Annotated in this window: 102 protein-coding genes (2 of these 102 only partly in view); 47 read left to right on the plus strand and 55 right to left on the minus strand. The window is 71.0% G+C overall.

All coding sequences use genetic code 11. The features are described from left to right. The 3 genes from GKS42_RS12145 to GKS42_RS12155 all read right to left on the minus strand — a co-directional run. A protein-coding gene (locus GKS42_RS12145) for a sensor histidine kinase (RefSeq protein WP_154794058.1) crosses the window boundary here: on the minus strand, window positions 1–175 show its start. Its footprint begins 1,304 nt before the window's first position; only the first 175 of its 1,479 coding nucleotides appear in the window; its start codon is at window positions 173–175; its stop codon lies beyond the left edge, outside the window. A gap of 96 nt (window positions 176–271) precedes the next feature. After that, the gene (locus tag GKS42_RS12150) at window positions 272–982 is read right to left on the minus strand and encodes a hypothetical protein (RefSeq protein WP_154794059.1); all 711 of its coding nucleotides are present in this window, start codon (window positions 980–982) and stop codon (window positions 272–274) included. Then, window positions 979–3,387 (minus strand): COG1361 family protein, encoded by a 2,409-nt coding sequence (locus GKS42_RS12155; protein WP_154794060.1) that lies wholly within the window; start codon window positions 3,385–3,387, stop codon window positions 979–981. Before GKS42_RS12155 ends, GKS42_RS12150 begins: the two co-directional genes overlap by 4 nt. Window positions 3,388–3,535: 148 nt before the next feature. Here GKS42_RS12155 and GKS42_RS12160 point away from each other — a divergent pair, with 148 nt between their 5' ends. Then, window positions 3,536–4,249 carry a bleomycin resistance protein gene (locus GKS42_RS12160; RefSeq protein WP_154794061.1) on the plus strand — a complete coding sequence of 238 codons (714 nt, stop codon included), beginning with the start codon at window positions 3,536–3,538 and terminating at the stop codon, window positions 4,247–4,249. A gap of 7 nt (window positions 4,250–4,256) precedes the next feature. Here GKS42_RS12160 and GKS42_RS12165 read toward each other — a convergent pair whose 3' ends face one another. The 3 genes from GKS42_RS12165 to GKS42_RS12175 form a co-directional block, all read right to left on the minus strand. Next, entirely contained in the window at window positions 4,257–5,738 is a 1,482-nt protein-coding gene (locus tag GKS42_RS12165; protein WP_154794062.1) for a serine hydrolase domain-containing protein, read from the minus strand. A gap of 108 nt (window positions 5,739–5,846) precedes the next feature. After that, on the minus strand, window positions 5,847–6,629 hold the full coding sequence (locus GKS42_RS12170; RefSeq protein WP_154794063.1) for a MerR family transcriptional regulator: 783 nt from the start codon (window positions 6,627–6,629) through the stop codon (window positions 5,847–5,849). A 12-nt stretch (window positions 6,630–6,641) separates the two neighbouring features. After that, on the minus strand, window positions 6,642–7,454 hold the full coding sequence (locus GKS42_RS12175) for an alpha/beta fold hydrolase (protein WP_154794064.1): 813 nt from the start codon (window positions 7,452–7,454) through the stop codon (window positions 6,642–6,644). Window positions 7,455–7,580: 126 nt separating this feature from the next. Between GKS42_RS12175 and GKS42_RS12180 the strand changes: the two genes are divergently transcribed. Both GKS42_RS12180 and GKS42_RS12185 read left to right on the plus strand, forming a co-directional pair. After that, a complete protein-coding gene (locus GKS42_RS12180; RefSeq protein WP_154794065.1) occupies window positions 7,581–8,891 on the plus strand; it encodes an alpha-amylase family glycosyl hydrolase in 1,311 nt (436 codons plus the stop codon). Window positions 8,892–9,005: 114 nt separating this feature from the next. Continuing rightward, complete coding sequence (locus GKS42_RS12185; RefSeq protein WP_154794066.1) at window positions 9,006–9,215, plus strand: dodecin; 210 nt, start codon at window positions 9,006–9,008, stop codon at window positions 9,213–9,215. A 1-nt stretch (window position 9,216) separates the two neighbouring features. Here GKS42_RS12185 and GKS42_RS12190 read toward each other — a convergent pair whose 3' ends face one another. Then, a complete protein-coding gene (locus tag GKS42_RS12190; RefSeq protein WP_154794067.1) occupies window positions 9,217–9,675 on the minus strand; it encodes an SRPBCC family protein in 459 nt (152 codons plus the stop codon). Between the two features lie 80 nt (window positions 9,676–9,755). Between GKS42_RS12190 and GKS42_RS12195 the strand changes: the two genes are divergently transcribed. Then, window positions 9,756–12,101 carry an HNH endonuclease signature motif containing protein gene (locus tag GKS42_RS12195; RefSeq protein WP_168217822.1) on the plus strand — a complete coding sequence of 782 codons (2,346 nt, stop codon included), beginning with the start codon at window positions 9,756–9,758 and terminating at the stop codon, window positions 12,099–12,101. Window positions 12,102–12,158: 57 nt separating this feature from the next. Here the strand turns inward: GKS42_RS12195 and GKS42_RS12200 are convergent, their stop codons facing one another. Next, window positions 12,159–12,779: a TIGR03086 family metal-binding protein gene (locus GKS42_RS12200; protein WP_154794069.1), complete on the minus strand. Its 621-nt coding sequence runs from the start codon at window positions 12,777–12,779 to the stop codon at window positions 12,159–12,161. A 92-nt stretch (window positions 12,780–12,871) separates the two neighbouring features. On the opposite strand from GKS42_RS12200, the gene GKS42_RS12205 reads away from it, so the two are divergent. Next, on the plus strand, window positions 12,872–13,729 hold the full coding sequence (locus GKS42_RS12205; protein WP_154794070.1) for a helix-turn-helix domain-containing protein: 858 nt from the start codon (window positions 12,872–12,874) through the stop codon (window positions 13,727–13,729). 61 nt (window positions 13,730–13,790) lie between these two features. Here the strand turns inward: GKS42_RS12205 and GKS42_RS12210 are convergent, their stop codons facing one another. From GKS42_RS12210 to iolC, 7 genes are all read right to left on the minus strand, one after another. Continuing rightward, window positions 13,791–14,801, minus strand: coding sequence for a Gfo/Idh/MocA family oxidoreductase (locus tag GKS42_RS12210; protein ID WP_154794071.1), 1,011 nt, complete (start codon window positions 14,799–14,801; stop codon window positions 13,791–13,793). Between the two features lie 49 nt (window positions 14,802–14,850). Beyond that, the gene (locus tag GKS42_RS12215; RefSeq protein ID WP_154794072.1) at window positions 14,851–15,786 is read right to left on the minus strand and encodes a TIM barrel protein; all 936 of its coding nucleotides are present in this window, start codon (window positions 15,784–15,786) and stop codon (window positions 14,851–14,853) included. A gap of 82 nt (window positions 15,787–15,868) precedes the next feature. Next, window positions 15,869–17,365, minus strand: a complete 1,497-nt coding sequence (locus tag GKS42_RS12220; protein WP_154794073.1) for a CoA-acylating methylmalonate-semialdehyde dehydrogenase — start codon at window positions 17,363–17,365, stop codon at window positions 15,869–15,871. A 29-nt stretch (window positions 17,366–17,394) separates the two neighbouring features. After that, on the minus strand, window positions 17,395–19,350 hold the full coding sequence (iolD, locus tag GKS42_RS12225) for a 3D-(3,5/4)-trihydroxycyclohexane-1,2-dione acylhydrolase (decyclizing) (protein ID WP_154794074.1): 1,956 nt from the start codon (window positions 19,348–19,350) through the stop codon (window positions 17,395–17,397). Continuing rightward, the gene (gene iolB / locus GKS42_RS12230) at window positions 19,347–20,297 is read right to left on the minus strand and encodes a 5-deoxy-glucuronate isomerase (protein WP_154794075.1); all 951 of its coding nucleotides are present in this window, start codon (window positions 20,295–20,297) and stop codon (window positions 19,347–19,349) included. The genes iolD and iolB overlap by 4 nt, the downstream gene beginning before the upstream one ends. After that, entirely contained in the window at window positions 20,294–21,166 is an 873-nt protein-coding gene (locus GKS42_RS12235) for a Cgl0159 family (beta/alpha)8-fold protein (protein ID WP_154796689.1), read from the minus strand. The genes iolB and GKS42_RS12235 overlap by 4 nt, the downstream gene beginning before the upstream one ends. A 38-nt stretch (window positions 21,167–21,204) precedes the next feature. Further along, window positions 21,205–22,188 (minus strand): 5-dehydro-2-deoxygluconokinase, encoded by a 984-nt coding sequence (gene iolC, locus GKS42_RS12240; RefSeq protein WP_154794076.1) that lies wholly within the window; start codon window positions 22,186–22,188, stop codon window positions 21,205–21,207. A gap of 244 nt (window positions 22,189–22,432) precedes the next feature. Here iolC and GKS42_RS12245 point away from each other — a divergent pair, with 244 nt between their 5' ends. From GKS42_RS12245 to GKS42_RS12270, 6 genes are all read left to right on the plus strand, one after another. Beyond that, window positions 22,433–23,224, plus strand: a complete 792-nt coding sequence (locus GKS42_RS12245; protein ID WP_290368058.1) for a GntR family transcriptional regulator — start codon at window positions 22,433–22,435, stop codon at window positions 23,222–23,224. Between the two features lie 158 nt (window positions 23,225–23,382). Next, window positions 23,383–24,657, plus strand: a complete 1,275-nt coding sequence (locus GKS42_RS12250) for an ABC transporter substrate-binding protein (RefSeq protein WP_232848031.1) — start codon at window positions 23,383–23,385, stop codon at window positions 24,655–24,657. 86 nt (window positions 24,658–24,743) lie between these two features. Beyond that, window positions 24,744–25,679, plus strand: a complete 936-nt coding sequence (locus tag GKS42_RS12255) for a carbohydrate ABC transporter permease (RefSeq protein WP_232848032.1) — start codon at window positions 24,744–24,746, stop codon at window positions 25,677–25,679. Continuing rightward, window positions 25,676–26,500: a carbohydrate ABC transporter permease gene (locus GKS42_RS12260; protein WP_154794077.1), complete on the plus strand. Its 825-nt coding sequence runs from the start codon at window positions 25,676–25,678 to the stop codon at window positions 26,498–26,500. The genes GKS42_RS12255 and GKS42_RS12260 overlap by 4 nt, the downstream gene beginning before the upstream one ends. A 1-nt stretch (window position 26,501) precedes the next feature. After that, on the plus strand, window positions 26,502–28,229 hold the full coding sequence (locus GKS42_RS12265) for a hypothetical protein (protein ID WP_154794078.1): 1,728 nt from the start codon (window positions 26,502–26,504) through the stop codon (window positions 28,227–28,229). Window positions 28,230–28,242: 13 nt separating this feature from the next. Further along, entirely contained in the window at window positions 28,243–28,992 is a 750-nt protein-coding gene (locus tag GKS42_RS12270) for a class I SAM-dependent methyltransferase (protein WP_154794079.1), read from the plus strand. On the opposite strand, the gene GKS42_RS12275 is transcribed toward GKS42_RS12270, so the two are convergent. After that, entirely contained in the window at window positions 28,993–29,457 is a 465-nt protein-coding gene (locus tag GKS42_RS12275; RefSeq protein ID WP_210769364.1) for a DUF6194 family protein, read from the minus strand. A 38-nt stretch (window positions 29,458–29,495) separates the two neighbouring features. Here GKS42_RS12275 and GKS42_RS12280 point away from each other — a divergent pair, with 38 nt between their 5' ends. Next, a complete protein-coding gene (locus GKS42_RS12280) occupies window positions 29,496–30,269 on the plus strand; it encodes a MerR family transcriptional regulator (protein WP_154794080.1) in 774 nt (257 codons plus the stop codon). A 23-nt stretch (window positions 30,270–30,292) separates the two neighbouring features. Here the strand turns inward: GKS42_RS12280 and GKS42_RS12285 are convergent, their stop codons facing one another. The 4 genes from GKS42_RS12285 to GKS42_RS12300 form a co-directional block, all read right to left on the minus strand. Further along, window positions 30,293–31,102: a family 1 encapsulin nanocompartment shell protein gene (locus GKS42_RS12285; protein ID WP_154794081.1), complete on the minus strand. Its 810-nt coding sequence runs from the start codon at window positions 31,100–31,102 to the stop codon at window positions 30,293–30,295. Continuing rightward, on the minus strand, window positions 31,099–31,494 hold the full coding sequence (locus GKS42_RS12290; protein ID WP_154794082.1) for a ferritin family protein: 396 nt from the start codon (window positions 31,492–31,494) through the stop codon (window positions 31,099–31,101). Before GKS42_RS12290 ends, GKS42_RS12285 begins: the two co-directional genes overlap by 4 nt. A gap of 126 nt (window positions 31,495–31,620) precedes the next feature. Further along, complete coding sequence (locus GKS42_RS12295) at window positions 31,621–32,331, minus strand: alpha/beta fold hydrolase (protein WP_154794083.1); 711 nt, start codon at window positions 32,329–32,331, stop codon at window positions 31,621–31,623. Window positions 32,332–32,375: 44 nt separating this feature from the next. Next, window positions 32,376–33,329, minus strand: a complete 954-nt coding sequence (locus GKS42_RS12300) for an alpha/beta hydrolase (protein ID WP_154794084.1) — start codon at window positions 33,327–33,329, stop codon at window positions 32,376–32,378. A 202-nt stretch (window positions 33,330–33,531) separates the two neighbouring features. Between GKS42_RS12300 and GKS42_RS12305 the strand changes: the two genes are divergently transcribed. The 5 genes from GKS42_RS12305 (at window position 33,532) to GKS42_RS12325 (ending at window position 38,187) form a co-directional block, all read left to right on the plus strand. Next, window positions 33,532–35,133 carry a helix-turn-helix domain-containing protein gene (locus GKS42_RS12305; protein WP_154794085.1) on the plus strand — a complete coding sequence of 534 codons (1,602 nt, stop codon included), beginning with the start codon at window positions 33,532–33,534 and terminating at the stop codon, window positions 35,131–35,133. A 76-nt stretch (window positions 35,134–35,209) separates the two neighbouring features. After that, window positions 35,210–36,061 carry a helix-turn-helix domain-containing protein gene (locus tag GKS42_RS12310; protein ID WP_154794086.1) on the plus strand — a complete coding sequence of 284 codons (852 nt, stop codon included), beginning with the start codon at window positions 35,210–35,212 and terminating at the stop codon, window positions 36,059–36,061. Window positions 36,062–36,130: 69 nt separating this feature from the next. After that, on the plus strand, window positions 36,131–36,472 hold the full coding sequence (locus GKS42_RS12315) for a YciI family protein (protein WP_168217823.1): 342 nt from the start codon (window positions 36,131–36,133) through the stop codon (window positions 36,470–36,472). Window positions 36,473–36,517: 45 nt separating this feature from the next. Next, window positions 36,518–36,898 (plus strand): VOC family protein, encoded by a 381-nt coding sequence (locus GKS42_RS12320; protein WP_154794088.1) that lies wholly within the window; start codon window positions 36,518–36,520, stop codon window positions 36,896–36,898. Window positions 36,899–37,080: 182 nt separating this feature from the next. Then, on the plus strand, window positions 37,081–38,187 hold the full coding sequence (locus GKS42_RS12325) for a LacI family DNA-binding transcriptional regulator (RefSeq protein ID WP_154794089.1): 1,107 nt from the start codon (window positions 37,081–37,083) through the stop codon (window positions 38,185–38,187). 47 nt (window positions 38,188–38,234) lie between these two features. Here the strand turns inward: GKS42_RS12325 and GKS42_RS12330 are convergent, their stop codons facing one another. After that, window positions 38,235–42,344: a S8 family serine peptidase gene (locus GKS42_RS12330; RefSeq protein ID WP_168217824.1), complete on the minus strand. Its 4,110-nt coding sequence runs from the start codon at window positions 42,342–42,344 to the stop codon at window positions 38,235–38,237. 134 nt (window positions 42,345–42,478) lie between these two features. Here GKS42_RS12330 and GKS42_RS12335 point away from each other — a divergent pair, with 134 nt between their 5' ends. Further along, window positions 42,479–43,450, plus strand: coding sequence for a helix-turn-helix domain-containing protein (locus tag GKS42_RS12335; protein WP_232848033.1), 972 nt, complete (start codon window positions 42,479–42,481; stop codon window positions 43,448–43,450). A 21-nt stretch (window positions 43,451–43,471) separates the two neighbouring features. Here the strand turns inward: GKS42_RS12335 and GKS42_RS12340 are convergent, their stop codons facing one another. The 7 genes from GKS42_RS12340 to GKS42_RS12370 form a co-directional block, all read right to left on the minus strand. Further along, window positions 43,472–44,644, minus strand: coding sequence for a glycoside hydrolase family 76 protein (locus GKS42_RS12340; RefSeq protein WP_168217825.1), 1,173 nt, complete (start codon window positions 44,642–44,644; stop codon window positions 43,472–43,474). A gap of 10 nt (window positions 44,645–44,654) precedes the next feature. Further along, window positions 44,655–45,719 (minus strand): glycoside hydrolase family 76 protein, encoded by a 1,065-nt coding sequence (locus GKS42_RS12345; protein WP_154794092.1) that lies wholly within the window; start codon window positions 45,717–45,719, stop codon window positions 44,655–44,657. A gap of 3 nt (window positions 45,720–45,722) precedes the next feature. Then, window positions 45,723–46,997: an ABC transporter substrate-binding protein gene (locus GKS42_RS12350; protein ID WP_232848034.1), complete on the minus strand. Its 1,275-nt coding sequence runs from the start codon at window positions 46,995–46,997 to the stop codon at window positions 45,723–45,725. Window positions 46,998–47,030: 33 nt separating this feature from the next. Then, window positions 47,031–47,939 (minus strand): carbohydrate ABC transporter permease, encoded by a 909-nt coding sequence (locus tag GKS42_RS12355; protein ID WP_154794093.1) that lies wholly within the window; start codon window positions 47,937–47,939, stop codon window positions 47,031–47,033. Beyond that, complete coding sequence (locus GKS42_RS12360) at window positions 47,936–48,907, minus strand: carbohydrate ABC transporter permease (RefSeq protein WP_154794094.1); 972 nt, start codon at window positions 48,905–48,907, stop codon at window positions 47,936–47,938. Before GKS42_RS12360 ends, GKS42_RS12355 begins: the two co-directional genes overlap by 4 nt. Beyond that, complete coding sequence (locus GKS42_RS12365) at window positions 48,904–50,208, minus strand: glycoside hydrolase family 125 protein (protein WP_154794095.1); 1,305 nt, start codon at window positions 50,206–50,208, stop codon at window positions 48,904–48,906. The genes GKS42_RS12360 and GKS42_RS12365 overlap by 4 nt, the downstream gene beginning before the upstream one ends. A gap of 131 nt (window positions 50,209–50,339) precedes the next feature. Further along, a complete protein-coding gene (locus GKS42_RS12370; protein WP_154794096.1) occupies window positions 50,340–51,317 on the minus strand; it encodes a LacI family DNA-binding transcriptional regulator in 978 nt (325 codons plus the stop codon). Between the two features lie 134 nt (window positions 51,318–51,451). On the opposite strand from GKS42_RS12370, the gene GKS42_RS12375 reads away from it, so the two are divergent. The 7 genes from GKS42_RS12375 to GKS42_RS12405 all read left to right on the plus strand — a co-directional run bounded on the left by GKS42_RS12375 (window position 51,452) and on the right by GKS42_RS12405 (window position 57,568). Beyond that, complete coding sequence (locus tag GKS42_RS12375; RefSeq protein WP_154794097.1) at window positions 51,452–52,270, plus strand: ABC transporter permease; 819 nt, start codon at window positions 51,452–51,454, stop codon at window positions 52,268–52,270. Then, window positions 52,267–53,064, plus strand: coding sequence for an ABC transporter permease (locus tag GKS42_RS12380; RefSeq protein ID WP_154794098.1), 798 nt, complete (start codon window positions 52,267–52,269; stop codon window positions 53,062–53,064). Before GKS42_RS12375 ends, GKS42_RS12380 begins: the two co-directional genes overlap by 4 nt. Beyond that, on the plus strand, window positions 53,061–54,071 hold the full coding sequence (locus tag GKS42_RS12385; protein WP_154794099.1) for an ABC transporter ATP-binding protein: 1,011 nt from the start codon (window positions 53,061–53,063) through the stop codon (window positions 54,069–54,071). Before GKS42_RS12380 ends, GKS42_RS12385 begins: the two co-directional genes overlap by 4 nt. 38 nt (window positions 54,072–54,109) lie before the next feature. Next, window positions 54,110–55,204 (plus strand): extracellular solute-binding protein, encoded by a 1,095-nt coding sequence (locus tag GKS42_RS12390; RefSeq protein WP_154794100.1) that lies wholly within the window; start codon window positions 54,110–54,112, stop codon window positions 55,202–55,204. Continuing rightward, window positions 55,197–56,300, plus strand: a complete 1,104-nt coding sequence (locus tag GKS42_RS12395; RefSeq protein WP_232848035.1) for an adenosine deaminase family protein — start codon at window positions 55,197–55,199, stop codon at window positions 56,298–56,300. The genes GKS42_RS12390 and GKS42_RS12395 overlap by 8 nt, the downstream gene beginning before the upstream one ends. Window positions 56,301–56,360: 60 nt before the next feature. Beyond that, window positions 56,361–56,924: a P-loop nucleotide/nucleoside kinase family protein gene (locus GKS42_RS12400; protein WP_154794101.1), complete on the plus strand. Its 564-nt coding sequence runs from the start codon at window positions 56,361–56,363 to the stop codon at window positions 56,922–56,924. Window positions 56,925–56,995: 71 nt separating this feature from the next. Further along, a complete protein-coding gene (locus GKS42_RS12405) occupies window positions 56,996–57,568 on the plus strand; it encodes a COG4315 family predicted lipoprotein (protein WP_154794102.1) in 573 nt (190 codons plus the stop codon). A gap of 41 nt (window positions 57,569–57,609) precedes the next feature. Here the strand turns inward: GKS42_RS12405 and GKS42_RS12410 are convergent, their stop codons facing one another. The 8 genes from GKS42_RS12410 to GKS42_RS12445 form a co-directional block, all read right to left on the minus strand. Beyond that, window positions 57,610–59,007: a Gfo/Idh/MocA family protein gene (locus tag GKS42_RS12410; RefSeq protein WP_154794103.1), complete on the minus strand. Its 1,398-nt coding sequence runs from the start codon at window positions 59,005–59,007 to the stop codon at window positions 57,610–57,612. Continuing rightward, a complete protein-coding gene (locus tag GKS42_RS12415) occupies window positions 59,004–59,864 on the minus strand; it encodes a carbohydrate ABC transporter permease (RefSeq protein WP_232848036.1) in 861 nt (286 codons plus the stop codon). Before GKS42_RS12415 ends, GKS42_RS12410 begins: the two co-directional genes overlap by 4 nt. Then, window positions 59,861–60,817 carry a carbohydrate ABC transporter permease gene (locus GKS42_RS12420; RefSeq protein WP_232848037.1) on the minus strand — a complete coding sequence of 319 codons (957 nt, stop codon included), beginning with the start codon at window positions 60,815–60,817 and terminating at the stop codon, window positions 59,861–59,863. The genes GKS42_RS12415 and GKS42_RS12420 overlap by 4 nt, the downstream gene beginning before the upstream one ends. Before the next feature lie 4 nt (window positions 60,818–60,821). Continuing rightward, entirely contained in the window at window positions 60,822–62,231 is a 1,410-nt protein-coding gene (locus GKS42_RS12425) for an ABC transporter substrate-binding protein (protein ID WP_154794104.1), read from the minus strand. A gap of 3 nt (window positions 62,232–62,234) precedes the next feature. Next, window positions 62,235–64,538, minus strand: coding sequence for an alpha-N-acetylglucosaminidase (locus tag GKS42_RS12430; protein ID WP_154794105.1), 2,304 nt, complete (start codon window positions 64,536–64,538; stop codon window positions 62,235–62,237). Beyond that, the gene (locus GKS42_RS12435) at window positions 64,535–64,945 is read right to left on the minus strand and encodes a RidA family protein (protein ID WP_154794106.1); all 411 of its coding nucleotides are present in this window, start codon (window positions 64,943–64,945) and stop codon (window positions 64,535–64,537) included. Before GKS42_RS12435 ends, GKS42_RS12430 begins: the two co-directional genes overlap by 4 nt. Window positions 64,946–65,195: 250 nt before the next feature. Next, on the minus strand, window positions 65,196–66,188 hold the full coding sequence (locus GKS42_RS12440; protein ID WP_154794107.1) for an Lrp/AsnC family transcriptional regulator: 993 nt from the start codon (window positions 66,186–66,188) through the stop codon (window positions 65,196–65,198). A 90-nt stretch (window positions 66,189–66,278) separates the two neighbouring features. Then, window positions 66,279–67,052, minus strand: coding sequence for a hypothetical protein (locus GKS42_RS12445; RefSeq protein ID WP_154794108.1), 774 nt, complete (start codon window positions 67,050–67,052; stop codon window positions 66,279–66,281). Between the two features lie 59 nt (window positions 67,053–67,111). Here GKS42_RS12445 and GKS42_RS26010 point away from each other — a divergent pair, with 59 nt between their 5' ends. Continuing rightward, on the plus strand, window positions 67,112–67,381 hold the full coding sequence (locus tag GKS42_RS26010) for a ribbon-helix-helix domain-containing protein (RefSeq protein WP_168217826.1): 270 nt from the start codon (window positions 67,112–67,114) through the stop codon (window positions 67,379–67,381). After that, window positions 67,374–67,787 (plus strand): type II toxin-antitoxin system VapC family toxin, encoded by a 414-nt coding sequence (locus GKS42_RS26015; protein ID WP_168217827.1) that lies wholly within the window; start codon window positions 67,374–67,376, stop codon window positions 67,785–67,787. Before GKS42_RS26010 ends, GKS42_RS26015 begins: the two co-directional genes overlap by 8 nt. Before the next feature lie 73 nt (window positions 67,788–67,860). Here the strand turns inward: GKS42_RS26015 and GKS42_RS12455 are convergent, their stop codons facing one another. Next, entirely contained in the window at window positions 67,861–68,652 is a 792-nt protein-coding gene (locus tag GKS42_RS12455; RefSeq protein ID WP_154794110.1) for a PIG-L deacetylase family protein, read from the minus strand. Between the two features lie 126 nt (window positions 68,653–68,778). Then, the gene (locus GKS42_RS12460; protein WP_154794111.1) at window positions 68,779–69,612 is read right to left on the minus strand and encodes a helix-turn-helix domain-containing protein; all 834 of its coding nucleotides are present in this window, start codon (window positions 69,610–69,612) and stop codon (window positions 68,779–68,781) included. Between the two features lie 84 nt (window positions 69,613–69,696). On the opposite strand from GKS42_RS12460, the gene melA reads away from it, so the two are divergent. Further along, the gene (gene melA, locus GKS42_RS12465) at window positions 69,697–71,085 is read left to right on the plus strand and encodes an alpha-galactosidase (RefSeq protein WP_154794112.1); all 1,389 of its coding nucleotides are present in this window, start codon (window positions 69,697–69,699) and stop codon (window positions 71,083–71,085) included. A gap of 43 nt (window positions 71,086–71,128) precedes the next feature. After that, window positions 71,129–71,617, plus strand: a complete 489-nt coding sequence (locus GKS42_RS12470; RefSeq protein ID WP_232848038.1) for a GNAT family N-acetyltransferase — start codon at window positions 71,129–71,131, stop codon at window positions 71,615–71,617. A gap of 57 nt (window positions 71,618–71,674) precedes the next feature. Here the strand turns inward: GKS42_RS12470 and GKS42_RS12475 are convergent, their stop codons facing one another. Continuing rightward, window positions 71,675–72,184, minus strand: a complete 510-nt coding sequence (locus GKS42_RS12475; protein ID WP_232848039.1) for a GNAT family N-acetyltransferase — start codon at window positions 72,182–72,184, stop codon at window positions 71,675–71,677. Window positions 72,185–72,208: 24 nt separating this feature from the next. Then, complete coding sequence (locus tag GKS42_RS12480; protein ID WP_154794114.1) at window positions 72,209–73,102, minus strand: HNH endonuclease family protein; 894 nt, start codon at window positions 73,100–73,102, stop codon at window positions 72,209–72,211. A gap of 194 nt (window positions 73,103–73,296) precedes the next feature. Here GKS42_RS12480 and GKS42_RS12485 point away from each other — a divergent pair, with 194 nt between their 5' ends. Genes GKS42_RS12485 through GKS42_RS12500 form a run of 4 tightly spaced genes read left to right on the plus strand, consistent with a single transcriptional unit; the run spans window position 73,297 to window position 82,594 of the window. After that, a complete protein-coding gene (locus tag GKS42_RS12485) occupies window positions 73,297–73,617 on the plus strand; it encodes a hypothetical protein (protein ID WP_154794115.1) in 321 nt (106 codons plus the stop codon). Further along, the gene (locus tag GKS42_RS12490) at window positions 73,611–76,370 is read left to right on the plus strand and encodes a hypothetical protein (protein ID WP_154794116.1); all 2,760 of its coding nucleotides are present in this window, start codon (window positions 73,611–73,613) and stop codon (window positions 76,368–76,370) included. The genes GKS42_RS12485 and GKS42_RS12490 overlap by 7 nt, the downstream gene beginning before the upstream one ends. A gap of 45 nt (window positions 76,371–76,415) precedes the next feature. Beyond that, a complete protein-coding gene (locus GKS42_RS12495) occupies window positions 76,416–79,709 on the plus strand; it encodes a tubulin-like doman-containing protein (protein WP_154794117.1) in 3,294 nt (1,097 codons plus the stop codon). Further along, window positions 79,709–82,594, plus strand: coding sequence for a hypothetical protein (locus tag GKS42_RS12500; RefSeq protein ID WP_154794118.1), 2,886 nt, complete (start codon window positions 79,709–79,711; stop codon window positions 82,592–82,594). Before GKS42_RS12495 ends, GKS42_RS12500 begins: the two co-directional genes overlap by 1 nt. 13 nt (window positions 82,595–82,607) lie before the next feature. Here GKS42_RS12500 and GKS42_RS12505 read toward each other — a convergent pair whose 3' ends face one another. The 3 genes from GKS42_RS12505 to GKS42_RS12515 are packed head-to-tail and all read right to left on the minus strand — an operon-like array spanning window position 82,608 to window position 84,478. Next, window positions 82,608–83,555 (minus strand): aminoglycoside phosphotransferase family protein, encoded by a 948-nt coding sequence (locus GKS42_RS12505; RefSeq protein WP_154794119.1) that lies wholly within the window; start codon window positions 83,553–83,555, stop codon window positions 82,608–82,610. Window positions 83,556–83,564: 9 nt separating this feature from the next. Next, window positions 83,565–84,101, minus strand: a complete 537-nt coding sequence (locus GKS42_RS26515; RefSeq protein WP_154794120.1) for a hypothetical protein — start codon at window positions 84,099–84,101, stop codon at window positions 83,565–83,567. Beyond that, on the minus strand, window positions 84,098–84,478 hold the full coding sequence (locus tag GKS42_RS12515; RefSeq protein ID WP_154794121.1) for a hypothetical protein: 381 nt from the start codon (window positions 84,476–84,478) through the stop codon (window positions 84,098–84,100). Before GKS42_RS12515 ends, GKS42_RS26515 begins: the two co-directional genes overlap by 4 nt. 200 nt (window positions 84,479–84,678) lie before the next feature. On the opposite strand from GKS42_RS12515, the gene GKS42_RS12520 reads away from it, so the two are divergent. Beyond that, window positions 84,679–85,743 (plus strand): DUF4062 domain-containing protein, encoded by a 1,065-nt coding sequence (locus tag GKS42_RS12520; protein ID WP_154794122.1) that lies wholly within the window; start codon window positions 84,679–84,681, stop codon window positions 85,741–85,743. A 76-nt stretch (window positions 85,744–85,819) separates the two neighbouring features. On the opposite strand, the gene GKS42_RS12525 is transcribed toward GKS42_RS12520, so the two are convergent. Beyond that, window positions 85,820–86,986, minus strand: a complete 1,167-nt coding sequence (locus GKS42_RS12525; RefSeq protein ID WP_154794123.1) for a MalY/PatB family protein — start codon at window positions 86,984–86,986, stop codon at window positions 85,820–85,822. Window position 86,987: 1 nt separating this feature from the next. Beyond that, window positions 86,988–87,854 carry a helix-turn-helix transcriptional regulator gene (locus tag GKS42_RS12530; protein ID WP_154794124.1) on the minus strand — a complete coding sequence of 289 codons (867 nt, stop codon included), beginning with the start codon at window positions 87,852–87,854 and terminating at the stop codon, window positions 86,988–86,990. A 220-nt stretch (window positions 87,855–88,074) separates the two neighbouring features. Between GKS42_RS12530 and GKS42_RS12535 the strand changes: the two genes are divergently transcribed. From GKS42_RS12535 to GKS42_RS12565, 7 genes are read left to right on the plus strand one after another with little or no spacing between them, the layout of a single operon-like run. After that, on the plus strand, window positions 88,075–89,754 hold the full coding sequence (locus GKS42_RS12535) for an ABC transporter substrate-binding protein (protein WP_154794125.1): 1,680 nt from the start codon (window positions 88,075–88,077) through the stop codon (window positions 89,752–89,754). A gap of 34 nt (window positions 89,755–89,788) precedes the next feature. Then, window positions 89,789–90,724 carry an ABC transporter permease gene (locus GKS42_RS12540; RefSeq protein ID WP_154794126.1) on the plus strand — a complete coding sequence of 312 codons (936 nt, stop codon included), beginning with the start codon at window positions 89,789–89,791 and terminating at the stop codon, window positions 90,722–90,724. Between the two features lie 12 nt (window positions 90,725–90,736). Beyond that, window positions 90,737–92,047 (plus strand): metal-dependent hydrolase family protein, encoded by a 1,311-nt coding sequence (locus GKS42_RS12545; RefSeq protein ID WP_154794127.1) that lies wholly within the window; start codon window positions 90,737–90,739, stop codon window positions 92,045–92,047. Then, complete coding sequence (locus GKS42_RS12550) at window positions 92,047–92,919, plus strand: ABC transporter permease (protein ID WP_154794128.1); 873 nt, start codon at window positions 92,047–92,049, stop codon at window positions 92,917–92,919. The genes GKS42_RS12545 and GKS42_RS12550 overlap by 1 nt, the downstream gene beginning before the upstream one ends. A gap of 7 nt (window positions 92,920–92,926) precedes the next feature. Continuing rightward, entirely contained in the window at window positions 92,927–93,958 is a 1,032-nt protein-coding gene (locus tag GKS42_RS26240; RefSeq protein WP_154794129.1) for an ABC transporter ATP-binding protein, read from the plus strand. After that, a complete protein-coding gene (locus GKS42_RS12560) occupies window positions 93,955–94,989 on the plus strand; it encodes an ABC transporter ATP-binding protein (protein ID WP_210769365.1) in 1,035 nt (344 codons plus the stop codon). The genes GKS42_RS26240 and GKS42_RS12560 overlap by 4 nt, the downstream gene beginning before the upstream one ends. Next, window positions 94,989–96,446, plus strand: coding sequence for an MFS transporter (locus GKS42_RS12565; RefSeq protein ID WP_154794131.1), 1,458 nt, complete (start codon window positions 94,989–94,991; stop codon window positions 96,444–96,446). Before GKS42_RS12560 ends, GKS42_RS12565 begins: the two co-directional genes overlap by 1 nt. Window positions 96,447–96,480: 34 nt before the next feature. Here the strand turns inward: GKS42_RS12565 and GKS42_RS12570 are convergent, their stop codons facing one another. From GKS42_RS12570 to GKS42_RS12610, 9 genes are all read right to left on the minus strand, one after another. Then, a complete protein-coding gene (locus GKS42_RS12570) occupies window positions 96,481–98,901 on the minus strand; it encodes a DUF4127 family protein (RefSeq protein ID WP_154794132.1) in 2,421 nt (806 codons plus the stop codon). Between the two features lie 49 nt (window positions 98,902–98,950). Beyond that, the gene (locus GKS42_RS12575; RefSeq protein ID WP_210769366.1) at window positions 98,951–99,895 is read right to left on the minus strand and encodes a carbohydrate ABC transporter permease; all 945 of its coding nucleotides are present in this window, start codon (window positions 99,893–99,895) and stop codon (window positions 98,951–98,953) included. Then, window positions 99,885–100,811 carry a carbohydrate ABC transporter permease gene (locus tag GKS42_RS12580; protein ID WP_154794133.1) on the minus strand — a complete coding sequence of 309 codons (927 nt, stop codon included), beginning with the start codon at window positions 100,809–100,811 and terminating at the stop codon, window positions 99,885–99,887. Before GKS42_RS12580 ends, GKS42_RS12575 begins: the two co-directional genes overlap by 11 nt. A gap of 25 nt (window positions 100,812–100,836) precedes the next feature. Beyond that, on the minus strand, window positions 100,837–102,135 hold the full coding sequence (locus tag GKS42_RS12585; RefSeq protein WP_154794134.1) for an ABC transporter substrate-binding protein: 1,299 nt from the start codon (window positions 102,133–102,135) through the stop codon (window positions 100,837–100,839). Window positions 102,136–102,196: 61 nt separating this feature from the next. Further along, the gene (locus tag GKS42_RS12590; protein ID WP_154794135.1) at window positions 102,197–103,825 is read right to left on the minus strand and encodes an FAD-dependent oxidoreductase; all 1,629 of its coding nucleotides are present in this window, start codon (window positions 103,823–103,825) and stop codon (window positions 102,197–102,199) included. Further along, window positions 103,822–104,925, minus strand: coding sequence for a LacI family DNA-binding transcriptional regulator (locus GKS42_RS12595; RefSeq protein WP_154794136.1), 1,104 nt, complete (start codon window positions 104,923–104,925; stop codon window positions 103,822–103,824). Before GKS42_RS12595 ends, GKS42_RS12590 begins: the two co-directional genes overlap by 4 nt. A gap of 346 nt (window positions 104,926–105,271) precedes the next feature. Then, on the minus strand, window positions 105,272–105,943 hold the full coding sequence (locus tag GKS42_RS12600) for a hypothetical protein (RefSeq protein WP_154794137.1): 672 nt from the start codon (window positions 105,941–105,943) through the stop codon (window positions 105,272–105,274). 42 nt (window positions 105,944–105,985) lie between these two features. After that, the gene (locus GKS42_RS12605; RefSeq protein ID WP_154794138.1) at window positions 105,986–106,900 is read right to left on the minus strand and encodes a serine hydrolase domain-containing protein; all 915 of its coding nucleotides are present in this window, start codon (window positions 106,898–106,900) and stop codon (window positions 105,986–105,988) included. A 19-nt stretch (window positions 106,901–106,919) separates the two neighbouring features. Further along, window positions 106,920–107,267: an SHOCT domain-containing protein gene (locus tag GKS42_RS12610; protein WP_154794139.1), complete on the minus strand. Its 348-nt coding sequence runs from the start codon at window positions 107,265–107,267 to the stop codon at window positions 106,920–106,922. Between the two features lie 105 nt (window positions 107,268–107,372). Here GKS42_RS12610 and GKS42_RS12615 point away from each other — a divergent pair, with 105 nt between their 5' ends. The 6 genes from GKS42_RS12615 (at window position 107,373) to GKS42_RS12640 (ending at window position 113,779) form a co-directional block, all read left to right on the plus strand. Beyond that, window positions 107,373–108,467: a DUF6585 family protein gene (locus GKS42_RS12615; RefSeq protein WP_154794140.1), complete on the plus strand. Its 1,095-nt coding sequence runs from the start codon at window positions 107,373–107,375 to the stop codon at window positions 108,465–108,467. Between the two features lie 108 nt (window positions 108,468–108,575). Continuing rightward, the gene (locus GKS42_RS12620) at window positions 108,576–109,583 is read left to right on the plus strand and encodes a siderophore-interacting protein (protein ID WP_154794141.1); all 1,008 of its coding nucleotides are present in this window, start codon (window positions 108,576–108,578) and stop codon (window positions 109,581–109,583) included. 77 nt (window positions 109,584–109,660) lie between these two features. Further along, entirely contained in the window at window positions 109,661–110,677 is a 1,017-nt protein-coding gene (locus GKS42_RS12625; protein WP_154794142.1) for a FecCD family ABC transporter permease, read from the plus strand. After that, window positions 110,674–111,735: a FecCD family ABC transporter permease gene (locus tag GKS42_RS12630; protein ID WP_210769368.1), complete on the plus strand. Its 1,062-nt coding sequence runs from the start codon at window positions 110,674–110,676 to the stop codon at window positions 111,733–111,735. Before GKS42_RS12625 ends, GKS42_RS12630 begins: the two co-directional genes overlap by 4 nt. Before the next feature lie 101 nt (window positions 111,736–111,836). Next, a complete protein-coding gene (locus tag GKS42_RS12635; protein WP_210769407.1) occupies window positions 111,837–112,658 on the plus strand; it encodes an ABC transporter ATP-binding protein in 822 nt (273 codons plus the stop codon). A gap of 95 nt (window positions 112,659–112,753) precedes the next feature. Further along, entirely contained in the window at window positions 112,754–113,779 is a 1,026-nt protein-coding gene (locus tag GKS42_RS12640; protein WP_154794143.1) for an ABC transporter substrate-binding protein, read from the plus strand. An 83-nt stretch (window positions 113,780–113,862) separates the two neighbouring features. Here GKS42_RS12640 and GKS42_RS12645 read toward each other — a convergent pair whose 3' ends face one another. Next, on the minus strand, window positions 113,863–113,962 hold the 3' end of the coding sequence (locus GKS42_RS12645; protein ID WP_154794144.1) for a chloramphenicol phosphotransferase CPT family protein. Its footprint extends 635 nt past the window's final position; the window shows 100 of its 735 coding nt (coding positions 636–735); its start codon lies beyond the right edge, outside the window; the stop codon is at window positions 113,863–113,865.

Genomic DNA, 113,962 nt, shown 5'->3' on the forward strand with positions numbered 1-113,962 from the left:
GGCGCTGCTGGGCACTGCTGGGCCCGGGCCGCTCCCAGAGCGGGTCCTGGGCGTCGTTCAGCCAGGCGAACAGGCGGCTCGTCCACGACGCGCTCGGTGGCGCCGGGGACCGGTCCGCCGGCTCGGCGCCGGCCGCCGCGGAAGCCTCGGACGGCGAGCTGGACAGGGTGGGCATGACCCACGAGGGTATCCGCCATCGGGAGCACCCGCGTCCGTCCCACGAGGGAGAACCCCGGCGGCGCGCGCGTCGGGCTCCTCCGGCCGGCGGAGGTCAGGCGGCAGGGTGGGGCGAGCCGGCCAGGATCGCGACGGCCCGGGCGTCGCCGCTCACGGCCCGTGTGATGTCGGCGTGCCGCGGGTCCGTCGCCGGCAGCACCGCGCTCGCCGCGGTCGCCACGGAGATCGAGGCGCCGGCCGCCGTCGCCAGGTCCGCCGCACCCGTTCCGGCGTCGGTGGCCAGGGCCGCGAGGATGGCGTTCGTCCCGCCGTCGGCGGCCAGTGCGGCCAGGCCACCGGCCGCCTGTCCCAGGACGGACGCGGACGCCAGGGACTGGATCACGTCCCGGTCGCGCAGGGCAGCCGCGGCCGCGCCCGTGGCAGCGGTGCGGACCACCTGGACCGGTTCGGCCTCGAGCGTGGTCGGGCCCGCGGCGTAGGAGGCCGTCAGGGTATAGGAGCCGGCACCCGGGAACAACGGCTGGGACGCCGCGGTGCAGACCAGCAGGACGCCCGCCTCGAGGGCCTGGCCCGGGCCGAGCTCCGCCTCGCGAGGCAGGCTGTCCGCCGGCCACGGCCAGCCGGCCCGGAGCGTGCCGGCCGGCCCGGCCACGTCGATGACCAGGTCACCGTCGGGCAGGTTCAGCCGGGCGTTGACGGTCACCGGCTCGGTCCCGGCGTTCGTCAGGGTGACCACGCCGAGCAGGGCCTGGTCCGACCCTGACCGGGCGGGCACGGTCAGGGTCAGCGTCAGGGTCACACTCATGCGGGTGATGCTGCCACGAAGTCGGCCACGATGGCCTCGGCGGCCGCCAGGTCCGCCTTGCCCTTGCGGGCCCGCCTGGCCCGGCCGAGTGCGTCCGCGACCACGGGGGCCTCGGACTCCACCGGACTCGCCACGGTCGCGGCGAGCCGCACGATCTCCTCGGCCGACCGGCCCTGCATGGCGAGGTCCAGGTAGCGCTTCACCTCGTCCGGTGCCGCCGCTCGGGTGGCGGCGCGCCCGCCGTCGTCAGCCGCGCGGGAGTCCGATCGGTGATCGGCGTGGCCACGCGCGAAGGAGTTCGCCAGGACCAGGGCGGCCGCGGCGCCGGTGTCGGCGTCGTTGTGTGCCTGCGCCACCGTGGCCAGGCGGTCGCGGGCGGTCGTGTCGGTGCCGAAGTCACCAAGGGCGAACGCACGCCCGACGGCGGTGTCCAGGGTCTGGGCGGCGATGTCCACCTCTGTCTCGGTGGCGGCCGTGCGCACGTACACGGTCGACCGCTGGCTGCGCGCCGTCGTGAACGTGTCCACGTCGAACTCGGCGCGGACCACGTGGGTGCCGGGCTGTTCGAACGTGACGCCCTCGCTCGTGAAGAAGACCTGCATGCGGGCGGTGACGGACTCGCCCGGGGCGAGCACCGCCGTCGGGCGGGTGCCACAGGCGACCACGACGTCGCGGACCTGCTCCACGCTGCCGTCCGGCAGCACGTGGTGCAGCCGCAGGTACCCCTCGGCGAGGTTCAGCCGTGCGGTGACCTCGCGCGGTTCGTCGCCCGTGTTCGTGAGCGTGACCTCGGCGGTGACGTACTCGCCGACGTACACCTCCGCGGGCAGCACCAGGTCGAGGGTGAGGCCGTCGGTGTCGTCCCCGGTGGTGTAGCCGGTGGCGTCCACGGGAACGGGCAGGCCGGAGGAGAGCGAGCCGTGCCCCCAGCCGAAGTTCTTCCATCCGGGGCGCACCTGTGGGTCGGGGGAGTGGATCAGGGAGTCCAGATCGTGTTGGGCGAAGGCGAAGGTGGCGTTGCCCGGGTACTGGTTCGTGGTGCTGGCGAAGCTCATCACGTCCCCGGTCTGGTTCATGATCTCGGTGCCGATCGGCGGCACGTGCACGTCGTGCTTGGGGTGGAACAGGTTCAACGCGTGCCCGGCCTCGTGGATCATCGTGCGCAGGAAGGCCGCGGGGACATTGTTCAGCGGCTGGTTCCGGGCGGCGGGTTCGATGAAGTTCTGCCCGCCGAGGGTGGCGTCGGCGAATCCGACCGAACCCTCGCGGGGAACCGAGTCGTCGTCGAACATGACGCCGAGCAGGCCGCCCTGCGCGGATCCTACAAGCAGCCACAGACGCCACGGGTCCGCGGCGCCGGGGTCACGATGGGTCGTCAGCAGTGTCTGCAGTTCCGCCATCGTCAGGGACGCGTCGCTGGGGATGTTCAGGTCGTCGACCCGCACCCGGGTGTCCCACCCGGCCGACGCGTACACGTTCTGGAACGTGCGCACGGCGCCGTGGTTGAACGCCGACGCCGGCCAGTTCCGGCCGGTCATCACGTCCACCTCGATGGCGCAGCCGCGGTACAGGTTGGCCGTCTTGGTGGCCTTCACGTCGTACGTCGTGCCACCGATGGTGGCGGTGCCGGTCATGGTGGCGACCCGGTTGCCGCGGATCAGGATCGAACGGCGGCAGGTCAGACGCATCGAGCCGGAGTCGGTGGTCACGAACTGCTGGCTGGTGCGGTTCCAGAGGTGGCGGCGCAGGTCGAAGGAGAGGGTGCCGCTCGAGTAGGTGACCCCGGTGGAGCGGAAGTACCAGGAGTACTCGTTCTTCGGCAGTTGCGGGTAGTGCGGGAACGGTGGCGCCCCGTTGATGCCCGAGAGGATGCCCAGGCTCGAGGCCGGGAGCTCGGTGACGGCCGTGCCGAGCAGGTTCGGGTCGATGTCGGCCTCGGCGGCATCGCCAGACTCGGCGGCCGCAGCCATGGCGTCCGCCTCGGTGTCGCCGCCGAAGAACCCGGGCAGGTTCTCGATCGGGCCGAGGATCGGCGACCGCTTCACGTAGACGTCGCCGCTGATGCGCAGCGAGGTGTCCCGGACCTCGATCCGCATCGGCCCCCGGATCTGCTGGCGCAGGAAGACCGGGACCGGCAGCCGCGATGTGAACTCGATGAGCCACGACCCGTTGACGACGGGCAGCGAACAGGGCCGGTCGAGGATGAACGGTGGGATCTGCGGCTCGATCGGGATGCGCGGGTCGATCGGGATGCGCGGGTCGATGCGTACCGGCCCCGGCCCGACCGGGATCGGCGGTCCGAGGACCGGCCCCGGTCCTCTGACCTCCATCAGGTCGCCCTGCTCGTCGTAGTACAGGGTGCCGTCGTCTCCGCAGCAGCCCGAACTCTCGTCGTACTCGGTCATGGTTCGCTCCAGGTGCCGGTCCGGCGTCGTTGCCGGACATTTCATGGTCGATCGCGAGGAGGCGGGTGGCCAGAGGTCTGATCGGGTGGTCCACGGGTGATTGACGAGCCGCTATCGGGTGATTCGCGGGAGGCCTAGAGTCGTGGGCATGAGTTCCGAGTACGTGATCCCCGGGCTGCCCTGCCGAGACCTGGACGACGTCCTTCCTTTCTACGAGGCCCTCGGGTTCGACATCACCTATCGCCAGCTCCGGCCGAACCCGTACGCAGCCGTGCGCCGCGGCGGCATCGAGCTGCACTTCTTCGGCGTGCCGACCTTCGACCCTGAGGACTCGATGGGCAGTGTCGTGGTCATCGTGCCGGACACCGGCGCCCTCTACGAGGCGTTCGCGGCCGGGCTGCGCGCCGAGTACGGCAAGGTCCCGATCAGCGGGATCCCGCGGATGACCCGGCCCCGCAAGAAGCAGGGCACGAGCGCCGGCTTCTCGGTGGTGGATCCCGGGGGCAACTGGCTGAGGATCACCTCGGTGCCGGACCAGGCCGCGCAGGACCCGGTCGAGGGTGGCCGCCTGGGTCGGGTGGTGGCGGCCGCCGCGCGGCAGGCGGACTCCCACGGCGACGTCGACGCGGGTGTGCGCGTGCTGCGCACCGGGCTGGCCCGGCACACCGACGCTCCCATGGTCGAGCAGATCCCGGCCCTGGTGTACCTCGCGGAACTACTGGTCCGCACCGGTGACGCCACCGGCGCCCGCGAGAGTCTCGCGCTGGTGCTGGCCGCCGACCTGACCGAGGCGGAGCGTGACGTGCTCGCCGCGGAGCTGGCCGAGGCCGCCGAACTCCTGGCGACCGAACTGCCGACCTAGGACGCGCTCAGGGCAGGTGTGCCTCGAACCGCACGCCGGCCAGCGGCACCGCGTTCCAGGCGGCGGTGGCCACGCCGTCCGCGCCGCGCAACCTGAACCGGTGCGGCAGCTCGGCGAGCATGACGTCCGCCTCGAAGGTGCCGTCGGCCTGCCAGCCGCCGCGGGCGAGCACCGCGGTCGACTCCCGGGAGCGGCCGCGGCGCGAACTGCGCACGAGCCCGACGGCGGTGGTCACCTCGGTCTCGACCCATGCCGTTGGTGCGCCGTCGATCCGGACCGTGCCGCCGGAGAACGCGAACGTCGCCTGCCAGCCGTCGGCGGCCGGGACGACCTCCACCCGGGTGCCGGCCGGGAGCGGACCCGGCTCTCCGCCGTCGGCCACCACGAAGGCGACCGGCTCGCCGGGCGCGGCGCCCGGGTCCGCCTCGACCACGGGGAGGGCGAGCCCCGCGAGCCGTCCGGACAGGCGCGCCGTGGCTGCCGGGTCGGCATCCGGGGCGCCGACGGCCGGCAGCAGATGGGTCCACGCGGCGGTCAGGATGCCCTGCATGTCGTCGGTGGCCGAGGTGGTCGCCAGGACCAGGTCCGAATCGGGGACCACCACGCAGAACTGGCCGTAGGCGCCGTCGCCGCGGAAGCCGTGCCGAGCCATCCAGAACTGGTACCCGTAGCCCTGGGCCCAGTCGATGCTGGTCGCCGGATCGGAGTCGGTCCGCACGTGCGAGCGGGTCGCGAGCTCCACCCACCCCTCGGGCAGCACCTGGGTGCCCTGCCAGCGGCCGCCGGCGAGCAGCAGCTGCCCGAACGCGGCGATCGACTCCGTGGTCAGGTGCAGCCCAGAGAAGCCGAGCGCGTTGCCCTGGCCGTCGGTGTCCCAGTGCCCCGGGGTGATGCCGAGCGGTTCGAACAGACGCGGGCGCAGGTAGTCGATCAGGTGGGTGCCGCTGAGCTCGGCCACCAGGGTCGCGACCACATAGGTGCAGCTGTTGTTGTAGACGTGCCGAGAGCCCACCGGGGCCTGCGGCGGCTGGCGCAGGAAGCCCCTGACCACGTCGTCGGGCTCGAGCTCGTACGCCCGCTCGAGAGTGTCGGCCGTGTGCCCCGTGGACATCGAGAGGACGTGGTGGACGGTCAGCGACGCGACCGCGGCGTCGACGTTGTCCGGGACGTGCGCCGGCAGCAGGTCCACGATCTTGTCGTCGAGGGAGAACAGGCCCTCCGCGATCGCGAAACCTGCCGCCGTGGACGTGAACGACTTGCTCAGGGAGTAGAGCAGGTGCGGTCGGTCCGGAGCGTACGGCGCCCACCAGCCCTCCGCGGCAACCCGGCCCGCATGGACCACCATCAGGCTGTGCAGCTCGATCCCGCGGGCCTCGACCGCGTCGAGGAAGGCGGCGATCCCGGCGGCCGAGATGCCCGCCTCGGCGGGCGTGGCGCGGGGGAGGAGCTGTCGGGCGGTCTCGGTCTGCGTGGGTGACGTCGTCGACATGTCCGTGAGCCTAGTGAGTCCGGCCGTGAACGCTTGCGGGTGGCCCGGCAATGCCTCGCAGCGGACGCTGAGGCCGGACCGTGGTGATCGGGGCCAGGGCGTGGACCGTCAGGACTCCCGGTGATCCGCCCGGCGCTCGAGTTTCGTCCAGCCCCTCCAGCCACGTTTCGTCAGGAGTTCGATCAGGCGGCCAGCCGGCGGCACGGTGTCGACCACGAGTCTGTCCATCAGCGCCACCAACGGTGCCTCGAGCTCGGTGTCGTCGACGTAGTCGTCGCCCTGTTCATCGGCCAGCCGCGTGAGGTAGGCGGCGAGCTCGTCTGCCAACTCGACCAGCCGCAGGTCGTCGGTGGTTCCGTCGAGGGCTTGGCTCAGCGTGCGACAGAACGCGACGAACATCGGGTCTGCGTTCTGCTCGCGCTTACGTGCCATCCACTCCGTGACGCGTCCGGGTGAGCGCGCCGCCAGCAGGATCCAGCCGTCGCGCTCGACCTGGACGATCCGCTCGTGGATCCCGAGCGCCCGTAACTGGTCAAGATGCTCGACCACTTGCGGTGGCAGCGCGAGGTGGTCCCCGGCGGCGAGCTTGGCGATCTGTTGCCGATGCCGCTGACGCTGCCGGATCTCGGCCTCGAGCCGACGGTCGATGTCCGCCACCGCGGCGGTGAACTCCGCCCGGTCGGCCCGCAGCAACTCCCGCACGTGTGACAGTGGGACCCCGGCCTGGGCGAGGGTCCGGATCTTGATCACCTCGATCACCGCGGCGGCGTCGTACCGGCGGTAGCCGGAGTGGTCCCGCTCCGGTTCCCGCAGCAGACCCTTGGCGTGATAGTGACGCACCGCGCGGACGGTGACCCCGGAGTACGACGCCATTTCACCGATGGTCAGCATCGCACCAGTCTCCTACCTGCCGTCCGAGAGACCTGCGCGCCCGGCTGCCCCAGGTGTGTTCCGGATGAGCTGAGCGATCTCCCGCGCGTGGGTGAACGGCAGTGCGTGGTCGGCGTCGATCCATGACGTGACGATGTGTGGTTGGTCTCGGAGCAGCCGCTCGACGCCGGCGCACCAGATCCGGTTGAGCCGCTCTGCAGGTCCTTCGTTGCCGGCGCCCGCCATCGAGGTCGACATGATCATGGTCGTGGGCAGTGCGATCCTGCGGTACCGGTCGAGGATCCCGGACCGGATCACATCGATCTCGATGTTCAGGTCGAGGATCTCCTGAGCGGTGAGCAGCACCTGACGCGAGGCGTCCTTCTCGGAGATCTGCTGCGCCGCCATGTCTTCCCACATGAGGCGGAACTCCGGTAGCAGAGCTTCGGTGATCAACGGTTCGGGTACCGGGTTCGCCCCGTCGATGAGTACCAGGGAAGCCACGGTGTCCCGGTGTTCGGAGGCGAAGTGGACGGCCAGGTCCGCGCCCAGCGAGTACCCGACGAGAACCGGGGCGGCAGGCGGGTCGCGGCGCCCGAGTTCCAACATGACGGCGGTCAGATCACCGAGGAGCGCGTCGAAGGAATAGTCCTCGGCCGGCGAGGCGAGGCCGTGGCCACGCAGGTCGAACGTCACCACGTCGTAGTCCCGCCGTAGCAATTCGGCCAGTTCGTGCAGATCGGCCTGCGTCGAGTTCAGCCCGGGGCACAAGACCAACGGCTGTCCGGAGCCGCCGCGGGACACCGGGATCCTGACGTCGCGGTGGTGGATCGTGAAGTTCTGCATTGTGCTCTCGTCTCTCTGGGCCCTGTCCTGGTTCGGTTGCCTCCCATCCTCAGAGCCTGACCCTGCGTCAGGGTCAAGCGCGGGTCCCGTCCGTTCGCGATCCGCCCGGACTGCGAGACTGGTGCCATGACGTCCTGGCAGGAGCACGCGATCTGGTGGCAGGTCTACCCACTCGGCTTCGTCGACGCGCCCAAGGCGCTCGCGGACGCGCCGCACGAACCGACCCGAACCCTGCGTGCCCTGATCGGCTGGCTCGACTACGCCGTCGGGCTCGGCGTTTCCGGCCTTGCGCTCGGCCCGATCTTCACGGCGAGCACCCACGGCTACGACACCCTCGACCACTTCGCCATCGACCCGCGGCTCGGGGACCGGGCCGACTTCGACGCGCTCGTGGCGGCGGCGCACGAACGTGGCCTCCGGGTCATGCTCGACGGCGTCTTCAACCACGTCGGGCACGAGCACCCGGCGTTCCGGGCCGCCGTCGAGAACGGCCCGGACAGTGCCGAGGCCCGCCTGTTCGACCTCACCTGGAGCGAGCCGGGCGCCGAGCCGAGCCACCGCAACTTCGAGGGCCACGACGCCCTGGTCGCGCTCAATCACGACGACGACGCCGTGGCCGAACTCGTCGGCGAGGTGATGCGGTACTGGCTCCGCGCGGGTGCGGACGCGTGGCGCCTGGATGCGGCGTACGCGGTGCCGTCCTCGTTCTGGCAGCGGGTGCTGCCGACGGTCCGCGCCGAGTTCGGTGAGGCGTACGTGGTGGGCGAGGTCATCCACGGCGACTACGCGCAGATCGTGACCGAGTCCGGGATGGACGCCGTCACCCAGTACGAGCTGTGGAAGGCGATCTGGAACTCGATCCGGGAGCGGAACTTCTACGAGCTCGACCATGCGCTCGGTCGGCACAACGACATGCTCGAGGCGTTCGTGCCGCTGACCTTCGTCGGCAACCACGACGTGACCCGGATCGCGACCCAGATCCCCGACCCGCGGGTGCGTGCCCACGCGCTGGTGCTGCTGATGACGCTGGGCGGGACACCGTCGGTCTACTACGGCGACGAGCAGGGCTACGAGGCGGTCAAGGAGGAGCGCTTCGGTGGTGACGACGCGATCCGGCCCGCGTTCCCTGACGCGCCGGCGGACCTGTCCGAGGCCGGGTGGGACGTCTACCACCTGCACCAGGAGCTGATCTCGTTGCGGCGCCGGCACCCCTGGCTGCACCGCGCCCGCACCCGTGCGCTCGACCTCTCGAACGAGACGTACGCCTACGAGGCCATGGGCGACGGCGGCCGGCTGGTCGTGGTGCTGAATCTCGCCGACACCCCGGCCCGGGTGGACGGCGTCGGCGTCACCGGCGTGGTGGCCGGGCAGGCCGAACTGGGCGACGGCGGAGGCTGGGTCCGCGTGGACGCGTGCGGCTGGGCGGTGCTCGAGTAGGAGGGCCGCGGGCTGCTCCTGCCGGCGGCGCCCGCGCGCCGGCGACGTGGCAGGGCTAGCGTGCTGTGACCGGGTCGTACCCCCGTGCCCGGGAGGTTCGAGGAGGAACCCATCATGGCCAATCACACGTACGGCGTCTCGGAGATCGTCGGCACGTCGACCGACGGTATCGACGCGGCGATCTCGAACGGCGTCGCCAAGGCCGCAGGGAGCGTCCGCAACCTCGACTGGTTCACGGTCAGCGAGATCCGTGGGCACATCGCGGACAATGCGGTCGCCGACTGGCAGGTCACGATCAAGCTGGGGTTCCGGATCGAGGAGTGACTCAGTCCGGGACCCGGCCGAGGTTCCCTGCGATCCACTCGTTCCGAACGGTGAGCAGGCGGGTCAGGTAGGACGTCAGGACCAACCGGTCGACGACGCGGCCCAGTGGTCCCAGTGGTGAGGCGAACTCGACCACGTCGGTCATCAGGGTTCCGCTATCGCCGGCCTCGAACAGGTGCTCGTGCCACCAGCGCCCGAACGGACCGGAGACCTGCTCGTCGACGAACCGGTGCGGGGGCTCGTGCTCGACGATCCGCGACGTCATCGTGAACGGGATGCCGAAGTGCCGGGCCCGCCAGGTCACGGACTCGCCCGGTCCGAGGACGCCCGAGGTCACCGGACCGATCGCTCGTTCGTCGGAGCGCGCCATCGATGCGGTGTGCGCGTCGACCGAGTGACTCAGCTCGAAGCAGGCCTCGACCGGTGCGGCTATCAGGGTCTGGAGTCGGATCGTCGGCACGGGACGAGCCTATGCGGGGGTTGTCCACAGATGGGTGGGTGGTCTTCCGTTTGTCGGTGGGCGGGCGTAGTGTAGTACACATGTTCGAGGTCGACGGCGGGGGTGGTGTTCCGCAGGCGGGTGCGCCGTCGTCGGGGTGCTGCGCGCATTGCGCTGAGGCGAGTGGTGGGCGGGTGCGGGTGGTCGATTATGGCGTGTTGGATGAGGCCGCGTTGGCGGTGTTGTCGCCGCGGGAGTTGGCTGAGGTGGCCGCGTTCGAGCGGGAGTTGGCGTATCAGGACTGGTTCGAGGAGTTCGTGGGTGCGCCCGAGGATCTGATCAGTGAAGGCGACCTCGGCGGTACGCAGGGCCCCGAAGCGTCCACGTCTGAGGCTGGAGCGGTCCACGGACCCAGCGTTGAGCAGGGCGCCGTGCCGAGCCCTGGCTCGGGCGTCTTGCCGAGCCCTGGCTCGGGTGTCTTGCCCGGCGCTGGCTCGGCTCCGACGGCGCAGGCGGGTGCCCGCCAGGTGTTCCGGGCCGAGGTCCCGGTGGATCTGGGTGGTGGTGGTCTGCCGCGGGTCGACGCCCAGGCGTTGTCGACTCGGGCGGTCGATGGGTTCTTGGTCGATGAGCTCACGCGTGCGGATCTGGCCGGGATGGATGAGTACGAACTCGTTGATGCCCTGGGGTGCTTCCGGCGTCTGGAGGCGGTGGGGTCGGCGGGGGTGCGGGAGGTCGCGGCGGAGTTGGCGTCGCGGGCGTCGATGGTGATGGCGCGGCCGCGGGCGGTCGGTCGGCGGGTGGTGTTCCGGGAGTCGTTGGCCGCGGATGAGATCGCGGCGAAGGTGGGGTGTTCGAAGCAGGAGGCGAACCGGTTGGTCCGGGTCGGGCAGTTCCTGGGCGGGATCGCGGCCCCGACGGGTGAGGCGTTGGCCAGGGGTGAGATCGATGCGGGTAAGGCCGACGTGATCGCGGTCGCGGTGTCGGTGTTGGAGGCCGAGGCGGCGTTCAAGGTCCAGGAGGAGTTGTTGCCGAAGGCGGTGTTGTGGACTCGGCACCGGGTGGTGCGGGAGGTCGCGAAAATGGTCGCGGCGGCTGATCCGGGGCAGTTCACGCAGCGGGCCGCGCGGGCCAGTACCCGCCGGTATGTGGACCGGGCCAGGGTCGATGTCGATGGGATGGCCTCGCAGACGTTGTACTGGCCGGCCGCGGACGCCCTCGGCCTGGATCTGTTGCTCGATAGTGCGGCGTCCTCGGCGAAGGCCGCCGGGGACCTGCGCACGTTGGAGCAGTTGCGGGCCGATGTCATGGCCGACATCGTCGCCCACGGCCTGAACACCGGCCAGGTCGGCGACCTGACCGGATTCACCTTCCAACTCCACACCGGCCCCTGCACCCACACCCACCACCACGACCACGAGGCCGAGCAGGACGCTCAGGGCTCAGAAACTGAAACTTCCACGGCCAGCCCGACAACTGAGCCGGAGACGTCCAATGCGCCCAGCGCCGCTCCGACGGGCGTGCCGGAGGGGACGGGTGCGCCTACCACCGGCCCGACGGGCGGGTTCGAGGGGACGGGTGCGTCCAGTACCGCTCCGACTGACAGGTCCGAGGGGACAAGCGCGCCCAGCACCGGCCCGACAGGCGGGGCGGAGGGGACAGTTCTGCCCGCGACCGGGCCATCCGGCGGGTCCGAGGAGACCAACGCGCCCAGTACCGGGCCATCCGGCGGGTTCGAGGGGACAGGTGCGCCAACCACCGGCCCGGCCACTGGCGCAACCACCCAGGGTGGATTCTTGGGGTCCTGGCATGGTGCTGATACCGGGGCCGATCCACGGGTGTTCACCCCCGCCCGGGGACAAGGACTGCCACGGGTCTGGCCCCTCGGAGTCCTCGGCGGACACCGCGCCCAGATCCTCATCCGCGTCACCCTCTCGACCCTGATGGGCGGCGAGGACCCCGGCGACATCGAAGGACTCGGCCCGATCCCCGCCGACGTCGCCCGCGCCTTCGCCGCCGGCGGCACCTGGCGACGCCTGGTCACCGACCCCATCACCGACCGCGTCCTGGACTACGGCACCACCCGCTACGAACCGCCACAGAACATGAGCGACCGGATCAAAGAGAACGAACCCCACTGCACCGCAGCCGGCTGCTCGGCCACCGCCCGAATGACCGAACTCGACCACCGGACCCCGTTCCCCCTCGGACACACCAGCGACGACAACCTCGACCCCAAATGCCGCCGCTGCCACGTCCTGAAGACCCACGGCAACTTCGAAGACGAAGTCGACGACCACGGCAACCGGTTCTGGCGCACCCCCACCGGCCACGTCTACATGCGCAACCCCAACGGCACCATCACCGAACTCCCCAGAACCCGCCCCGACAGCAACGGCCCCACCTACCGCACCGCACCCGACCCCGACGAACCACCACCCTTCTGAGCGATGACCTCAGCGAGAGAAGCCCTGGACGCCCCGTTCCCAGGTTGCGCGACCGACTCAGACGGCGCGACCGAGGCGGGCGAGCAGACGGGTCTGGCGATCGGCGCCGTCGGGAGCGTCGACGGCCGGCCCACAGATGCCGTCCATGTACAGGGTCGGGCCGAAGCTGTCCGCGCCCGTCTCGATCATGTCGAGTTCGTACCCGGTGAGCGCCTCGTCGGTCCCGGTGGCGCGTGCGATGTCCCAACGGTGCACCACCATGTCCCAGACGTAGAACCGCTCGAAGGTCGCACCGATGGTGGTCGGTCCGAAGAATCCGTCAAACCCCCGTGCGGAGACCGCGGGATCGGCAAGCAGTGCCGAGACTCGCGCGGTGTGCACGCGCCAGGCAGCCGCGGGATCCGCGTCGACGTCCGGCGCCGGGCCGAGGTCCAGGTCCTGTCCGGTGAGGAAGTCGCGCTGCGTCTCGATCAGGTGGCGGACCACGTCCCGGGCCGACCAGCCTTCGCACGGCGAAGTGGCGGACCAGCCGTCGTTCGGGACGGAGCCGAGGAGCGCGGACAACGGTTCATCGACCCGGCGATGGGCCGCCGCCGCCAGGCCGGGCGCGGTGACGGCGCCGGTCGCGGCCGTCGCGCTGGTCGTGTCGGTCGTACTCGTGGTGTCGGTCGTGTTCATCGGGAGGCTCCGAACGGGTTGGCGCCCTGCACAGCGGCGCTGGCGAACTCTGTTGCCGACGACGCTAGGCCGATGCGGCAGGCTGGGTCTTGATGAAATCCGACAGCAGTGGCCCACGACGGATCGACGCGATCGAGCGCGCGCATCTGAAGGAGCCGGGGGATGCCTCCCACACCATGTACCGGTACGAGCCGGACCCGGTTCTGGCCGGCTTCGTGGAGCGGTTCTGGATCCCGGTCTGGTCGGTGCCGCCCGGGCAGGAGGCACCTCAGCGGGTGCTCCAGTACCCCCATTGCCTGTTCGTCATCACGAACACCTACGCCCGCTTCTATGGCGTCGTGTCGGGGCTGTCCACCACCACTCTTACCGGCGACGGCTGGGCCGTCGGCGTCATGTGCGCACCGTCGGCCGGCCACCTCCTCACGGGCCGGTCGATCTCGGAGTACACCGACACCCACGTCCCGATCGCCGACGTCCTGGGTGCCACGGGGGAGCCGCTCGTGTGCCGGGTGCGGGCCGCGATGGCGTCCGACCCAACTGCGCCGACCGCCCACAGCGAGGCCATGGCGGCCTACACCGACGTGCTGCGTGGCTACTTGCCGGTGGATGAGGACGGCCTGCTCATCAACGCCGTCGTCGCGTTCGTGGAGCAGAACCCGGACGTGCTCCGGGTGGCCCAGGTCTGCGCGGAGTTCGACCTGACCGAACGCTCGCTCCAGCGTCTGGTGCGGCGCCGGGTCGGCCTGAGCCCGAAGTGGCTGATCCAGCGACGGCGGCTGCAGGAGGCGGCGCAGCGGCTGCGCGAGCAGCCGAGCAGTCTCGCCGAGGTCGCCGCCGTGCTCGGCTACGCGGACCAGGCCCACTTCAGCCGCGACTTCACCCGGGTCACGGCCGTGACTCCGGGGGAGTTCGCGAAGACGTGGGCAGGCGAGACCGACCCGGCCTCGTAGGCATGAGCCGACGGCGGCCGGATCCGCCGGCACGTGGGTCGCCCGACGGCGGCCGCGTACCTCAGGCGTAGAAGGCCGGCTTCTCGATCAGTTCGACGGCGAACTCCTGTGACCCGTCCGCCCGTAGCGACCGTACGCCCGCGTCGCACACGACGGCCGCGGCGTACCCGTCCCAGCTCGAGGGCCCGACGATCTCGCCGGCCTGCACGGAGTTGATCCACTCCTGCAGTTCGGTGTTGAACGCCGCTTCGAACCGCTCGTTGTAGTCCGCGGCGATCCGGTTGCTGCGCCCGGCCGGACCCGTGCGGACGGTTGCGTTCTGGTCGCCGAGCGCGACCGCACCGCGCTCGGCCACGACCTCGCACTGGATGTCGTAGCCGTAGGTGTTGTTGACGAAGATCTCGACGTCGATGAGCACGTCGGAGGTGGTCCGCAGCACCAGCACCAACGGGTCGGACAGGTGCGCGAACCGATTCGTGGTCCGCTTCGGCTTGTCGACGCGCGCGGACACGATCTCCTCGCCGAGCAGGAACCGCATCACGTCGATCTCGTGGATCGCGGTGTCCGTGATGGACATCCCCTCGAGATAGTTCTCGGGCGAGCTCGGGTTCCGGTGCCGGTTGTGCACCATGAGCGCCTCGCCGACGTCGCCGCTGTCCAGGACGGCCTTGATCTCCCGGTATCCGGCGTCGTAGCGGCGCATGAAGCCGACCTGCACGAGGCGCCGGCCGCCATGCCGCTCAGCCTCCATGATGCGTAGGCACTCCGCCGCGGTGGGCGCCAGCGGCTTCTCGCAGAACACCGGCTTGCCGGCCTCGATCGCGCGGACCACGGAGCCCTCGTGCGCGGGACCGAAGCTGGTGACGATGACCGCGTCCACATCATCTGCGTCGATCAGCGCCGCGTCGTCGGCGTACACGCTCGCACCGATCGGTTCCGCCACGCGCTGCGCGTGGGCGGGATCGATGTCGGTGACCGCGACCACCCGGCCGCGGGCCAGCTTGTCGGTGATCCGGGCGATGTGGGAGCGGCCGATGCCGCCGGGGCCGATGATGCCGATACGAACGCTCATGTGATGGTCCTCGTGGTCGCGTGCTGTGGTGCGTGACGTTCAGATGGGATCAGAGCAGGCCGAGTCCGCACTCGGCCAGGTACTCGCGGGTCTTGATGGCGTTCGGCAGCGGCATGGCCGGGTCTGCGGGGTACAGGTCCTGTTCGAGGATCACGTACAGGTCCTTGTCCAGGTCCGCCAGCGCCTCGATCAGTTGTGGCATGTCCGGCTCGCCGGCCGGCGGCCGCACCGACGCACCTCGCGCCACGGCCTCGCCGAACGGCCAGTCCAGCTCGTGGGCCTGCCGCACGAGCTCCGGGTCGAACGCCTTGATGTGCACGTAGGCGATCCGCTCCGGGTAGGTCCGGATCATCTCGATCGGATCACCCTCGCCGTAGACGATGTGGCCGGTGTCCAGGCAGAAGTTCACGTACTCCGGGTCCGTCGCCGCGAACACCCGCTCGATGTCCTTGGGCGTCTCGATGTGGGAGTCTCCGTGCGGGTGCAGCACCATCTTCAGCCCGTAGTCGGACTTGAGGAGCTTGCCGAGCCGGTTCGCGTTCCGCACGTACAGGTCCCACGCCGCCGGGGTGAGCTCACGATCGTCGATGAACTCCCACGTCTTGTCGTCCCGGAACAACGGCGGCAGGTGCACGATGTACTCCGCGCCGACCTCCGCGTGGGTCTGCGCGATCGCCCGGAACGTCCGTTCCGTCTCCGCCCAGGCCTCCTCCTTGTGCAGGATGCCCCAGCCGGTGCCGGCGACCACCCGGAACCCGCGGGCGTCCATCTCCTCCTGCAGCCGCTTGGGGTCGGTGGGGAAGTAGCCGAACGGGCCTGTCTCCATCACCGAGAACTGCGCCTGCGCCATCTCGTCCAGGGCCGTGGCCCACGGGATCTGCTGCTCGTCCTCCGGAAACCACACGCCCCACTGGTCGGGGCACACGCCGACGGTGAGCTTGTTGTACCGCGGGTCGGGGTTGTTGGCCTTGCTTGGCTGGTTCATGGGGTCGGGCCTTCTGTGATGGACGACGGCGGAGGTCGGGTCGGGTGCGGGCGGCTGCGGGCCGCAGCCGGGCCGGTCGGGGTCAGTCGGTGGTGCTCGGGAAACTCATGCTGGCCTCGACCTGGCTGTCCCGGTGCGGCCAGCGCGTCGTGATGACCTTGTTGCGGGTGTAGAACCGCACGGCCTCGGGGCCGTGGGCGTGGTGGTCGCCGAACAGGGAGTCCTTCCACCCACCGAACGAGTAGTAGGCGACCGGGGTCGGGATCGGCACGTTCACGCCGACCATGCCGGCCTCCACGCCGTGGCTGTAGCGACGCGCGGCTTCACCGGAGTTCGTGAAGATCGCCGAGCCGTTGCCGAAGGGGGAGGCGTTCACCAGGTCGAGCGCCTCGTCGAGGTCGGCCACCCGGAGCACGGTCAGCAGCGGGCCGAAGATCTCCTCGCGGTAGGCGGACATCTCGGGGGTGACGTTGTCCAGCAGGGTCGGCCCCACGAAGTAGCCGTTCTCGTGGCCGGGCACGGTGACGCCCCGGCCGTCCACCACCACGCCGGCACCTGCCTCGATCGCGTCGGTGGCGCTGCGGATCACGCGTTCGCGCGCCTGTGCGGTGATGACCGGACCCATGTCCGTGGCCGGGTCGGAGCCGGGTCCGACGGTGATCTTCTCGGCCTCGGCCTTCAGCGCCGCGACGAGCGGTTCCGCGGCCCCGCCGACGGCCACCGCCACCGGCACGGCCATGCACCGCTGGCCGGCCGACCCGAAGGCACCCGCGGAGATCTGCGCCGCCGCGAACTCGAAGTCCGCGTCCGGCATCACCACCGCGTGGTTGTTCGCGCCGCCGAGGGCCTGCACCCGCTTGCCGTTGGCGACACCGACCTGCTGCACGTACCGGGCGATCGGGGTGGATCCCACGAACGAGACGGCCGCGATACCGGGGTGCGCCAGCAGCGCGTCAACCGTGTCCTTGCCGCCGTGCACCACCTGGAACACGCCGTCGGGCAGGCCCGCCTCGGCGTACAGGCGAGCGACGAAGTTCGCGGCGGAGGGGTCCCGCTCGGAGGGCTTGAGGATGAACGCGTTACCGGTTGCGATCGCGACCGGGTGCATCCACATCGGCACCATCACGGGGAAGTTGAACGGGGTGATGCCTGCCACCACACCGACCGGCTGCCGCAGGCTGTGCACGTCGACGCCGGTGGAGGCGTCGGCGCTGAACTCACCCTTGTTCGCCTGGTTGATCCCGCACGCGAAGTCCAGCGTCTCGCGGCCGCGGCCGATCTCACCGATGGCGTCGTCCACCGTCTTGCCGTGTTCGGCCGAGATGACCCGGGCGAGCTCGTCGGTGTTGGCGACCACCAGCTCGCGCATCCGGAACAGGATCTCGGTGCGCCGGGCCAGCGAGGTCGCGGCCCATGCCCGCTGGGCGGTGCGCGCCGCGGCGACGGCGGCGTCGACCACGCCCTGATCGGCGGTGGCCAGTTCGGCGACGACCGCACCGGTGGCCGGGTCATGAACGGGCGTGACCGGGCCCGCTCCGTCGACCTCGGTGCCGTCGATCCAGTGCTTGATGGTCCTCATCTGCTCCACTCCTCCTCGGTACGGTTCGCTCACAGGTAGTGGCGCTGGTTCTGCTTCGCCTCGAGGTAGGCCTCGTGGGCGGTACGAGTGCTGGCCAGCCGCGACTCGGCGGCAACGGGGACGTCCCACCAGGCCGACGACGGCGGGTTCGGGCCCTGCAGGTCGGTCTCGATGTGGATCACGGTGGCCCGCGGCGCGGCGGCGGCGGTGGCGTAGGCGGCCCGGAACTCCTCGATCGTGGCGGCCTCGATCACGTCCAGGCCGAAGCTGCGGGCGTTCGCGACCAGGTCCAGCGGCACCGGCGGGCCGTCCAGCAGGTCGGTGTCGTCCGTGCGCATCCGGTACCGGGTGCCGAACCGCTGCGAACCGACCGACTCCGACAGGGCCCCGATCGAGGCGTACCCGTGGTTCTGCAGCAGCACCACGACCACCTTGAGGTTCTCGGCGACGATCGTCGCGAGCTCGGCCGGCATCATCTGGTAGGTCCCGTCGCCGACGATCGCGACGACCTCGCGCTCGGGGGCGGCCAGTTTGGCGCCCATCGCGGCGGGGATCTCATAGCCCATGCAGGAGTAGCCGTACTCCAGGTGGTACTGGTAGGGGCTGCGGGCCCGCCAGAGCGCCTGCAGGTCACCGGGCATCGACCCGGCCGCGTTGATCAGGATGTCCTCGTCGCCCATGAGTTCGTTCAGGGCGCCGAACACCTCGGTCTGGGCGGGCAGCGGTCCGTGGCCGCGGTGGTAGCACTCGTCCGTGACGGCGGCCCACTCGGCGGCGAGCCGGGTGGCCCGGGCCCCGTAGGCCGGATCCACGCGGTGCCCGGCGAGTGCCTCGGTGAGCGCGCGCAAGCCCTCCCGGGCATCGGCCACGACCATGTCCGCGGCGTGCTTCGCCGCGTCGAACGCGAGCACGTTGACGTTCACGAAGGCGACGTCGCGGTTCGCGAACACGGTGTGACTGGCGGTGGTGAAGTCCGTGTACCGGGTGCCCACCCCGATCACCAGGTCCGCCTCGGCGGCGAGGGCGTTCGCAGCCGCGGTGCCGGTGGCCCCGACCCCGCCGACGGCACTCGGGTGGTCGAACGCGATCGCGCCCTTGCCGGCCTGCGTGTCCGCGACCGGGATCCCGGTCGCGTCGGCGAAGGCGGCCAGCTCGGCGCTCGCCTCGGAGTAGACGACGCCGCCGCCGGCCACGAGCAGTGGGCGCTTCGCCGCACGGATGGCAGCGATGGCGCGGGCCAGCGCCGCGGGCTCGGGGACGGGCCGGGCCACGTGCCAGACCCGCCGGCGGAAGAACTCGACCGGCCAGTCATGGCCCTCGGCCTGCACGTCCTGCGGCAGGCACAGCGTCACAGCGCCAGTCTCCGCCGGGTCGGTGAGCACGCGCATCGCGGCCAGCGCGCTCGGGATCAGCTGCTCCGGCCGGTTGATCCGGTCCCAGAACCGCGACACGGGCTTGAACGCATCGTTCACCGAGACGTCGAGGGTGCGCGGGTCCTCCAGCTGCTGCAGCACCGGGTCCGGGAACCGGGTCGCGAAGATGTCCGAGGGCAGCAGGAGCACCGGGATCCGGTCGATCGTGGCCAGGGCAGCACCCGTCACCATGTTCGTCGAGCCCGGCCCGATCGAGGCCGTGCACGCCATCGTCTGCAGGCGGTTCCTCGTCCGCGCGAAGGCGACGGCGGCATGCACCATGGCCTGTTCGTTGCGGGCGTGGAAGTACTTCAGCCGGTCCTCGCCGGGCGCGGGGTCGACTTCGTTCTGAACGAGCGCCTGGCCGATCCCGGCCACGTTCCCGTGCCCGAAGATCCCGAACACGCCCGCGAACAGGGCCTGCTCGACGCCGTCACGCTCGGTGTACTGGGCCGCGAGGAACCGGACCAGCGCCTGGCCGACGGTCAGGCGCTCGGTCGAGGAGCCGGGTGGCTGGCCTCCCGGCTGCCCGCCGGTCCGGTCGCTCGGTCGTCCGTCCGGTGCAGCACTCATGAGTGGCCCTCCCGGCCCTCGGCCGGCGTGCCGTTCATCGGCAGCCGGGGATCGATGTCCTGGTCCTCCCAGGTGGCGCGGATCCAATGGTGGGCCGGGTCGTCGGTCATCAGCCACTGCTGGTCCGGTGCCGGTCCGGCCATCACGTTCAGGTAGTACAGGTCGTAGCCGGGGGCCGCCATCGACGGCCCGTGATAGCCGTGCGGGGTGAGCACCACGTCCCCGGTGCGCACCTCCTCGGTCAGCTCGAGCGGCCGGTCGGCGGTGCCGTAGGTGCGATGGAACGCGACGCCCGGTCCGGCCGGTCCGGGCGCGACCTCGAAGTAGTAGATCTCCTCGAGCTCACGCTCGACGTCGGTGTGCTCGTCGTGCTTGTGCGGGGGATAGGAGGACCAGTTGCCGCCCGGGGTCAGGACCTCGCAGACGAGCAGATGGTCGGTTTCCAGGTCGTTCCCGAGCGCGTAGTTGTTCACCTGACGCGAGCAGGTTCCGGCCCCACGCAGTTCGACGCGGACATCGTCGGCGCTCCGGTGGCTGACCGGGTGCCGACGGCTCGCACGCGCGCTCGGCAGCGCGAACCGGCCCCCGGCCGCGGACGTGATCGTCAGCGTGGCGGTGATCGGGACGTAGAGGTGGTCGGTGAGGTCGGAGAACACGTCCGGTCGGCCCTGGAGGTCGAACGTCTGCTCTGCCTCGGTGTCCGTGGTCACGGTGACCGTGCAGGCTCCCGCCAGTGGCAGCACCAGCAGTTCGTCGGGTCCCGTCTCCAGTTCCTGGCTGCCGCCGGCCGGCAGGTCAAGGATCCGCAGCCCGCTGAACGCCCAGCCGGCGTCGTCCGGACCCAGGTCGACGCTGAAGGATCCGGCGGCGCTGGTGCCGGCGCGCACGAGAAGTGTCGCTGGTGCGTCGGCTGGGCTCGCCGGGCTCGTCTCGTCGGATCCCCTCACAGCACCGACACCGCCCGGTCCACGGCGGCCTCGACATCGTCGTCCGGCGGGTAGAGCAGCGACCGGCCGATGATCAGGCCCTTGACACCCGGGACCCGAACGGCCCGGGCCCAGGCCGCGGCGGCGGCATTCGGGTCTGGGTCGACCTCGCCTCCGAGGATCAGGGCGGGCAGGGACGTCGCGGCCATCACCCGTTCCATCTCGGGTACGTACGGCAGTTTGAGCCAGGTGCGGGCGGACGTCCGCCCGAGGCCGGCGGCGATGGTCACCGAACGGATGACCGCCTCCACCGAGAGGTCGTTGCGGACCCTGCCGTCGGCCCGCGTGGAGATGAACGGCTCCACCATCGCCATCACCCCCGCGTCGGCGAGCGCGTCGACCGCCCGGGCCGCCGACTCCATCGTGGCCACGGAGGCCGGGTCGCGATAGTCGATACGCAGGAGCATCTTGCCGCCATCGAGCCCGGAGGAGACGATGCCGTCGGCGTCATAGCCGGTGAACCGGTCATCCAGCTCGAAGTCCGCGCCGGCGAGACCACCTCGGTTCATCGACCCGTACACGAGCTTGCCGTCGAGGGCGCCGAGCAGAGCCAGCTCCTCGACGATCTCCGCGGTGCCGAGGAATCCGTGCACCCCCGGACGGGTCAGGGCAGCCGAGCACCGCAGGAGCAGGTCTCGACGGTCGGCCATGGCCAGCGGCACGGGGCCGGCGGCGAGGGAGCCGCGGGCCGGGTGGTCCGCGGCGATGATCATCAGCCGGGCGTTCGGGTCGGTCGGGAAGGCGCCGCGCGGCCGGGCCGCGAGGACCTCGGCGATGCGCTCCGGGTGATGGGTGCGCAGCTCCCGGATCTCCTCCAGGGCGGCCGCCATCCCGGTCGCGTGGGCCGTCGGCCGGATCGTCGGAGCGCTCACGCGACCCGCTCGAGGTCGTTGGGGGAGCGGCCCTCGTCGATCACGGCGAGCACCTCGGCCTCGCTGGGCATCGCCGTCGAGCACTCCAGACGGCCGGCCACGATGGCGCCGGCCGCGCTGGCGGCCGTGATGATCCGGTCCAGCGACCAGCCGGCCAGGAGCCCGTGGCACAGCGCGCCGCCGAAGGCGTCTCCCGCGCCGAGCCCGTTCACGACGTCCACCGGAACCGGTGGGACCTCCACCCGTTCCTCGCGGGTCTTCGCGAGGGTGCCCTCGGGCCCGCGCTTGACGATCGCCAGTTCCACCCCGGCCTCCAGCAGGGCATCCGCAGCCCGGTCCGGGTCCGTCTCGCCGACGGCCACCTCGCACTCCTGGCGGTTGCCGACGGCGATCGTGACGCCGGTCAGGAACTCGCGGACCTGGGTGGTCGCCTCGGCCGGGTCCGCCCAGAACATGGGCCGGTAGTCGAGGTCGAGGATGGTGTGCTCGCGCCGCCCGCGCAGCGCCAGGGCGGCATGGTGGGCGGACCGGCTCGGCTCCTCGGAGAGCCCGGTCACGGAGAACCACATGATCCGGGCATCCCGCACCGCATCGGCCGGGAGGTCGCCCGGCGTCAGCTGCAGGTCCGGTGCACTCGGCTGCCGGTAGAAGTAGATCGGGAAGTGGTCCGGCGGGAACATCTCGCAGAACGTCACCGGGGTGTTCAGGACCTCGCTCGTGATCACGAACTCGTCGCTGACGCCGAGGCGTCGCATCTCCCGGCGCACGTACAGCCCGAACGGGTCGTTGCCCACGCCGGTGAGCACGGCCGCGCTGTGTCCGTGCCGGGCCGAGGCCACCGCCACGTTCATGGGGCTGCCGCCGAGGAACTTGCCGAAGGTGGTCACGTCCTCCAGGCCCACACCGATCTGGAGCGGGTAGATGTCCACCCCGGACCGGCCCATCGTGAGGACCTCCGCGGGCGTCGTTGGCGCCGTCATCGTCTCTGTCAACCCCTCTGCCCACCATTGGGGCGGCTTCACCCACTGCTCGCGGGCGACCTCGGTACTCCGCCACCGGGGCGGGTCTCAACCGTGCCCCATCGCGGCGCGGCACGTCAAGTCTTTGTCCGGACATATGGACTTTAGGCTTTGCGACACGTTAGCGTGACCGCAGGTTCGCTGCGTGAGGGAGCGTATGAGTGCGGCCGCCCCGTCGACGATCGAGGTCGACGAGGGTCGGCCGATGGCTGCAAGGAGGGGGATCGACATGGAGATGGACACCGCAAGCACGGGGGAGACCGTGCACCTGCCGCGGGTCGCGCTTGACCGCTCGAGCCCGGTGCCGCTGTATCACCAGATCGCCGAGGCCATGAAGGCCATGATCACCTCCGGTGACCTGCCGGCCGGGACCCGGGTGGAGAACGAGCTCGCGATGGCGGCCCGGCTCGGGGTGTCCCGCCCGACCGCGCGGCGCGCCTTCCAGGACCTCGTCGAGCAGGGTCTGCTGATCCGCAGGCGCGGCATCGGGACGCAGGTCGCGTCCGAGCTGATCCGTCGCCCCGTCGAGCTGACCAGCCTGTACGACGACCTGGCGGCGGCGGGCCGAACCCCCCGCACCGAGGTGCTCAGCCTGGAGTCCCATCCGGCCGACCACGTCATCGCCGAGCGCCTCGGTGTCGCACCGGGTGCCGAGGTCGTCACCATCGAGCGGCTGCGGTTCGCCGATGACGAACCGCTGGCGCTGATGACGAACCACGTCCGCGCGGAGATCGCCCCGAGCGCCGCAGAACTCGCCGAGGTCGGCCTGTACGCTGCCCTGCGCGCCACCGGGGTGCAGATGCGACTGGCCCGTCAGACGATCGGTGCCCGGCTCGCGACCGCGGCCGAGGCGCGGGTCCTGGACGAACGCCCAAGGGCTGCCCTGCTCACCATGGAGCGGATCGCCTTCGACGACGTCAACGCCGTAGTGGAGTTCGGTTCGCATCTGTACCGGGGGTCGCGGTACACGTTCGACACCACCGTCGTGGCTCGATAGCGCGAGCCCAGCCTGGTAAGAATGTGCATATGTCCGTACAAATGTTGACAGGCGATGTGAGCGCTAACTAGATTGCCCTGGACGCGCCCTCGGGCGAGCCACGGACACAGGAGTCGTGCGGCAACCACGGGGTTGACCGCGGTAGAGAGGAATCACTGATGAATCCAGTTCTGGGACGCCGCCAGCTCATGCTCGGCGGGATCGCGGGGACGGCTGCCGTCGGGCTCGGCCTCTCGGCCTGCTCCGATGGTGCGGGCGGCGGCGCCGATGGCGGTGAGGTGACCCACATGCAGTTCTTCCTCTCCGGGGACGCGAACCAGGGCGGCGGCTTCGCCCACATGGCCGCCAAGTACCAGGAGGAGACCGGCGTCGAGGTGGAGATCGTCGACGTCGCGAACGAGGACCTCACCACGAAGCTCAAGAACGCGGCGCTGGCGAACGACCTGCCCGCGCTGGCCCGGGTCGGCAGCATCGACGCGACCTGGAAGGACGTCACGATGGACCTCCGGGACATCCTGGACACCAACGACGTCAAGTCCGAGCTCGCCGCCATCGACCCCGACGGCAAGGTGCTGTCCCTGCCCAGCGACATCACCGCCGTCGGGATGTTCCTGAACAAGACCCTCTTCGACGCGGCCGGTGCGACCTACCCGGCCGTGGGTGAGGAGCCGTGGACCTGGGACGGGTTCACCGAGACGATCCGGTCCGTCCAGGCCGCGACCGGCGCCTCCTACGGCATGGTGATGGACCGCTCGGCGCACCGCCTGAAGGCGTTCCTGTACGAGTTCGGCTCCAACACCTTCGAACTGGTCGACGGCGCGTTCGAGACGAACGAGAACACCAAGCCCGCGCTGGAGTACTTCTACGCCCTGAACGACGACTCGTTCATGCCGCGTTCGGTGTGGCTCTCCGACGGCGACCCGAACGGCCTGTTCAAGAGCGGCGACGTGGTCGCGTACTGCTCGGGTTCCTGGCAGATCGCCGACTTCGCGGTGAACATCGCAGACTTCGAGTGGGTCAGCGTGTACATGCCGAAGCAGCCGGTCCGGGTGACGAACTACGGCAACGCCGCATCCATCGTCGTCTTCGAGGGCACCGGCCAGGAGCAGGCCGCGCTGGACTTCGTGAACTGGCTCTTCACGCCGGAGAACTACACCGAGCTGTCCGAGACCTCCGGCTTCCTGCCTGCCGTGAACGGCATCACCGTGACCTACGCGGACAACGCCGAGGCCTTCGAGCTGTACAACGAGGAGATCGAGGCCTCCGACGAGGTCGCGGCACGGCTGAAGACACAGGACCTCGAGGGCGAGATCGAGGGCAGGACCCTCGAGGGCGACCCGCTGCGCGACGAGACGGTCAAGTACCTCAACGACGAGCAGGACGTGGACACCACGATCGCGAACATCATCGAACTGCTGAACGCCTCGCTCTGACCAGCAGCGAACACCGGCGGTGCGCCACCTGCGAACGGGGCGCACCGCCGTCGGGCATCACCCACACTTCCTTCAGGAGGCTCGCCTTGGCGGCCACGACCCAAACCCCCGAGGTGGCCACGGCCACTCCGCCCCGACGCAGGCTCGCCTCGATCAGGCGCGGCCAGACGATCGCGCCGCTGATCTTCATCGCGGCCGCCGTGGTGCTGTTCGCGCTGTTCTTCGTCTGGCCGGGCGCGCTCGGACTGTGGTACTCGTTCACCGACTACCGCGGCGTCGGGGATCCCGAGTTCATCGGCATCGAGAACTACGCCGCACTGCTCCAGGACGCGACGTTCTACTCGGTGCTCGGCCGGACGGCGTTCTACACGCTGCTCTCGGTGCCGCTGCACTTCGTGATCTCTCTGGGGATCGCGGTGCTGGTCACCACCCGGAACGCGAAGGGGAAGGTGCCGGCGCGGGTCGTGTTCTTCATGCCCTGGCTGATCTCACCGATCGTCAACGGCGTGATCTGGCGCTGGCTGTTCGGGGAGAACTTCGGCTTCGTCAACTACCTGCTCAGCCTCGTCGGCGTCGATGCGGTGCCGTGGCAGACCGACGCCAACCTCTCCCTGGCCGTGGTGCTGTTCGCGTCCTCGTGGGGCGGCACCGCGTTCAACATGCTGCTGTTCATGGCGGCACTGAAGAACATCCCGCGCTCCTACCTGGAGGCCGCCGAGATCGACGGTGCGACAGGGTGGCAGCGCTTCCGGCACATCACGCTGCCGCTGCTGGCGCCGACGTCGTTCCTGGTCGTGCTGCTCACCACGATCGGGTCGATGAAGGAGTTCGCGATGATCCAGGCGCTGAACGGCGGTGGCCCGGGCACCGAGAACATGCTGATGGTGCAGTACATCTACCGGACCGGGTTCGAGCGCTCCGAGATCGGCTACGCGAGCGCCGCGTCCATGGTGCTGATGGTGATCCTCATCGTGGTCGCCGTGATCCAGTTGCGCTTCGACAAGGGCAGTGACCAATCATGATGACCAAGCTCCGTTCCTATGGGCCGGCCACCCTGCTGCTGTGGGTGCTCGTGCTGATCTACCTGTTCCCGGTGGCCTGGTTCATCCTCAGCTCGTTCAAGCCTGGCAGTGAGCTGTTCAGCCTGCCGCTGTCGATCCTGCCCGAGAACTGGACCTTCTCCGGCTACATCACCGCATGGAACCGGTTCAACTTCGCGCAGTACTTCTTCAACACCGGGCTGGTCGCGGTCGTCACCACCGTGCTGACCGTGTTCGTCTCGGCGATGACCGGGTACGCCCTGGCGAAGTACAAGGCGAAGTGGTTGAGCATCTTCTTCATCTGCATCCTGGCCACGACGATGCTGCCGACCGAGGTGATCATGCCCTCGACGTTCGTGGTGATCCGGGACCTCGGCCTGTACAACCAGCTGGCCGGCATCATCGTGCCGTCCATCATCACCGCGACCGGGATCTTCATGTTCCGGCAGTACTTCAAGACCGTGCCGGACGAGCTGCTCGAGGCGGCCCGGATCGACGGCGTCGGGGAGATCCGGGCGTTCTTCTCGATCATGCTGCCGCTCGCGAAGCCCATCGCGGTGACCCTGGCGATCTTCTCCTTCCAGTGGCGCTGGAACGACTATATCTGGCCGCTGCTGGTCCTGAACGACCCGAACCGCTACACGCTGCAACTCGCGCTCCGGTCGATCGTCGGTGCGGACAACATCGACTGGTCCGTGCTGCTGTCCGCGTCCGTCATCTCGCTGATCCCTATGGTTATCTTGTTCTTCGTGTTCCAGAAGCAGATCATGAACGCCGATATGAACTCGGGTCTGAAGGACTGACTTGGACTTCCACGCACTCATCACCGAACGTTCCGACGAGGTCCTCACCGCGCTGCTCGACGGTGCACCAGCCCATCACGGCGGCCACCGCGGCGTCATGACGAAGGTGCGAACCGCCGTCGTCTGCTACCTGAACCCGGAGTCCCGCTGGCGCGGCGACCCCGTGGCGCTGGCCGCCGCGGACGACTGGCTCGCCGAGCTGGAGGCGCTGCAGGCCGACGGCGGACTGTTCAGTTCCGGCGACAACCTCGCCTCGCCGCCGGACTCGAGCTTCACGATCAACGACGTGGCGCAGGTCCGGTCCCTGGTCGAGGCCGCGACGGACGGTCCGGACGGGACGATCCACGCGGTCGCGAACCTCGCCGACCGGCTCGCCGTGATCTGTGACCGGATCACACCGGCCCTGGTCGCGGGCGGCGTGCACACCCCGAACCACCGGTGGGAGATCGGCGCCGCGCTGGCCCGGCTGCACGAGCTCTCACCGAACGCGGAGGTACTGGCCCGGTTGCGTGCCTGGCTGGCCGAGGGGGTCGACGTCGACGGCGACGGACTGTACTCCGAACGGTCCGCGAACTACGCCGCGCACGTCTCCAACCCGTGTCTGATCGCCATCGCGCGGGTGCTGGAGGCCCCCGAGTTGCTGGACGTGGTGCACCGGAACCTGCACGCGTACGCGCTCCTGACCGACCCGGACGGGATCGTCGAGACGGTGTTCTCCCGGCGCCAGGACCAGAAGACGACCACCTTCGGCGCCGCCGCCTTCGCGATGCAGGCGAGGCGGTTCGCGCTGGCCCGGGACTGTGCGGGTTGTGCCGACTACGCGCGGCTCGCGCAGGACGGCACCGGGCTGGACGCCGTCGGAGCACTCGCCGAGGTACTGGCGGAGCCTGCCCTCGCGGGCGAGCTGCCGAGCGACCATGCCGAGGCCGACGGGGGCACCGGCGCGGACACCGAGTCCGGCGCCGGGGCGGCGGCCGAGTGGGGCGCCCCGCGCGTCTTCGGCGGTGCCGGCCTGGCCGTGTGGCGGGGCGCGGCGCGCACTCTGACGGTCTACGGCGGCTCGGACGTACCCCACATGGGCCGGGTCGCGTCCGGGCTCGCCTGCAACCCGACCTTCGCGCGACTGCGGTCGGGCGCGGCGGTGCTGGAATCGGTGCGCCTGTCCCGGGACTTCTTCGGCATGGGGCCGTTCCGTAGCCACGGACTGCGCCTGGCCGACGGCGAGGCGGAGCTGTCCGACGTGCTCACCACCGGCTACTACCAGCCGATCGACCCCTTGCTGGCCGATCCCGACGGGCACTACGACCTCGAGTTCGAGGGCCGGTTCGCCGCCGCGATGAGTTTCTCCGAGCGCGCCCGCGACCGGGTCCGGATGGGAACCCGGTTGCGGGTTCGGCCTCGTCCGGGTGGGTTCGAGCTCACCGTTGGCTTCGAGGGGCCGGCCACCGCCTTCGCGATCGAACTCGCATTCCGCCCCGGGGGCACGGTGGCGGGTGCGCGGGAGATCGGTGCGGGCGCCCACGAGCTGGTCGAGGGCACCGGCAGCTACACCGTCGGGTCCGACACCCTGACCTTCGGCCCCGGCAACGGCTCCGGCGCCGACCGCCCGGCGGAGTACCACCCCGGGGAGGCGTACACGTTCCTCGGCGGAACGGACGCGTTGGCCGGCCCGCGGGTCTACGTGACCGGCCGCACCTCCGAGCCGGTGACCCTGACCATCGGTTCCTGACAGGGGTGCGGTCATGGGTTCCGGCGCGGTGTGGTCCGAGCTCGCCCCGGAGTGGGCGGCGCACTGGGGCGGCGTGGCTGCGCCGGTGCACCAGCGGCTCATCGAGGCGACCGGGACCGGACCTGGCACCCGCGTCCTCGACGTCGGATGCGGGAGCGGCGAGTTCCTCGCCGCACTGAGCGAAGTCGGCGCGGTGGTCGCCGGGGCCGACCCGGCGCCGGCGATGCTCGACCTCGCCCGGGTCCGCGCGCCGGGAGCCGACCTGCGGCCGGCCGGGTTCGAGGACCTGCCCTGGTCCGCCGACAGCCACGACGTGGTCACCGCCGTGAACGCGCTGCAGTTCGCGGACGACACCGTGGACGCCCTCGTCGAGGCGGCCCGGGTCACCCGGCCGGGTGGGCTGATCGCGATCGCGAACTGGGCCGAGGGTGCGCTCAGCGACCTGGACGCGATCGAGGCTGCGCTGGCGGCCGAGGCGGGCGAGGATCCGGGTCCGGACGGTGACCTGCGCGTGCCCGGCGGGCTCGAAGAGGTGCTCGCCGAGGCGGGCCTGGACGTGCGTGAGGCAGGACTGGTCGACGTGCCCTGGGTGGTTCCGGACGCCGTCGCCCTCGTGCGTGGCGTGCTACTCGGCGAGGACGCGGCCGCGCAGGCCGCCGGGACGGCCACGGTCCTGGAGGCGGCGCGGTCGTTCCGGACGCCCGACGGCGGGTACCGGTTGGTCAACCGGTTCCGGTTCGCCGTCGGCGTGGTGCCGGCGTAGTCAGCCCTCCTGACGGCGACGCCGACGTGCCGCCGCAGCCTCGTGTGCGTCACGGACCAGCTCGAGGGCGAGGTCGCCGGTGGCGTCCGCCGGGTTCACGATCGCGACCCAGCCGAGCGCGGAGTACACGGGGTGTGGCAGGACCACGTCCGGTGCACTGAAGTCGCGGTCGTGCCTGGTCTCCCCGGGGATCTCGCCGGTGAGTTCGGTGAACCGGGACCGCCCCACGTGGATGTTCAGGCGCCAGCGCCCGGACGGGTCCAGGTGGGAGGCGGTGTCCTCCGGGTAGTCCTTCGTCACGATGGTCGCGTACGGCTGGGTGCTCGTGGGCACCCGCCCGTCCGGTGCGTAGTAGAAGAACGAGTCGCCCCAGGCCAGCTCGGGGAACTCGGAGCCCGGTCCCGGAGCGAGCACGAGGGACCCGGGCAGGGCGTGCACGGCGGCGATGATCTGTTCCATACTCATGGTTCAAGTCTGACCTTCAAGTGCTTATGTGGGGTTCCATGGACGCGCACGGTGATCTCCTGCGGGATGGCGGGTCGGAGGCCACGCTCGGCACGCTCGAGGTGGCTCGGCGGTCCGGGTACTCGGTGCAGCAGGTCCGGGACCTTGAGCGGCTCGGGGTGATCCCCGCGGCACCCAGGTCCGGGAACGGCTACCGGAACTACACGCAGGTGCACGTGAGTGCCCTGCGGGCCTACCGGGCGCTGGCCGTCGCCGCGGGACCGGTCCTCGCGCGCCGGCTCCTGCGCGAGCTGACGACCTCCACCGTCGCCGACGCCGCCGCCACGATCTCCGCACTGCATGCCCGACTCGACCGCGAGCGTGGTGAGCTGCTCGCGGCCTCGGCGGCGCTGCGGGCCATCGCCGCCGAGGCCGCTGCCGGCCTGGGCCGCGCGCCGGATCCGGCCGACGCGATGAGCATCACCGAGCTCGCCCGGGCGCTCGGCGTGCGCACGTCCACGCTGCGGCACTGGGAGCACGAGGGCCTGCTGCGGCCGGACCGGGTGGCGTCGCTGCGAGTGCGCAACTACGACCTGCGGGCGATCCGGACGGCGCGGATCGTCGCCGCCCTGCGCGGAGCCGGATACGGCATCGGAGCGGTGCGCGACCTGGTGGCGCGGTTGGGGCACGACGTCGTGGTGACGTCCGGCATCGTCGACGCACGTCTGGAGCAGCTCGGCACCCGCACCGTCGCCCTGCTCCGGGCCGGCGCCGACCTCGCGGACCTGATCACGACGACCCACCCGACACCGCTGCCCACGAACTCGACGTAGAGCCGGGTCGGCGGTCGGTCGGCCTATTCGTCGGAGAGCTCGACGGCGGCCTCGGGGGTCGCCACGTGGAAGGTGAACGACTCCTCCAGGTACAGGTGCACCGAGTTCGCGTCGTGGTGGTCGTAGCCGATCGCGAAGTCCTGGCCGGCCGTGAACAGGAAGTCGCCGCCGCGCATGCTCATCACGGTGCCACCGCGAAGGCCCGGCACCCACACGATCGGACCGCCCTGCAGGATCTTGCGCAGGTGGTCGAAGAGCGGGTAGCCGCCGTTCTCGGCCGACTCGATCACCTCGGTGTAGTCGGACGGGCCGAGAGCCAGCCCGTACGGTCCCGCGATGCCGGTGCGCAGCAGCTTCGCCACGGCGGCGGCCACCTGCTGCGGGTAGTGCGTCGCGTCCGGGTCGTGCGGGAGGGCGTCGTGCGTGCTCGCCTGCGTGATACCGGTGATGCCGGCCTCGGACCAGCCGTGCATGATCGCGGCGTTCTCCACCTCTGCGATCCGCACCGCGGCCTCGTCCAGCGCGGTCAGGTCCGGGTCCGGTGCGCCGCGGTCGGCGGCGGCGAGCTCCTCGCGGGAGACGCTGAAGTCCGCCCGCACCTCGACCATGGCCAGCACCGTGCGCGGCCGCGCGATCACGCCCGGCGCGGGGGAGTCAGCGACCGGCCCCACCCGGCCGAGGTTCGTGGCCGAGGCCGACCAGCCGAGCGGACCTGAGAAGTCCACCAGCTTGCGGGCTCCGAGCGCCACGGTCAGCCGCTCGGTGGCCTCCGCGTCGAGCTGGTCCCAGGCGGCCGACGAGATCGGAGCGTGCGATCGGAGGAGGTGGTTCATAGTCCCTGACCCTTCAGTGACCCGATGCCCAAGGTGCCTGAGGCGTCGGAAGTACCTGCGCCGTCGGGCGCTTCCGCGGAACCGGCGCCCTCCTCGGCCGCGCCACCGTTCGCGACGATGTCGCCGTCCTGGAACAGCACCCCGCGGGCGATCTCCGCCCAGAGCGGCTTGGCGCGGAACAGGAACTCCAGCTCCATGGAGAAGTGCTTGTACTCCTCCTTGAGCGAGTCGAGCATGATCGCCCGGGAGATCTCGTTCGGCTCCACCGAGATACGCTGCTCGTACCAGCCGATCGCCTCGGCCTCCTCGGCCAGGCTCGCGCACATCCTGGCGAACGTGCGGGTCTCGGCGGAGAGTTCGTCCGGTGGCTCGTGATACTGGTCGGTCGGCATCGTGCCTCCAGTGGTGGCGTCCGCGGTCACCGCGACCCTACGCCCGGCGCGGGCGACGCTCAATGCGAGGAGCACGGGCCGCCGGCGTGGGCGGCCCGTGCTCGGACGGGCTCAGGGCATGCCTGATCAGGACGTGGCGCGGACCGCGTCCAGGATCACCCGTGCCGTCTCCTCAAGCCGGGAGACCGAGAGCGCGTGGGACGCGGCAGGGAGCTCGACGGCTGCGCGGGCCGTGGCGCGCTCGGCCTGGAACCTCTGGAGCTCCGCCGGAATGTTGAGATCCTGTTCGCCCCAGATCGACCACGCGGGCACGGACCGCCACGCCGGCGGGACCGCCAGAGCTTCCTTCAGGGCCGCCTCGGTGACGGGTCGCTGCGTCGCCGCCATGGTCGCGGCCAGGTCGGCCGGGACGTCGTGGGCGAACTGCTGGTGGAACTTCTCGCCATCGATGCGCAGCTCGACGCCGCCACCGGGTACCGGGTAGCCCAGCAGCGCCGCGCCGAGCGTGCTGCCTTCGAACTTGCCGGACAGCTCGAGCGCGGACTCGCCGGTCTCGGGCATGAACGCACCGACGTAGACGAGGCCGACGACGTTCGGGTTGTCCGCGGCGGCCTGGGTGACCACCATGCCGCCGTAGGAGTGGCCGACGAGCAGCACCGGGCCGCCGATCGCGTCGGCGACCGCGCGCACGTAGGCGCCGTCACCGGCGACCGAGCGGAGCGGGTTCGCGACCGCGACGGTCCGGATGGATTCCTTCTGCAGGCGGGTGATGACGCCGTTCCAGCTCGCGGACTCGGCGAACGCACCGTGGACGAGCAGCGCTGTGGGGGTGGACATGGTTCTTCTCCTTGGTGGGTGTGGTGCGGGGGATGGGTGGCTGGTCAGAGGGTGCCGAGGGCCGTGCGAAGCACGTGGATGGCCTGTTCGACGGCGGCCGTGCTGGCCCGGCTGGCACGCACCGGGTTGAGCATCATGAAGTCGTGGATGATCGCGTTGTAGCGGATGCTCGTGGTGGGCACGCCGGCCTGGATGAGGCGGCGGGCGTAGGCCTCGCCCTCGTCCCGGAGCACGTCGTTCTCGTCCACGATCACGAGGGCCGGGGGCAGGTCGGCCAGCTCCTCGAGGGTGGCGCGCAGAGGCGAGGCGGTGATCTCGCCGCGGCGACCGTCGGCGTCTGGGGAGTACGCGTCCCAGAACCAGGCCATGCCCTTCGCGGTGAGGAACGGGCCGTCGGCGAAGTCGCGGTAGCTCTGGGTGTCCTGCGCGGCGTCGGTGACCGGGTAGTACAGGGACTGGTGCACGAAGGTCACATCGCCGCGCTCCTTGGCCAGCAGGGCGAGCGCGGCGGTCATGTTCCCGCCGACGGAGTCGCCCGCGACGGCGAGCCGGGTCGCGTCCAGGCCGTGGTCGGCGCCCTCGGTCGTGATCCAGCGAGCGGTCGCGTACGCCTGCTCGATGGCGACGGGATACCGGGCCTCGGGGGAGCGGGTGTACTCCACGAACACGATCGCGGCGTCGACCCCGACGGCGAGCTCGCGGACGAGGCGGTCGTGGGTGCCCGCGTTGCCGAGCACCCAGCCGCCGCCGTGCACGTACAGCACGACCGGCAGCGGGCGACCCGCACCGACGGGCTTGACGATCCGGACGTCCACGTCGCCGACCTCGGCCGGCACCCGCAGCCACTGTTCGTCGACGTCGGGCTTGTCGATCGGCGCGGCCTGGATGTCGTCGAGGGCCCGGCGGGCGCCGTCGGTCCCGAGCTCGTACAGGAACGGTGGCCGTGCCGATGCGTCGGCGACCGCCTGGGCCTCGGGCTCCAGGATGATCTCGCTCATTGGTGTGCTCCTTCTGTCGTCTGGGTGGCGGTCGTGCTGCCTCATCGAGGTTCGCAAGGAGCTGCCCGGCGGACCAGGAAGTTCTCCGGCAGGAAGTGCGTTCCCTCCTGCGTTCCACCGACGTCCGGCCGGGTGTCACACCCTGGTGGTCCGCCCGGTCTGAGTTGGTGTCCGCATCCGCGACCCACCCTGGAGAGCCGCCATGGCGCCCGAACCCCTCGGGACCCTGCTGCGTAGACTGCGCACGACCGCCGACCTGACCCTCGAGCAGCTTGCCGAGCGGTCCGGGGTCAGCGACCGGGCGCTCGGAGACATCGAACGCGGGGCCGCGCTCGGCCCGCACCACCGCACCATGCTCGCGATCGCCGGCGGGCTGCGGTTGCCGGAGCCGGAGCGGCTGACGCTGCTCGCCGCCGCCCGGGCCGGTCGGCGCCGCGGCGGCCCGAGCGGGCCGCCTGCCGCGGCGCCGCGTCCAGGGGTTACCCGGCCCGACGGCGGAGCGCACCTGCCGCTGCCGCGCGCGGTTCCCGACTTCACGGGCCGGGCGGCCGAGCTGGCCGTCGTCGCGGCGGCACTGGGCGGCACGGGTGGCACGGGTGGCACCGAAGGTACGGCCGGCACCGATGGCTGCGATGGCACCTCGGGCGTGGCCGGTGGCGACGACCTCACCCGCCGGCTCGCCGGGACCGCGGCTCCGGTCGTCGTCGTGACCGGGCCGCCGGGGTATGGCAAGACCAGCCTCGCGGTCCGAGCGGCCACCCTGTTGCGAGAGAGGTTCCCCGAGCAGGTGTTCCTCGACCTGGGCGCCATGACCCCGGCGAGCCTGGAGCCGAGGGAGGTGGTCGTGGAGCTGATGCGCGCCCTGGGGTACGAGGGCACCGAGGGCCGGACCGACCCGGCCCGGCTGAGGGAACTGCTCGCCGAGCGCCGGGTGCTCGTGATCCTCGACGATGCCGCCAGCGAGGCGCAGGTGCGGGCGGCAATGCCCGGCGCCGGCCCCGCCGCCCTGCTCGTGACGAGCCGCCGCGCGCTCACCGGGCTCGACGGTGTCCAGCGGGTCCAGCTCGACCGGCTCGCCGACGCGGACGCGCAGGCGCTGCTCGCCGCGATCCTGCCGCAGGGGCAGGCCTCGGCACCCGAGCTCGCCCGGCTGGCCCGGCTCTGCGACGGCGTGCCGCTCGCGCTACGGATCGCCGGGAACCGGCTTGCCAGCCGACCCGGCTGGACCGTCGCCAAATTCGCGGACCGGCTCGCCGTGCGGGACCGGCGCCTGGACGCGCTGACGGCCGGAGACCTGGCCATCAGGACCGCCGTCGGGCTGTCCTACCGGCAGTTGGGGGAGGCCGCGCAGCGGCTGTTCCGGCGGCTGGCCCTTGTGGACGGACGGACCTTCGGGCCCGGGCTAGCGGCCGCCGTCTCCGGCCTTGAGGTCGCGAGCGCCGAGGTACTGCTCGACGAGCTCGTGGAGCTCGGGCTCGTGCAACCCGCGGCAGGGGACCGGTACCTCCTGCATGACCTGCTGCGGCTGTACGCCCACGCGGAACTCGGTGCGCACGAGGCGCCGGCGCAGCGGGAACTGGCTCGCGCCGCAGCCGACGCCTGGCTCCTGGACGCCGTCGTGCGGGCCGGGCGCTGGTTCGAGCCCGAGGGGCTCGGCACCGGGTCGACGGACCTGAGCAGCCCGGTGCCGCTGGCCTCCACCGACGAGGCCCGCGCCTGGCTGCTGGCGGAGGTGGACAACTGGTTTCCCGCGCTCGTGCGGGCGGAGGACTCCGGCGCGCACCGGCAGCTCGACGCGGCGTAGTCGGCGAACGCTGACCCACGGCGGCGAACTCGCATCGGTGACCCATGCCGTGCGGGCATCTCGGTATCCTGGGTGGATGGCTCTCACCTCGTGGCGAGAAGAGTCTGAGTTGGGCTCGTGGACGCACCTCGAGCTCCGACCCGCCGCGCCCGCCGCCGCACGGGTCGAATCGGTATGGCTGTTCGACGGGAACCTCCGGCGGCGCGAGAGGTACGTCCCGACGGGCACCCTGGACCTGCTGATCCAGCTGGACGAGTCCTCCCCGACCTTCCGGATCGTCGATGGCAGTTCGCCCGCGACGTGCCCGCCGTCATGCCTGGCCGGGCTGCTCGTGGCGCCGATGGCCGTCGAGACTCCCACGGCAACCTCACGAATGATCGGGGTACGGCTCAAGCCGGCCGGTGCTGCCGCGCTCGTCGATGTCCCGCTGCAGGAGGTCACCGGCACGGCCGTGGATCTGGACGACCTGATCGGCGCGGAGGCAGGCCGACTCACCGACCGACTCCACGAGCCGGGGACCGATGCCGACCGGCTTCGGATCGTGGCCCGATGGGTCGCGGACCGGCTCGCGGGCCAGGTGGGCCTCGACCGGGGTGTCGGGTACGCCGTCGCGGCGATGGAGCGCACGGGCGGCAGGATGCGGGTCGCAGACATCATCGAGCGCGTCGGCAGTACGCCGAAGCGATTTGTGAGATCGTTCGAGCGGCAGGTGGGAGTGAAGCCCAAGCTCTTCTCCCGGATCGTGCGGTTCCGCGGCCTGGTGGCCGATCTGCCCGGGGAGCACGAGTCCTTGAGCCAGGCGGCGGTCGCGCACGGCTTCTACGATCAGGCCCACATGAACGCGGACTTCCGGGAGTTCGCCGGCATCTCTCCGCGACAGTTCCTCGCCGCGAGCAGGTTCCCGGCATCTTCGACGGTGGTCGACTGACCCATTTTCTCCAAGCCCCGGCGCCTGACCTGGTCCTACCGTGGTGCCGTCCGGATGAGATGGGGTGTCATGACGCAGTCCGGTGTGATCCCGACCGTGAGCTACTTCCTCGTCCTGCTGCGCCCTGTGCCGGACGCGTCGGCCGCCGAGCCGCCATGGCAGGAGCACATCGCCTTCATCGACGAGATGGTCTCGCACGGCGTGGTGCTCCTCGGTGGTGACCTCGATCCGGCCGTCGCGGAGGCGCGGGCGGCCTACCTGCTGCACACGTCGACGCGAGCCGAGGCCGAGGCCTGGACGGGCCGGGACCCGCTGGTCCGCCAGGGATCGCACGCGCCGGACGTGATCGAGTGGAGCCTCGTCGGAATCGCACTCAACGCCATCCACCCCGCCCTGAGACTGCCGGCATGACGGCAGCTTCGACCACGACACGAGCACCGAGAGGACCGATCGACGATGACCGAGTCAATGCTGACGAGCGTGATCAGCGTGCTGCCCGTCACCGACCACGCCGCCGCTACCGCCTGGTACGGGCGGTGGATCGGACGAGGGCCGGACGTCGAGCCGATGGAAGGCATCGCCGAGTGGCAACTGGCGGAGAACGCCTGGATCCAGGTGTCCGCCGATCCCGAGTCCGCCGGGCGGACCACGGTCGTCATCGGCGTTGCGGACGTCGACGTCCAACGGACCGGGTGCGAGGCCGCCGGCGTCCCCTGGGGTGAGATCGACGACTACGGCGTCGTCAGGACCGCCGAGGGATCCGATCCGGCGGGAAACAGGGTCGTGTTCGTGCAGGAGGTCGCCGAGCCCTCCGACGACGAGACCCCGACCGCCTGACCCACCTGCGCCGGCCCTGCCGGGACCTCGAGGTCCCCTGCGGGTAGTTCTGTGTGGCACACCGACGGCCGGTGCCCCGCTCCGGACCGCCTGCCGGGGCTGACGACACGCACGCGGCGGTCCTGTCGCCCGGTGCCCGCTGCGCTAGGCTCTGGGCATATTCATTCATCCAAAGGATCGCCATGAACGACGCGCTGTACGCCCGGGTCTTCGCCACGCTCAAGGAGCGGATCGAGTCGGGCGCGATCGACGTGGGGGAGCGGCTGCCCACCCAGAGCCAGCTGGCCGACGAGTTCGGTGTCTCGACGATCACGATCAAGCACGCCCTGGACATGCTGGACCGGGCCGGGTACATCAAGCGCCGGCCTCGCCTCGGCTCCGAGGTGATCTCGCGGACCGCGGGACTCGGGGCCGCCCGTTCGACGAGCACGCTGCCCACCATCGGTTGCGTCCTGACCAGCTTCGACGACAGTTTCGGGACCCGGGTGCTCTGGGGCATCCTCGATGCCAGCCTCGGCCGGGCCAACGTGGTGCTCGGCCGAACCGAGGGTTTCCACGACCGTGAGCAGGGACTGCTGGCCCAGTACCGCGACCTCGGTGTGGACGGGTTGATCCTGCAGCCGGGCTCCTCGGAGTGGATCGCGCCGGCGATCCTCGACCTGGTCTCGACGCAGCTGCCACTCGTCATCCTCGACCGCAACCTCGACGGCCTCCCGGTCTCGACCGTGTGCTCCGACAACGTGGCATCGGGCCGGGCCGCGGCGGAGCACCTGTTCGGGCTCGGACACCGCAACATCGGCCTGGTCACGTCGTCCGGGACCGTGTCCACCCTCGACGACCGGCACCGCGGATTCGTCTACGCGCACGCCGAGCACGCACTCGCCTTCACGTCGGCCCACGAGTATCGGAAGGTCTCCTCGGTGGTGCCCGACCACGAGGTGAGCGTCGACGACGACCTCGCCAACCTCAAGGAGTTCCTCACCACGAACTCCCACCTCACCGGATTCGTGGCCTCGGAGCACGCCGTCGGGCTGCTCCTGGTGCGGGCGCTGCGTGAGCTCGGGCTCGAGGTGCCCCAGGACGTCTCGGTCGTCTCGTTCGACGCACCCCAGCATGTCTTCGACGACGAGGTCCGGCGGTTCACCCACATCGACCAGCACGAGCACGCGCTCGGACAGGCGACCCTCGAGTCGGTCCTGGCCCAGCTGAGCGAGCGCGGCCGGGTGGCCAAGCAGGTGCTGCCCACCGAGCTCGTCGTCGGCGAGACCACCGCGCCACCACGACGCTGAGCGGCGCCGGGCGCGCGGCCGGGGTGAGGGCCGCGCGCCCGTCCGTCTCAGCCGCGGCCGGCGTGCGCCGCGGCGAAGCGCCGTCGAAGGAGCAGCCCGGCACCGACCGCTGCCACCGCGAGGAGCACGAGCAGGCCGATGCTCGCGCCCGTGCTGGGCAGGAAGCCTCCGGGGCCGGCGCCCTCCGTTCCTGGGCCGGCGTCCGTCGGATCGCCGGCTCCGGGATCACCGGCTCCGCCGTCGCCGGGGCTGCTCGGCCCACCGGAGGACGGTGGCTCGGTCGGCGCCGGCGGCTCGGTCGGCTCGCCGGGGTCCTGTGCGGGTACCACGACGAAGGCCGACGTGATCTCCTGACTGAACGCGTTCCCGGCCGCGTCCGCCGCGACGACCCGCAGGGACACGGCAGCCCCGGCGTCCGGCACCGGCACCTCGGCGGCGAACGACCGCACGTACTCACGCTCCTGGACGAACGTCGCCAGCGGCGACACGGCGCCCGCGACGGCAGGAGTCTCGGCGAGCTCGAGTCGCTGCCAGGTGGCGCCGTCGTCGGTCGAGAACTCTGCGCTCACCGACTCCAGCGCCGCGGACCCCGTCGCCCCGGCCAGATGCCCGAGTTCGACGCCGAGCGGGACCGGCTCGCCGGCGGTCCGGTCGGCTCCGACCGTGCCGTCGATCGCCGTGTCGACGTCGTAGAACGCCTGGATCATCGGCAGCACGCTCTCGGTGTCGGTGGCCGAGGAGTCGAACTCCCACTCGGTCCGGGTCGCGGTCGACGTCGGCAGCACCGCAGCGTCGTGCGACGTGGTGTTGACGACCCGGAAGCGGGATTCCGCGGCCGGTAGGTCCCAGGCAGTGACGCCCTGGAACGTGGACTCGTCCACGAGCACGTCGTCGACGTACAACTGCGTGAGCTGGCCGATGCCAGGCAGGCCCGCGAACACGTCCATCGCCCCGGTGCGTTGCGCGTTGCCACCATCAGCCCACGACGGCAGATTCACCTGCACACCGTCGGCCTGGCGGAACGGAGCCCAGTAGCCGGCGCCGACATACGGGCGCACGATCGGCGAGAAGTACGAGGCCTCGAGCTCCTCGCCTGCGGTGTAGGAACGCCGGACGTCACGGACCTCCCACGTCGAGCCGATGTCGGTGGCGCCCTGGTACCACTCGGCATCCGTGGTGCTCACCCACTCCCGACGGACCCCCGGCCGCTCGGTGGCGAACAGGAAACCCTGACCCACGTCGACGCCCGGGGCGAAGTCGTAGCGGAACTCGCCGACGAGCGTGGGCTGGGCGCCGTGATAGGTCGTGGTGACAAGTGCGAGGTCGTCCGCGATCTTCGTCGGGTTCGCCGGGATCTCACCGTCGGTGTACAGCAGGACGTCATAGACGTCGCCAGCCACCGGCCGCCCGACGGCGCCCAGCTCCACGTCGCCGGCCGCGAGGGCGGCGAGCAGGGCCTGCCCGTCGGGGCCGCTCACCGCGGCCACCGGTAGCGGTGCGTCGTTGCCGTAGTCGTCTCCGTACCACTCGAGGGACTCCTCGCCCTGGACGACGACCAGCAGTGCGGCACCGGTGGCGGCGACGTTCGCGGCGCGCTCCACCGGCCCCACCTCGGCGGAGGTGCGGACGACGGCGATCCCGCCGTCGAGCGCGACGCCCGCCACGTCGGCGCTGCTCCCGGTGCCCAGGTCGGCTGCGGTCGTCGACAGCTCGCCGTCGAGGTACGGGGCGGCGGGCTGCTCGCGCGCGCCGAGGTCCGCGCCGTCGAGCGTGAGCGTGATGCGCGGGTCGCGCAGGCGCCAGCGCGTCGCGAAGGCGAAACTGGTCGCACTCTCCGCGACGAGGGGCTGGGCCAGCAACTCATCGACGAGGAGCGGGATCATCGCCGAGCCCATCATCCCCTCGACGCTGTAGTCCATCCGCCGGTTCTCCGCGGACAGGTCGTCACGGCCGACGTCCACCGTGACGGGGTCCGCCGCGCGGACGTCCAGGTCGACGGTCGTGTCGCCCTCGAGCACGATGTCCGGGTCGCCGACGAGCGCGATGGCATCGGTGCCGGGCGCCGTCTCGACGTCGGCGTAGGCCATCGCGCTGTACCGACCGGCCGGCAGGCGCAGCGTCGTCTCACCGTCGACGAGGACGCTCTCGGCGCTCTGGGTGTCGAGGTTGAAGAACATCGCGTACATCGTGGCCGGCTGGCCGTCGATCCCGGTGGCGCGCAGGGTCAGGTCGTAGCGCTCCGCCTCCGTGATCATGCCGAACGACGTGCGCGTGAGCGCCTCCCCGGCCACGGACCCGACGAGGGTCCCCGACAACTGCTCGCCGGGAGCGAGCGCCGCGTGGTCGCCGGAGAGCGTGACGGTCGCGGTGCCACCGGCGGGCACCGTCACCTGCGTCTGTGGCAGGAGCACGGCGTCGTCGGCGGCGAGGGTGGTGCCACCGGGTGCAATGCCCGGCTCGATGCCGCCGCCGTCACCGTCGCCGGGGTTCGCGACGGCGACGGACAGCGCGAGGTCGAGCGTCAGCTCGGTGTCGGACCGGTTCGTGAAGGTCACGTCGCGGTCGACGGTTCCGGACGCCTCGCCCCATGGGAGCATCCCGAAGTCGGCGCTGCCCGTTGCGAACACATCGCGCTCGACGGCGGCCAGCACGTCAGTCACGCCGCTGCCGGCCTGGTACGGCGTGAAGCCGAGATCGCGGGCGGAGCTGACGAGGAGGTCCTTGAGCTGCACACCGGTGAGCGTGGGGTCCGCCTGCAATGCGATCGCCGCGGCACCGGAGACGTGCGGCGTCGCCATCGACGTCCCGTCCATGGTCGTGTACGAGCCCTCTCCGGCAGAGAACTGCGAGCGAGCGGCCGTGATACCCGAGCCGGGCGCGCTGACATCCGGCTTCAGCCCGCCGGAGCCGTGGAGCGGTCCCTGGCTGGAGAACCAGGAGAGCCCGTCCGTGGTGTCGTCGACCGAGCCGATCGCCAGCGCGCCCGACGCGGCGGCGGGCGCCCCGATGGTGCCGGGTGCGCCGCTGTTGCCTGCGGCGACGATGAACAGCGTGCCGGTCTCGGCGGTGATCTCGTTCAGCGCCTCCGACATGATGTCGGTGCCGTCCGACGCCTCACGGCTGCCGAGGCTCATGGAGACGACGTCGGCGTTCGCCGCGCCCCACTCCATGCCCTCGATGATCCAGGAGGTGAGGCCCTCGCCGTTGTCGCTGAGCACCTTGCCGACGAGCAGGTCCGCGCCCGGGGCGACGCCGCTGTAGAGGCCGTCGGACGCCGCACCCGAGCCGGCGACCGTCGAGGCCACGTGGGTGCCGTGACCGTTCACGTCGTCGACGGTCTCACCGGGCACGAAGCTCTGGGTCTCGATGACGGACTCGGTCAGGTCGGGGTGACCCGCGTCGACCCCGCTGTCCAGGACGGCGACGCGCACGCCGGTGCCGTCGAACCCGGCCGCCCAGGCCTGCGGTGCACCGATGTAGCCGACGCTGGTGTCGAGGTAGGCCTCGACGGGGGCGTCCAGGTGGATCGACTCGATGCCGGCCGCGAGTGCGCCGGCGGTGGCCGACCGACCGGGGGAGGAGGTGAGCTCGGCCCAGGCCTGCTCGGCGACCGAGCGGTCCGCGCCACCTGCTGCTCCGCCGATGCTGGTCAGCGGGACGTCGAGGTCGAGGCCGGTGACCGGGCCGGTGCGCGGCGTCGGCCCGTCGGAGTACTCGACGATCACCGGGGTCGCCGCGACGGACGCGTCGTCGAACCCGAACTCGACGAGCTGGGAGACGTCGAACAGTGCGTCGTCGAGAGCGCCGGAGGCGAGGTACGGCAGCGCGGCCTCGGGCACGACGTGGATGTGGCCGTCGACGACGTAGGTCCGGACGAGCGCGGTCGGGTCGGCAGGCTCGACGTCGACGGTCCGGCTGCCGTCGGCGAGGTCGGTCAGGGTGACGACGTCACCGGTGAGGAGCGTGACGGTGTGACGGTCCGCAGGGGTGGCTGCGCCGGCTCCAGCGCCGGAGCTGCCGCCGCTGCCGTCACCGGCGTCGCCGGGGTCCGCGGCGGCGAACGATCCGGACGTCAGGACGATGGCGGCGGCGAGTCCGGCGAGTGCCGAGCGCCGCCCACGACGACGGGCGGAGGAGAGGGGAGGACGAACGCGCACGGGTGGCCTTCCGAGGGGACGACGAGGTCGGGTGGAGACAAAGTGCCACATAGAGTGGCGCTGTGGGTGGCGCCTTTACGCCATGGCAGATTCTCGACACCCGAGGTGGTCCGCCCGCTCGAGAGAATGGGGCGATGTACATGCTCGACGGCATCGGGTTGGACGAGGAGTCGGCTCGCGTCTATCGAGCGCTCGTGGCGCGACCGTCCGCGACGGCCGCCGAGCTGGCGCCGGAGGTCGCGCTATCGGCGGGCCGCGTCACCGAGCTCCTCGCGGTTCTCGAGACGATGGGACTGGCCGCGCGGCAGGGGGCGGACTCCGAGCGCGCGGTCGCGTCCCCGCCCGGCATCGCGCTCCGGGCGCTCCTGGCCGAGCAGGAGCGACGGCTCGATACCGTCCGATCCGACCTCGTCGACCTCGAGGCCGTCTACCGGGACTCGCTCGCGGGACGCACGGCCGCGGATGTCGTCGACGTCGTACTCGGTGCGGACGCCGTCCGGCAGCGGTTCGCCCAGCTGCAGGCGGCAGCGGAGCAACAGGTGCGCGCCTTCGTGCGCGCGGACGTGCCGTTCGTCTCCGCGGAGGAGAACGCCGAGGAGGAGCGCGCGCTGCTGCGGGGCGTGCGGTACCGGGTGCTCGTCGAGCGCGGGGTCATGGACGACGCCAACTTCTACGCCGCCGCCCGGGAGGCGCTGCCGTACGGCGAGTACGTGCGGGTGGCGCCGGCGCTGCCGACCCGGCTGCTCATCATCGACGACGACCTCGCTCTGCTGCCGATGCGCCGCGCGAGAGATGATCGCTACGGCGCGATCCTCGTCCATCCCTCGAGCCTGCTGGACCTGCTGGTGGAGGTCTTCGAGTCGACGTGGTCGCGGGCGGCGCGCCTCACCGACGAGGGTGAGCCGGGTGCGACCGACGAGGTGGCGGAGCTCGACCGGTCGATGTTGACGCTGCTCATGGTGGGCCTGACCGACGCGCGCATCGCGAGCCAGCTCGGCATCTCCGCGCGCACCGTGCAGCGACGCGTCAGTGTGCTCATGGAGCTCACGCGGGTCGCGACCCGGTTCCAGCTCGGCGCGGAGGCCGTCCGCCGCGGCTGGGTCTGAGCCGCCCGGGTCGCCCGTGGGTCAGGTCCGGTACTGCGCCGCCGCGACCTCGGTCGCCATCACCGCCGTGAGCTGCGTGGACAGGTCGGTACGCGCCGGCGCGGGCGCGGACCAGTCGTCCCCGGCCAGAAGGGTGCCGTCACCGCCGTACTGGTTCTCGAACAGCGCGTCCGTGCTGGTCACGATGAACTCACTGAGCGCGGTGTGCTCGGCCTCGGCGAGGAACTGACCGGCGTACCGGTAGAAGATCCCCGCGAACAGGCCGGCGTCGCCACCGTCGCCGTCGGGGGTGAACACGGGCCCGTCAGTCAGTTCGGCCAGACTCACGTCGATCGTCATGGCGGCCCGGTCCAGCCGGGCCGGGTCGCCGTCGGTGCGGAACTCCTCGACGCAGGCCCCCACGTACAGGCCCTGGTTGTAGGTGAACCGCCAGTCGGTGTCGATGGCGCCGTCCCGGTTGCGGTTGATGCCGTCGTGGACGAAGCCGTCCGGCTCGACCAGGGTGTCCTCCCACCACTGCAGCGACGCCCGGGCGCGGTCGAGGAACCGGGCCTCGCCCGTCCTCCGGTGCAGCCGGTGGCCGGCGATCACGAACGGACCGTTCGCGGGCGTGTTCTTGTAGTGGTACTGCCCCTTCTCCCAGACGATCCCGCCGCCCTGGGTGCTCCAGCCGAGATCCCAGATGTGATCGTGCAGGGCGATCGCGTCCTCGAGCGCACTGTCGTCACCGGCCGCGTCGGCGAGCCGCAACAGGGCCAGTGCGAACCAGCCCATGTCGTCGAAGAAGTCGTTGAACAGGTCGTCGCCATTGCGCAGGATCAGGTTCTCGCGCAGCTCCTGCGCGCGGTCCAGATCGTCGGCAGCAGCGGTGCGCTCCCAGGCGTCGATGGCCGCGTCGATGGCGTGGGCGTTCCACCAATAGTGGAACGGAGCGTCCGCCGCCTGGTCCACCGGGTGGACGTAGTGCAGCAGCTGGGGCGACGGCGCACCGAAGTACTCGGCGAGGCTCGCCTGGGTCACCGCCGCCCGCCAGGGCGCCGCACGCCGCGGATCCGGTGGCGGGACCGCAGCGACCACCCTGGGTGGCGGGTCCTGAGCCGGCCCGCAGGCGGCGAGCAGGGTGGCGCCCAGGGCGCCGGCACCGCCCAGTGCCAACGCCCGACGGCGGGTGAGCGCCGGTCGGGTCGCTGGCACCGGGCGGACCTCAGGCCGGCGTCCGCGCGAGCTCACGAGCCTCGATCCGTGCACGTGTCTCGGTCGCCATCACGGCCGAGAGCTGGGTGGACATGGACGTCCGCCCCTGCGGCCGGGCCCGCCAGTCGTCGTCGGCCCAGAGCACGCCGTCGGCATCGTCGAGCCGGTTCACGTCCCAGAGCCGGTCCGTCCCGGACCGCACGAACGCGACCAGGTCGGGCGACGGGCGCAGGTCCAGGAGCAGGTCCAGGTACCGGTAGAAGATGCCTTTGAAGAGCCCCACGTCACCGCCACCCGTCTCCGGGAACACCCCGTCCGTGGCGAGGAGCTCGACGGCCCGGCGCGCGCTGAGCTGAGCCCGGTCCAACCAGGCGGGGTCGTCGTCGTGCGCGAACAGCTCGACGCACGCACCGATGAACAGGCCGTAGTTGTAGGTGTAGCGCCAGTCCGTGTCGACATGGGCGTCACCCTCACGGTTCACGCCGTCCTCCACGGTGCCGTCCTCGCGGACCAGGTGCTCCGTGAGCCAGTCCATCGTCTGCCGGGCCCGGTCCAGGTACGGCTCGCCGGAGCCGTCACTGCCGAACCTGGACGCCAGCCTGGCGCCGAGGATGATGAACGGCCCGTTCGCCGGCGTGTTCTTGTAGTACGTCTGCGACTTGCGCCACGCGATCCCGCCGCCCATCACCTCGTTCCAGCCGTCGTCGAGGCAGTGCTGCCAGATCACCCGCGCCGGCTCGAGGTACTCCTCGTACCCCGGAGCGCGGGACAGGCGCTCCAGAGCGAGGGCGAGCCAGAGCATGTCGTCGAAGTAGTCGTTGAACAGGCTGCCGGAGTTGCGGGCGACGATGTTCTCGAAGATCTCGACGGCGGTGCGCAGGTGGACCGGATCGTCGGTGCGTTCCCAGCCGTCGATCGCGACGTCCATCGCGTGTGCGAGCCACCAGTAGTTGAACGTGGCGTTCTCGTCGACCGGATGGGAGTTGTTCAACAGCTGTGGCTCGGGAGCGCCGTAGAGCACCGCGAGGCTGTGGTGGGCGAGGTCCGCTCGGTCGGACCAGTCGGTGTGCGTCATCGATCAGGCGTTCTCGGCCAGGATCCGGTTGAAGGACTCCTCGGCGTTGTCGAGTGCCTCCTGGGCGCTGATCTCGCCGGCCATGAAGCGCTGGAGCTCGGGGATGAGCCCCTGCCCCTCGGCGTCGGAGTAGCCCGGGATCGTGGGCCGAGCGGTCGCGAACGCCATCGTCTCCAGCAGAGCGGAGTAGGCCTCGTTCTCCGTGAAGAACGGGTCCTCGGCGGCCTGGAGGTTGGCGGGCATGTTGCCGCTCAGTTCGGCGAAGGCAACCCCGTTCTCGGGCTGCGTGGTCCACCACTTGATGAACTCCCAGGCACCCTCGACGTTCGGGGCGCCCTCCGGGATGATCATGCCGAAGCCGCCAAGGCCGGAGGCCTGGTCGCCGTTCGGGCCTGCGGGCGCCGCGACGATCCCGTAGTTGAGGTCCTCGATCGCGTCATAGGTCGCCAGGGTCCAGGGACCGTTGTAGGCCATCGCCACGGTGCCCTCGGCGAACCCGTCGGTGCCCTCGGCGAAGCCGAGGTCGTACACGCCGCGGTTGTTCATGAGGTCGTCCCACTCCTCGAGGACGGCGAGGCCCTCGGGGGTGTTGAAGGCGGCCTGGCCGTCGTCGGAGACCATCTGGCCACCGGCCTGGCCGAGCCACATGCTGAACAGGCCGACGTCGGAGAGCGCGAAGCCGGACCGAGCGAGGGTGCCACCCTCGCGCACGGTCAGCGCCTCGGCCGCGTCGGCGAGCTCGGCCCAGTTCGTGGGCGGCTCGAGGCCGGCCTCGGTGAGCAGGTCCGCGTTGTAGAACAGGGACCGGTTGTCCACCGTGAGCGGGATCCCGTAGACGGTGCCGTCGTAGGTGAGCTCGTTCAGGGCGGCCTCGTAGAACATCGAGGTGTCGACGGAGTCGGAGGCGATGAGATCCTCGAGCGACATCAGCGCACCCTTGCTCGCGTAGACGCTGGTCGCGAACCGGTCCCAGAGCACGACGTCCGGCACACCGCCGCCGGCGATCGCCGTGAGGAGCTTGGCCTCGACCTCCTCCTGGGGCTGGTAGGTGACGACGTAGTCATCCTGGCTGGCGTTGAACGCCTCGACCTGGGTCTCGATCTGGGTGGCCTGCTCGCCGGTCCAGTTGCCCCAGAAGGTGACTTCCTGACCGCCGTCGCCGCCGTCGTCGCCGGAGGCGCCGCCGCCGCCGGAGGAGCAGGCGGCCAGGGCGAGCGCCCCGACGGCGAGTCCCGCCGAGATCTTCATGAATGTTGAGGTTCGTGTCTTCGTCGACATGACGAACTGTCTCCTTATTGTTGGGTGGGGGAGCTATTTGGAACCGACGTGCGCGACGCCCTCGATGATGTAGCGCTGGGCGAGCACGAAGATGAGCAGGACCGGCAGGCTCACGATGACCGTTCCGGCCATCAGCGGCCCGTAGTCCGTCGTGTGTTCGGTCTTGAACGCGGCCAGGCCCACCTGGACGGTCAGCATGTCGCGGTCGCTGAGCACGATGAGCGGCCACATGAAGCTGTTCCAGCCGGCCTGGAAGGTGAGGATGCCGAGCACCGCGGCGCCGGCCTTGGCGAGCGGCATGTAGATCTGGGCGAAGATCCGGAACTCGGAGGCGCCGTCGATCCGGGCCGCCTCGGCGAGCTCCTCCGGCATGGAGGCGAAGAACTGGCGCATGAAGAACACGGCGAACGCACCCGCGGCGCCGGGCAGGATGATCGCCCAGTACGAGTTGATGAAGCCCATCCCGCCCTGACCGAAGAAGTCGTTGCCACCGGCGAACGGGAACCGGCGCAGAACCAGGAACGTCGGCACCATCGTGACGATCCCGGGGATCATCAACGAGGACAGCAGCGTGCCGAACAGGACCCGCTTCCCCCGGAACCGCAGCCGCGCGAATGCGTACCCGGCGAGGGAGCCGAAGAAGATGTTCAGCACCACTCCGGCCACGGCCAGGAAGGTCGAGTTGAAGAAGTACCGCCCGAACGGCACCGACGTCCACGCCTTCACGTAGTTCTCGAGGGTGGGTTGGTCCGGCCAGATCTGCAGCGACGAGGACAGGATCTCGCCCTCGGGCTTGAGCGAGGTGACGATCGTCCAGATCAGCGGGAACACCGTGGTGATCGAGACGGCGATGACCGCGATGTACCAGGCGGTGGTGCCGACCTTCTGGCGGGGTGTGCTCGCACGCTTCAGGCGCAGGACGTACGGATCGGCGGTGGTCATGACTGGCTCCTGGACGTGAGCTTGAAGTTGATCAGCGAGAACACGGCGATGATCAGGAACAGGACGAAGGACAGGGCCGAGGCGTAGCCCATCTTCAGACCGCCGAATCCCTGGTTGTAGATGTAGTAGACGACCGTCAGGGTGGAGTTGCCGGGCCCGCCCTTCGTGAGCAGGTACGCCTGGTCGAACACCTGGAACGCGCCGATGATCAACAGCGTCGAGATCAGGAACGTGGTGCGGGACAGCCCGGGGATGGTGATGTACCGGAACGTCTGCCAGACGTTCGCCCCGTCGATTCGGACCGCCTCGTACAGCTCGCGGGCGATGCCCTGCAGGCCGCCGAGGTAGATCAGCATGTTGGTGCCGAACCCGGACCAGACGGACATCAGCACGATCGCCGTCATCGCCCACTTGGAGTCGTAGAGCCAGGCCGGCCCGTTGATCCCGAACCAGCCGAGGACGATGTTGAACAGGCCCGACTGCGGGTTCAGCAGCCAGTACCAGATCGTCGCGGTCGCGACCGTGGACGCGACCACCGGGATGTAGAAGAACGTCCGGAACAGCTTGACGGCCCTGCTGTTCCGGTTGAGCAGCAGGGCGGTGCCGAGAGCGACGGCCACCCCCAGCGGAACGAACATGAGGGTGTAGATCGCGGTGTTGCGCAGCGCGAGCAGGAAGATCGGATCGCCAGCGATGCGTTGGTAGTTCTCCAGCCCGACCCACGATGCGTCACCGATGACGGCGTAGTCGGTGAAGCTCAGCACGACCGCCATCACCACGGGGATGATCACGAACGTCAGGAACAGGAGCATCGGCACGAGGACGAAGATCCAGCCCCAGATCTCCTGGGGCTGCGGTTTGCGGAACGGCCGGGAGTGCCGGTCCCGGCGACGTGCGGGACTCGTGACCCTGTCGGTTGCGATGTCCATCGCGTCGGCGCTGACGGCGGTCGGCTGGATGGTTGTCATGGTGTGGGCACCTGCTCTTCGTCGAGGGTGGATTGCATGCCGGCGCCGCACACGTCCAGCACCAGTTCGCAGAACATCGAGTCGGCCCAGGAGAACCACTCGCGGGTGAAGGTCGCCGGATCGTCGACGTGGAACGACTCGTGCATGCGGAACGTGTCGGCATGGGTCCGGGCGAGCAGGTCGAGGATCCGTCGCTTCTCGGCGTCGTCGTCTGTGGTGAGGCCCTGGACGGCCAGGGCGATCGGCCAGACGTGGCCGGGCGGGGTGTGCGGGCTCCCGATCCCGACGGCGTGGGTTCCGGCCGTGTGGGTCGGGTTGTCGGGGGAGAGGACGAACGCCCTGGTGTTGCGGTAGACCTCCTCGTCGAGCGCGTCCGCGCCGGTGAGCGGTAGCGAGAGCAGACTCGGCATGTTCGCGTCGTCCATCAGTACCGCGCCGCCGAGCCCGTCGACCTCGTAGGCGTAGATCCGGCCGTGGACCGGGTGCGTGACGATGCCCCAGGCGCGCACGCCCGCGTCGAGCCCGGCGGCCAGCTCCTGGGCGCGGCGTGCGAGGGCCGGATCGTCCAGGACCACGGTGGCCAGCTCCGCGAGGTTGCCCAGGACATGGATCGCGAACAGGTTGCCGGGCACGTTGTAGTGCAGGACGCACGCGTCGTCGCTCGGCCGGAACGCGCTCCAGGTCATCCCGGTCCGGCCGACCGGTGAGCCGTTCCCGCCATGGGTGAGCGTGTCCGTCGGCGGGCCGTCGTGGCGCTGGAAGCGGTAGGGCGAGCGTTCGGCGTGGTCCTGCTCCACCTGCCAGGTGGTGATGATGAGGTCGGCGGCTCGGGCGAATTCCGCGTCCAGGTGGTCCGTGCGTCCGGTGACCCGCCAGACCTGGTGGGCGAGCTGGAGCGGGAAGCACAACGAGTCGACCTCGTACTTGCGCTCCCAGACCGCCGGGTGCATCTCGGTCTCGTCGCCGGCGTGCCCCGCACCGTCGGGCCGTGCGTTGAAGGCGTTCGCGTACGGGTCGAGCAGGATCGCCCGGACCTGCCGCCGGACGAGCGACACGAGGAGGTCGGCGACACCCCGATCGTCGGCGGCGAGCGGGAGGTAGGGGCGTACCTGTGCGGCGGAGTCGCGCAGCCACATCGCCGGGATGTCACCGGTGAGGACGAACACCTCCTCGCCGTCCGAGTGGACGAACGCCTCGCGCAGGGTCCGGGACATCGCATCGCGGAAGATCCGCGTGATCGCGTCCGATCCGATGATCTCCTGGACCCGTGCGGTGGTCTCGGTCAGGGAAGGGTGAGCCACAGTGCTCCTCTAGATATATTCAACATCAGCGTTGTATGGGAGTCAGATTAAACGTACCCACGACGAATGCGCAAGCAGGCGCGCCTCCTGGCCCCCGTGGTCGAGTCACGGGGGCCAGGAGCTCGGGGCCGTCAGCGAGCCTGTCCGGGCCCTTCGCCGGCCCACGAGATGGGTACGTGCAGGCGGGCTCTGGTCGGCTCGGCTGCGCCCGCCGGTGCCGAGATCAACTGGTCGAGGGCTGCCGCGCCGAGCCGTTCGCCGTCGACGTCCACGCGTGGCGTGCCGGGCACGCCGACCACCCTGATCGACCGGTCGGCGCCGGTGGCGGGCACACCGTCGCCCACCCGGGCGAGGCCTCGGCCGATCAGGCCGAGGAGCAGGCCGAGGCCGAGGTCGCTGGCATAGGGGAGCACGGCATCGGCGTCGGAGGAGGCAACGCGGTCGACCAGGCCGGCTCCGGCGTCGAACGTCGCCGGAAACGGGCCGAGCACGTCGAGACTGACGCCGACGGCGGTCGCTGCCTCGTGCAGGGTGGCGGTGCGTTGGGCGTTCTGCCAGGAACGGTCGGGGCCGCCGATGTACAGGATCCGGCGATGGCCCGCCGCTGCGAGCCCGCGCAGTAGTTCTGCGAAAGCACCGGCCGTGTCCGCCACCACGGACCCGAGCCCGTCCACCTCGCGGTCGACCAGGATGACGGGCTTGCGTGCCGCAGCCTCGGCAACCAGCGAGTCCGGCCCTCGGGGTGCCACGACGAGGAACCCGTCCACGCCGGTCGCGAGCCGGTCGAACCTGCCGAGCTCCGCCCGGTCCTCGAGGGGCAGGACGGCGACGGAGAGCTGAAGGTCGGCCTCCTCCGCCCGGATCTGGGCGCCGCCGATGATCGGCGCGAAGAACGCGTTGCTGAGGGTCGGGACCAGCAACCCGAGGATCCCGGTTCGGCCGCGGGCAAGGTGCTGCGCGGCCCGGTTCGCCACGAAGTCGAGGTCCGCCGCGGCGGCCCGGACCCGGGCGACGGTGGCCGGGGCGACGAGCTCCGGGCGGCTCAGGGCCCGTGACGCGGTGGCCTTGGACACCTGCGCGCGGACCGCGACGTCGGAGAGCGTTGCCATCCGAGTGCCTCCCGTTCTTCTGACGTTCAATCTGCGGACGAAGTTGCCGAACGGGGGATCCACCCGTTTACACTCCCCAATGTAACCGGTTGTGGAACCGGTTGTGATGACTCTGAAGGACGGGAGGAGTGCTCATGCGGGGCCGCACCGCACTGCTCGTCCTGCCTGGCCTGGCCGTGCTCCTGGTCGGATTCCTGATCCCGTCGGTCGCCATGCTGTTCGCGCCGCCCGGAGTCAGCCCGGTCGAGGTCTTCGAACGGCTCGGACAGATGCTGACGGACCCCTACGACCAAGCCATCGTGATGCGCACGCTCGGGCTCGGACTGATCGTCACCGTCATCTGTATCGGCCTCGGCTATCCGATCGCCTACCTGCTCTCCAGGTCGACGTCCCGATGGGCCGGGGTGCTCCTGGCGCTGGCGATCTTCCCGCTGCTGCTGTCCTCGGTGGTGCGCACGTTCGGGTGGCTGGTCGTGCTCGGATCCCAGGGAGCGATCCCACAGCTGCTCCTGCGCCTCGGTCTCGTGGACACCGCGCCGCAGCTGCTGTACACCCCGCTCGCGATCGTGCTGGGTCTGACCCAGATCTTCCTGCCGCTCGCCGTGGTGGCCTCCTACTCCGCGCTGGCCCAGGTCGACGCCGGGCTCGACGAGGCGGCCCGCGGGCTCGGCGCGAACCGGATCCGCACATTCTGGTCCGTGGTGGTGCCGCTCTCCGGGCCGGGTGTCGTGGTGGCTGCGACCCTGGTGTTCGCCGGCGCCGTGACCGCGTACACCACGCCGTACCTGCTCGGCGGTTCGCGGCAGCGGATGCTCTCCACCCAGCTGTACACGTATTCGTCCACCACCATCGACTGGGCCGCCGCCAGTGCGACGGCGCTGATCATGACGGTGCTGGTGTTCGCCGTCTCCGGCCTGTCCAGTCTCGCCGCACGCCGCGGAGCGACCTCATGAGGACCCGCCACCCGATCGCCGCGAGCCTTGCCGTGCTCGGCTACATCGTGATGCTCGTCCCGATCCTGTTCGTCGTGGTCACCGCGTTCACGGCGGGCTCCACGCTGCGGTTCCCGCCGGAGGGCTTCTCGCTCCAGTGGTTCGAGGCGGCGCTCACGTACACCCCGTTCACGAGCTCGCTGGTCTCCAGCCTGATCCTCGCGGTGATCTCCGCAGCACTGGCACTCGCGCTCGGTGTGCCGGTGGCGCTGGCGATCCACCGTGGGAAGCTCCCCGGCAAGGCCCTGGTCGAGGGCCTGTTCCTGTCCCCGCTGATCGTGCCGGAACTCGTGGTCGGCCTGGCCCTGTACCAGCAGCTCATGGTCGGCTTCGGCCTGGACAACTTCCAGACCCTGCTGTTCGGGCACACCGTGCTGATGTTCCCGTACGCGGTCCGGGTGACCGGCGCCTCGCTGGCGCTCATCGACCCCGCCGTGGAGGACGCCGCCCGCGGCCTCGGCGCCTCGGCCGGCCGGACGTTCTTCTCGATCACCCTGCCGCTCCTGCGCCCGGGCCTGTTCTCCGCGGCGCTGCTCAGCTTCATCACCTCGTTCAACAACGTGCCGCTGTCCCTGCTTCTGCAGAGCCGCGACTTCCGCACCCTGCCCGTGGTGATGCTCGACTACGTGCAGCAGAACTACGACCCGATCGTCGCCGCGATCTCCGTACTGATCCTTGCCGCCACCGTGCTGGTGGCCGTGATCGCCGAGCGCACCGTCGGCTTCGCTAAAGTCTTTGGAGGCATCAACCGATGACCAGCGCAGCGCAGTTCCGCGGGGTGAGCCAGGTCTTCGGTGACTTCACCGCCGTCGACAACATCGACCTGACCATCCCCGACGGGAAGCTGACCACCCTGCTCGGCCCCAGCGGCTGCGGTAAGACCACCAGCCTGCGGATGCTGGCAGGCTACCTGGCCCCCTCGCGCGGCACCATCAGCATCGCCGGGGTGGACTCGACCCGTACCCCGCCGGAGAAGCGGGACCTGGGCATGGTGTTCCAGTCCTACGCGCTGTTCCCGCACATGAGCGTCGCCGAGAACGTCGGCTTCGGGCTCAAGATGCGCCGGGTGCCGGCTGCCGAGCGGGCCCGCCGGGTCACCGAGTCGCTGGAGCTGGTCGGGCTGGCGCACCTGTCGGCGAGCAAGCCGAAGAAGCTGTCCGGCGGACAGCAGCAGCGGGTCGCCCTCGCCCGGGCCATCGCGATCCGGCCCAAGCTGCTGCTCCTGGACGAGCCGCTGTCCAACCTCGACGCGCGGCTGCGGATCCAGATGCGCGCGGAGATCCGACGGATCCAGGCCGAGACCGGCCTCGCGGTGGTGCTCGTGACCCATGACCAGGACGAGGCGCTCGAGATGAGCGACGAGATGGTCCTGATGAAGGACGGGAGGATCCAGCAGCAGGGAGCCCCGCAGGAGGTCTTCCCCGCACCCGCGAACCGGTTCGTCGCGGAGTTCCTCGGCTACGAGAACTTCCTCACCGACACCGACGGCGGGCTTGCCACGATCCGGCCGGAGCACCTCGCGCTGACCGTGGGGGAGCAGGCGCCGTCCGCCTTCGCCGGCGCGGTCGTGTCGGGTGTGGTCCTGGACCTGGCCTACCGCGGGGTGGACCTGCTGGTCACCGTCGCGGCCACGGACGCCTCGGGCGCCCGGATCGAGCTGCTCGCCGACCTGCGCGCCGAGTCGGCCCCCGACCTGACCCAGGGCACCCACGTCTGGGTGCACGTGCCGGCCACGCACCTGGTCCCGCTCACCGGCGACTGACGTTCCGCCGTCGACCATCCCCACCACGAGAGGCAACCATGAACCCGAAGTCTCCGGCGCTGCGGCGCCGCACCCTGCTCGCCACCACCGGCCTGACCGCCGCCGCGCTCGTCCTGGCGGGCTGCTCCGGCGGATCCGACGATGGTGGCGGTGGCGACGGTGATGCGCAGAGCATCGTCGTGAGCACTTTCCCGTTCGGGGTCGAGGAGTTCACCGAGGCGGTGGTGGACCCGTTCACCGAGGCCACCGGCATCGAGGTGGTCCTCGACACGGGCTCCAACGCCGACCGGCTCTCCCAGCTCCAGCTGGATCAGGGCGACGGTGGCGTGGACGTCATGCTGATCTCGGACACGTACGCGGCGATCGCGGACGCCGAGGGCCTGTTCCAGCAGGTCGACGCCGAGGCGGTCCCGAACCTGCAGGAGATCGCTCCGTTCGCCGTCGAGGACGCCTATTCCGGGCCGGCGTACAGCTACCAGCTCAACGGCACCATGTACGACACCGACGAGCTCAGCGCCGACGAGGCCGCGGACTGGGAGCTGTACGCGAACACCGACTACGCCGGCCGCCTCGCGTTGCCGGACATCGCGGTGACGGCGGGCCAGCTCACCGTCTCGGGCGTGGCGTCGACCTACGGCGACGGTCCCTTCGACGTCGACACGGCGTTCGCGACGATGGCCGGCTGGGCGCCGAACATCCTGCAGTTCTACAGCTCCACGACCGAGCTGACGAACCTGCTGACCCAGGGCGAGATCGTGGCCGGGGCGGCCCTGAACGGGTTCGCCACCGACCTGATCGCGGCGGGGGAGCCGATCGGCTGGGCGCCGCCCGCCGAGGTTCGGTACATGGCCACCAACCGCGCCATGATCCCCACCGGCGCCCCGAACCTCGACGGCGCGCACCAGTTCATCGACTACCTGCTCTCCGCCGAGGCGCAGACGGCGTCCGCCGCGCTGGTCGGTGACCTGCCCGTCAACCTGTCCGTGGAGATCCCGGAGGAGCTGACCGCCGTGGTCGGTGACGTCGCGCTGGACCCGACGGCGGCCGGTTACGAGACGCTCGACCCGAACGAGATCGTGCCGAACCGCAACGAGTGGGTCGAGCGGTTCGCGCGTGAGGTCGTCGGTGGCTGACGCCCTCGTGCCGCACGCCGCCTACCTCGACGCCCTGCCCAAGGTCGACCTGCACTGCCACCTGCTCGGCACGGTCCGCTCCGCCACGTTCGCGGAGCTGGCCCGCCGGGAGGGTCTCGAGCTGCCTGCCCCGGCCGAGCGGGTGTTCGCCGACATCAACTCGCGGCCGCCGGACCCGGACCTGTACCGGAACACCCGGATCCCGATGCCCCAGGGCCCGAGTCCGGACGAGCCGGAGGTCTCGTACTCGCTGTTCCAGGTCTCGACCTGGATCCGGGACGTGCTGCGGGACGCCGATGACCTGACCAGGGTCGTGTACGAGGCGTTCGAGGACGCGCACCGGCGCAGCAACACCCGGCACCTGGAGTTCTCCTTCGACATGGTGCCGGAGCATCTGGCGTCGCTGGGATACGCCGGAACCGTCGAGGCGTACGCCGAGGGCATCCGGATGGCCGAGCGGGACTTCGGCATGACCGGACGGATGCTCGCCGCGATCGACCGGTCCGGCACGGGGGAGCAGGCCCTCGAGTGGATCCGGACGGTGGTGGCGAGTCCGCACCCGTACGTCGCCGGCATCGGCCTGGACAACCTGGAGACGGCGGGCCCGCCGGAGCGGTTCGCCGAGGCCTACGCGTTGGCCGGGCAGGCCGGTCTGAAGCGGACCGCGCACACGTCCGAGCACGTGCCGGCCGCCCGGAACGCCGTGACCTGCCTTGACGTGCTCGGCTGCGACCGGCTGGACCACGGGTACTTCGTCCTCGAGGACGATGCCGTGGTGGCCCGGATGCGGGACGAGGGCATCGCGTTCACCGTGGCATCCACCACCTCGCGCCGGTCCTGGCGGCCGTGGCGACGAGCCTCGATCCGCGCCATGCTCGACGCCGGGCTGAACCTGGTGCCTGCCTCGGACGACCCCGGGCTGTTCCCGACGACCCTGGCCACCGAGTACCGGATCCTCGCCGATCAGGTCGGGGTCTCGAGCGAGAAGCTGACGTCGATGGCCCTCGCGGGTGTCGATGCGTGCTGGCTGCCCGCCGACGAGAAGGCGCGGCTGCGGACCCGGTTCGAGGCGGAGATCGCCGAACTGCAGCACTAACCACCGCGGGTGCTCGTCGCCGACGAGCACGCCGCCGGTGGGACTGACTACGGTCGGACCATGACGTCGCAGCCCGGCCCACCGGACCAGCCGGTCGTCGTCTTCACGGGCCTGCCGGGAACCGGCAAGTCGACGATGGCCGATCGGACCGCCATTCAGCTCGGCGCGCCGGCGTTCTCCGGTGACTGGCTCATGGGGTCGCTCAAACCGGCCGCGGCCCAACTCGCGCAACTCGATCGCGACGCGTACTCGCGGATGTACCACAGCCTGCTCGGCGGTCTGATGACGCGGCAGCTGCTCCTCGGTCAGAGCGCCGTACTCGACTGCCTGGTCACGGAGGCCGTCGTCGACGAGTGGCGGTCCACCGCGATCGCGCACGGGGCCGAGCTCCGGATCGTCGAGTGTGTCTGCAGCGACACCGCGGTCCACCGGTCGAGGGTGGAGGGTCGCGTCAGAGGCATCCCGGGCTGGCACGAGATCGACTGGCCCCACGTGGAGCGGATGCGGGGCGAGTTCCCCGCCCTGACCGGTGAGCGACTGACCCTGGACGCCGTGGCAACCGTGGATCGGAACTTCCGGAGGGTGTGCGCGTACCTCGATCCCGGAAACCGATCCGGGCGTTGAACCCCGGGCCGGGTTGGCTCGTCGTTCTAAGTGAGGGCCGCGTGGCCCCACGTTCGACCTGGAGGTTCGCCATGTCCACGATCACTCACACCAGATCTGAATGGCTGCCGCGCGTGGCGCTGGTCGCCACGCTCGCCGCCGTCCTGGCCGGATGCGGCGGAGGCGGGAGCGGCGGCGGGGGTGGCGGGTACGGTGGCGGTCAGCCGACCCGGGAACCGGACGGCACGGCGGATCCCGGCGCCACGACGGTGCTCGTCGAGGAGGCATCCGGCGCGAGCCTGCTCACCGACGCGGACGGGCGCACGCTGTACGTCAGCGAGCAGGAGCAGGGCGAGGCGCTGTGCATCGGTGCGGAGTGCACCGCGGTCTGGATCCCGCTGACCGTCCCCGAAGGCGGGACGCCGACCGGGCCCGCCGACCTCGCCGGAACGCTGGGCACCCTGGTGGCCCAGGACGGCCGGGCCCAGGTGACCCTCGACGACCGCCCGCTGTACACGTTCGCCCTCGACACCTCGGGCGGCGAGACCACCGGCGAGGGCGTCACGGACACGTTCGACGGGGTCACGTTCACCTGGCACGCGGCCACCGTGGACGGCACCCGGCTGGAGCCCGGAACCTCCGACGACGGCGGATCCGGGTACTGACCGGCTCGGCGCATCGGCTCACGACGACTGCTCGGTGACGCTCACGCCGCGCCCGTCGATCCGATCGCCGCGCCCGCCGGTCCCGGCGCCGCGCCGGCGGCGCCGGTGAACTCCACGGGCCGGCCGAGCAGCCGCGAGGATTCCGCGGCGAACGCCATCCGGTGACTGTCCATCGCCGTGTCCAGGGAGAGCACCGGGTCACGTCCGAGCTCGTCCCGCTCGAGGGCGGCCACGAACGCCTCCATCAGGCCGTCGTCGCCGCCGGCGTGGCCGCGGTGGTCGTCGGCGTCCGCGCCCTCTGGCCGGGCCTCGATCGACCACACCCCGTGGCCCATCGGTGCCCGCGTGTGCCGCCCGGTGACAATGCCGGCACTCAGGTCCGGCGCCGCGGCCGTCGGTGCGAACAGGTCGAGCTCGATCCGGCCCGTCTCCATGTTCCCGACGAGCTGGCCGTGGCTGCCGGTGATGGCGATGTCGCGGGTGTTGCGCCCGGTGAACGCCGATGCGGTGAGGTTCGCCGTGAGCCCACCGGCGAACGTCATCGTCGTCTGCTGGTGGTCGACCACGTCGTTGCCGGAGCGGTACACGCACCGTCCGTAGTCGCTGACGTGCAGGGCCCGACGGCGTCCCTCCGGTGTCGTGTCCTCCGTCAGCAGCGTCACGGGTACGCCATGCGTGTCCGCCAGCGCCTCCAGGTAGTAGCGCGGGGCGTTGAACGGGCAGTCCGCCGCAGCCGGGCAACCGTCGATGCAGAACTCGGGTGCGCCGTCGGGGGCGTTCTCGGCGCGGAAGTGCGTGAGCGAGCCGACGCTGTACACGGTGCTCGGCGGCCGCCCGGCCAGCCATCGGATCAGGTCGAGGTCGTGGCAGGTCTTCGCGAGCACCATCGGGCTGGACGTGGCGACCTGGCGCCAATTGCCCCGCACGTAGGAGTGCCCGAAGTGCCAGAAGCCGATGTTCTCCCGCAGTTCCAGGGTGAGCATCTGCCCGAACACGGGCGAACCGATGAGTTCTGAGATCGTCCGCCAGAACGGGGTGAACCGCAGCACGTGCCCCACGGCCACCCGAGCACCGGTGCGCGCGCAGTGCGCGGCGAGTCGTTCGAGCTCGGCCGAGGTGGGCGCCGCGGGCTTCTCCAGCAGCATCGGCACGCCGGCGTCGGCCAGCGCGATCGCAGGGTCCACGTGCAGCTGGTCCGGCAGTGCCACCACGGCCGCGTCCAGGTCGAGTTCGGGCAGGCGGGCCACGAGGTCGCGCCAGTCGCTGAACACCGGCGGGTGGGAGCCCGCGGCCTCCGCGAACCGCAGCGCCCGGTCCTCGCGGACGTCGGCAACGGCCGCCAGTTCGACCCGGTCCGGGTGCTCGAGCATCCAGCGCCCGTATGCCTCCTGCCCACGGGCGCCCGCACCGAGCACCCCCAGGCGCAACGGCCTGTTCACTTCTCGGCCCCCGTCGTCAGCCCGGAGACCAGGAACCGCTGGAAGATGAAGAACAGCACCACGACCGGCACCGTGACGATGATCGAGCCGGCCAGCAGCACGGTCACCGGGACGCTGATCTCGGTCAGCTGGGACAGCCCCAGCGGTGCCGTCCACAGCTCGCGCTTCTGGACCAGGAACAGCAGCGCGAACAGGTACTCGTTCCAGGCGATCATGAACACGTAGATCGCGGTGGCCGCGACCCCGGGCGCCGCGATCGGCAGCACGACCCGCCAGAGCATGACCGGCAGCGAGCAGCCGTCGATGATGGCGGCCTCCTCGACGCTCTCCGGCAGCGCGATGAAGTAGTTGCGCACCATGTAGATCGCCACCGGGACCGTGGTCGAGACGTACACGATCAGCAGCCCGGCGAGGTTGCCGGTCAGGCCGACGCGGCTGAGCATCACGAACAGCGGCACGGCCAGCACGATGCCGGGCAGCAGGTAGACGGACAGGATGATCCCGTTCACGACGCCTCGGCCCTTGTACCGCAGCCGGGCCGCGGCGTAGGCGCCGAGCACGCTCACGGCGAGCGACGCCACCACGGTGCCGAGCGCGAGGAGCAGCGAGTTGCGGATGAACCGGCCGAGTCCGAACCCGCCGTCCGCCTCGTCCCGGATCGCGGTGCCGAAGGCGGAGAAGTCCCATTCGCTCGGGCTCGGGAACAGGTCCAACGGCGCGTTCAGGACCGCCGAGAACGGCCGGATCGCCAACACCATGCCGTACAGCACCGGGCCGAGGGCCAGCACCAGGGCGACCACGATCACGACCACACGCAGGGTCCGCTCGGGCAGTGGCGCCCTCATCGCCTTGCTCACAGCGTCTCCTTCCTTCTGCTCAGCAGCACGTAGAACACCAGGAGCACCGCGAGGATCACCGACATCAGCAACCCGTAGGAGGCGGCGCTGCCGATGTCGGCCCGCGTGATCAGCTCGGTGTAGACCTTCACCGCCATCACCTGGGTGCCCCCGGCGCCGCCGGTGAGCAGGTAGATGTCGTTGAAGCTCTGGAACGACCAGATGAACCGAAGCAGGATCAGCAGGAGCACCACGGCCCGCAGCTGTGGGCCGACGATCTGGGTGAGGATCTTCCGGGACGACGCCCCGTCCAGCGCGGCCGCCTCCTCGATGTCCCCCGGGATCGACTGCAGCCGTGCCGTGATGAACAGGAACGTCAGCGGCGTGGTCTTCCAGACCTCGAAGGCGACCACGGTGAGCAGGGTCAGCGGGATGCTCACGCCGAACACCTCGTAGGTACTCGTGTTGAGGAAGCCGATCGGCCGGTCCCAGCCGAGGAACTCGAGCCCGAACGCGTTGATGAGTCCGTACTGCGGGTTCAGCATGGTCCGCCAGATCGTGGCGGCCGCGATGACCGGCAGCACGTACGGCACCAGCAGCAGCGCCCGGACCACGCCGCGCCCGCGGAACGGGCGGCGGATGGCGAGCGCGATCACCAGGCCACAGACGATCGCGCCGAGGGTGGTCAGCGTCGCGTACGCGATGGTGGTGCCGAGGGCGCCCCAGAACGCCTTGGACTCCATCGCGCCGATGATGTTGTCCAGCGTCCACTCGATGTTCCCCAGGTTCATGTAGGGGATGTCGACGAGCCGCAGGTCGGCGAACGCGAACACGATCACTGCCAGGAACGGCACGATCACGATCGCGAGGATGACCAGCAGCGTCGGCGCGGTGAGCAGGTGTCCGTTGAGATTCTCCCGCTGGGCGCGGGTCATCCGCGCCCAGGGGGAGAACCGCCGTGTCGATGACGTCAAGATGTCAGCCGAGCTCTGCCTGGAGGGCGGTCACCTGTTCGGCCATGGTGGCGGCGACGTCGGCGGCCGGCGTGCCACCGTACAGCGCATCCAGGTTGCTGGCCAGCGTGCCCTGCGTGAACGCGGCACCGGCCAGTTCGGCGTCCTCGGTGCCGAAGCCCCAGCGGTACACGGATTCCATGCCGGCGTTGATGTCGGTGACGATCTCCTCCCCGTAGATCGAGGCGATGGAGACGCCCTCCTCGGGTGCCGGGCCGATCGGCAGCCCGCCCCAGGCGTCGATGAACTCGCTCGGGTTCTCCGGGGTGCCCAGACGCAGCGGCAGCCGGCCCTCGGTCGCGGTGGCCAGGGTGTCCACGTAGCCGGTGCTCATCACGTACTCGATGAACATCTGCGCCTCGGTGGAGTTCGCGCCGACCGGCACGCCGTAGCCGAGGACCGTGCCGTACTGGTTCGGGTTCGCCTCGTCGAGGACGGTGATGAACCCGGAGTTCTCGGCGAGGAAGTTCGGGTTGTCGACGCACTCCGCGCAGGTGACCGGCACGTCGGGGGACAGGCCGGCGAGCTCGTCGAAGATGTGGGTCGAGAACAGCAGCATCGCCGCGTCGCCGGCGAGGTAGGCGGCCTGCGCTGCGGGCACGTCCAGGTCACCGGAGACGCTGGAGTCGCGCAGTTCGAGGAAGTGCTCGAGACCTTCGACGCATTCCGGTGAGTCGATGGTGACCTCGCCGGAGACCACGAGCTCGCAGCCGTTCGTCGGCAGGATCGAGTTGACCGCCTCCGTCGACGACGGCGTACCGGACTGGGTGCCGAGCGCGATGCCGGTGACCCCGGTCTCGCTGAGGGCGGTGGCCGCCTCGGCGAGCTCGGCCAGGTTCGTCGGCACCTCGACGCCGGCCGCGTCGAAGAGGTCCTGGCGGTAGACGATCAGGTGCACCCAGCCGTCGGAGGGCACGGACGCGACCTCACCGTCGAGCGTGACCTGGTTCAGAGCGTTCTCGTTGAACGTCGACGGGTCGAGGGCCTCCATCGCTGCGGCGGTGACCTCGGTGTCGAGGAGCCCCTGGGCGACCCACGCGGCGGTCTGGTCCGCGCCGTGCAGGATGACGTCGGGTACGTCGCCGGAGGCGGCGCCGGTGACCAGCGCCTGGTTCTGGTCCGCGCCGCCCAGCGGCACGACCTCGACGCCGATGCCGGTCTCGGCTTCGAAGTCCGCGGCGATCTGCTCCTGCGCAGCCAGCCGGGACGGGGTGACCTGCGGCGTCCAGAAGACGATGTCGTTGTACTCGCCGTCGGTGCCCTCACCGCCTCCGGTGCCGCCGTCGTCGGAGTCGCCGGAACAGCCGGCGAGCAGGACGGCGAGCGCCGCGGTGGCTGCGATCGTGATCGCTGATGACCTTCTCGTGATGGACATCGGTTACTCCTTCTTCTCGGGGGATGTGGGGGTTGCTTCTCGGGTCGGGTCGATCGCGGGGGCGACGGCGGTGCTCGCCGCGGGTGGGGCAGGGAACCTCGCGAGGGCGTCCCGGGCCAGAGCCGGCAGCGCCGGCCGGTCGGCCGGCACCGGGGTGCCGGGCGTGGTCGCGGTGCGCCAGGCCTCCTCGTGGGCCACGACCGCCTGCCGCAACGCCGCCACGTCGGCGGAACCTGCGCCGTCGGGCCGTTCGCTCGCGTCGGCGAGCCAGTCCGCCCAGAGCTGCCACCGGGGCAGGTAAAACCCGGCGAGCAGCCCGGACCAGTGCCGGCCGGAGTAGTCGTGCAGGCCGCTGTCCTGGCGGCCCCACACGGTGAGCAGCGTGCGGGCGTCCCGCTCCAGCACGTCGGCCTCGGCAGGGTCGGCGCCCCAGGCCCGGGCGTCCGCGGTCCAGGTCGCCAGCCGCGAGCCGGGCAGCTGGTCGGCGAGTTCGTCGAGGGTGAGGATGTGCGCGCGCAGGTCCGTCATCGCGCGCCGGACGCCGTCGGCGTCGCCGCGGGCGGCGGCGGCCAGGATCGCCCGGATCGGCAGCCGCGCGTGCTGGGCCACGATGTGCCCGACGACGTCCACGACGTCCCGCCCGAGCGGGCCGCTCGCCGGGGTGTCCGGGTGCAGACCGATCAGCAGGTGCGCCGCCTCGGCCAGGTCGGTGAGATCGCCGAGCACCCGCGGGTCGTTCTCGGCGTCGATGTTCGCGGACTGGCGCTCGGGTGCGCTGGTGTCGACGAACTCACCGGCCAGGCGCTGCGTCGCGAACGGCGCCTCCGGACCCCACGGGCGGGCGATGATCGGCGACGGGATGGACCGCGTCCGCCCGGGTGCGTACAGGGTCCGGGCGAGGATCTCCCAGGCGCCGGCCGCGGCGGGATCATCGGTGCGGTACCGGGTGCGGGCGAAGCGAGCGAGCCAGTCCTGCTCCGGTTCCGGCTCCCAGACCAGGTCCGTGAGGAGTTCGTAGAACACGGCGTTGTTCTCGATCGCCTCCATGGTCAGCCCGGTGCCCTCGAGGCGGCCCCGGTCGGAGGAGTGGCGGGCCCGGCCGAGCCCGTCACGCAGGCCGTCCAGGTCGCCGAACAGGGCGAACCGGCCGCCGAAGTTGTGCACGGCACACCACAGCCACCGGCGCCCGAACATTGCGTCGGTGCGCTCCCACATCGGCGCGTGCTCGGCCCACAGGTCCAGCAGGAGCAACCGCCTCGCGGGTACCGCGTCCAGGAACGCCCGGGCGCGCTCGTCGGTCCAGAAGCCGCGCTGGTAGTGGAACGGCCACCCCTGCAGCACCCACACGGCGTCCGGGTCGGACTCGGTGATGCCGGCATAGATGCCCTGCGCCATCGACCGCAGGTAGGCCGGGTCGCCCGACGGCGGCACGGACTCGATGAACGGGTCGACGGCGTAGTGGTGGTCGGTGCCGAGCAGCTCACGCTGGGCGGTCATGACCGCCGCGGCGACGCGTGCGAAGTCGGCCGAGTCGGCGGGCAGCAGGTGGGTGCGCCAGCCCTGCCACTCGATCGTGGGCGTGCCGTCCGGGGCGAGCTGGGGCGGGACGTGCCCGGCGAACGCGGGCAGCACCGGCGTCATCCCGAGTTCGCGCTGTCGGTCCAGGACCCGGCGGGCGAGGTCGAGGTGCCCGGCGACCCAGTCCTTCGGCAGCGGACCGCCCCAGGAGTTCGTCCCACCCATCCAGGTCCAAGCGAAGTGCGCGGAGCCGCCGATCCAGGCTGCCGCGTCCGCGGGGTCGAGGCCGAGATCGGTGAACGCCCGCAGCAGCACGGCCTCGTGGCCGAGGACCATCAGCGGCAGGTTGATCCCGTGCAGGGCCATCCAGTCGATCTCGCGTTCCCACCGCTCCCAGCCCCAATAGGCCGCGGAGTAGGAGAACGTCACGAAGTTCAGGTAGTACCGGGTCGTGAGGTCGGTGGTGCGCCGGGTCGGCGGCGCGTCCGGCAGCGGCGCCGGCAGGTCGAGGGTGTGCTCGTCCCAGGTGAACTGGGCGCCGCCGTGGTTCTTGGCGTAGTGGTAGAACCCGCTGACGAGCGCGCCCGGGTCGCTGCCACGCAGTTGCAGCCGGCCGCCGGTGGCCTGGTAGGCGAAGGCCTGCCGATCGCCGTCGGGCTCGCACGTGCTGATGTCGACGGCGGCTTCGATGTCCGTGCCGGCACCGATGAGGCGGCGCAGCAGTGCCTCGGTGCCGGCGACGGCGGACGCGGGCTCGGGTCGTCGGGCGGGCGTCGGTGCCTGGGTCATCGCAGGGCCCCGCCGCGTCGGGCGACCACGTCGATCTCCACGAGGATGCCGGGCAGGACGCTGCCCACGGTGGTACGCACCGGGTAGGGCGCCTCGAAGTGGGCGGCGTAGGCGGCGTTGAACTCGGCGAAGTCGCGGTGCACGTCGGCCAGGTGCACGGTCGCCTTCAGCACGTCGTCGAGGTCGGCGCCCACGGCACCCAACGCGGTGGCGACGTTCCGCAGCACCGCGTCGGTCTGGGCGGCGACGCTCTCGGGGATCTCGCCGGTGACGGGGTCCTGCGGGCCGAAGCCGGCGGTGATGACGAGATCACCGACCGTGGCCACGTGGCTGTACGGCCCGGCCGGTTGCGGCAGACCCTCGGTGAGGGTCCGCTTGGTGATCGTCGTCGGCTCGTGGTTGCCCATGTTCAGGCGGCCTCTCGTTTCGTGACGGCGCGGCGGGCCGGCGCACCGGTGCCGTCGATGACGGGACCGCCGCGAGTCCGGGTGGGCGTCACTGTGTCTCCGTTCCGTGCGTGGGTTTCGCGAGAACATACCCACGTGGACGCGGACAGGCATGAATCGACAACCAGATGACCGAACGAGTTGTTGTGACTGGCTTGAGTGAACAGAACCGTCGCCGGGGGGTGAGGTCGGCGAGCTCGGTGCAGGTCGACTACGGCTGGACCGGCTCGAACACGTGCGAGGCCCGTTTGATGACGTCGAGGCCGTCCGAGACGTCCACCGCTGCCACGCCGGGGAACTGACCGACGTCCTCGGTGATGAAGCGGTAGAGGGCATCGTCGGAGGCGAGCGCCACCTCCCCGCACAGGTTCGTGTGACCGGTCGTCGCGGCGATGTTGAGCACGTTCGGGTGCGCGGCCACCGCACGCCCCACCGACTCCAGCCGCGATGGTGCCACCCGCAGCCAGATGAATGCGACCACCGGCTGACCGAGCACCTCGGGCTGGACCACGGTGCGCAGCCGGAGCAGCCCCGCCGTCATCATCGCCTCGGCGCGCCGCCGCGCCGTCGCCGGCTGGATCCCGAGCGGGCTCGCCACCTCCCGCCAGCTGCGGCGGCCGTGCTCGGCGAGCTCGGCAGCCACGGCGTGGTCGAGCTCGTCCATCCGGTAGTTCTCCCGGGGGCGGTCCTCCGACCAGTGGTCCAGACGTCCCGAGCGAAGGGCCGCGATCGAGCGTTCGGGGAGCACCGCGCCGGTCCAGCCGTGCGGAGTGGAGAACCGGCGGATGATCTTCGACGTCGAGCTCCCGATCACCCCGCGGACGCCCCTGAGCCGTTCGCTCGTGATCTCGAGCAGATGCCGGGTCGAGCGCACATGCAGCTGCGCCGCGCAGTCGAGTTCGCCACCGATCACGGAGACGTAGCCGGACTCGGGCCACTCGGAGACGGCGCGGGCCACGTCCGCGCTCGCGCCCGGTACGCACCGCAGCCGCAGGAACACCGCGAACCCGGCGTCCGCTCGTTGCTGATCGATCACACCGACCACCCGCACCACCGGTCCGAGCAGGGACGCCAGGCGTCGGGAGACGGTGGGCGCGCTGGTGCCCGCGGCCTCGGCGAGGGCGCCCACCCGAGCGCGCGGATGCGCGAGCAGCGCCGCGACGATCCGGACGTCGACATCCCGGAGGTCGACCGGATCATTCATGAGAGCACTCGCTGGAGGCGTTTCCGTTCATCACAGTGGAGAGTCTCATGCCGGTGCGTCGCGACCAAGGCGCGCGGCGCGAACCGGCCGTCACGGGGCGCTGAGGAGCTCGACGAGTCGCGTCATGGCGGTCAGCCGTTCGCCGCTCTCCCAGACGGCTCGCTCCGCGTCACGAACGTCCCGGTCGATCTCGAGGCGTCGGAACCAGGCGGGCAGGTGTTTCGGGAAGGGTGCGTAGTGGCCGGACCGTGCGAAGAGCTGAACGTACGCGAGTCGCATGAGGTCGGTCTGCAGCTTGTGCGAGAGCCAGTGATTGCCGTTCCGGTCCGCGTTCTCGAGCTCCGCGAGGAAGGCTGGGGCGGTGTTGCGGAACGCCGTGTCGACCGCGCCGCGGAACCCGGCGGTCGGGACCCGGACGCGGCGACGTAGTTCCGCGACCGTTCCCCAGGGGTCGTGGAGCAGGGTGGACCGTGCGAGTCCGGCGACCGTGTAGAGCGGGTCGGGCCAGTCCGAAGTGTTCCAGCCCTCCCCGGACTCGACCCGGTCGGCCGTCTCCTCGAGCCGACCCAGGGTGGTGTGCACGAGGTCGACGTCGATACCGTCCGCGCCGTCGCGCCGGACCTCCAGGTGGTGCTCCGGGTCGACGACGTGCCGCGTGGCGTCGGCCAGCAGTGGCCTGGCCGGAAGCGTGGCGTCCCAGACGAGCACGAGGTCGAGGTCCGAACCCGTGGCGAGGCCCGTGAACCGCGAGCCCTGGCCGTAGACCCCGACGAGCCCGCCGTCGGCTTTCGCGGCACCGGTGAGGACGGCGTCGATCCGCACCTGCTCGGGTTCGGTCAGGGGATCGCGGGCGTCGCGCAGCATGCCCGGGATGCTACCGACGCACTCCCGGGGCCCTGACATGCACATGCTAATGTATGTGCATGCCGCGATTGGAGCGCCGGATGCAGATCCTGCTCGATGAGGACCGGTATGCGCGGCTGGAGCGCGAGGCGACGGCCAGCGGTCGCTCCGTGGCGTCGATCGTCCGAGACGCGATCGACTCGCATTTCGCGTCGGGGGCGGGCATCCGCGCCGAGGCCGGCCGTCGGCTGGTGGCCGAGTTCGACACCGGGGGGACCGGTCGGGAGCCGGACTGGGCCGAATCCAAGGCTGCCCTCGAGGACGACCCGGACGTCCGCGACAGTGCCTGACACCTACCTGGTCGACACCGCCGTGTTCGCGTACGCGCTCGGGCTGGCGCATGAGCGACGAGACGCATGCCGTCGGATCGTCGAGCTCGCCGCTGAGGGGGAGGTGGAGTTGCACGCAAGCGTGGAGATGGTCCAGGAGCTACTACATCACCGGATGCGCCGAACCCAGCGTGAGGCAGCGGTTCGGCAAGCCCGGGCTGTTGCCGATCTGTGTGTCCTGCACCCGTTCGACGCCGCCGTCCTCGCACGGGCGCTGGACCTTGTCTCACGTACGTCACTTCGCGGTCGCGACGCGGTGCACGCCGCTACGGCCACTGTGAACGGGATCGCACGTCTGCTGTCGAGCAATCCCGACTTCGACGCTGTTCCCGGCCTGGTGCGAGTGGACCCGGGCGACCTCGGCTGAGCGCGCACGGGCGACCGGGTGCCCTCGACCGGTCGATGACCACTCATCCGCCGACCGCGGCTCGGGACGTGGTTCAGCCGACGAGTTGCCAGGTGCCCCAGGCCGTTCCTGCGGCAGCGCCCGCATCCGCGCCACGGCGCTGGGGGAGCGGTGTGCGGTCGGCGTCAAGGAATGTCTCGACCGACCACCATTCGCGCAGCGTGTCCGCACCGATCGCGGCGAGCATGCCTGCCGTCTGGGAGGCATGCGCCCGCAGCGCGACGAGCTTGCGGTCGGCGTCCACGCCGCTCAGGTTCAGGGCCAGCGCGACGTCGGCGTCGGGGGTGCGCAGCGGCAGCCCGTCGGCAAGGAACACGTCGAGCCGCTCGTGCACGTGCGCCCAGCGGCGCACGAATGATTCCGTGGTGGTCGCGAACAGGAGCCGGGCCCGCGGCGCCGACGCCGCGCGCGCCGTGCTCGCCCACGCGGAGACGGTCTGATGGTCCTCGTGTCCGGTGAGCCCGTCCGGCCCGAACGTCACGATGGTGTCCGGCTGCACCTGCTCGACGATCCCGGCGAGCTGGTCGATCGCCTGCAACTGGTGCTGGCGGGCCAGGCTGCCGTCGGGGTGACCCAGGTGCCTGTGCTCCGTCACTCCGACCGCGGCAAGCGAGGCGGCCAGCTCGAGTGCACGGACCCGGCCGAGCCGGTCGGGCGGCCAGCGGGTGGGGTCCGTGGTCCCGTGCTCCCCGAGGGTCGCGGTGACCACCACGACCCGCTGACCGGCATCCCGGGCGGCCGCCATCAGGCCGGCGGACAGGAACCCCTCGTCGTCCGGGTGTGCCCAGACCCCGAGGATCGTGCCGAGGGAGCGTACGTCGTGCATCGGGGAACCCTTCCGGTCCGTGCGGTGATCCCCCGATCGCCGGTCGTCCTTGAGAGATTGGGGACAGTCAGTTCTACGTGCTCGTGGAGGAGGCGGTCCATGGAATTTTGATACCCGGTGCCGTGCCTATCCGGGTGCCCCGGCCCGGACCGCCTGCCGGTAGCCGCCCGGCGCTCGCCCGCAGATGCGGGTGAACTGCTCATAGAATGCGCTCTGCGAACTGAACCCGGATGCGTGGGCGACGTCCGCCGTCGTCATCGTGGTGCTGATCAGCAACCGCTGCGCCTCGGCGACACGGCACCGGCTCAGGTAGGTGCCGATGGTGGTGCCCACCGACCGCCGGAACAGCGTCATCGCATACGTCGCGTTCAGATGCGCGGCGCGCGCGACGTCGGCGGGCGCGATCGGCTCGCGGAAATGCTCGGCGATGAACCGCGCCATGTCGACGGCGGCACGCGCCCGCCCGGGGTGAGCGCCGCCGTCGGGGGCTTCCGGGGCGGCGCACCCGGCGCGCAGCAGCCGGCGCACCAGGGCCTGCACCTCGAGCAGCGCGATGGTGGCGTCCGCCTCGAGCAGTTCCGCGTGCCAGGAGGCGAAGAGTCCACGGGCGTCGCCGGAGACCGTCGCGGCGTCCACGATCACCGGACTCGGGCGCAGCAGGGTGGCGAGGTCCTGGGCAGGCAGCGACCAGCCGAGCGCGGTACCCAGCGGCAGATGGACCCAGCCGCCGAGCGTCTCGGTGCCCGCCGGGGTCAGGTGGTGCGGCGTCGCGGCCCAGAACAGGGCGATCTGCCCGGCGCTCACGCTGACCGGGGCGCCGCCGAAGAGGTAGTCGAGCCGTCCGGACATGACGAGGTTCAGCTCCACGTCGTCGTGGCGGTGCGGGCGTGCCATCACCGGGGCCGGCCCCAGATGGGTCCAGATGCCGGGCTGCATCGTCTCGACTGCGGAGTCTTCCATCCGAGCAGGCTAGCGAAGGATTCCGGAAGGACTGGTGCCCTTCGCGGAGGTACTGCCGGATGGCTCGGACCTACCGTGATGGTCATGACGACTTCGACGGCGACCCCCAAGATCACCATCATCGGCGCCGGGGGCTTCGTGTTCCCGTTCCGGCTCATCGGGGACCTGCTCAGCTTCCCGGCCCTGCGCGGCGCCCGGCTGTGCCTCATGGACATCGACGCCGACCGGCTCGACCGGGTCGCCGGGGCTGCCCGCGACCTGGTCGCCCACCACGGTTTCGACGTGGACGTGGCACCCACGACGGACCGGCGGGAGGCGCTGGACGGCGCCGACTTCGTGATCATCACGTTCCAGGTGGGCGGAGTGGAGGCCTACCGGCACGACGTCGAGATCCCGCGCCGGTACGGGGTCGACCAGACCGTGGGGGACACCGTCGGCCCCGGCGGGGTGTTCCGGTTCCTGCGCTCGGTCCCGGCCTACGCCGCGATCGCTGCCGACGCGCGTGAGCTCTGCCCGGACGCGCAGTTCATCAACTACGCGAACCCGATGGCCATGGCGACGGCGTACCTGAACGCGCAGGGTCTGCGCACCGTCGGGCTGTGCCACAGCGTGCAGGGCACCACCCGGATGCTCGCCCGCACCCTCGGCGTCCCGTACGAGGAGGTCTCCTACCGGTGCGCCGGCATCAACCACCAGGCCTGGATCCTGGAGTACCGGCGCGGTGCCGAGGACCTCTACCCGCGGCTGCGCGAGACCATGCTGGCCAAGCACCTGCCCGGCCGGGCCGCCGAGGGGCTGGCCGTCGACGACGGCGACCACTCCGGCGCCGCCGAGGAGGCGAGCACCTACGAGGGTGGCAACGAGCAGGTCCGCACCACGATCATGGACTCCTTCGGCTACTTCCAGACCGAGTCGAGCCACCACGCCTCCGAGTACCTGCCCTACTTCCGGAAGAGCCCGGACCTGGTGCTCTCCTACATCCCGCAGCGCTGGGACTACTACGAGATCTGCGCCGCCCACGACGAGCCCGGCGACATCGACGAACAGCTGTCCAGGCTCAAGGAGGATCTGGCGCCGTCGGTCGAGTACGGCGCGTCCATCGTGAACTCGATGGTCACCGGCGTGCCGAGCGTGGTCTACGGGAATGTGCCCAACGCCGGCGCCCTGATCACGAACCTGCCCGCGGACGCGTGCGTCGAGGTGCCCTGCCTGGTGGATGCGGGCGGCGTCCAGCCGACGGCGCAGGGCGAGCTGCCGCCCCAACTAGCCGCCCTGAACCGTACGAACATCAACACCCAAACTCTCGCCGTGAGGGCCGCGCTAACCGGCGACGTGGAGCACGTGCACCACGCGGTCGCCCTCGACCCACTGACCAGCGCTCAGTGCACGCTGACCCAGATCCGGGCGATGACGGACGAGCTGCTGGAGGCGCACGCGGCGAGCCTTCAGCCGGAGCTGCGGCCAGCGAACTAGCGGACGGCTCGCGGCGCCCATGGGGTGGTCTACGGTGGCGGGCGTGGAACTACGCGCCTACACCGACGACGACGCCGCGGCCACGCTCGGCGTGTTCCAGCGGGCGATCCGTGAGATCGCCAGTCGCGACTACACCCCGGAGCAGATCGCGGTCTGGGCGCCCGAGGACGTCGACGCCGAGCGATGGGCGTCCCGGCGCGCCGCCGCGGGCACGGTCGTGGCGGTCGTGGACGGCGCCGTGGCCGCGTTCACCGACCTGGGCGAGGACGGCTACATCGACATGATGTTCGTCGATCCCGGCTACGCACGGCGAGGCATCGCGACCGCACTGCTCGAGCACGTGGTGAGCGCCGCCGTCGGGCGTGGACTGACGGAACTGACCGTGCACGCGAGCCTGACCGCGAGACCGTTCTTCGAGCGGCACGGCTTCGTCGTCGAGGCGCAACGGTTTCCGGTTCGCGGTGGCGTGCGACTCACGAACTTCGACATGCGGCGGGTCCTCGAAGCGGACCCGGTCGCCGGGCGCCCCTGACGCGGTCCGGGTCTCAGTCCGGCCCTCGGCGACGCCTGCCGGGAGCGCACCGTCGCACTAGCGACCGGGCGGCACGCCGCGGAGCAGGCGGACCTCCCGGACCCCGTCCTCGACCTGGATCGTCCCGTCGGCAACGAAACCGTGCTTGCGGTAGAACGCCTGTGCTCGAGGGTTCGGGTCGGCGACCCACAGCGCCACCGACTCGTCCGGATCGAGGACGGCCTCCAGCAGCGCCGAGCCGGCAGCCGTGCCGTGGGCGAGGGCCAGCACATAGAGCACGTACAGGTGCCTCGTCCACGCCACCCCGAGGTCCAGCGGCGGACCCGACATGGCGACCCCGACCACCTGGCCATCCAGCTCGGCGAGCGCCACCCGGTTCTCGCGGTAGCGCTCGTCGGTCAACGCGGCAGTCCAGAACCGCTCCCGAGCGGGCACGAGGCCCGGGTCGTCAAGCACCGCGTCCGACATGAGTCCCCGATACGTCTCCTGCCAGGACCGCACGATGACCCGCGCCAGCTGCGCGACGTCCTCGACCCGAGCCGGGCGAACGATCAGCGAGGAGTCCACTGCAGAATCCTAGGCCCGCACACGCTACGGCGTCGCCGTGCCGGCCGCGGTCGGCAACGGCTGCGCCGGGCAGGTGGTGAGCACGTCGAGCATCGCGTCCTGCTCGGCGGCGGTGACGGACAGCCCGTAGGCGAGCTTGACGGCCACCTGGATCGCCACGTACTCGCACCGGAACCCCGTGTTCGGCGGCAGCCACTCGGCAGCGTCGTCGGCGCCCTTGCCCTGGTTCGCCGGGCCGTCGACCGCGAGCAGGTTCAGCGGGTCGTTCCCGAAGCGTTCGAACGTGGTCGCGTCCCAGTCCTGCGCGCCGGTGACCCACGCGTTCGCCAACGCGACGACGTGGTCGATCTGCACCTGGCCCGAGGTGTCCGAACCCCGCTGGAACGCCATGACCATGCCCGTGTACGGGTCCCGCAGGGTGCCGGTCTCGACCACACAGCCGTTCGTCCCCGGACGGATCGTCACGTCCACCAGGTCACGGCGCAGCACGTCGTTGCGGACGTCGCAGCCGTTGCGGTCCAGGTCCACCGATCGGTACCCGAACGCGTCCCGGTCGTAGCCCTCGAACGGGTCGTTCGCCGTGACCGGGAGCAGCTCGACGGAGGCGAGCGCGGTCCCTGGTAACGGTGCCTGCGCTGTCGGTTCCGCGGGTTCGCCCGGGCCGGTGGTCGCCTCGGTCGCCGGTGCTGCTGGTGTGATGGCCGACGGCGTCGGTGCGGCCGGCGCGGACGTCGCCTCGGGTGCCGGCCGCCAGAGCAGGAACAGCGCCGCGGCGAGCACGAGGACCGCGGCTGCGGTGGCGATCACACGCAGCCGGCCGGGTCGCCGACGCGGGCTCCCGATGGCACCGTGGGGATCGTGGGAGACCGGGCGGCGCGGGGGCGGCGGCAGCGCCGCGGTCGAGGCAGGGACTGGCATGGCGGCACCCATGCTGCCACGCGGGCACGGCGGATCCACCTCGATCGCCCGAGCGAGCCTGTGCGCTGCGTCTCAGGCGAATCTGGGTCCGGTATGTCAGGAGCCGAAGTTACGATGACCGAAGTTCAGGCAGGACCCACGCGAGCGCGGGTCGGGCAGCAGGTGCATCAGCGCAGACCCGAACGGGAGGGCACGTGACGACGACAGCACTCTCGGTACGGGCGGCCCGCTGGCCCGTCGTGCTTGAGGTCCTCGCCGTGCTCGGTGCGATCGCCGTCGTCGCCCTGAACCTGACCGAGGCCACCTGGTGGTTGTGCCTGATCGGGTACCTGCTCGGCGCCGTGGTGGCGGTCGTCTTCGCCGCCGTGTACCGGAGCATCCGGGCGGCCCGGCGGAGCAAGGTCTTCCGTCCCAGCCCCGGCCTGGATCGCATCGTCACGATCACGATGGTCGTCGGCGTGCTCGCCGGCGTCGCCTGCGCATACCTGCTCGCCACGGAGGTCGCCAAGTGGTGAGGCCCGGGCGCCGCACGGGCATCGTGACGGCGCTGACCGTGCTGGCCGTCGCGCTCGGGCTGGCCGCGGGCACGGCCGCGCACGCCGACGCAGCGGGGGAGCTCAGCGCCACCGGCTCGGAGAGCTTCTCGGACATCGCCGCCTGTACCGCTCAGGCCGGCACGCTCCTCGTGTCGATCGTCGTGGACGAGTCGCAGAGCCTGCAGTGGACCGACCCGGAGGACCAGCGGGTCGGCGCGGTGCTCACGGCGCTGGACTCGCTCGAACGTCTCGGCGGTGACACGGAGCTGACGGTCGAGGCGAACCTGGCCGTCTTCGGCAGCGAGTACACCGAACTCGTCGGCTGGGGCGGCCTCGAGCCCGGTGGCGCCCACGGCGCAGAGCTGCGCACTGCCGCTCAGGACCAGCTTCCGGAGCGGGACGGCGCGAACCTCACGGACTATCGCGAGGCACTCTCGGGAGCCCAGTCCTCGCTCGCCGCCCGCAGCGCCGAGGTCGGTGGGGCCACCTGCAAGATGATGCTGTGGCTCACCGACGGGCGCCTCGACGTGGACGGCCGGGGCGACCGGCCGGCCACCGACGCGGCCCGGGAACAGATCTGCGCGCCGGGCGGGATCATCGACGGGGTACGGGCCGACGGTGTCGCGGTCATCGCGATGGGCCTGATGACCGCGCAGGGCCAGGGCGCGGTCGACCAGATCGACCGGGACCGTTTCCAAGCCCTCGCCGAGGGCAGCGCCGGGTCCGAGGTCTGCGGCACCAGCCCGGTGCCCGCGAACGTGACCAACGGCGCGTTCATGACGGCCGACGACGCGAGCCTGCTGAACCGGCTGTTCGCCCAGATGGGCGCGCTCCTGGAGGGTGGCACGCCCGCGCAGTCGCAGGAGTGCCCCGGCCCCGGCTGCGTCGACGGTCGGCTGCCGGTACCGGTGGACCCCGGCGTGGGCGGGTTCCGGCTCGTGGTCGAGTCCGCCGCCGGTGCTCCCGCGCTCCAGCTGGCCGCGCCGGACGGCACCGTCGTGACCCTGGACGCACCCGTCACCGAGGCGCCGGGCGCGACCGTGAGCCTGCTCAAGGGCGGGACGCTGAGCACGGTCGACGTCGCGATCACGGATGCGGCGGCGGGCGTCGGCACCTGGACCCTGGTCACCGACCCGAACGCCGTCACGGTCGTCGACCTGTACTACTTCTGGGGGGTTAGCCTCACGGTCGACGCCCCGGACGGCATCGTGATCGGCGAGCCCAGCGAAGTGCGGATCACCGCCCGCGACGCCGCGGGCCAGACGGTCGCCCCCGACGTGTACGGCTCCGTGGACCTGCAGGCAAGTGTCGACGGCGTGGCGACCACGTTCTCGCAGGTCGCCGACGGGTGGACCGGCGAGATCACGGTGCCGGCCGATGCCGCAGTCTCATCGCTCGTCGTGGCCGCCCGGGCCACGGCCGAGACCACCCCGAACGCGATCGCGTTGGGGCCGGTCGCCGCCGAACGCGCCCTCGAGACGGCCTACCCGCCCTCGTTCCCGACCCTCAGCCCGGCGCGACTGGATCTGGGCAGGCTCGACGGTGCCACCTCCGCCGAGGCGGTCCTGACCCTGACCGGTGCCGACCGCGGTCCGACGCAGGTCTGTTTCGGTGACGGCACCGTGACCGTGCCCGAGCGGGCGGGGACCGCGTCGCTCGTCGCGGGCGAGGAGTGCATCGAGCTGGAGGCCGGAGCCACCCTCGACGTGCCCGTCACCCTCACCACGGCCGACCAGGCCGACGGCCGGGTCGACGGGCTCCTGCCGGTCGAGCTGCATGGCGTGGACCCCGGCGACCCGATCACGCTCGAGGTGCCGGTCACGGCCACGATGGTGCGCCCGGTGGACGCGGCCACCCGGAACTGGCTCGTCGCCGTCCTCGTGCTCGCGGCCCTCCTGTTCGCCTATACGGCACTGGTCGTGACCAGGCGCATCGCCGGCCGGTTCGACCTGAGCCCGTTCGCGCGCTACGTCGCCGCGCCGATCACGCTGACCGCGCGCGGGCCGGAGCGCCGGGACGGTGCCACCAGGATCCTCGGGCCGGAGGAGTTCCGCGGCCTCGGTGCCAGCGGCAGGCCGACCGGCTTCACGGCCGGCACGGCGCGCCACTGGGTGCACCGCCCGCGGAACCCGTTCGCCGAGGCCCAGGCCCTCGTGGCCGGGACCGGTTCGGAGGTGCCGATCACGCAGCGGCCCACCGGGCACCGTGATCCGAAGGTCCGGTTCACCGACTTCCCGGGCTCCACCGGGTTCGTGATCCTCACCGACCGGCCCGAGCCCGGCGCGCCGGCGGACACGATCCGCGGCACGCTGGTCATGGTGATCGACCCGGGCAAGACCGCGAGCGTCGCGCAGATCCTGCCCGACCGGCTGGCCGAGCTCGGCCGCGTCACCTGGGGCAAGGAGATCGAGCGCGCGCACAAGGCCTGGTCGGCGCCGACCCCGTCCGCTCCGGCGGACGCCGGAACGGCGGGCGGCCCACCCGGCGCACCGGGTGTCCCCGGCGGCTCACCTGCGGCCCGCCCCGGATCCGGGCCGGGCGCGGACCCCGGCAGCGTCGGCGGGCCGCCGCCACCGCGCCGCGGGGTGGCGACCCAGCCGTCGGCGCCCCCACCGCCGCGTCGCGACGGGCCACCCCCGAGCAGAACCGGCCACCCGCCGTCGCCCACCGTGGCACCGCCACCCCGCCGGACCGACGGCGGGATGCCACCGCCACCACCGCCACGCCGGTAGCGCTCAACAGACCACACGCCCACCCACTCCCATCGAGGAACTCACATGCTTCGTCCCTTTCTGCTCGTCGGCGTCGGCGGCTCAGGTGGCAAGACCCTGCGCGTCATCCGTGAGGACCTCAGCCGGCGGTTGTTGCAGGCCGGCTGGACCGAGGGCATCCCCAGCGCCTGGCAGTTCCTGCACATCGACGTCCCGACCACCGCGGACGGGAACGAGCGGGACCTCCCGGAGCAGCTGCCGGAGCGGTCCTACCAGGGCCTGGTCGGCTCGGGCATCGACTACCGGACCCTGGACGACTCCCTGATCCAGTCCGCGGGCACCCACGCCCGGGACGCGCTCGGGGGTTGGCGGCCGGACCCGGACAAGGTCCACGTGCCCGCCAGCAAGGGCGCCGGGCAGTATCGCGCGCTCGGGCGCACCATCGCGCTGTCCCAGCTCAAGCGCATCGCGACGGCGGTCCGCGAGGCCCGCCGCCAGCTCACCGGGGCGGAGGTCACCAGCGAGCTGCAGCGACTCAGCGAGGCACTCGGTTCACCGTCGCGCACGGTCGCGGACGACCCGCAGGTCATCGTCATCGCCTCGATCGCCGGTGGCAGTGGCTCCGGTGCCGTCCTGGACGTGTGCGACGTGATCCGCTCGCTCGGGGACAAGTGGGCGAACGAGTCCGTGGGCATCCTGTACTGCCCGGACGTGTTCGACGACCTCGACGAGGGACTGCGCCGCGGCGTGCGGCCGAACTCGCTCGGCGCGCTGGCCGAGCTGATGAGTGGCTACTGGAGCGTCGAAGGCCCCAGCGAGAGCACCAGCGAGATGTTCCAGGCCGCCGGGATCTCCACCGGCTCGAGCCGGCGGCTCGGGCCACGGTTCCCGTTCCTGGTGGGTGCCCGGAACGAGCACGTCACCTACAAGACACAGAACGACGTGTACCGGGCGATGGGCCGGTCCATCGCGTCCTGGGTGGCCAGCTCCAGCCTGCAGGACAGGCTCTCGGCCTACACCCAGGCCCAGTGGGCCTCCACGGCCCAGGCCGTCACCGATCACCTGCGGCTGCACCCGGGCGGCACCGAGACGCCGTTCACCGCCCTCGGCTCGGCCCGGGTGGGCCTGGGACGCGACCGGTTCCGGGACTACGCCTCCGAGCACCTGGCGCGCTCCGTCGTCGAGCTCGTGCTCAACCGGCACGAGGTGCTGCGCAGCCGTGAGGACGAGCGTCCCCCGCGGCAGCTGATCCAGGAGCAGGCCACGAACGCGTTCGGCGCGTACCTCGCCGAGACCGGGCTCGACGAACGCGGGGAGGAGCGCAACGACATCATCGAGGCGCTGCAGCGCGGTGACGATGTCAAGGCCGCCGGCAACCAGCTCACCGCCGAGGTCATGGACGTGCTCCGGGTCGCAGCCGGCGGCAAGGGCTTCGCAACCGACGACGTGCGGATCAGGATCCGGCAGGCGGTGGTGGACCGGCGCGGTCAGTTCGCGGCCCAGATGCGCGGCGTGCGCACGCAGCGCTCCCGCGAATGGGTCGACGCCATCCAGGTCCGCGTCGTCGACGTCACCGCGGACGCCGTGGCCAAGCACGGGGGACCGGTGGCCGGGGCGATGCTGAAGCGGCTCGTCGCCGAGCTGGAGGAGGTCGGTCGCGAGCTGCGCAGCGAGGCCGACCACCGGCGCCGCTGGGCTGCGGACCTGGACTCGGAGATCAGCCGGGTTCTCGGCTCGAACCGCAACGTGACCGAGCAGGAGGTCGAGTCGGCGGTGGACCGGGCCGTGCAGACGCTGGAGTGGGAACAGGAGGCCGAGGTCCGCGAGATGGCGGTCGGGCTCGTGGCCGACCTCTCGAAGGGTCTGCTCCAGCCGCTCACCGAGGCGGTCGACCACGGCGTGGAGTCCCTCGGCACGGACGTGGCCAGCGGCTTGGACGGTCGCGGGTCGGTCGTCTCCACCTGGCCCTCCGGGGACGTGATCCCGTCACGGCTCAAGCCGGGGCCGAACGAGTTCCTGCTCGAGGACGTCGAGACGTTCCCGACGACCCTGCGTGCCCTGATCACCCGGACCGTCGGCCTGGAGTTCGAGCGCGAGGCACGTGGCGTGGCCGAGCGGCAGATCCTCACCGGGCGCAAGGAGGGCGCCCGGCAGAGCCTGCTCCGGCTGGCCCAGCGGTGGGTCCCCTCGGACGCCCAGTTCCAGCGCGGTTCGTCCGCGGCGCCGGCCCGGGCGGCCGTGTCCATGGCGGTCTCGACCGACGACGTCCTCGGCCGGGCGACCGGGTGGATCCGGGAACCGGGGACCCCGATCGGCGGCTACATGCAGGAAGGGCTGCGGTCCTACCTCTCCGAGGACGGTGTCTCGCCCAAGGAGCACGCGGACCGGCTGGCGCGGTTCGAGGGGCAGTTCGTCGCCGCCCTGAACGCCGGGTCACCGCTGGTCCGGGTCAACACCGCCGTCCTCACCCGGGTGCACAACCGGGAGATCCAGTACTCGCGGCAGTTCAGTGAGATCCCACTGCCCGAGAAGTCCGCGGCACGGCAACGACTCATCAACGTCCTCGAGGCGCGCAAACAGTTCGGGCCCGCTGTCGAGCAGGCGTTCTCGGACACCGAGGCCGCCTTCATCGACATCTTCACCGTGCTGGCCGAGCCCTACGAGCCGGTGGTCTTCGACAGCCTGATGCGCCCGATCGCCAGCGACTGGGGGAGCAAGAAGGCCACCTTCGCCGACCGCGAGGAGTTCTGGCGCTGGCGTCGGGCGCGCCCGCTCGGCGAGGCGGTGCCGATGCACCCGATCACGCTCGCGGCGATGGTCCGCGGCTACTTCGTCGCGGCCCTGCTCAAGCAGGTGCAGCCGTCCCCCGTGCGGTTGTACGTGCCGGCCGGCTCCGCCGGGGCGGCGGGTTGGCTCGCCTTCGAGGACCCACTGCTGGTCGGGGACGGGCGGGGCGCCGAGGCGCTGCCGCAGATCCTCGAGTCGCTCTCGCTGACGCTCCTGCGCGTGAACGACGAGGAGTCCCTGGCGCCGATGCGCCCGTACTTCCGGCTCCTCGATCTCGGCGAAGGTGCCACGAACGATCTCCCGGCGGACCTGCGGGATTGGATCCAGGAGGGCCGCCGCGGTCAGGACACGGAGGTCGATGCGTCGATACCGGAGGACCGCCGGGCTGCGGCCAAGGCGGACGTGGAGCGGATCGCGAAGGGTTTCAGCCGCCACTTCGACGAGCTCGAGCAGGCGAACGAGCTGCTCGGCTATCCGGGGTCGTTCGATCTGCGGCACCTGATCCGGTCGGCGCTGCGTGACCTGTACCGGGCGATCGACTCCTTCGTGGACGACGAACGCGAGTTCCTCTGATGGAGAGCGCCTCGGTCATCATCGCCGGCGGCCGGCCCGCGCAGGACGTCCGTTCCCTCGTCGCCGTCTGGACGAAGCAGGGGATCACGGGTGCGTCGCTGTGGGTGGACCCCGTCGATGTGATCGAGGCGCCGCCGGAGCCGGTGCATGTGACGGCGGTGCTCGTCGATCGCGACGGTGAGCACCGGGTCGATCTGTTCGCCCACCTCGGCCGGTTCCGGCTCGACCTGGTCCGGGTTGCCGTCGCGCAGTTCGCGGTGACCGAGGACGCGGTCTCGGCCGAGGTCACGGACCTCGGCCAGGAGGTCGGTGCCACGATCGAGCGGGCGCTGCCGCGGGACCCCTCCGGGCGCATCATGACCCGGCTGCACCGTACGGTCGTGGTGATCCCGGCCTCCGGTGTGACCGGGCTGCCCAGCGAGATCCTCGCACCCAGGTGGGAGGCGAACGTGGTGATCTCGCCCGAGGACCGGCCCGACCTGGACCGGATGTCCATCTACGTCCGAGCCTCGGAGAACTACGCGGGCCATGCCGCAGCGGCGGTCTCGGTGGCCGCAGGCATCCTGCGCGGGATCCCGGGCGGGGCGTTCGACAAGGTCACCACCGACTCGTCGTCGAACCCGGACGACGTCGTCGTGGCGAGGCTCTCGATCCGCTCGGTCGTGGGCGAGGGAGTCGTGGATGTCCTGGCCCGCAAGGCGCTCGAGCCCGTGACTCTCGGCCCGGACGGGCCCGGACGCGTGGTCACCTGGGCGGCGCCGGCGAGCGAACCCGACCTCATCGCGCGTCGCGCAGCGCAGTCGGTGCTGGCCGCGCCGGAGTGGGCGGCGCAGGCGCCACCCGAGGGGGATGCCCCCGAGCGCACCAGGGAGGGGTTCCGCAGCGCGGTCGGCCGAGCCGCCCGGTTCAACCTGCGAACCGTCGGTGCGGTTGCCGCGTGGACGGCGAACAGCAGCCGGACCAGCCTCGAACGGTCGGCCACGGAACATCTGGTCGGCCGCGGATCGGGCGTGCTGGTCACGGTCGGACCGCGGGCCGTCGACAACGCCGAGGCCGTCGCGCGGGACGCCATCGATTCTGCTCGACGCACGATGGACGACGAGATCGCCTACGAGGCGACCCGTGGCACCCCGCCTCCCGCCAGCACGTGGGTCACCCTGCGGAACCTCGCCTTCGGCCTGGCGGACGGTGGCCCGATCCCCGGCATGGAGTCCCCGACCCAGACCGGCGTGCGCGAGGTCCTTCGGCCCGGTGACGTCGTGCCCGCGCCCGGCGCCGCGTTCCGCACCCGGGACGGGGCTCTGATCGGCGCCCTGGACGTCCATGACCTGCGTGCCCACCGGCTCGACCTGGCCGGGGAACGGCAGGCCCGGGAAGCCGAGCTGATCCGACTGCAGGAGGTCCGGGCCATCCGGGCCGCCGAGCGAGCCAACGCCCCGGCGGCGCCACCCCCGCAGCCGGGCCCGACGCCGTCGCCCGATCAGGCTCCCGAGCCAACTGCCGAGCACGAGGACGCCCGCCTGGCCGAGGCTCTCGCCGGCGCCGAGAGGGCCGTCCGGGAGACCCGCGTCGTCGAGGCGGACTTCGCCCGCTGGCGCGCTCAGAACGACCGCAGTGTGATGTCACGGGTCGGCGAGGACGTCGCCAAGCGCCTCGACGAGCTCGAAGTGAGCCGCCAGCGGTTCCTCGACCGGCGCGACGACGTGACGGCGCCCGCGACCGAGGCGCTCGACCGGGCCAAGCGTGGACTGCTCCGGCAGTGGCGGTGGACCCTCGTCATCGCCGCGCTGGTCATCGCCGGCGTCTGGATCTGGGCCACGCAGGTCGACGGGGCGCCCGACTGGTCCGCCTACGCGTGGATCACCGTCGGGGTCGTGGTGCTCACGTTGGTGGTCTTGATCGGCTTCAACCACGCGTTCTACAAGGCCTTCCGGCACTACGAGTGGGAGGTCGCGAACGTGCTGGCCCGGCAGCGACGGGACGCCGCCCTGTTCTTGTGGGAGGGCAAGCAGCTCGCCCGGCTGCGCCTGCTCTTCGCCGGGTGGCGCGCCTGGGCCCGCGTCATCAGCGAGGTGGTCCACCGCCCGTGGGAACCCACCGAGGCCGTGTACGAGGACCTCACCGACGACGTGATCGAACGGTTCCCTGCGGCGATGGCGGTGGCGCGCCAGGAGGAGGAGCAGGTCGACATCAGCACCCGCCTGCTCGTCGCGGCCTACCGCGCGGTCTACACCGAGGGGTGGGCCCAGCAGGCGTTCGCGGAAGCCTACGAGCGCTTCGCGGAGAGGGTCCCGGGCAGCCAGCAGCAGGGTCACCTCGACGTGGACACGGACGTCTCCGGGAGCGACCTGGGTGCGCGCGGGCAACTGATGGAGTTCTGGGGATCGGGGGAGGCCCGCGCCTTCCTCGGTGAGGAGCGGACCAGGCGCCTGCGGCAGCTCAGCAATGACGGCGAGCTCGACCTCCCGCACCGCAGGGTGGGCCGGGTCGGGAAGTACTCCGATGACGTCTGGCAGGAGGAGCCGGCGTTCTTCCTGCCCACGACGATCAGCGAGACGACGTTCTCCCACGAGATGTTCACCTCGCCGGCCCGGGCGGCCAACCAGCACTACGTGCAGACCGCGCGCCTCTGGCTGCCGCAGGTCGCCTACCCCGCGGCCGAACGGATGTCGCTCAACGACAAGGTCGGCCCGACCGTACGGCTCGAGCCCGCCGACGCGGACACCGCGCTGCGCGTCGACCTCTCGCCACGACTGCTGCGGCGCGAGGTCGCGCTCTTCACGGCGAAGGAGCCGCAGGGCCGTCGCGCGGCCGTGGACCGGTCCGACCGGCCGTCGGGTCTGCACGCCGTCGACGGCGCGACGGCGGACCGCGAGTTCCTGTGAGATCGGCCGGCGCCTACGAGTCGCCGGGGAGCCAGTCCGGGCGGGTCAGTTCCTCGACGAGGCCGCCGAGCGCCACGCGGTCGGACTCGGTACCGGTGTGCGGACCGCGCAGCCATGCCGAGAAGGTGGCGATCTCGTCCAGGCGCCAGCGCAGGTCGAACATCTCCAGCAGTTCCGGATCGGCGGCCACGTCGCCCGGGATCCGCCCGGCCGTGCGGGCCAGGTCGGTCAGGTCGCGCTCGCGCGGGGCCACCCGCAGGGACTCCCAGTCCACCCAGCGGCGGCCCTGTGCGGTGACGATCTGGTTGTGCGGACCCGGTTCGCCGTGGGTGGCGACCCACCCCGCCCGAGTCGCGAGTGCGGCTGCGACGCGCGCGTCGTAGCGCGCGATCCACACCGGGATCCGGGCCAGGTGCGCCCGCACCTGCGCGCGGGCCTCGCCGCTCAGTGGTCCGCCGGACCACTGAGGTTCGCTCGTCGTAGCGAGGCCCTCGAGGTCGCCCCGATCGGTGAGTGCGTGGTTCCAGACGCCGATGCCCGACGGCGGCTGCTCACCGTGCAGTGCGGCGAGCGCGGTCATGGTCTGCTCCGCGCCGAGCCCGGTCAGCTCGCCGGTGGGGCGCTCACCCTCGAGCCACTCGGTGACGCTGAGCGCGTAGCCACCGAGGCGTTGCGTGAGGGGCCCCGCCGTGGTCGGGACCGTCGGCACGACGAAGGCGAGGCCCCGGTCGAACAGTTCGCGGGCCGCACCGTAGGTCGCCTCGAGCTCCTCCTGTCGGCCCGGCCTCGAAAGGCGGTCGGCGGTGACGAACCAGCGCCGACCGCCGGCCTCGGTGGCCCGCCAGTGCCAGGCACCGAAGCCCCAGGGCAGGTGTTCCGCCGAGATTGCCGGAAGCTCCCAGGCGTCGCGCAGGAGCGTGACGACGTCCACGTCGCCCAGATCGGGTGGGGCTTCACGCATGGCGCGCCATCAGCCGAGGGTGAGCCCGCGACATTGCAACTCGTCGGCGAGGATCCGCACCGCCCTCGGGCCGACCCCGTGCAGTGCCAGGAGTTCGGCCTCGGAGCGCTCGGCGACCTGCCCGAGGGTGGTGATCCCGGCGCCGGCAAGCGCGCGCGTTGCCGGGGCGCCGATCGCGGCCGGTAGGTCCCCGCCGGCGCCGGGCGGGGCCGCATCGGCGGCTGCCACCGAGGCCGCGAGCCGTTTCGGTGCACGGGCGAACCAGGCGCGCCGGACGAGATGGTTGAGTGTCATGCCGTTGATGTCGGCCAGGGGGATCCGGAAGCCGATCGGGCGTCCGCCACGCAGGACCTGCTCGCCGGCGGGCAGGTCAGCCAAGGCGGCGTCGAGGTCCGGCTCGGCGAGGTTCAGCTGGACGGCGTGGTCCTTCGTGACGGATGCGAATCCGGTGCCCCGGACCGTGAACGCGACCATCCCGAAGTGCGTGGTCTCCTCGACCTCGGGCAGCGCCAGCGCGGCCTTGCGGAGCTGGGCGAGTGTCGTCATCGCCCCATAGTGCCGGACGCGGTCGCCAGCGCATCCCGTCGCTTGAGCCGCACGTCGATCGCGAGCAGGGTCACGCCGGCGCCGAGCAGGAAGATCGTGGCACCGACCGCCGTGCTGAGGAGGATCCCGGCGAGCGAGAACAGCACGGTCGTGGCCAGCGACAGCAACACCGAGTCGTCCCCGAACAGCCACCGCATCGTGTAGTAGATCCCGAACGCGATCACACCGATCACGCCGAGAGCGAGGGCACGCTCGTCGGACGAGCCCTGGACGATGAGGTAGCCGTCCACGACGATCTCCAGGCCGAGGGCGAGGATGAACAGCAGCGCCCAGGCGCGTCTCGCGCCGCGGGGCCTGGGGGACCGCACCGGGTTCATGGTCCGAGCATGGCCGACCGGTGCCGGGAGCGTCCGGTGAACGCGCCGGGATCCTGTGGGCGGCGCGCTTCCCCCAAGTCAGCCAGCGCCGTCATTGCGACGGCCTGTGGAGCTGTGCGCCGCTCGTTCCGACGATCCCTGCCGCGGCGCGGGTCTACGCTGAGATTCGGGTCAGTGACGACCGCGCGAGGGAGGGCAAAATGCCTCGGCACATCCGCATCTTCGTCTCGTCACCCGGCGATGTGAGCGACGAGCGCCGCCAGTGCGGCGAGGTGATCGAAGAACTCAACACCACCGTGCAGGCACTGCTCCCCGAACTCGACACCCAGCTCGAAGTCATCCGGTGGGAGACGGACACCCACCCGGACCTCACCGGTAGCCCGCAGGAGGTGGTCGATGACCAACTCCCCAAGGACTACGACGTCTTCCTGGGGATCATGTGGTCGCGTTTCGGCACACCCACCGGGACCGCAGGATCAGGTACCGAGCATGAGTTCCTGTCGGCACGCCGCGGGTGGGAGACGAAACGTCGACCGGCCCACCTTCTCTTCTACTTCTGCGAAGCTTCGATACCGCCGAAGGTCGCGGGCGAGCATGCGGATCAGCTCAAAGCAGTGTTCGATTTCCGCACTGAACTGAGCAATCAAGGGCTCGTGGGGTCCTACGAGGACCGCTCCCGGTTCTCGGACACGGTTCGGCGAGACCTCGTCCTGGTCCTCGCGCGCCTCCTGCACGGCCAGACGGCCCAGATCGAGGACGCGCAGGGCGGGTCAGGCGTGATCGCCCCGGCGGACCATGCCATTGTGCGCAACCAGGTGGAGGCCTTGACCAGGGAGTACGAGCACCTGCGAGAGACCATGCAGTCTGGCGACAGACGGACCCGCCGGATGGAGGTTGTTGCCTCACAGCTGCGCTCCCTTGCCCAGTCCGCCTATCCGCTCCTGCCGGATCTCGCCACAAGCCAGAGGCCGGGAGACCGGCTGGCGGCCGTTTGCATTCTTCAAGCGATCCCCGACGCCGCCTACCTGGATTGGCTTGGCGAGCGGATGCCCGCCGAGCAGCCATTCCTCGGCTATCACGCCGCAGTGGCCTTGCTGGTTGCGGCCCGTGATCTACCTGTCGAGTCACTCGACCAGGTGGCGCACGCGCTGGAGCGCGCCGAGAGCATGTGGAGTCGGCTCCTGCGGAGTACCGACCGCTCACGAGTCCTCGACAACGTCCGTGGGGAGTTGAAGCGACGGCTATCGGGGACCGGCCGACTCTGACCACGGTCCTTTGTGCCCAGGGCAACCGCAGCGGAACCTTGCTCCTACATCGAGCGCGGCGGCCAGGCACGTCTCGTCACCGTCCCGTCAGCGCCGCACCCATCTGCTCCAGCGACTGCACCATGATCGGTCGTGGCGTGGCGAAGTTGTAGCGCACGAACCCCGTGCCGGCTTCCCCACACCGGTTGCCGTCCACGAGGGCGACGTCCGCGCGTTCGGCGAAGAACTCACCGGGCTCCGGGCCGAGGTCGAGCTCGCGGCAGTCGATCCAGGCGAGGTAGGTGCCCTCGGGTCGGGTGAGGTGTGCGCCGGGCAGGTGCTCGGCGACGAGGTCTGCGAGCACGTTCCGGTTGCCTTCGAGGTAGTGCAGCACATCCGCCAGCCACTGTCCGCCCGCCGTGTAGGCCGCGGTGTTCGCGATCACGCCGAGGTTCGCGGCGCCGTGCTCGGCCATCATGCCGACCTCGCTCCACTTCGCCAGGTCGGCGTCGTTGGACAGGATCAGCTGGGCGCACTTCATCCCGGGCAGGTTCCATGCCTTGGACGCCGATGCCGCGGTCACCGTGTGCGACGCCGCCGCCGGACTGATCGAGGCGTACGGCACGTGGGTGTGCTCGGAGAAGACGAGGGGAGCGTGGATCTCGTCGGAGAACACCCGACCACCGTGACGCTCCACGACCTCGGCGATCGCCAGCATCTCGGCGCGCTCCAGGACCCGGCCGACCGGGTTGTGCGGGTTGCACAGGATCAGCAGGTTCGCGCCGGCGCGGTAGGCGGCGTCGAGGCCGTCGAGGTCGTAGACGTACCGGCCGTTCTCGACCAGCATCGGCACCTGGATGACCTCGCGCCCCATCGCCGGCGGAACCGTCAGGAACGGCATGTACGCGGGCGTCGGCAGGATCACCGGGGTGCCCGGCGCGGAGAAGTGCTCGATGGTGGCCTGGAGCCCGGCGATCACGTCCGGCAGCGGCCGCACGTTCTCGACAGGAACGTCCCAGCCGTAGACGGTGCGCGACCACGCGGCGTACGCCCGCGACATCTGGTCCCCCAGGTCCTTCGGCAGGTACCCGAACACGCCGAGATCGACGGCGGTGTGTATCGCCTGGGTGATCGCCGGCGCCGTGCCGAAGTCCATCTCGGCGACGAACGCCCCGATCTTGTCCGGGAACATCGACCACTTCACCCCACCGATCTCGCGCAAGCGCTCGATCCGGACGTCGTCGAACTCCATGGTCTGCGTCATCTCAGCCCTTTCGTTTGGTGGTGCCCTGTTTGGACGGCGGACCGTCCTTCTCTTCGTCCTCGATCTCGTTCAGGTAGTTGTAGATCGTGAATCGCGTGACCATGAGGGTGGCCGCGATCATCTCGACGGCGTCCCGGAGCAGGAACATGCCGCGCGCCTTCAGAGCGCGCACCACGGCGATCTTGTGCTCCTTCTTCATGAGCTCGACCGGGATGCCCTGCTCGGTCACCGCCTGGTGCACCAGATGGGATGCCAGCTCGTCCACGTCCCGGGCGAACACCTCCGACGGCGTGTCCTCGGGGACGGGCACCTGCGGGGGCTGCGGGACGGACACGGGAGATTCGGCCGCGGGTAGCACCCCACCCACCATCGCTGCGGCGATCCGCTCCACCGAGTGCCACATGGACAGGTCCGAGTTGATGCAGAGCGCCGCCACGGGCACGTTCGCGGCGTCTCGGATGATCATCGTGGTGGAGCGCAGCTGTCGCCCGTCCGGCAGCTTCGAGGCGTAGCCCATCATGTGATCGAGCTCCCCGGTGGTCGCTCGTTCCAGCAGCAGGTCCGTGGCCGGATCGCCCACCTGCCGACCGGTCACGTCGCCGTGCACGGCCACGATGGAGTTCGGCAGCAGGGCCAGGTCGTGCAGCACCACCTCGGCAGAGATCGGCAGCGCCCGGCCCAACGGCTCCACGAGGCCCTTGAACAGGGCGATCAGCCAGTCCCGGTCGCAGGGGGGAAGTTCATCCGTTGCCTGCACCCGCGCCGGGCGCGTGGCGCGCGCCTTGGCGGGCAACGCGGTCACCTTGGCGGCGCGTGCACGCCCTGAGGTGGCGCTGCGTGCCGCCGGCTGCGGCTTCTTCTCGGTCATGTCGATTCCCCTTTGTCCGCCGATGTGGTGCCTCCAGTCTCGGCGCTCTGGCGCCAACCGTGTACCTCACCCGCCCGAATGTCAACAGCGTGTTAAAGGCTGCAACAAACCCTTGCGGACTTCAACGGGTGTTTGTAGTCTCCAACACACAGTCAGGGTTCGACGGCGAGCCCTCCCTAAGGAACACCCCGTTCGTCCGTGACCCAACCAGGGAGTTCAGATGACTACCAAGCGATCGCACTACTGGCGCAGCGCGGCCTTGCTGGCGGCCGGCTCGATGATCCTCGGAGCCTGCGGCTCCAGCGAGGGCGACGAGTCGGGCGGGACCGGTGGCTCCGGTGACCCCGGATCCGAGGCCACCGAAGCGGGGGAGGCCGTCGCCGGCGGATCCGCGGTCTTCGCGGTCGACTCGCCATTCATCGGGTTCGACCCGAACGTGACCCCGGCGGCCCAGGACGCCCGAGTGTTGCGGCAGGTGTTCGACTCGCTGCTGTTCCTCGACGAGGAGGGCGCGTTGCAGCCCTGGCTGGCCAGCGAGTGGGCCGTCAGCGACGACGGCCTCGAGTACACCTTCACGGTCCGCGACGACGTGACATTCACGGATGGCACGCCGTTCGACGCGTCGGCCGTCTGCTACAACCTCGACCGCATCAAGGACCCCGCCACCGCCTCGATCTACGCCATCGGGCTGATCGGGCCGTACGAGTCCTGCGCCGCCACCGACCCGACCACCGCCGTCGTGACGATGGCCACGCCGTACGCCCCGTTCCTGAACAACCTCACGTCGCCGTTCATGGGCATCAACTCCCCGACGGCGGCCGCCGCGGCCGAGCCCGCCGACTACACCCTCGCTCCCGTCGGCAGTGGGCCGTTCGCCATCACCAGCTTCACTCCCAACGACCGCGTCGAGCTCGTCCGCAACGACGACTACGACTGGGCACCGGGTAACGCGACCCACACGGGTGCTGCCTACCTCGAGAACCTGACGTTCCAGATCATCCCGGACCCCACCGTGCGGATCGGATCGGTGCGCAACGGCACCGTCAACGTCGGCAGCAACGTCCCGGAGACGGACGTGGCCGCGATCGAGGGCGACCCGAACCTCGCACTCCTGTCCCAGCAGCAGTCCGGGGCGCCGTACCAGCTGCACTTCAACGCCTCCCGGGCCCCGTTCGACGAGATGGCCGTCCGCGAGGCGGCCCGTGCGGCGATGGACGTCGACGCCGCCGTCGACGCCCTCTATCTCGGCGTGTTCGACCGGGCCTGGGGCCCGCTCGCACCGACGACGCTCGCCTACGACTCGGCCGTCGAGGGCTCCTTCGCCTTCGACGCCGACGAGGCCGGCCGGCTGCTGGACGAGGCCGGGTGGGTCCTGGGCTCGGACGGCGTCCGCACCCGGGACGGTGAGCGCCTGAGCATCACCTACCTGGAGGGCAGCCCGAACCGGGAGAAGCGCCAGGACGTGGCCACGTTCCTCGCCGCGAACCTCGAGGCGGTCGGCTTCGAGGTCGAGACGCAGTTCCAGCAGGTCGCGCCGCTGCAGGCCCAGAGCCAGGCGGGCGACTACGACATCATGGGCCTGTCCCTGGTGGCGGTGGACCCGAACGTGCTCTACCAGATGTATGACCCGCGGTTCATCCCCAGCCCGGGTCGGTCCGGGTTCAACCTGAGCCACACCGACGACGAGACCCTGACCGGGCTCGTCAACACCGGGCAACAGGAACTGGACCCCGAGGCCCGTGCGGCGATCTACGTGGACGCCCAGGCCGACGTCATCGACCAGGTCCGGTCGGTCGCCATCTACGTGCCGACGTACACCCTCGCCGTCAACGGACTCCAGGGCATCCGCTTCGACGCGGAAGGATACCCGATCCTCTACGACGCGTCGCTGATCCAGTGACCCAGGGCCAACCACCGACACCAAGGGAGGATTCATGGGTTTCGTCATCGCCAGACGCGTCCTGGCCGGCATCCCCACGCTGCTCGGCGTCACCGTCATCCTGTTCATCACGCTGCGGCTGCTGCCCGGCGACCCGATCTCGGCGATCCTGGCCGGGTCCCCGGCCACCCCGGAGGTTGTCGAGGCGCTGCGCGAGCAGTTCGGTCTGGACAGGTCGATCCCCGCGCAGTACTGGGAGTTCCTGACGAACGCGCTCACCCTGAACCTGGGCACCTCCTACAGCACCCGTCAGCCCGTCTCGGAGATGATCGGCCAACAGGTGGACCAGACCCTGATCCTGGCCTTCGCGGCAGCCACGGTCTCCGCCGTGACCGGGATCGTGCTCGGCTCCCTCTCGGCGATCAAGCGCAACGGCGTCATCGACGGCTTCGTCCGGGTGACCAGCCTGATCAACACCTCGATGCCGTCCTTCTGGGTGGGACTGCTGCTGATCATGTTCTTCTCGTTCACGCTCGGCTGGTTCCCGGCCACCGGGTCGGGCAGCCTGAGCACCCTGGTGCTCCCGGCGATCACGCTCGGCCTGTCGGCCGCCGGCACGGTGACCAGGCTGGTCCGCAACAGCGTGATCGAGGTGCTCGGCGAGAACTTCGTGACGGCGCTGCACGCCAAGGGGCTGAGGTCCCACCTGATCGTGATGAAGCACGTGTTGCGCAACGCCGTGATCCCCACCGTCACCGTGGTGGGCCTGCAGCTCGGAGGGCTGGTCGCCGGCTCGGTGATCGTGGAGACGGTGTTCACGCGTCAGGGCATCGGTCAGATGCTCGTGCAGGCCATCGGCGGCCAGGACTACCCGGTGGTGCAGGGCGTGGTGCTGGTCATCGCGGTCATCTATATCGCGGTGAACATCGCCGTCGACATCTCGTACTCGTTCATCGACCCCCGCGTTCGTACCGCGCTGGGTAAGGGCTGAAGGGATCGCACCATGTTCGTACTCATCGCGGATCGAGTTCTGGCCGGACCGGACCTGGAGGTCATCAACGGTGGCGCCGTGATCATCGAGGACGACCGGATCGTCTGGGTGGGGCGGGAGGCCGACCTGTCGGCCGACCAGTACCCACCGGATGCCGACGTCCGATGGCTCGGCGACGTCACGCTCATGCCGGGACTCATCGACGCGCACGTGCACCTGGCGTTCGACGGCTCGCCGCACCCGGTGGCCCGGATGATGGCCGAGTCCGACGAACAGCAGGTGGCGCTCATGCTGCGCAGCGCGAGGGAGCTCCTCAGCGTGGGCGTCACCACGGCCCGGGACCTGGGCGCCAGGGGCTACACCGATGTGGTGGTCCGGGACGCCATCGCGAACGGCACTGCCCGCGGACCGCGCCTGCTCACCGCCGGCGGCGCCATCACCACCACGGGTGGGCACTGCTGGTTCATGGGCGCCGAGGCGGATGGGATCGACGAGGTCCGCAAGATGGTGCGACGTCACCACAAGGCCGGGGTGGACGTCATCAAGCTCATGTCCACCGGTGGCAACATGACCCCGGGATCGGCACCGTGGCACGCGCAGTTCACCACCGACGAACTGCGGGCGGCCGTCGACGAGGCCCACCGGCTCGGCAAGCGGGTCGCCGCGCACGCGCACGGCACCGAGGGGATCCGGCGGGCGCTTGATGCCGGCGTGGACACCATGGAGCACTGCTCGTTCCAGACCGAGGACGGCATGGGCGGCGCCGACCCGGAACTCGCCGACCGGATCGCGGCGTCCGAGATCTACGTGTCGCCGACCTGCAACTTCCGGATGCGCGAGTTCCGGGTGCTGATGAAGGGCCGCGACTTCGCGCTCGGCGAGCTGTACCGGCGCGGTGCGAAGATCATCGCCAGCACCGACGCCGGGATCGACAACACCCCGCACCACGGGTTCGTCGGCGGACTGGTGGCGATGTCCGAGTTCGACATCCCCATCGCGCAGGTCCTGCTCTCGGCCACGTCCCGGTCCGCGCACGCCCTCGGCCTCGCGGACCGGACGGGACAGCTGGCCGCCGGCTTTGAGGCGGATCTGATCGCCGTCGCCGGCGACCCGCGCACGGATCTGCGGGCCCTGGACGAGCTTCGCCTGGTCCTCGCCCGCGGGCAGGAGTTCACCCCCGACGCCCTGCCGGCGATCGAGCCGCTGCCCGAGGACTTCCTCCCGATGTCCATGCGCAGCATGCTCGAGCACGACCACGGCGGGACCGGGTCAGATCCGGGCGCCGTTGCCGCCATGGCCGAGCCCGCGGCGCTGGTGCGCTGATGGCGGCCGTCGATGCCGCGGCGTTCACCGAGGTCAAGGGCCTGCGGCGGCAGCTGCGCCGTACCGGCGTCTCCGTGAACTCGGCGTTGCTGTACGCCTCGCTGGCGTGGATGGCCGTGGTGGTCCTCGCCGCCCTCATCCCGGGTGTGCTCGCCACCGAAGACCCCACCGTCCTGGACCCCGCGCGGGCGCTGCAGCCGCCGGGAGCGGGGACGCCGCTGGGGACCGAGCAGTACGGCCGCTCGGTCGCCACCCTCCTGGTGCACGGCGCCCGCAGCGCCATGATCATCGGCCTGTGCGCCACCGCGTTCGGGATGCTGGTCGGCAGTGTCCTCGGCCTGATCGCCGGATACCTTGGCGGCTGGGTGGACATGGTCATCGGCCGGTTCATCGACATGCTGATGTGCTTCCCCGGAGTGCTGCTGGCGCTGATCATCGCCGCCGCACTCGGCTCCACGACCACGAACCTGATCCTCGCCGTCGGGATCGCCACCGTGCCAGGCTTCGCCAGGGTGATGCGCGGACAGGTGCTGACCGTGCGCGGGCACCTGTACGTGGAGGCGGCCCGCTCCAACGGGTTCAGCCCGACCCGCACGGTGTTCCGGCACATCCTGCCGAACGCACTGGCTCCCTCCGTGGTGATGGCGACCGTCTCGATCGGGGTCGCCATCGTGGTGGCCGCCTCGCTGAGCTTCCTCGGCCTCGGTCCCCGCACCGAGGTGCCGGACTGGGGTCAGCTGCTCTCCCTCGGACAGCCCTACCTGGCGAACTCCTGGTGGATCTCCACCTTCCCGGGCATCACCCTGACCCTGACCGTCATCGCCGTCAGCCTCCTCGGCGACTGGCTGCGCGACCGTCTCGACGTCGAGTAGGAGAACCATGACCACCACCACTGCGCGAACGATGCTCGCCCTGACCGGACTCCGGGTCGACGTGGACCGCCACGGCACCGCCATCCCGCTGGTCCGGGACGCGACCCTGCAGGTGCGGGCCGGTGAGATCGTCTGCCTCGTCGGCGAGTCCGGCAGCGGGAAGTCCGTGACCGCCAGGACCATCATGGGCCTGACCCAGCTGAACCCGCGGATGAGCGTGGGCGGCAGCGCCGTCTTCGACGGCGACGAGCTGTTCGACCTCGGCGCCGAGCGGATGCGAAGGCTGCGTGGGCGTGAGCTCGCGATGGTGTTCCAGGAACCGCTGAGCTCCCTCGACCCGGTCTGGAACATCGACTCCCAGCTGCGGGAAGGGCTGCGCCGGCGCGAGCGGGTCTCCCAGAAGGCGGAGACCGCGCGCCTGCTGGAGGCGTTGGCCGAGGTCGGCATCCATGACGGTGCCCGGGTGTTGCGCAGCTACCCGCACCAGCTGTCCGGTGGCATGTGCCAGCGCGTGATGATCGCGATGGCGCTGCTCGCCCGCCCGAAGCTGCTCATCGCCGACGAGCCGACCACGGCCCTTGACGTCACGATCCAGGCGCAGATCCTCGAGCTGATCGACAAGTTGCGCCGGGACGAGGACATGTCCGTACTCCTGGTCACCCACGACATGGGCGTCGCCGCGGACCTCGCCGACCGGGTGGTGGTGATGTACGCCGGCCGGGTCGTGGAGGATGCCTCGCCCCGGGACGCGTTCGCACGCTCCGCACACCCGTACACGAAGGGTCTGCTGGCATGCATCCCGCCGATGATCGGTGCGCGGCCCGAGCACCTGCCGGCGATCCCGGGCACGGTCCCGGACCCGTCGAACCTGCCGACCGGCTGTTCGTACCATCCTCGGTGCCCGCGGGCCTCCGAGCGGTGCACGGTCGAGGACCCGCCACTGACGAAGGTGGCCGGCACGGCCGTCGCGTGCTGGCGCCCGGGCGAGGTGGTGATCGGCGAGGACGAGCTGGTCACGGTGAGAGGACAGGCATCGTGAGCCTCACGCAGACCAGTACGAGCGACCAGGAGGACGTCGTCGTCGCCGACCCGATCCTCACCCTCGACCACGTCTCCAAGCACTACGAGGTCCGCAGCAGCTCGAACCCCTTCGTGCGACCCGACCTCCTGCGCGCCGTCGACGACGTCTCCCTCACCATCGGGCGCGGCGAGACGTTCGGGCTGGTGGGGGAGTCCGGGTCCGGGAAGTCGACCCTCGGCCGGGTTGCGGTGCGGCTCAGCACACCGACGTCCGGCAGCGTGGAGTTCGACGGCCTCGACATCTCCCACCTGGGCGGGACGAACCTGCGGAGGGTCCGCCGGCACATGCAGGTGGTGTTCCAGGATCCGCTCGGCTCCCTGAACCCGCGGATGGACGTCGGGGACATCATCGGTGAGCCGTTGCGGGTCTTCGACAAGGTGCGCGGCTCCGAGCTCGACGACCGGGTGGCCGACCTGATGCGCGCCGTCGGGCTGGACCCGTCCCGGGCCGGCGCACGCCCGCGCGCCCTCTCCGGCGGACAGCGCCAGCGCGTCGGGATCGCCCGGGCGATCTCGCTCAACCCCAAGCTGATCCTTGCGGACGAGGCGGTCTCCGCGCTCGACGTGTCGGTGCAGGCCCAGATCAGCAACCTGCTCGTGGACCTGCGCGAGAGCCTCGGGCTGACGTACCTGTTCATCGCCCACGGACTACCGATCGTGCGCCAGGTCTGCCAGCGTGTCGGCGTGATGTACTTGGGCAGACTCATGGAGTACGGCACGATCGATGACGTGTTCGAGAACCCGCAGCACCCCTACACCCGCGCGCTGATGGCGGCCTCCCCGATCCCGGACCCCACCGTCAGGCGGGAGCGGATCGTGTTGCACGGTGAACCGCCCAGCCCGTTGGAGCTGCCGAGCGGCTGCCGGTTCCGGACCCGGTGCCCGATGGCACAGGACGTGTGCGCCGACGTGGCTCCGCCGCTGGTGCAGCTCGGCAACGGTCACGCCGCCGAGTGCCACTTCGCCGGTCAGCTCGAGGCGGCCGCCTGATGGCGCGGATCGATGGGCGGAGCATCGGGATCCTGATCGTATCCAACCTGCTCGGTGGCGTGGGCGTGGCCTCCGGGGTGGCGGTCGGCGGCCTGCTCGCGGAGCGGCTCGGCGGCACCTCGGTGGCGGGGCTGGCCCAGGCCGCGAGCGTGCTCGGTGCCGCCGTCGCCGCGGTGCCGCTCGCGACGATGGCCACCAGGCGCGGCCGGCGCTGGGCGCTCTCGCTCGGCTACGCGTTCGCCGTCGTCGGCGCACTGCTGATCATCGCGTCGGCCGTGCTCTCCCAGCTGATCATCATGCTGGTGGGCCTCGGCCTGTTCGGTGTGGCGCAGGCCGTGAACCTGCAGTCCCGGTACGCCGCCGCGGACAACGCCCCGCTCGCGAGCCGGGCCCGGACGATGTCGATCGTGATCTGGGCGACCACGGTCGGATCCGTGGCCGGCCCGAACCTGACGGCGGTGGGGGACCGGCTCGGGCTCTCGCTCGGCCTGCCGGGGCTCGTCGGCGCGTACCTGTTCTCGGTGGTGTCGTTCGCCTCCGCCGCGACCGTGCTGGCGCTGTTCTTCCGGCCGATGGCGGCCCCCGCCGCGCCGAGCCCGACGGCGGCTCCCGCCGAGCCGAGCGCGACGGCTCCCGCCGGGCCGGACCCGACGGCGGCCGTCGGGTCCGCGGTGACGCCCCGCCCGGTCGGTGCGATCGCCGCGCTGCGCTGGGCCGGACGCCACCCGGTGGCGCGGTTCGCGGTGGTCCTGATCGCGTGCGCGCACTCGGTGATGGTCATGGTGATGGTGATGACCCCCCTGCACATGCAGCACCACGGCATGTCCCTGGAGCTCGTCGGGATCGTGATCAGCCTGCACGTGCTGGGCATGTACGCGCTCAGCCCGGTGTTCGGGTGGCTGGCCGACCGGTGGGGCGCCGTGCACACCGCCATCGGCGGCATGGTGATCCTCGTCGTGGCGGTGGCCCTCGGGTTCCTCGCCGCCGCGCTGGCCGCGGGTGGCGCCGAGCACGCCGAGCACGGCGGGGACGGCGGCGGCAGCACCCTCACCGCGGTCGCGCTGACCATCCTCGGGATCGGCTGGTCCGCCTGCATCATCTCAGCGTCGTCACTGCTGGCCGGCGTCTCCTCCGACGAGGTGCGGATCCCGCTCCAGGGCGCCACCGACGCCGGGATGAACTACGCCGGCGCCCTCGCCGCCGCCCTCGCCGGACCGATCCTGGCGTTCGGGGACTTCCGGGGCGTGAACGTCGCCGCGGTGATCATCCTGATCCCGGCCTTCGCACTGGTGCTGCCGGCGCTGCGCCGGCACATCGCCGGGGACGCCGCGGACACGGACGACGCCGGCGGTGCCCCCGAGCCCGGCGATGCCCAGGGCGACATCGGCGAGAACGAGGCACCGCCGTCGGGCAGCACGGGTGCCCCGTTCGCCGACAGCGCGCGCCCGCGACCCTGACCGGCGACAGCTGGTCGCGGACCCTCCCGCTCGCTCAGTCGCAGGCGCCGACGGTGCGGCAGGTCGCCTCGAGCTCGTACAGGCGCACCTGTCCGTCCCGGGTGCCGGTGACCTCCAGGCGCAGGGCCGTGGCCACGACGGTCTCGAAGTCGTGCACGGGCGTCACCTCCGTGTTGACCGTGGCGGATGCGACCTCGACCCAGGCGCCGTCCACCAGTGCCGAGATCGTGTAGTCGGAGAGCAGGTACCCGGCGTACTGGTACAGGCCGACGGTGTCGACCGGCTCCGGCCCGGCGAAGGTCACCTCGAGCCACTGCGGCATGCCCACGGGCGAGATCCAGCGGCTCGCGGTACTCGCGGTGTTGCCGTCGATCGCCCGGTCCGCGGCGTACTGGTTCCACTGCCCGGAGGCCTGCACGCTCGCGCCCGAGGAGGCGAGGGCAATGTTGCGCCAGGCGGCGCCGATGGTGGTGGTCGCCGAGGCGGCGGAGGAGCCCCGCGGGGTGAGGACCACCTCGACCGCGGCGGACGAGTTCGGGGCGAGCTCCGCCGTCGTCACCGGCACCGGCACGTCGAGGACCTGGAACGGCTGCAGCACCACCCGGGCCGGCCCGGGCACGGTCCAGCCGTCCGGTGCGCTCACGCTGACCGTGGCGTTCACCGGGCGCGCGGTGTCATTGCGCAGCACCGCGGTCAGGTCGAGCGGGACACCCGCACCCGGGAGCACCGACACGTGCGCCGGCAGCAGGGCAAGACTGACCGGCTGGGCCGGTGGGGCGTCGGTCAGTGCCACCTCGGGGAACACGTCGAGCTCCTGGTAGCGGGGCCAGCCGAGCCGCAGCTCCAGCGACGTCAGCCCGGATACGGTCACGGTGTGCTCCCGGCGACCGTCGCTGCCGATCCGGATCGGCACACCGGCGAACTCCTCGGCGAAGAACGCCTGGGCCAGGGGCTCGGTGCGTTCAACGGCGAGCGCGTTCGCCCCGTCGAACACCACTGTCATGTACTGCGGGTCGTCCCCGTGGCTGACCGCGTACTGGCGCACCGAGTCCCGCACGTTGTTGCGGTACAGCCCGGTGTGGATCTGCTCCTCGAGCAACAGGCGCAGGTGGGCGGTCGCGGCGTCGGTGAGCACCTGCTGCCGCTGGCGGGGCACGAGGGCGTCCCGGGGGCCGTCACCGGCGGCGAGGGTTCCGCCGGCCTGGAGCAGTGCGGCCCGGACCACGGACTGCGACAGGGCGATCCCCACGTTCCAGCCGGACCAGCCGCCGAGTTCGGCGACGTCGATCCGGGGAGTCAGCAACGAGTACAGCTCGGGGTCGACGACCCCGGCGACCGCATCGTCACCGACCGCGACGAGCCGGCCACGGGCCACCTCGGCGGCGATCCGGTCCACGAACGGATCGAGGGACCCCGGCCCGGAGGTGTTCGCCATGAGCAGGACGTCCGCGTCGGGGGCGTCGGTGCGGTGCGCCCCGAGCGTGGCGATGTACTCGTCCACGAGGTCGTTGTACGGGATGTCCTGGTACGGGGCGGTCCACTCGGTGCCGGGCGTGCGGGACCACGCGACGGCCACGGACGGGTCCACTCCGAGCCGCTCGACCACCAGCTTCGCGGTGAGCAATGCTCCGAGCACGTCCGCGCCGGGGTAGATCTTGACGCGGTCGCCGACGCCGAGCTCGGCGATCAGGGCCGCGAGCTGTTCCTTCTCCGCGCGGTGCGGGCCGAACGCGCTCGCGTCGTCCTGCCCGAGGACCAGGAAGTCGATCGTGCCGGTCGCGGCTGCCTGGATCATCTCCCGGTTGATCTCGTGGTTGCGGGCCCGAGCGCACAGGTAGTCGGCGCGGATGTCCTCGGGGATCGACGCGGTCACCTCCTCGTACTCCGCGCGCAACTCCTCCATGCCGAGATTCTCGACCTGGTCCATCAGCTCGGCCCACCGGCGGACCGGGCCGGAGTACATGCCGGGATAGCCACTCGTGGGCTCGATCGTGAGCCGCTGGATCACGTCGAAGGCGTAGATCGGCTGGTTCGGATCCTCGTCCTTGACCTCCTCGAGGACACCGAGCCGGTCCTGTGCCGTGGCGAGGTCAGTGGCGCAGGTCCGGGAGGCGACCAGCCCGCCGTAGGCGAGCATCGGCAGGGCGACCACCGAGGCGTCCGCCCGGCCGGCGTTCTCGCGCCACCACTGCCCGACGGCGTCCGGGTCCCCGTGGGTGAGGAACTCACCCAGGTACTCGGTGGGCGGGGCGATCCCGGTGTGGCCACCCGCCGCGGCGATCTCCAGCGGGGTGACGGCGGGGAATGGCCGGTCATCCAGCGGCACCAGGGCGATCTCGCCAAGGGAGACGGGCGCGCCCGCCGGTCCGGGTGGGGCCGCCTGCGCGGTGGGTACCGCGACGAACGACGTGGCGACGAGGGCGGCGGCCCCGAGGAGAGCGGTGAGCGAGCGCATCTGAACCTTCTTCGGTCGTGTGCATCGCCGGGCATGGGCGCCCGGCCGGTCAGCCCTTCAGCCCCGAGTTGGCCAGCCCTTCGATGAACTGTCGCTGAGCGGCGATGAACACGATCAGCACGGGGATCACGGTCAGGGTGGTGGCCGCGAGCTGGACGTTCCAGATCGGGCCGCCGTAGGCGTCCACGTACTGCGTGAGCGCCTGCGGGAGGGTGAAGTTGGACTTCGTGGACAGGTAGACGAGCGGCTCGAGGTACAGGTTCCAGGACTTCAGGAACGTGAAGATCGCGACAGCCGCGAGGGCCGAGCGGGACAGCGGCAGCGCGATCCGGGCGAAGATGCCGAACCGGCTCAGGCCGTCCATCCGGCCGGCCTCCTCGAGCTCGCCCGGGAGGGTGACGAAGAACTGGCGCATGATGAACGTGGCCAGCACGCTGGGCGCCCCGAGGATCGGGATCACGATCAGCGGCCAGTGGGTGTCGATCAGCCCGGCCGAGTTCACCATCCGGAACAGCGGCACGATCGTCACCTCGGACGGCACCAGCAGGCCGACCAGCACGAGCACGAACAGCGCGTTGGAGCCGGGGAACCGGATCCGCGCGAACGCGTACCCGGCGAAGGCCGCCACGGCCATCGTGCCGACGGTCACCAGCACCGCGATGTACAGGCTGTTCACGTACTGCTGGGCGAACGGCTGCAGCTCGAAGACCTGACGGTAGGACTCGATCGAGGGGGACTCCGGCCAGAGGCTGGGCGGCAGGCTCAGGATCTCGCTCGTGGTCTTCATGCTCGACGTGACCATCCACCAGATCGGGAACACGAAGGGCACCGCGACGACGATCATCAGGAACACCAGCGCCGCCCGCCCGAGCTGCTGGCTGCCGAACGCGCGCCGCGTGCGGCGCGCCGGAGACGAGCCGTGAGCACCGGCGACTGACGCGGCCGAGGTGCGCTCCGCCGTCGGGCGCTCTGGCGTCAGTTGATCAGGACTCATGGAACACCCACCGCTTCCGGGTCTGCCACTGGAGCAGGGTCAGGGCCAGCACGATCACGAACAACAGCACGGAGATGGCACTGGCGTACCCGAACTGGTTGAACTCGAAGGCCTGCCGGTACAGGTAGAACACGAGGACGGTCGTCGAGGTGCCCGGGCCACCGTCGGTGAGAACGTCGATCAGGGCGAACGTCTCGAGCGAACCGACCACGGTGAGGATCGCGACGAGCAGCATGGTCGGGCTGATCATCGGCAGGGTGATGGAGAAGAACCTGCGCCACGCGCCGGCGCCGTCGAGCCGGGCGGCCTCCTGGATCTCCTCGGGTACCGACTGCAGTGCGGACAGGAACAGCACCATGTTCAGGCCGACGTTCTTGAAGACCTGCACCACGATGACCGAGATCATGGCCGTCACGTTGTTGCGCAGCCAGTTCGGCCCGGTGATTCCGAACTCCGCCAGGAAGCCGTTGATGCCGTTGTCCGCCTGCAGCAGGAACCCCCAGACGATCGTCCACGCCACGAGCGAGACGACGACCGGCGTGAAGAACAGGACCCGGAACAGCGTGGTGCCGGGCAGGTGCTGGTTGAGCAGCACCGCGAGGAACAGCGAGAGCGTGATGTTCAGGACGACGACGCCGAGCGAGAACCACAGGCTCGCGATCAGCGAGTCGTGCAGGGCACCGTCGCTGAGCATGTCCTGGTAGTTCTGCGGGCCGACGAACGTGAACGTGTTCGCCAGCACGTTCCACTCGTGCAGGGAGTACCAGATGACCGCGCCGAGGGGCACGATCACGAACGCGATCGCGCCGATGACGGCGGGCGCCACGAAGGCGTATCCGGTTGCGGCGTCGCGCCGCCGCCAGGCGGACCGGCGCTGGGGCCGGCCCGCCCGACCAGTGGTGGTGATCGAGGTCATCTCGCTCCTGTGTTCCGTTCCCGCCTCAGCCCTCGAGCAGCGGCTGGATCGCCTCGCACACGTCGGCCGCCACGGCGGCGACATCCGCGTCCGCGCTCCACATGGCATCCAGCGCACCTCGCGCGGTGGTGTCCACCTGAGCGAAGTTCGCGTGCGACGGCTTCGTGGTGGCGCCGCTGATCGAGTCCACGACGATGTCGAGCTGGGCCTCGCTGAACAGCGGGTTCCCGGCCGCGAGGGTCTGCGGGTTCAGCAGCGACTCGCGCGGCGGCGGGAAGTACAGGGACAGCGACGCGGAGTTCTCCGGGTTCGTGAAGAACGCCAGGAAGTTCGCCGCCGCCTGCGTGTTCGCGCCCGCGGCCAGCACGCCGACGCCGGCCTGACCGACGATGTTCTCCTGCTGGGTGGGTCCGGCCGGGAGCGGGACGATGTCCCAGTTGAACGAGCCGTCGAGGGAGGATGCCCGCGAGATCTGCGTGATCGTCATCGTCGTGTCGCCGGCGAAGAAGTCGGCGCTCGTGCCAGGCCCCGGGATGGCGTTCTTGACGAACACCGCATCCTGGAACCACTCCAGGGCCGCGACCATCTCGGGGGAGTCGAACTCGCAGGTGGTGCCGTCCGCGCTCCAGGGCTCTGCGTCCCAGCCACCCCAGACGCTGGCGAGGTTGGTCCAGTTCATGTAGTCGAAGTCTCGGACCACGAGGCCGGCGCCGCCGAGCGCGGCCACGGAGGCTGCGGAGATGTCGCGGGCGGCGTCGTAGGTCCACCCGTCGGACGCGACCAGCTCGGCCGGGTTCGGTTGGCTCGCGGCTGCGAGCCGGTCCGTGTTCACGAACATCACGAACGGCGAGTTCGAGAACGGGTAGGCGTACAGGGCGTCGCCGTCCTCCCACAGCTCGAGGGCGCTCTCGCCGACGTCCTCGAAGTCGTAGCCCTCGGTGCCGGAGAGGGTCTCGCGCACGTCCACGAGCGCCCCGGAGGAGACGAACTCGGGGGCGTTGGACTCGAAGATCCAGGCGAGGTCCGGCGCGTTCCCGCCGGCGAGCTGGGTGGTCAGGTTGGTGGTGTAGTCCTCGAACGGGATGGTCTCGAACGTGACGGAGGAGACCTCGTCCGGGTGGTCGGCGATGTAGGCGTCGGCGATCTCCTGGAACAGGGCGAGGTGGTCCTCGGACGCGGTCCAGACCGTCATGCGCAGGTCGACGGGACCGTCGGCGGGCTCGTCGCCGGCATCGCCATCGGAGCACGCGGCGAGCGCGGTGGTGCCGAGGGCGCCGATGCCCACCATGGACAGGAAGTGACGACGGCGGATCTGGGGATTCATGGGTTGCTGCTCCTTGGGGTGGGGGACTTCGTTGTCAGGACTCGGGGGTTCTCGGTGGCGCTCAGTAGGCGTAGACGCCGTCGGGCCAGCTCAGTTCGAAGCCGTCGGCCTCGAGGAGGTGCTGGAAGACCCCGACGGCGTCGGGGTCGGTGTGCACGTCGGCGGGGGTCAGGCCCTGGCTCAGGCAGTGCGCGGCGAGCATGCCGGCGGCCTCGCCCACGTTCCACTCCACGGGGTGCAGCCGGTAGCAGCCGTTCGTGATGTGGGTGACGCCGAGGTTCTTCGCACCGGCGAGCAGGTTCCCGCCGCCGCGGGGGATCAGCGCGCCGAGCGGGATCTGGAACGGCGCCGCGGGCACGTCGATGTAGTTGTCACCGCCGGTGGAGGGGTGCAGGTCGATCCGGTACATGCCGACGCCGACACTGTCGGTGTAGGTGCGGGCCGTGTCCTCGCCGCGGGCGGCGGGGGAGACATCCTGCTCGGTGACCGTGGTCAGGGCGCGGATGCGGCGGCTCTCCCGGTGGTACGGGGCCATCGCGAGACCGTCCTCGGTGCCCATGACGTCCGGGCGCAGCCGCAGGCCGGGCCAGCCGGCGCCGCCGTCGGGCCGGGGTGCCTCGGTCTGCATCCAGTACAGCATCGAGAGGCTGAGCTGGCGGGCGTCCTCGAGCCGGGCCGCGGCGACGTCCTCGGGCACGTCGATGACGGGTGCCTCGAAGTAGTCGATGGACGGCCAGTTCACCAGGGTGAGGTCGCTGTCGAACGTGCCCTTGGCGAACATGTCCGCGGCGATGATCCGGCGGAAGGTCCACAGGTTCGTGTCGCCGGGGTTGGCGCTCTGATCGGCGACGACCGCGAGCACGTCGTCACCGGTGTTGGGCTCGAAGTGCCGGGAGGTGATCTCCAGGGTCCGCGGGTGCGGCGCGGTCCAGCTGACCAGTGGTGCGCCCCAGAACTCCGGCTGCACGGCGCGCCACTTCTCGTACTGCGCGGGCCTGGGGATCGTGTGGTCGGCCCCGGCCTGGTGCTCCACGGCGAAGCAGATGCTCAGCGCCTGGATGTTGTCCGGCTGCGCCTGCTCGGGAGCGCTCGGCTCGCCGGTCTCGGCCCGGGACTCGAACCCGGTCACGTAGTCGATGCCGGCCAGGGGCAGCAGGTCCCCGAGCTCGGTGGCGTCGATGACGTAGTCCGCACTGACGCGAATGTGCGTGCCGCCGTCGACCGGGGCCAGGGTGACCGTGGCGACGACGCCGTCGACGGCGTCCGCGGCGACCGGGCGGTACCCGGTGAACAGGCGCAGCTGCCCGCTGGACCGGTACGGGGCGAGCATCTCCTCCAGCACCGCCACGGCGACGCGGGGCTCGTGGCACAGCTTGCTGACCCAGCCCGCGCCCGGGTTGAGATCGCTGCGGGCCGCGGCCTCGTCGGTGAGCGGGTAGGCCCGCCGGTAGTAGTCGCGGATCCCGTCGCGGTACCGGCGGTAGGACCGGGTGCAGCCGAAGTCCTCGATCCAGGGATGCTCGTCCAGGGGCACGCCCTGGGAGGTGGACTGTCCGCCGATCCACTCGAACTCCTCGGTGAGGACGACGGTGGCACCGGACCGTGCCGCGGCGAGGGCGGCGGCGACGCCGCCGAGCCCCCCACCGACCACGAGGACCTGGGTGTGTTCGTCCGCAATGTTGCCGCTCATCGGTGGGAGTTCTCCTTGGTGGTGCGTCTGGTGGTCGTGGATGTGGGTGGGGCAGCGATGGTCGAGCCGGTGAAGGTCTCGCACGGGATGAAGGCCTGCAGGTCCCGCTCCGGCTCGTCGCCGTGCGGGTCGGATGGCGTGAGCTGTCGGAGCACGATGCGCAGTGCTTCGGCGCCCATCTCGATGCGGGGGATGGTGAACCCGGCCCAGTCGACGACGCTCGGTTCACGCTGCTCCGGGTCGCCGAGGCGGGCGATCGACAGGTCCTCGGGTACCCGGAGACCGCGGGCGAGGGCCGCGCTGTAGACGTCGTGGGCCAGGTCCGAGACGGTGAGCACCGCGGTGATCCCGTGCTCGGTGAGGGTCCCGAAGAACTCGCCGGAGGTCAGGTCGGGGTCCTCGAACGTCACCGGCAGTTGCCCGGCGGCGCGCATCGCGCGCCGGTAGCCACGGACCCGGTCCTCGATGGACTCGTGCGGCGGGGTGACGGTGACCATGCCGATCCGCCGGTGTCCCAGCTCCAGGAGCTGGCGGGTGACGACGGCGGTCGCCTCGTCGTAGTCGGCGCCCGCGAACGGGACGGTGACGCCGGGGGCGGCGCGGCGGCCGACGAACGCGTACGGGAAGTCCTGGCTGGCCAGCGCGACGAGGTCCTGCGCGTGGGAGTGGCGACCCAGGAGGACGCACCCGTCGGCGACCCGGAGCCGGTGGAGCGCGCCGCCGTCGACCAGTGGTCCGCCGTGGTGGGCGGACATGGACGTGAACAGCACCAGGTCGACGCCGCGTTGCTGTGCCTCGCGCTCGACACCCTCGAGGAACGGCTGGTAGAAGTCACCGGCGCTGCTCGGGAAGACCGGCTCGTAGGTGTACACGCCGACGAGTGCGCTGTTGCCACCGGCCAGCCGCTGGGCGATCGGGTTGGCGACGTAGCCGGTCCGCTCGATCGCGTCGAGTACCCGGCGGCGGGTGTCGTCGCCGACGCGGTGCTGGGTGATCCCGGTGCCGTTGAGGACCATCGAGACCACTGTCTGGCTCACACCCGCGAGGCGGGCGACGTCAGCCTGGGTGACGCGGCCACCACCGGAGCGTCGTCGCGCCATGCCTGCACCTCCTCGGACAGCTGCCGCGGATGCGGCACTGCCGAGGACGCAAGCGGGTTTTGCGCAAAACTGCAACCTCGTCACGGCAGGAAGACGGATTGACGCCGGATTGTGACCGATCTGAGACGTTCGCGGGCGGTGGCATTTTGCGTATTGCTCGATCAGGTCATCGCGGTGGGCCGCACTTGCCCGCCCACCGCCGTCGTCGTCGGCGAGGTCCTACCGCTCCTGCATTGTGAGCCCGGCGGGAAGGGGCGTGATGGCCGTGAGGATGGAGTCGCTGGTGGTGCTACCTGAGGCGATGGCGCCGAGGCGCGCGACCGAGGTGTCGTGGCGGCAGCGATGGTCAGGCGGTCGGGGTGGAGCGGATCTCGGGTTCAGCCGCGATCTCAGCGGTGCGCTGGACAACGTCCCCGTGGTACTGGTCAACCAACGTCACGCTCTCCAAGGCGGCCCCGATCTGGCCCGCGGTGAGCACCGCGGTGGTGTGGAACTCAGCATGATCGGCTGGGCCGGTCTGCAGGATCTGGAGCGAATCGGGCACGGTGAGGACGACCTGCACCCTCTTACTGTCGGGAATCCGCTCGCTGTTGGCCATCAGCGAGATCCCCGTGTTCGTGCCGGCCTTCCACGTGATCGGGCCGTTCTTCTTCGTGGGAGGCATCTGCTTGTCCGCGTTCGCCGCGAGCTTGCCGAGGTCGGCCCCTGACGGCCTGTTGAGGCGGTCGGCCCGCAGGACCAGGTGGGTCGTGTGATCGACCAGGGCGCCGGCGTCGAAGGTGTGCGCAGCGTTGTTCTGCTCCGCGTAGCGCTGTACCGGCAAACCTGGGGCGGGCGGAGTACGTCGTTCGGCGGAGATGGCGGAACCGCGCAGCCAGAGATCGACTGCTCGATTCCCGGCGCTGCGCTGCAAGTCCGCCACGAACGACTGCGGATTGCCGGCGGCCCTGGTGTGTGAGCCGACGCCAGCCCGGCTTGCACGATCGTGCTGCTCGTCGGGTGCTGAGCTGTACAGCATCAGGTCGCCCAGGACGGTCAGTGCGGGCAGGACCGTTGGGTCCTACAGCCGCGGCAGCACCTCGTCCCACACGGCTCGGAGCAGGTCGAACGGAACCCTCTCGTTGTGTGCGGTGATCGTGACCACGGCGCGTTGCTCGGGCAGCACGATCGAGAACTGGCCGTACTTGCCGTCGACGCGCCAGGCGCCGTCCACGGTGCTGTTCCAGACCTGGTAGCCGTACCCGGCCGTCGCCTCCGGTTCGTCGCCGCAGTGGGAGGTGTCGACGACGTCGGTGTGCATGGCATCGACGTAACCGGCTGGCACCAGGGCGGTGCCCTCCCACTCGCCCCGCTGGAGCAGCAACCGGCCGAGGCGGGCGAGCTCGCCGGTGGTCAGGTGCAGCCCCTTGGCCGCCTCGGGGAAGCCCAGCGGGCAGCGGAACCACTGCGGCGTGGCGATGTGCAGCGGATCGAACAGCCGGGGCAGCAGGAACTCGCGCAGGTCCTGGCCGCTCACGGCGTGGATGATCCGGCCGAGCAGGTAGGTGGATGCGTTCGAGTACTCGAACCGCTCCCCGGGCGCGCGCACGGGTTCCGTGGCGAGCCACCTGGCGGCGATGTCTGTGGGCGACTCGGAAGCCGGCTCGAACCAGTTGAACGGGTTGCCGGAGGACATCTGAAGCAGGTCCCGTACCGTGATCGACTCGTTGCGGGCTGCGGTCGGGACACCGTCGAAGAAGCCGGCGACGGCGTCGTCGAGTCCCAGCAGTCCCTCACCTTGGGCGATCCCCACCGCGACCGCCGTGAACGTCTTGGACCCGGAGTAGATGTTCACCCGGTCGTCGGCGCGGAACCGGTGCTCGACCGGCTCGTGGCCCTCCCGGTGGACATGGATGCCGTACGCGCCGAGGTGCTGCTCGGCGTTGCGGAGGCGGAAGCCGGTCAGGAGGTTCGCGTCAGCAGTCACGGCGACCATCCTGGCGCAGGAGTGCCGCTCAGCCCAAGCGGCGGACCTCCGCCTGGTACTCGTCCTCGGTGAGCAGGCCGTCCTTGCGCATCTGCGCCAGTTCCCGCAGGGCTGCGACGCGCTTCTCCGGATCGACCGCGCCGGGCAACGAGGCCGGTCCTTCGGCACCTGGCGACGCCGGGCGGTCGCCGTAGGTCCCGGCGTACGGCTGCGAGCCGGAGCCCGGGTGCGGCCCGCTGCCCTGCGGTCCGGGCCCGACCGTCGGCGGGCCGGGACGCCGGGACGAGCGGACCGCCGCGAAGACGATCACGACCAGCACGACGGCGATCGCGACCATGATCAGCAGAACAAGCACGTGCCACAGTTGGGGGCGCATCTGCTCACCGTAGAGCCATCGAGCGCGGCTGTGGCGCCATCGTGCCGTCGTGGCAGGGCGTGGACGGTGAGTTCCAGAATGTGGATTGATCAGTACCATGCCGCGGTGACCACCAACGAGCAGAGCCCGACCGCCGCGGACACCGGGCAGCCCGAACGACCGAAGGACCCGTTGGCGGTCTTCCGCAGGTTCCCGACCGGCCTGGTCGTCTTCCTCGGCCTCATCGGCGCGGGCGGCGTGGCGCTGTTCCTCGCGAACAACGCCAAGGAGGTCCTGGCGACCTGTGGCAGCGACGGCGTGATGGTCGCGGGTGACATCTGCGAGACCAGGTCCCGTCGGAGCTTCAACACCACCACGTGGACCTACGAGGAGCGGCTGGAGTTCGCGCAGGCCCAGAACCTGGGTGCGATCGTCGCCGGCCTGGTGGTAGTCCTGATCGCCCTGATCGCGATCGGAGCGGTGGTCGTCAGGTGGCGCCGGGACGTCGCGGTCGCCAACCAGCTCGCGAGCCAACAGGCCCCGCTGACCGCCTTCGCCACCACGACCGGTCTCGTGACGGGCTTCCTCACCCTGGTGGCCGGGCTCCTCGGCGGCTTCGGCGCGTTCCTGGCCGTCAGTGCCTCCGGCGGCAAGGGCAGCCCCGCGGTCGGCCTCGTACTCGGTGGGCTGATGCTGGTCGCCGCGCTCGGGGTCCTGCTGGCCGGCCGGCCGAAGGGCTGCACCCTCGTCTGGGCCTACCCGTCGGCGGTGCGCGTCGTGACCGAGAGCCGGGTCCACGACGTGCCCTGGCGGGACATGCAGTACCTGTCCACGCTCGGCAAGGACCGCAGCGAGTGGCTGTCCTGGGCCGGCCGCAAGGGCACCCTCGGTATCGACGACAAGGAGTTCTTCGCCGTCATGCAACGCACCATCAACGGGGCGGTCGCCACCGACGTGCGGCAGCGTTTCGAGGCGGGCGACACGATCGACTTCGGCGACGTCAAGGTCAGCAGCAGCACGATCGCCCTCAAGAAGAAGCAATTCCCCGTGTCGGCCATCCGCGGCATCACGGTCATGCGGGACAAGAACGGCACCTATTACGAGTTCCGTGACCAGCAGATCAAGGTGGCGGGGTCCGTCGGCGTGCAGACCGTCGCCAACGCGGACGTGCTTTTCGATCTGCTGGCCAAGCGGCTGAACATCTCCTTCCTGAACAACTGAGGGCCCACCGGGGATCGGGCCGGGTCAGGTCCACCCCGACGCGCCGGCCGCCCTGGAGTGAATTAGCCAACATGGACGGCACGTATCTCGCGATGCTTTACTTAGGCAATGCTCACCTCTCTTCCCGATGCCGGCGCGCGCCCGGACGTCGTCAAGGATGACCGCCCGGCCTACCGTCCGTTCGCGGTGCAGGTGGCCGACATCCGCCAGTTGAGCCCGCACTTCCTCCGGTTGACGTTCACCGGGCCGGACGCGCACTGGTTCGGCACCGACCGCCAGGACCAGCGGATCAAGGTCCTGATCCCGGACGAGGACGGCAACGTCAGCGAGGTCGGCGCGGATGACCCCGAGGCCATCCTCGCCGGCACCTGGTACGAGACCTGGCGTGCCCTGCCCGAGGACGGCAGGTCGCCGTTCCGGACCTACACCGTCCGCGACGTCCGCCCCGAGCAGGGCGAGTTCGACGTCGACATGGTCGCCCATGGCGACGCCGGGCCCGCCTCGCGCTGGCTCGGCCGCGTGCAGGTCGGGGACCGGCTCGTGATCGTCGGACCGGATTCCCGGTCGAAGGACTCAGCGGTCGGCGCCGACTGGGCACCGGGAACCGCCTCCGAGCTCCTGCTCGCCGGCGACGAGACCGCCGCGCCTGCGATCTGCTCGATCCTGGAGACCCTCCCGGCCGGCCGGAACGCGCGCGCCTTCATCGAGGTGCCGACGCAAGCCGACGCGCTGGCCGTCGACCTGCCCGAGGGTGCCCGGATCACCTGGCTCGCCCGGGAGCAGCACGACCACGGTCACCTGCTCGTGCCCGCCGTGAGCGCCTGGGTGCAGGCGAACGCCGCGGTCGTCGACGACGCGCTCGCCGTGGTCCCGCAGGCGATGGACGACGTGGACGTCGACTCCGAGCTGCTCTGGGACTCGCCGGTGCTCCAGGTCCAGGCGATCGACGCGTGTGGCCGGGGCGAGCGGTGCGGTTCGGACTTCTACGCCTGGTTCGCGGGTGAGGCGTCGGTGATCAAGAGCCTGCGCCGGATCCTGGTCTCCGACGTCGGCGTCTGCCGGCGGCGGGTGGCCTTCATGGGGTACTGGCGTCAGGGCCGCGCAGAGGGCCAGTGAGTACGACCCACCCCAAGCCCACTGCTCGACCGGACACCGCAGGCGTCGCCGAGGCGACGCCTGCTCCGCCGAGCGCGATGAGCCGCACCCGCGGCACCCGCCTGCTCGGCCTGGCGGCCGCCGTCGGGCTCCTCGCCCTGACCGTCGCGGCCAGCCTCGCGTTCGGCAACCGCGACATCCCGCTCGACGTGGTGTTCGCCGCGCTCACCGACCGGCTGCCGGGTGACGTGCTGCACAACATCGTCTGGGACCAGCGGCTGCCGCGGACCTTCGTCGGCCTGCTCGTCGGTGCTGCGCTCGGCGTCGCCGGCACCCTGATGCAGGGCATCACCCGCAACCCGCTCGCCGACCCGGGCCTGCTCGGAGTGAACGCGGGCGCGTCGCTGTTCGTCGCGTTGGCGATCAGCGTGTTCGGCATCACGAGCCCGTCCGGGTACGTCTGGTTCGCGTTCGCCGGTGCGGCCGCGGCGGCCGCCGTGGTGTATGCGATCGGTGCGATCGGACGCGAAGGTGCCACGCCGGTCAAGCTCGCCCTCGCGGGTACCGCGCTGACCGCCGGGATCACGTCGATCATCACCCTGATCCTGATCTCCAGCACGGAGACCACGAACGCGTTCCGGTTCTGGCAGGTGGGTTCGCTCGCCTCCCGGGGGACCGGGACCTGGGGCCTGTCCTGGGTACTGCTCGTGCTGCTCGCCATCGGCCTGGCCCTGGCGCTGCTGTCCGGACGCTCCCTGAACCTGTTGGCGATGGGTGACGACCTCGCCCGCGGGCTCGGCGCGAACCTCGGCGTCGCCCGCGGCGTCGCGGCCGTCTCGATCGTGCTGCTCGCCGGGACGGCGACGGCGTTGGCCGGGCCGATCGTGTTCGTCGGCCTCGTGGTGCCGCACATCATCCGCCCGGTCATCGGCGGCGACTACCGCTGGATCCTCGTGTACTCGCTGTTCGTCGGGCCGGCGCTGCTGCTCGCGGCGGATGTGGTTGGCCGCGTCATCGCCCGCCCGGGTGAGCTCGAGGCCGGCCTGGTCGTCGCGCTGGTGGGCGCCCCGGTCATGATCGCGATCGTGCGCCGAGTGAAGCTGGCGGGGCTGTGAGCCGCGTCGAGCAGGTTGCCACGATCCCCGCCCCGACGGGCGTGCTGCGCGCCGCCCGGAACGAGGCCGCCGGCCGGGTCCGCACCATCACGCTCGTCCTGATCTGTCTCGCGGTTGGGCTCGCGCTGGCGACTCTCGTCTGGGACGGTCACGCCTCGGACCTGTGGAACCAGTTCCTCGGGATCTTCGGCGCCGGTAACGGCGACGGCGCCTTCACGATCACCAAGCTGCGCCTGCCCCGCGTGGTCCTGTCCGTCCTGGTCGGGGTCGCGTTCGGCCTCTCGGGTGCGCTGTTCCAGTCCGTGCTGCGCAACCCGCTGGCCAGCCCGGACATCATCGGCATCAGTGGGGGAGCGAGTCTCGCCGCGGCGTTCGGGCTGCTCGTGCTCGGGGTCGGCGGCATCGTGCTGTCGGTGTTCGCGTTCGCCGGTGCCATCGTGGTGGCGGCCGCGATCTACCTGCTCGCGTGGCGGGACGGAGTGTCCGGCTACCGGTTCGTCCTCATCGGGGTCGGCATCGCGTTCGCCGTGAACGCCGGGATCGGCTACCTGCTGACCCGGTCCGAGGTCAACGACGTCCGCTCGGCGCTGGTCTGGATGGTCGGCAGCATCGGGACGCCGCCCTGGCGCGACATCGCGGTCCTGGCCGTCGGGATGCTCGTGCTCGTCCCGCTGGTGGGGGTGAGCGTCGGGCGGCTACGAATCCTGCAGCTCGGCGACGAGACCGCCGGCGGGCTCGGCGTCTCGCCGGAGCGGGCCCGGCTCGCGGTGCTCGCCGTTGCCGTCGGCCTCGCCGCCGTGGCGACGGCGTTCGCCGGCCCGGTCGCGTTCGTCGCCTTCGTCTCGGCGCCGATCGCCCGCCGACTGCTGCCGACGGCGGGGCTCGCCCTGGTCCCGTCGGCGCTGGTCGGGACGGTGGTCGTCCTGGCGGCCGAGTTCACCGCGCAGAACGTGCTCGGGGCGCTCGAGGTGCCCGTCGGCATCGTCACCGGCATCATCGGCGCGCCCTACCTGCTGTGGCTGCTGGCCACCTCGAACCGTGGAGGACGCGGAGCGTGAGCATACTCAACACGACCACAGACCAGGGTGGCGCCGACCACGGCACCCATGGTCCGCCGTCGGGCAGGGAGCAGGGGAGCGAGCCGAAGGCGGAGCACACCCTGCTCGCCCAGGGCCTGTCGCTGGCGTACGACGGCGCGCCCGTGGTGCATGACCTCGACCTGGAGATCCCGCCCGGGAGGATCACCGTGATCGTCGGCGGCAACGGCTGCGGCAAGTCCACCCTGCTGCGCGGCATCGCCCGGCTGCTGCGACCCAGCGCGGGTGAGGTGCTGCTCGACGGCACCGCCGTGCACGACCGCCCTGCGAAGGACGTGGCCAGGATCATCGGGATCCTGCCGCAGAGCCCCACCGCGCCGGAGGGCATCACGGTCGCGGACCTCGTCGGCCGTGGGCGCTACCCGCATCAGGGGTGGTTCCGGCAATGGACGTCGACCGATGACGCCGTCGTGACCGCCGCGTTGGCGGCGACCGACACCCTGGAACTTGCCGCGCGCCGCGTCGAGGAGCTCTCCGGCGGACAGGCGCAGCGGGTCTGGATCGCGATGGCGCTGGCCCAGGACCCGGACATCCTGCTCCTGGACGAGCCCACCACGTTCCTGGACGTGACCCATCAGCTCGAGGTGCTCGACCTGCTGCACGAGCTGAACCGGACCCGTGGCGCCACGGTGGTCATGGTGCTGCACGACCTCAACCTCGCGGCCCGGTACGCCGATCACCTCGTCGTGATGCATGCGGGCCAGGTGCAGGCGATCGGCTCGCCCGCCGACGTGCTGACGCCCGAGCTCGTCGCGCAGGCGTTCAAGCTGCGCGCCCGGGTCGTTCCCGATCCCGTGTGCGGCTCGCCGATGGTGGTGCCGATCGGGCGCTTCCACGGCAGCGAGCCGGAGCTGGTTTTGCCACCACCCGCCGGCGCGCCTTAGGATAGGCACGCCTTACATCGGCCTGACTTCGATTGGTGCCTCTTCGGACGCCATCGTCATTTCCCCCAACACCCCTGATCCTCCTGAGGAGTCCCGTGTCTCGACGCCCGATCTACCTGGTGGCCGCCGCCACCCTGACCACCCTCGCGCTCGCCGCGTGCTCCGGCGGCGACGGGAGCGGCGACGACCCGACCGACGGCGGCAGCGCGGCCGGTGGGGACTGGGAGACCGTCACCATCGAGCACGCGCTCGGCACCACGGAGATCACCGAGGCGCCCGAGAACGTCGTCACGCTGGGCTGGGGCTCTACCGAGGCCGCCCTGGCACTCGGCGTGGTCCCGGCGGGCATCGAGGCGCAGACCTACGCCGTCAACGACGAGGGCCTGCTGCCCTGGGTCGCGGAGACCCTGGACGAGCAGGGCGCCTCGCCGACCATCATCCCGGCGACCGTCGAGGAGCCGGCGTACGAGGACATCGACGACCTCAACCCGGATCTGATCCTCGCGCCGTACTCGGGGATCACGCAGGAACAGTACGACCTGCTCAGCGAGATCGCGCCGACGGTGGCCTACCCGGACGCGCCCTGGACGACCCCCTGGCGTGAGCTGATCACGATCGTCGGCCAGTCCCTCGGGCTCGACGAGGAGGCCGCGACGGTCATCTCGGACCTGGACGCGGAGGTCGCCGCGGTGGCCGAGGCGCACCCGGAGCTCGAAGGGATCACGGTCGCGGCGGTCTGGGACATCGGCGGCACGTTCTACGTGTACAAGCCGGCGGACTCGCGGGTGGACTTCCTGCTCGACCTCGGTCTGGTGAGTGCGCCGTCGGTCGAGGCACTGGACTCCGGCGGTGACACGTTCGTGTACTCGCTGTCCTACGAGCAGACCGATCAGCTCGACGCCCAGCTCATCGTGAACTACGCGTCCACCGAGGCCGAGGTCGAGACGTTCCTGGCCCAGTCCTACGCCCAGGCCATTCCGGCCGTGCAGGCCGGCGCGATCGCGAACATCACCGGGGACGCCCTGATCGCGGCGATGTCCCCGCCGACCGCACTGTCCCTGACCTGGGGCCTCGAGGACTACGCAACGACCATCAGTGAGGCCGCCGCGAACGTGCAGTAGCACGGGCAGCGGTGGTAGCGGGTCTCGGCTGTTCGGGGGAACGGCCGGGGCCCGCTTCTGCGTTCCGGCGGGCTGGTCGCGGGTCAGGACAGGTCGAAGAAGGCCGACGGCGGTGGTGCGGCCGACGAGGTGGGCGCGGCCGGCTCTGGTGATGCGGCGGTTCCAGGCGGTGCTGCCGACGAC

The organism is Occultella kanbiaonis, assembly GCF_009708215.1.
In the GTDB taxonomy this organism is placed as follows: domain Bacteria; phylum Actinomycetota; class Actinomycetes; order Actinomycetales; family Beutenbergiaceae; genus Occultella; species Occultella kanbiaonis.

What these genes read in the sequence shown, in the direction of transcription:
- GKS42_RS12495 (WP_154794117.1), top strand. Translation starts at nt 76,416, where the DNA reads ATGCTTCGTCCCTTTCTGCTCGTCGGCGTCGGCGGCTCAGGTGGCAAG.
- GKS42_RS12570 (WP_154794132.1), bottom strand. Translation starts at nt 98,901, where the DNA reads ATGCGCTCGCTCACCGCTCTCCTCGGGGCCGCCGCCCTCGTCGCCACG.
- GKS42_RS12590 (WP_154794135.1), bottom strand. Translation starts at nt 103,825, where the DNA reads ATGAGCGGCAACATTGCGGACGAACACACCCAGGTCCTCGTGGTCGGT.
- GKS42_RS26010 (WP_168217826.1), top strand. Translation starts at nt 67,112, where the DNA reads ATGCCGCGATTGGAGCGCCGGATGCAGATCCTGCTCGATGAGGACCGG.
- GKS42_RS12250 (WP_232848031.1), top strand. Translation starts at nt 23,383, where the DNA reads ATGAATCCAGTTCTGGGACGCCGCCAGCTCATGCTCGGCGGGATCGCG.
- GKS42_RS12360 (WP_154794094.1), bottom strand. Translation starts at nt 48,907, where the DNA reads ATGACAACCATCCAGCCGACCGCCGTCAGCGCCGACGCGATGGACATC.
- iolD (WP_154794074.1), bottom strand. Translation starts at nt 19,350, where the DNA reads ATGAGTGCTGCACCGGACGGACGACCGAGCGACCGGACCGGCGGGCAG.
- GKS42_RS26515 (WP_154794120.1), bottom strand. Translation starts at nt 84,101, where the DNA reads ATGACGACACTCGCCCAGCTCCGCAAGGCCGCGCTGGCGCTGCCCGAG.
- GKS42_RS12610 (WP_154794139.1), bottom strand. Translation starts at nt 107,267, where the DNA reads ATGCGCCCCCAACTGTGGCACGTGCTTGTTCTGCTGATCATGGTCGCG.
- GKS42_RS12245 (WP_290368058.1), top strand. Translation starts at nt 22,433, where the DNA reads ATGGCTGCAAGGAGGGGGATCGACATGGAGATGGACACCGCAAGCACG.
- GKS42_RS12150 (WP_154794059.1), bottom strand. Translation starts at nt 982, where the DNA reads ATGAGTGTGACCCTGACGCTGACCCTGACCGTGCCCGCCCGGTCAGGG.
- GKS42_RS12430 (WP_154794105.1), bottom strand. Translation starts at nt 64,538, where the DNA reads ATGACCCAGGCACCGACGCCCGCCCGACGACCCGAGCCCGCGTCCGCC.
- GKS42_RS12195 (WP_168217822.1), top strand. Translation starts at nt 9,756, where the DNA reads ATGTTCGAGGTCGACGGCGGGGGTGGTGTTCCGCAGGCGGGTGCGCCG.
- GKS42_RS12355 (WP_154794093.1), bottom strand. Translation starts at nt 47,939, where the DNA reads ATGACCACCGCCGATCCGTACGTCCTGCGCCTGAAGCGTGCGAGCACA.
- GKS42_RS12520 (WP_154794122.1), top strand. Translation starts at nt 84,679, where the DNA reads ATGCCTCGGCACATCCGCATCTTCGTCTCGTCACCCGGCGATGTGAGC.
- GKS42_RS12445 (WP_154794108.1), bottom strand. Translation starts at nt 67,052, where the DNA reads ATGCTGCGCGACGCCCGCGATCCCCTGACCGAACCCGAGCAGGTGCGG.
- GKS42_RS12235 (WP_154796689.1), bottom strand. Translation starts at nt 21,166, where the DNA reads ATGGCGGCCGCCCTGGAGGAGATCCGGGAGCTGCGCACCCATCACCCG.
- GKS42_RS12600 (WP_154794137.1), bottom strand. Translation starts at nt 105,943, where the DNA reads ATGCTGTACAGCTCAGCACCCGACGAGCAGCACGATCGTGCAAGCCGG.
- GKS42_RS12300 (WP_154794084.1), bottom strand. Translation starts at nt 33,329, where the DNA reads ATGAGCGAGATCATCCTGGAGCCCGAGGCCCAGGCGGTCGCCGACGCA.
- GKS42_RS12530 (WP_154794124.1), bottom strand. Translation starts at nt 87,854, where the DNA reads ATGACCGAGAAGAAGCCGCAGCCGGCGGCACGCAGCGCCACCTCAGGG.
- GKS42_RS12165 (WP_154794062.1), bottom strand. Translation starts at nt 5,738, where the DNA reads ATGTCGACGACGTCACCCACGCAGACCGAGACCGCCCGACAGCTCCTC.
- GKS42_RS12175 (WP_154794064.1), bottom strand. Translation starts at nt 7,454, where the DNA reads ATGCAGAACTTCACGATCCACCACCGCGACGTCAGGATCCCGGTGTCC.
- melA (WP_154794112.1), top strand. Translation starts at nt 69,697, where the DNA reads ATGACGACTTCGACGGCGACCCCCAAGATCACCATCATCGGCGCCGGG.
- GKS42_RS12540 (WP_154794126.1), top strand. Translation starts at nt 89,789, where the DNA reads ATGGGTTTCGTCATCGCCAGACGCGTCCTGGCCGGCATCCCCACGCTG.
- GKS42_RS12280 (WP_154794080.1), top strand. Translation starts at nt 29,496, where the DNA reads ATGGACGCGCACGGTGATCTCCTGCGGGATGGCGGGTCGGAGGCCACG.
- GKS42_RS12625 (WP_154794142.1), top strand. Translation starts at nt 109,661, where the DNA reads ATGAGCCGCACCCGCGGCACCCGCCTGCTCGGCCTGGCGGCCGCCGTC.
- GKS42_RS12220 (WP_154794073.1), bottom strand. Translation starts at nt 17,365, where the DNA reads ATGAGGACCATCAAGCACTGGATCGACGGCACCGAGGTCGACGGAGCG.
- GKS42_RS12605 (WP_154794138.1), bottom strand. Translation starts at nt 106,900, where the DNA reads ATGGTCGCCGTGACTGCTGACGCGAACCTCCTGACCGGCTTCCGCCTC.
- GKS42_RS26240 (WP_154794129.1), top strand. Translation starts at nt 92,927, where the DNA reads ATGACCACCACCACTGCGCGAACGATGCTCGCCCTGACCGGACTCCGG.
- GKS42_RS12185 (WP_154794066.1), top strand. Translation starts at nt 9,006, where the DNA reads ATGGCCAATCACACGTACGGCGTCTCGGAGATCGTCGGCACGTCGACC.
- GKS42_RS12525 (WP_154794123.1), bottom strand. Translation starts at nt 86,986, where the DNA reads ATGACGCAGACCATGGAGTTCGACGACGTCCGGATCGAGCGCTTGCGC.
- iolC (WP_154794076.1), bottom strand. Translation starts at nt 22,188, where the DNA reads ATGACGGCGCCAACGACGCCCGCGGAGGTCCTCACGATGGGCCGGTCC.
- GKS42_RS12620 (WP_154794141.1), top strand. Translation starts at nt 108,576, where the DNA reads ATGCTCACCTCTCTTCCCGATGCCGGCGCGCGCCCGGACGTCGTCAAG.
- GKS42_RS12595 (WP_154794136.1), bottom strand. Translation starts at nt 104,925, where the DNA reads ATGGCGCGACGACGCTCCGGTGGTGGCCGCGTCACCCAGGCTGACGTC.
- GKS42_RS12585 (WP_154794134.1), bottom strand. Translation starts at nt 102,135, where the DNA reads ATGAATCCCCAGATCCGCCGTCGTCACTTCCTGTCCATGGTGGGCATC.
- GKS42_RS12205 (WP_154794070.1), top strand. Translation starts at nt 12,872, where the DNA reads ATGAAATCCGACAGCAGTGGCCCACGACGGATCGACGCGATCGAGCGC.
- GKS42_RS12215 (WP_154794072.1), bottom strand. Translation starts at nt 15,786, where the DNA reads ATGAACCAGCCAAGCAAGGCCAACAACCCCGACCCGCGGTACAACAAG.
- GKS42_RS12460 (WP_154794111.1), bottom strand. Translation starts at nt 69,612, where the DNA reads ATGGAAGACTCCGCAGTCGAGACGATGCAGCCCGGCATCTGGACCCAT.
- GKS42_RS12200 (WP_154794069.1), bottom strand. Translation starts at nt 12,779, where the DNA reads ATGAACACGACCGACACCACGAGTACGACCGACACGACCAGCGCGACG.
- GKS42_RS12375 (WP_154794097.1), top strand. Translation starts at nt 51,452, where the DNA reads ATGCGGGGCCGCACCGCACTGCTCGTCCTGCCTGGCCTGGCCGTGCTC.
- GKS42_RS12285 (WP_154794081.1), bottom strand. Translation starts at nt 31,102, where the DNA reads ATGAACCACCTCCTCCGATCGCACGCTCCGATCTCGTCGGCCGCCTGG.
- GKS42_RS12405 (WP_154794102.1), top strand. Translation starts at nt 56,996, where the DNA reads ATGTCCACGATCACTCACACCAGATCTGAATGGCTGCCGCGCGTGGCG.
- GKS42_RS12515 (WP_154794121.1), bottom strand. Translation starts at nt 84,478, where the DNA reads ATGAACCCGGTGCGGTCCCCCAGGCCCCGCGGCGCGAGACGCGCCTGG.
- GKS42_RS12440 (WP_154794107.1), bottom strand. Translation starts at nt 66,188, where the DNA reads ATGAATGATCCGGTCGACCTCCGGGATGTCGACGTCCGGATCGTCGCG.
- GKS42_RS12550 (WP_154794128.1), top strand. Translation starts at nt 92,047, where the DNA reads ATGGCGGCCGTCGATGCCGCGGCGTTCACCGAGGTCAAGGGCCTGCGG.
- GKS42_RS12310 (WP_154794086.1), top strand. Translation starts at nt 35,210, where the DNA reads ATGGCTCTCACCTCGTGGCGAGAAGAGTCTGAGTTGGGCTCGTGGACG.
- GKS42_RS12160 (WP_154794061.1), top strand. Translation starts at nt 3,536, where the DNA reads ATGAGTTCCGAGTACGTGATCCCCGGGCTGCCCTGCCGAGACCTGGAC.
- GKS42_RS12505 (WP_154794119.1), bottom strand. Translation starts at nt 83,555, where the DNA reads ATGCGTGAAGCCCCACCCGATCTGGGCGACGTGGACGTCGTCACGCTC.
- GKS42_RS12575 (WP_210769366.1), bottom strand. Translation starts at nt 99,895, where the DNA reads ATGAGTCCTGATCAACTGACGCCAGAGCGCCCGACGGCGGAGCGCACC.
- GKS42_RS12370 (WP_154794096.1), bottom strand. Translation starts at nt 51,317, where the DNA reads ATGGCAACGCTCTCCGACGTCGCGGTCCGCGCGCAGGTGTCCAAGGCC.
- GKS42_RS12320 (WP_154794088.1), top strand. Translation starts at nt 36,518, where the DNA reads ATGACCGAGTCAATGCTGACGAGCGTGATCAGCGTGCTGCCCGTCACC.
- GKS42_RS12345 (WP_154794092.1), bottom strand. Translation starts at nt 45,719, where the DNA reads ATGACGCACACCGACTGGTCCGACCGAGCGGACCTCGCCCACCACAGC.
- GKS42_RS12210 (WP_154794071.1), bottom strand. Translation starts at nt 14,801, where the DNA reads ATGAGCGTTCGTATCGGCATCATCGGCCCCGGCGGCATCGGCCGCTCC.
- GKS42_RS12275 (WP_210769364.1), bottom strand. Translation starts at nt 29,457, where the DNA reads ATGAGTATGGAACAGATCATCGCCGCCGTGCACGCCCTGCCCGGGTCC.
- GKS42_RS12350 (WP_232848034.1), bottom strand. Translation starts at nt 46,997, where the DNA reads ATGTCGACGAAGACACGAACCTCAACATTCATGAAGATCTCGGCGGGA.
- GKS42_RS12260 (WP_154794077.1), top strand. Translation starts at nt 25,676, where the DNA reads ATGATGACCAAGCTCCGTTCCTATGGGCCGGCCACCCTGCTGCTGTGG.
- GKS42_RS12290 (WP_154794082.1), bottom strand. Translation starts at nt 31,494, where the DNA reads ATGCCGACCGACCAGTATCACGAGCCACCGGACGAACTCTCCGCCGAG.
- GKS42_RS12385 (WP_154794099.1), top strand. Translation starts at nt 53,061, where the DNA reads ATGACCAGCGCAGCGCAGTTCCGCGGGGTGAGCCAGGTCTTCGGTGAC.
- GKS42_RS12425 (WP_154794104.1), bottom strand. Translation starts at nt 62,231, where the DNA reads ATGTCCATCACGAGAAGGTCATCAGCGATCACGATCGCAGCCACCGCG.
- GKS42_RS12270 (WP_154794079.1), top strand. Translation starts at nt 28,243, where the DNA reads ATGGGTTCCGGCGCGGTGTGGTCCGAGCTCGCCCCGGAGTGGGCGGCG.
- GKS42_RS12455 (WP_154794110.1), bottom strand. Translation starts at nt 68,652, where the DNA reads ATGCACGACGTACGCTCCCTCGGCACGATCCTCGGGGTCTGGGCACAC.
- GKS42_RS12435 (WP_154794106.1), bottom strand. Translation starts at nt 64,945, where the DNA reads ATGGGCAACCACGAGCCGACGACGATCACCAAGCGGACCCTCACCGAG.
- GKS42_RS12565 (WP_154794131.1), top strand. Translation starts at nt 94,989, where the DNA reads ATGGCGCGGATCGATGGGCGGAGCATCGGGATCCTGATCGTATCCAAC.
- GKS42_RS12500 (WP_154794118.1), top strand. Translation starts at nt 79,709, where the DNA reads ATGGAGAGCGCCTCGGTCATCATCGCCGGCGGCCGGCCCGCGCAGGAC.
- GKS42_RS12380 (WP_154794098.1), top strand. Translation starts at nt 52,267, where the DNA reads ATGAGGACCCGCCACCCGATCGCCGCGAGCCTTGCCGTGCTCGGCTAC.
- GKS42_RS12335 (WP_232848033.1), top strand. Translation starts at nt 42,479, where the DNA reads ATGTACATGCTCGACGGCATCGGGTTGGACGAGGAGTCGGCTCGCGTC.
- GKS42_RS12400 (WP_154794101.1), top strand. Translation starts at nt 56,361, where the DNA reads ATGACGTCGCAGCCCGGCCCACCGGACCAGCCGGTCGTCGTCTTCACG.
- GKS42_RS12315 (WP_168217823.1), top strand. Translation starts at nt 36,131, where the DNA reads ATGACGCAGTCCGGTGTGATCCCGACCGTGAGCTACTTCCTCGTCCTG.
- GKS42_RS12170 (WP_154794063.1), bottom strand. Translation starts at nt 6,629, where the DNA reads ATGCTGACCATCGGTGAAATGGCGTCGTACTCCGGGGTCACCGTCCGC.
- GKS42_RS12180 (WP_154794065.1), top strand. Translation starts at nt 7,581, where the DNA reads ATGACGTCCTGGCAGGAGCACGCGATCTGGTGGCAGGTCTACCCACTC.
- GKS42_RS12545 (WP_154794127.1), top strand. Translation starts at nt 90,737, where the DNA reads ATGTTCGTACTCATCGCGGATCGAGTTCTGGCCGGACCGGACCTGGAG.
- GKS42_RS12480 (WP_154794114.1), bottom strand. Translation starts at nt 73,102, where the DNA reads ATGCCAGTCCCTGCCTCGACCGCGGCGCTGCCGCCGCCCCCGCGCCGC.
- GKS42_RS12535 (WP_154794125.1), top strand. Translation starts at nt 88,075, where the DNA reads ATGACTACCAAGCGATCGCACTACTGGCGCAGCGCGGCCTTGCTGGCG.
- GKS42_RS12325 (WP_154794089.1), top strand. Translation starts at nt 37,081, where the DNA reads ATGAACGACGCGCTGTACGCCCGGGTCTTCGCCACGCTCAAGGAGCGG.
- GKS42_RS12580 (WP_154794133.1), bottom strand. Translation starts at nt 100,811, where the DNA reads ATGACCTCGATCACCACCACTGGTCGGGCGGGCCGGCCCCAGCGCCGG.
- GKS42_RS12390 (WP_154794100.1), top strand. Translation starts at nt 54,110, where the DNA reads ATGAACCCGAAGTCTCCGGCGCTGCGGCGCCGCACCCTGCTCGCCACC.
- GKS42_RS12305 (WP_154794085.1), top strand. Translation starts at nt 33,532, where the DNA reads ATGGCGCCCGAACCCCTCGGGACCCTGCTGCGTAGACTGCGCACGACC.
- GKS42_RS12295 (WP_154794083.1), bottom strand. Translation starts at nt 32,331, where the DNA reads ATGTCCACCCCCACAGCGCTGCTCGTCCACGGTGCGTTCGCCGAGTCC.
- GKS42_RS12155 (WP_154794060.1), bottom strand. Translation starts at nt 3,387, where the DNA reads ATGACCGAGTACGACGAGAGTTCGGGCTGCTGCGGAGACGACGGCACC.